This window comes from Nitrospirota bacterium (genome assembly GCA_016180645.1).
Taxonomy (GTDB): Bacteria; JACPQY01; JACPQY01; order JACPQY01; family JACPQY01; genus JACPAV01.
On record JACPAV010000006.1, the window covers coordinates 1 to 115,343 of the forward strand.

Here is a 115,343-nt window from a genome sequence, read left to right on the forward strand (position 1 = left end):
CAGGGCAACCAGTCGGCGTCCGCCACCACCCGGCTCTCCAGCACTTCCTCCAGAGTGACGCGGGATTGGAAGTGGGCGAAGGGGTTGAGCGCCCCGTGGGCGTGGTTCTTCACGGAGATCAACGCCAACTGCTCCTTCGTCGTACCGTACTTCGCCATATGCTGTTGCGCAATCATCGCAAAGACGGACGGCATCACGCGGCCCATCGCCCCCTCCAGGTCATCCTCTCTCGGAGGGATGACTCCCTTTATCCGGTCGGACAACTTCTCCATCCCCACGGCCAGAACGACATCCGCCATCCCGTGAGCGATGGCCAGCATCGCATAGCGGAGGGCCGAGGAGCCACTCGCGCAAGCATTGTCGACATTGAGGATTTCAACGCCGGTCAGGCCGAGCTCCGAGAGCACCCTTTGGCCCGCACAGGTTCCCTGCCGGGTGTGCCCCACATAGGCCATCTGAATGCTGTTTGGCGGCAGGCCACTGTCCTTGATCGCATCCACGATGGAAGAACGCGCGAGATCATCGATCCGTCGCTCCGGAAACTTGCCGAAGGCGGTCATGCCCACTCCGGCCACGTAGGTCTTCCTCATGACGGTTCCCCATGAGGTCTGAACTTGTAGCACCAGACTTCCTGACCATTTTCTTCCATGCGCAATTGTCCAAACGTCAGCGCCATCGGCATGCCGATGCGTAGGGGCGGGGCATGCCCCGCCCCTACATCTACATCCAGTATCGAGAACACCCGCACACCCTCTGGCAGGTCGACGTACCCGATGACGTACGGCGCTTTCAGATGAGGCAGCGACATCCGGCAAACGGTAAACGTGTACAACGTACCCTTCTTTGAAAGCGGGACACGGCCGAGTTTCTGCCCAAAGCAAGCGGGGCACCACTCGCGACCGGGGAAGCACGTCTTCCGGCAGTCCTCGCAACGCATTCCGATCAGGCGTCCGGATTCCGAGTCATTCCCCGGAAGCTCGAAAAGATCCGGAAAAAAGGGCCTCGGAGGAAGTTGATTCATCTCTGATCGTAGCTTCGCTCGAAGTAGTCCTTTTTCGAAGCCGTTCTCGAAAGAGATTGGGCAGGCACCCACTGGATTTCAGGGGTCACTTTTAGCTGCGAGTGGAAGGCGTCCTTCAGACGATCCGCAAGTCCTGCCAGATACTCAGGCTCGATGACGTCCCGTGCGGTGGTGCCGCAAAACCCCTCCCCCGTGTCCGCATATTCCACCTTGAGCCGAAGCGGCGGATTGACGCGGGGCGGAGGTTGATCGAGGACAATCCGGAATTCACCGGTCAGTTCGGGTTGGAACGATCCGATGACATTTTTCACCGCCGCCGGATAGACGATCACACCTTTCACTTTCAACATGTCGTCCGTGCGCCCGATGATCCGAGACCGGATGCCCGTCAGGCCACAGGGGCACGGCTCCGTGAAGATCTGCTGGAGATCGCCGGCGGTGTACCGGATGAATGGCGCCGCACCCTTCCATAGTTGAGTCGTAACCAATTCCCCAATCGCGCCGTTGGTCATTTCGATGGGCTGCTTCGATTCCGGGTCCACCAGTTCATAGTAGTAGAAGTCGTCCATGAGTCGGTGCATTCCCTGATACTCCGGCGCATCGCAGGACATGTTGGGCCCTTGCAGATCGAACACCCGCGCTCCGAATTCGCGTTCGAGCTTCTCCTTGACGCTTGGAATCCCCACGCCAGTTTCCCCTCCCAGGAGCAGAGTCTGAATGCCCAGCGTTCGGGCAGAACTTCCCATGATCTCTGGAGCCTTCTCGATAAGATGCTCAGCCAATGAGGGAGTCGCCAACAGGGCCTGAGGCCGGGTGAGCAAGGTGAACTTCAGGATCTTCGACGCCCCGCTCTCGGCGCCCACCGGGACAACACCCATCCCGAATCGCTGGGCCGCGACGACGTTTGGGACACCGCCGACAAACATGCCCAGGCCGAATCCTATGAGCACGCGCATGCCCGGCCTCAGCCCGGCTCTCCAGAATGCCCTCGCACGGCCCTCGCACCATACGGCCAAGTCTTTCTCCGCGAAAAGGTAGAATGTCGGTTCACCCGTCGTGCCGGAGGTGGCGCAGAAAAGCCGAATCTCTTCCGGCCGCGCGCATAGCGTTGTGCCGAAGCCGTGGCCCGGCCGTGATTGAGACTCCTCTTGGGCGAGCCGTTGATCTTCTTTCGTGAACAAGGGGACCCGGCTACGAAAATCCTCGAATGAATTGATCTTGGCCGGCTTCCTCCGAAGTCCAGCCAGGCGCGAGCGATGAAATTCCGAGGATCGTTCGACGTAGTTGAGAACAGCCTTCAAGCGCTTGAGTCGGGTGGGTTCAAGATGAGGAGTTCCCAGGTGCGATTCGACCTCCATGTTCCAGTACGGTCTCTTGATTCGCGGAACCCGGGCGCGTTGGTGTCCGGGCCTGCCTTTGGTCCTCGAACCCATCGAATCCACCCTAGCGGGTTTGACGATGGAGTTCAATTGGCTTGACGTGAGGTCATCCAATGGAGAGGATATCGATCGCGCCGATGATCGATTTCACACCCCCTCCAGGCGTGGAAGAGGCTCTGGAGAAAATCCGGTGGTTGGGTCGGGAACGACTTCGACCGCTCGGCATGGAATGCGACGTGAAACATGAGCCCCTACCGCCGGACCATCCCTTCTTCAAGGAGTTCCTCGCTTTGAATCTGCCGCTCGGGATCAGACCTGGCGTGAAACTGCCGGGAGAAGAAACGGGCGAAAAAATGCTGGGTCGGTTCCGCGTTCTGGTCGGTGAGGAAATTGGGTATTGGGACCAGGGAGTAGCCCTATCCCTCCCCGGACCCGGCTTGGCCAGTCCTCCCGTCATGTTGATGGGAACCCCGGACCAGAAGGCGGCCTTCTACAGGACCTATGTAGATAAGAGCATGCCCCACTGGGGTGCTTTCGCCCTCACCGAGCCCGGCGCAGGATCGGATGTCGCGCAGATCAGGAGTACCGCGCGGAAGGACGGCCGGCACTACGTTCTGAACGGCGAAAAGATGTTCATCACAAACGGGGCGCGTGCCGACTGGGTGATTTGGTTTGCCACCGTCGATCCCAATCAGGGTAGGGCGGGGCATCGGGCGTTTCTCATCCGGAAAGGTACGCCCGGATTTCGTGTAGCCCGAATCGACAAAAAGATGGGGTTGCGCGGTTCGGAAACAGCGGGACTGATCTGTGAAGATTGTCGCGTCAGCGAAGACGATCTGCTGGGCGGTGAAAAACACTATGAGCGGAAAGAAGGATTCAAGGGCGCCATGGGAACCTTCGACATGACGCGCCCCACCGTCGCCGTTATGGCGGTGGGAATCGCGCGCGCCGCCTTCGACCACGCCCGATCGTTTGTCCGCGAAGTGCTCGTCCTTTCCCGCCCGGTACCTCGTTCTCACCGAGTATTGGAACGTCTCAGCATGATGCGGCAGAAGATTGAGACCGCCCGGCTGCTGTGTTGGAGGGCGGCGTGGCTTCTGGACAAAGGGAAACCCAACAGCATCGAGGCCTCAATGGCCAAGGCATACGCGCCGGTCGCCGCACTCGAAGTCATCCGATCTTCGATGGAAGTCATGGCTGAGGCGGGCGTGCGACAGGATCGGTTTGTGGAGAAACTATTTCGGGATATCAAGGTCTTCGACATTTTCGAGGGCACGGGCCAAGTTCAGAGGTTGGTTATTGCCAAGAAGCTGGCGGGTTATCCGGGTTCGTCGGGGTAGCCGTTTGTCGATCTCGCCCGGAGCCCGGCGACTCGATCCGTCAGCCCTCAACATCCGGACCGTACCGGGCTCCTCTGGCGAGTCTCTACCGGTTCATGACGCAATCTCCATACCAGCCAACGCAAGGCGTCCGGGCCACGATCAATTGCAGCACACCTGTTGAGCCCACTCGAATTCCCAAATCCGTGTGACCTGGCTCACTTCGACAAGGCGCAAAAATGCAACGGTGGAGGCTTGATCTTTTTTCAAGAGGTGGGGACAGCCATCACCACCGGCAACACCATGCGAAGGTTTCGCTGTTCAATCCGCCCCGCTTTGACTAGAATAGCGCATTCAATGGTAGCGCGAACGGCCCTCCCGCTCCTTTGGCTGCTTCTCCCGAAACTCGCCTTTGGCGATCAGTTCGGCTGGAAGCTCACGGTTTCCATCGAGCCCGCGGAAATCAGCTTCCTCGGATCGCTCCCTGTCGAGACCCTTTGGGCCGAGGGGAAGTCTCTCGAACTGACCCCCGCTCGAGACAATCCCCTCGCAGAGCCGAATCAGCTTGTAATTTCCGGCCAGCGGGTGGACCTGAATTCGTTCCAAGGACGGCAATTCTATGTGCGGTACACGATCCCGTCCGGAGCGCGCGAAATACGGTTTGTGCTCGTCGATGCGAACAAGAGGGAACGCGAGGGCATGATCGCCCTCCCCGAGGTTTCCGCAACGGCGCTTGACAGCGCCCCTGCTATCTTGGCGGGAGATGTCCGCGCTGATCCCCCAGCAGCTCTGGGCGTCTCTCTGACGCTGCCACCCGGCTACCAGCTGGTGGATCGCTTCTCCAAAACGATCCCGGGAGATCGGCCCACGATCCAGGTTGTCGCCCGCAAGGCCCACGGGGAGTATCCGATCTTCCTCAAGACACCCGAGGGGCTGACCTTGATCTACCGGCTCATTGCCGATCTCAAGTTGCCGGAAGGATGGGACTGGCCCGAGCGAGGCGCCTTGGATTCAGGGTCTCCCGGTAATTCGCCCGGGACGTTGGAAGCCGGTGCGGCACCGAGAATTCGCCGCCCAAAGAGAGTCGTTTGGACCGGACTCATGGTCGGAGTCGCTACCGCGACGGCGGCCGCCGTTACCTACTACAATGCTCGGGTGCAGCAGAGAGTCGCCGAAAGAACGGATAATCCGGACCGCGAGAGGGAATTGCGCAATCGGATCAAGATCGAAAACGCGGCGGCTCTAGGTCTGGCGGCCCTGTCAGGCGCTTCCTTCGGGATCTCCGCCACCGTGGCCCTCGCCTGGTAGGCTCTACTATCGGTATTATCGGTGACAGTATACTTTATTACCGTCAATAAAGTATACTGTCACCGATAATACCTACTGCGGAGAAGGAGGGATGAAATCGCAGCGTCTGCCGCCGGGCTTGAACTCGGACTCCAAGCAGCGGTCGTCGCGAATTTCACGCCCTTCCGATTGAAAGAACCGCCCGATCTGATTGACCATGAACGTATCCATGTCGAATGCCTTTTGGGGCGAGGAGATGAAGAAGCCGTGCTGGTCGGTACCGAAGCCGCACTTGGACTGGAAGTCATCCTCCTCCAGATGGTCATTGGGACACGTCAGCGGAAGTCTTAGCCCGGACACACCGGGGACACCATAGACGCCTGTCTCCAAGGTCTTGCGGAGAGGCGGGTCCAGGCGGGGAGGGCAGGTTCCCTTCTGGCAAAGCCCGTCCGTCCCATCAGACAAGTTGTCAGGATCAAAAAGCAGTCCAAACGGATTGAACCGGTTCAGGGATTCGAGATTCTCGAACACGCGATTGTCGATCAGAACATCGTTGTCGGATTTCCCATAGCGGGAATCCACTTTCCGATATTCCAGGATCCCCGCCGATCGCGCGATCATCAGGGCGGTATTCAGCGGCACGTTCATGTCGCCAATGGTGCCGATCACGAGCACGTTGCTTCCCTTCCAGTCCGGCGGCGCCGGCTCCTGCCGGATCGGATCGAGAAAATAGTGGGTCGCGTAGTTGGCGGGATCGGCCGGATCGACAATCATCTGGGCGATCTCCATAAATCGCCTTGTGTCCGGATTGTTCCGCCTGTAGCCGTATCCACTCGCCAGGGACACGAGCGGAGAATCCTTGGGATAGTTCACCTTCGAACTTCCATCCGAACTGTAGCTCTGGAAACTTGCGTCCACCCCAAACGTGTTGATTTCGTGCCGAATGGCACAGGCGCCGGCCAGGACCTCATCCTCCAAGGAAGCTGGACACGTGGCCCCATCGTAGATCGTGACGTTCAGCCGATCTCCCTTGTCCGAAGTAATGTGTGCCCTCATGAAATTGGCTTGGTGTACGCGAACCACGTCGCGCCTCCCATTGACCGTGTTCTCGACAGACACCCAATCGCCCGCGTTGAGCGCTCCCGTGCGGGCAAAGGTGATCTTCACGTCCCGATTCACATCATGGATGAGAAATTTCAAATCCACCTGGTTGTCCTTGGATGGCTGAGCGATGACCATTGGACCGAAGAGGGGCAGAAACACCGCTTCGACGACGCCTCCCTGAATCGTTCGGGCGCCGATGTCGATGAGCCCGCCTCCCCCGGACACCGGTGCGGCGGCGCGCACATAAGGCTCTATTCCGGCCAGGACGGAAGACAAAATCCCCCCCAGCGACTGCCCCCAGGCATAGAAGGGGTTGTCCGGACCGCCGATGTCCGGTGTCCCGTCATGGTTGAAATCACCGGCGATGTCATCGGCTTGGCCGTTATCGTTGATGTCAAACGGCCACAGCTTCTTGCCGTCATACGTCCTCAGAATCCGGATGAGCTGCATGTAATCCACAACACTTTGTCGCACGACATCCCGAGTGTGGAACGTATCGGCGGAGAAGAAATCGCCTCCGGAGTCCCCCACCCCGTCCCCATTCAGGTCGCGCGTCCTTCCCGTGCGCGCCTTCAGTAGCGGGCTGAGACCATAGGGCGATAGGGCCAGGGGCGCCACGTCGAGAATCTCCTTGGAGAGCGGGATGCCATGCCCCACCGCTTCCATGCCCACGGTGGCGAATCCGAACTTCGCCATGTGTTCGGCGAAGCCGAGAAACTCCACCCGATTCCCTGTATAGCCGTGACCATAGAAGACCACCGGGAATGGAGGGCCGTAACCGGCTTTTGGATTCGCTTTCGGCACGGCCAGCCAGAATACGCCGACGTCCTTCCCCAACCCCTTGACCTTTCCCGAGGCCAGATCGATATCGAAAACCCCGAGATCATCCCTGTCGCATTTCCTCTCCTCCTCGATCCATCGATTGCAGATGAAATAGGGCGTCTCGAATTCGCCCTGAACGATGTAGTCCACGTAATCCCGATAGGCGCCTGTGATGGCCTTCTGTTGGTTTTCTTCCGTCTGCAGGCCCAGCAGGCTGATCACCTGCTCCAAGAGCTTGACGATATCCACCGCCTTGAGCGTATAGGGATTTCCACCTGCCGCACCCTTGACGATCTCCGCATCGCATGTCCTCGAGAAAATGTCCTGCTTGTTCTCCTCCTTCCATTTCTCCGTGCAGTAGAGGGGCGGAACGTTGAGAAGTTCGGGCGGAGTAAAATCCGAGAGAAGCTTGAGCGGTCCGGAGCCGTAGAGACCTTTGCGGATGGCCACCAGGTCGCGCGTGATGCTCTGGGTCGTGAAGGACCATGCAAAGGCCACCTGGTCGATCGACCGGCCCCATCGCGACAGGATCGACGGAAGTTTCTTCAATTCCCGGGTTTGCTGGGTGTGATTGATGTATTCGAACGGCGATTCCACGTACTGGCCGTTTTCGCCGATGAGGTCCGTGGTGAGCACCACTGCATAGTTGGTTTCTTCTCGAAGGGGCGCCACCGTTTTGAGGATCAGGGTGTTGTCCGAGAGGTCATAGAAAGTGACCAGATCGTCGTAACAGTTGCCCGTCCCATTTTTCTTGAAGTTCGGGACGCCGAGTCGACCGTCGTCGTTTGTATCTTCGCCGGGATCGAGCAGGCCGTTGCCATTCAGATCTTCATTGACCGTCTCGAAGAGGATCGTGCAGGAACCCGCGCGGGGATCGTTATCGAAGTACGAAGTTTCCTCCAGTCCAACGGGGAAGTTTCCCCGCCCCATGTCGATCTCCACCGGCTCCTCTTCGGGGCGATCCAGATTGAACACGTAGACCGCGTCATCCGCCAAATCGTGGTTCTTTTGATGCCGGTCGATCAAGGTCTGGAGATCGAGCGGCGAGTCAAACGAGACGGTGATGGCGCTGATCGTGCTGAAACCGGAAAGACGATCCACTTTGGCCCGAATATCGCGCTCCAGGAGCGTCGGACCCACCAGGCTCGCGTTGACGCGCCGGCCCGTTGGCGAACTGGGATCGATTCGCGTGGCGACGTTATTGGGAAACGGGATTTTGGGAAACGGTTTCGCGGTCAGTTCGAACACAATCCGGGGTCCATCCGTCAATCGGCGCGGGGCCAAGCCTACATTGGGTTCATTGCCTGAACAGGATAAGACTGCCATACCCAGCAGGGTGCCGACCGCGAACGAGCCACGAATCGGATGATTCACGTTTCCTCCTTTTTCAATTTCAGGATTTCATCCACCAAGGCCCTGGGGAAGAGCCCCTTCCGAACGAGGTCGTCGGCTACGGGGCGCGTTTTCGCCTTGAATTCCTCCAGCGCTTCGACGGAAGGCACCACGATCTCCATTCCGCGCTTTTTCATTCCCGCCAGGGCGTGTTCATTGTCCTGTCTCATGGTTTGGATCGTTTGAGGTTCGTATTTTTCGAAGACCGTTTCAAGCAGTTTCCGAAGCTCCGGGCCGAGGGACTGCAATCGTTCTCTCCGGAGGAGGATAACCGCGGGTGCATATCGGTAGTCCAGCTTGAGAACGAACCTGAGGTACTGATGCCACCCGAGGGCGAGGCACGTGAGCGGTGTAGTGGTGATGACGTTGATCCGACCCGAGGCCAAACCCTCTCCGACCGCGGGCACGGGCAGCGGCACCGGTTCAATTTCCAGCGATCGATAGGACTCCGCGTGAACGGCATTGCCCTCCCACACCCACACCTTCTGGCGAGCCAGATCGGACAGGGTGGAAATCCGTTCCCGCGAATACATCTGGATGAACCCGGCTTGGTCGGTGAGGCTCAGAAGTGAAAATCCTTCCCGCTCGAATTGAGCACCGAATTTCTTTTTCAGGGCCGGCCTCATCCGATCGACTTCGCGCAGCGAATCGAACAAAAAGGGAATTTCCAGAACGGCCATCTCGGCAACGATCTCCTGGATCCCAAGAGTGGTCATGAGGGCTCCATCCAATTCACCGGATTTCATTTTGCGCACCATCTCCGGCTCATCGCCCAGGACGCCGCCGAAAAACGATTTTGCTTTGATGCGTCCTTGAGAGAGTGACGTGATCTCGTCGAAAATCTGTTTGAACGTCCGGTCCCACGTGGAGCCCCGTGGCGCCAGGCTTCCGAAACGGAGCACTACCGATGGTGGGGTTTCGGACGCTGCCTGGAGCGGAAACAGAAAGAAGAAACCAAGAATGACAGTTGAGAGAAACCCACCGTATTCGCGCCCGTGCGACACGCCGTGTAGACTACAGACATCGTGCGACTTTGCAATGCGGCAAGAGCGTGGGCGGCCACGGCATTTGTCGTTGGCTCTCTTGGCGCCCGCGCGGCCCAGGCGCACCAGCCCGGGGTCTCGCTCGGCGAGGTACGGGTCGACCTCGGCGCCTTGGAGTGGACCGTGTGGATCTCCTACGAGGACTGGACTCGGGCCTTCTTCCTCCAGGGGAACATGCCGGTGATCCGGTCGGAGAGCGAGCTTCTCGCGGCGCGGCCGGAGATCGAAAGGGCGCTGATCGAATTGCTCTCCGTTGAGCACGCCGGCCACGCATGCGAGGGAGTAGCGGAGGACACACGCGAGGCCATCCGGCAAGACCATCCATTCGCCCAAACCCGCCTCCGTTTCACCTGCGGACAGGAGTGGGAGTCGCTGACCCTTCACGCTCCGCTCGCCCGATACTTCCTCCCTCAGCACCGCATGTTCGTTACCCTTCACGGGGTGAAGGGGACCTCCACGCTCCTTTTCGGACCCGGACAGGAAGACATTACCGTGCGGGACTTTGCCGCAAAGATCGCCATTTGGCCGCAGGTGCCGAAATTCATCCGCCTTGGGATCGAACATATCTTCACGGGCTACGATCACGTCCTCTTTCTCATCGGGCTGATCCTCGGCGCCGGAAGGCTTCGCTCGCTGATCACCATCGTGACATCGTTCACCGTAGCGCATACGGCCACGTTGGCCGCGGCGACGCTCGGTTATGTTTCGCTCCCACCGCGATTCGTGGAACCCCTTATCGCACTTTCGATTGTCTACATCGCGGTCGAAAATCTCTGGAGGGAGCCGCGGAAGCGCTTGCCCCACGATGCGGCCATCCGTGGCCGCGAACAGCGGTCGCAAGCGCCTCCCCCATCCTGGGGGAAGCGGTGGATGGTCACCTTCGGATTCGGATTGATCCATGGTCTTGGCTTTTCGAGCATCCTGCTCAGCATGAATATCCCGCGCTCCCTGATCGGCGCCGGACTCCTCAGTTTCAATTTAGGCGTGGAAATCGGCCAAGTCGCCATTGTTGCCGTCGTTTACCCGCTCCTCCACACGATCGCCCGGTTCTCCTGGCAGCCGAAGCTTCTCCGCGTTGCATCGGCCGGCATTCTCGTTGCGGGCTCCATCTGGCTCATGGAGCGAACCGCTTTCGCTCACCCCGAGGCAACCTCCTATGCCCGCATCGAAATCACGGACAAGACCGTGCGGATCGAATCATGGATCGGGTCGTGGGAGTGGCAACCGTACCTGCCGCGAGAGATGGACCCCACGAATCGTCGTTTGAGCGAGAGGGAACTGGTTGCCGGCCGCAGCGACGTGGATCGCCTGTTCTCAGAAACCATTTTTGTAAAATCAGCCGGTCAGTACTGCCCCCCGAAAGTGGAGGCCCTCAAGCAGCTCGATATGGGCGGGCACAACTACCTGGCCTGCACGCTTGTGTACACTTGCAGGCGGCCGCTCGCTGATGTCAGGTTGGACGTCCGACTGCCTCGCAAGTTCGGAGGGGGCCATCAAATGATCGCCTCAATCGCCAAGGGCAAGGCGAAGGAGCGAGTCGTGTTCACTTCGTCCAAAGAGGTTTGGACTCTTAGCCCCGAGTGACTACAATGTAGCCATGAAAGAGTCGCCCGGATTCACGAAGAAGGGGTACACCTTGGGAGAATTTGTCGGCGCCTTCTCCGCGCTCAGGCCGGCCGCGGGATCCATCATCCGGCTGTATGCCGGACCGAACAAGTTGGAGACCCGTCTCCGAGAGCGCATCATGCTCAGCGTGGCGCTCACCAACGATTGCCGGCACTGAATTTTCGCCCACAAGCGCCTGGGACAGGCGGCAGGAATGGATTCAGAGAGTGTCGTCCGGGGTGAGAAGGCAGAGGATGCGAGAACACGTGCGGCGGTGGATTACGCCCTCGGCCTGATTCTGGGCGTTGAGAAACAGCCCGACCTCTCTTCACACTTTACAGAGGCTCACGCTCAACAGATTCGGGCTGCCGCTTTGCTTCTCAATTTCACCAACCGGGCGGGGAACACGGTGGATCGCTGGCTGTTCCGGCTCTGGTACCCTGGGAAGGTGAAGGAGAGTTCGTTCCTGGCCGACATGCTGATCGCTCTGCTCTGGGCATCCGTCGCGCTTCCCGAAGGGCTGTGGATTCTCCTGCGCGTTCCGCGGTACCGCCGGGCGAAGCCGGCCGCCGCTTGACGGTCCGGCTGTCGATCCCTACCATTCCCGGAAAAATTCCATGGAAAAGAGGTACCCGAGAATTCAGGTCGAAGAGGATCCGGCGAAGTACAATTTCAAAACCAGCCTGCGCGTTCGTTTCGCAGAAACCGACGCTCAAGGCGTCGTTTATAACTCCAATTACCTCGTCTACTTCGAGGTGGCGCGTGTTGAGTATTTTCGGAATCTGTTTGGCGAGAACTGGTTCGACGGGCAGCGTCCGTACAATGTGACCGTCGGCGAGGCCGGCTGCCGATTCAAGTCCCCGGCCCGGTTCGATCAGGTTCTGGATCTCCACGTGCGCATCGGCGAGATGCGAAACGCCAGCTATGTGTTCGAGTATCTGATCCGCAACGCCCGAACGGGAGAAGCGGTTGCCGTCGGCTACACCACTTTAGTGACGCTCTCAAAGGACAGCGGCCGCGCCATCCGCGTTTCGGAGGAAGTGCGTCAGAAGATCATGACATTCGAGAAAGGACACGTCCGGACCGTCGAATAGGGCGTTCAACGGATCAAAGTCGTCGTTCGCTTCACGGGGTGCCGACAGGGTTGCCACCCTCGAATCGGAGGTGCCGGACTGGATTCATGAGAAATTCGAAACGGGGAGGAGCAAAGATCCGGCGATTCACGTTGGAATATTGGATGGATGATGGTTCGTACGTGGGGAGGCTGAAGGAAGTGCCGGGCGTATTCAGTCAGGGTGAAACGCTCGCTGAACTTGAGAAGAATGTCCGCGATGCCTTTGGAATGATGATCGAGGAGGTCCGTTCCATCGTGTCACGCCATGTTCGCACGAGGGAGATCGGGGTCACGGTCTGAATCTGCGCGAACTCATTCGCGGATTGGTCAGCCGTGGCTGCTTCCTGAAACGCCATGGCGCCAATCATGACATCTACATGAATCCCAGGAAAGGACGGACGGCTCCCGTCCCACGCCACAACGAGATCAAGGAGAGCTTGGTCCGGCTCATCAGAAAACAACTCGGCCTTGAGTGAACGGAAGGTTCCACGCCCGTCAACAATAGTACACAAGAACGTGGAGGCGGTTTGTCGAGTACGGCCGCCGCAGAGGGTGAGCGTGCTGTCGCCCTACTCTCCCGGCTCCTCAACTCTCTCGCGTGGGGTGCGTTTTTCTCTCATGCCCATTTTTTCGAGTTTCAAGCTCAAATTCGCGGCGCTCAACCCAAGTTTGCCTGCCGCCTCCGACTGAGTCTTGGACCCTGACAGGACCATCTCAAGCAGGCGCCTCTGGAAAAGGCGGGTCATTCCCATGAAGTCCTTGCCGTCTGAAACAGCTCGGACAAGTAATGGGAAAAGTTTCACCGCCGCATTCGGGAGCCTGTCGGTCACGGCGGGATCCATTTCACCTCTGAAGTACCGTCCGGACGCCGCCGCGATGCGGAGCACTTTGGCCGTCTCGTTCGGGGTCATTCCGAGCTCACACACGCCCAGAACACGCGGCTCCTCCATCCACTGGGTCCTATCGGCGTTCCCGAACTCCCGGCTTGAATGAACAACCACAATGGGAAGCTCGCTCTTCTGATCTTTCAGATCATCCATGAGCGGCCAAACGCGATCTTCCTCGTTTCTCGCCACGACCAGCGCCAGATCATACGACTTGGATGCCAAGGCTTTCTGCAAGAACTCCCATTCACTCTCCGCATATTGAACCACGAAATCTCGTGCGATCCTCTCCCCCAACCCCGCCCGGATCCGCCCCCCAGGGTCGAGACAGAGCAGCGTCATCGGGGAACTTGCCGCGGTCCACGGCAGCAAGGGCTCCTCCCCGATCCGGGTATCCCATTCTTTTTCGGATTTTCCAACCAGAGTTCTGAATTCCAGGGTTACCTTCACGGCGATCTCCAGCTGACGCGCCAGCGCCCCGAGCAGTCGGAAATCCTGGGTGGAAAAAAGGACGTGATCAAGACTTTTTCCCAACAGGAGTACTCCGAAAGGCTTGTCCGAGTCGCCGAGGCGAACAAGGGCGGAGTAGCCCTTCTCCCTCATTTCCAGTCGGTGGGGATCGGGCAGCAAATCGGGCACTACGATCTTGCCCTTCGAAAACGCGAGCAGCTCAGGGCTGGGTGTCGGCATGTCGCGGTTGCCGTACATCCTTGACGCTCGGCCCCGTTCGGAGAGGAGTTTGATGCCGATATCCGGGACCGCGAACGCCGCTTGAAGCGCCTTGGAAAACCCGGCCAGATCGAGGTAGTTCTGTGGGTTTCCAAGGGCTTCCTTCACTTTTTCGTGCATCCAGAAACGTTGCGTCTTGAGCAAGGGCCCAAGGCCGAGTTCGATGTCGTAAAGTCGGTGCTTGGCCATCGCATAGTAGAAAGCGCCAGTCCCGAAGGTGAAGGCAAAGGGGCCCAGGACATAGACTCCGGAAAGGCCCAGCAGGGGAAGCACGACATTCGAGAGGGCCGCCAGCGAGCCGCTGATCACCATTCCGACGAGTACGATTTCCGCCTGGGCCCGCTCCCGTCCTGTCAGCCGCAAACAGACGTACCACGCACGCCCAAGCCCCAGGAGCCCCAGCAGGCCGCAAGCGGCCATCTGCAGGCCGTAGTATCGGCCGTACTCAAAAGCCATGCCCGTGCTCTTGCGGGCCGCGCTTGCCACCACTTCCGGATGGAAGGCAAGGATGGCGAGGCCAACTCCGAATATCGATGCGGTGATCGTGGACCAGTGCAGCAGCTTCCTTGTCCCACTGCCTTCAAAGTCGCGCAGGAGAGCGAGGTAGGTGACAACCGCAGCAATGGGACCGACGAATGCCATGCGTGCCCAAAACACGGCTTCCGGATCCGTTGCGGCAATGAATGCCAGGTAGAGCGCCAGCGACCACCCCGCGACCGACATTCCAAACATGAACGCCAGGATGTGTCTAGGGCGGGCGGGATGCCGAGCCAACACCAGCACCGCTGTGCCGGCAAAGACCACGCTAAGAGGGAGCAGCAATCCCCCGATCAACTCCATCGCAGCCATCTTACCAGAAATTATTGAACATAGAGAAAAAGAATTGGCCCTGGATGACCTCCTGCCGAGACCACCCAGGGCCTATGTTTCCGACCGCGTCGGGGCGGCGCTCGCCTACTTGTGTTCTTCCAGAAAGTACGAATCCTTCACGCGAGCTTCAGTCCCCTCGGTCGGCCACAGTTCGAAAGGCAGAACCTCCACAAGGGGATCCGCCGATTCGGGATTGGACCGGTAGGACTCCTCGAAGTCCGCATTGGATTCGATGAGCTTCCTGACGATCGATTCCTTACAGACGCGCGCGAAACGGGGATCGGGCCTCCTCCCCAACGCCGCCCGCAGCAGGATCGTCAGCTTCGGGCTCCCCGCTTCCGGGTGCCGGATGCCCATCTTGAACGTGGAGATGGCGCCGGCGATCTCCGGGGCGGAGGCCAAAGCGCTTGCCACGGATTCAGGGTAGATATTCGCACCGTCGATGGACACGGTTCCGTCGCTTCGTCCGAACAGATACAAGAACGGGAGCGCGAGTTCTTCGTTCACACACGCCAGCCCCGCCTCCCGAACCATTCGGCGGACGTCCTCAAAGGCGAGGAGGCCTCCTTCGTCCCCGGGGCAGTACTTGATTCGCGGGGAACAGGTGTGGCGGCTGAGCATGGTAACTTCAATTTCCTGCTGGCCCCGGCGATTCGGCGCCGATTGGATGTAGTATCCACCGGGATTGAACTGGCCAAAGAACACCGGCTCCCGGGCCGTCCCGATCAGAGCCCGCCTCAATCGGACGTCGGCGGCCATGGCTTTCAAGATCCCCGTAGAGTACGGGGTTTCTCCTGCCACGCCGATTTCCAGATCCGATGCGCCGTATCCCGAGACGATTCTCGCGCCCTCCATCACACGGCTCTCGAGAAAGGTTCTCCAACCCTCGGGAAATCCCTCGCCGCCCGTCATCATGTCGATGCGGTAGGATTTCAGGTCGAAGTCGTCACGTTCGCTCAAGAACCGAACGAGTTCCTTTAGGAATGGCGGGTAGCCGGCCAACAGGTAGTGCTCCTCCGGGCCGAGAAACTCCAGCGTCTTTTGGATCCGCGGAATATCGGGTCCTATATTCTTCACCAAGCACCAACTCTCGGTCCATGCCCCGAGCCGGAATCCACCCGCCCAGGCGCCGCACGAGAAGGCGTTGATGAGAATGGTCGGACGCCGGCCCTCACGCCCAAAACTGAAATCGAGCGCCAGTTGGGTGATGTGACGGAGTCCGAGCAGTTCTCGATCCGATCGGACCCAATTCACCGGAGTGCCGCTGCTTCCCGCGCTTTCGTCGATGGAACCCGTCACGGGAAATCGACCGCCAACGCACCGCTTCCGTATGGGGTAGACGGAGATGTAATTGTTCCGTCTGGTCTGCGGGACGGATTGATCGAAATCCTCCGCACTCCGGACGATCCTCGGGTCCACCTCATGAGACCGGAGGAACTCGGCGTAGGCCGGCACATGGGTGGCCGCCCGTTGAAAAGCCGAAACCGCCAGCCGGCGCGAAATGAGATTCGGCAGAGAGGTGTTCGAGCTCGTGCGGAGATATCGTTCCACCAAGAATGGGTAGTTCTTGGTGAGTTCGACACCTGCCCTTAGCAAGCCGACTGGAACGATGGAATACATACCCTCCATCGCCCGCCACATCCAGTTTTCCCATCGTTTGCCACCGTTGTCGGAAAGCCGACCGTTCGGAGGCGCACCCAAGGCTTCGGACACGGGCCGGGGCGTTGGGTTCTGGTTGGGGACGCTTCTTTCGGGTTGACGATCTGCGGAAATGCTGCTTCTTACAATTTGCACGAGATTCTCCTTTCTGATTGTGCCTGCGAGAGCCATGAATCGGTTCTTTCGCGGGCGAAAATTGACCATTTTTGTTAAACATAGGTAAACAGCAGGTCTGGGAGGATCTCGCTGTCTGGGGCGCCGGGCGCACCTGTACCATCCAGGTATTGGTAGATGGAAAGCCCTCCATGGCTCACCATGAAGAGCCATGGCCTGGGATTACTCCCGAAGGAGGTACTTATGCAATAGTTTTGTGTTGTTACGAGTTGGTCGGCCAAACATGCGTGGGGGTGGCTCTCTGATGTCCCGTATCACTTCAGGCGAAACGAAGTTGGCTTGTGCGAAGTAACAGAACAAGAGACGTGGACCCATCTGCCCAAGAAAATTGAATGTCGATAAACTTCGGACGAATACCTTGCTCCTCTCAAGCCCTCAATCCAATTGTGATCCATGTCACAGACAGATGCCGAGCCATGTGCCAGCCTCATTCCCACACGATGATGGGATTCGGTTTTGGAACTCCGGCATGAAATATCGCGGCGACGGGACAACCAGACCTGTGCCGGGTCGATCCCGAACGACGCACCGCACGGAGAGGTAGAGCCAACATAGCCTCAGAAACGCAGGAAGTGGATTCAAGATCGAATCTTCCCAAGACCGGAATCAACATTCTGCATCTGGAGGATGACCACCGGTTCTCCGAACTGGTTCAGCAGATCTTCGCAGCAGAGTGCGGCGGAGGCCGGGTGACTCGTGTCGACACGCGGGAGGATTTCGAGGCGGCGCTTGAGGCCGGCGGTTTCGATCTCATCCTCGCCGATTACCGGCTCCCGGGCTTTGATGGAGAGTCTGCGCTCGCCCTCACAAGAGAGAAGCGCCCCGCGTGGCCGTTCATCCTCCTGACCGGCGCCATCGGCGAGGAGGAGGCCGTGGAGTGCCTAAGGAAAGGCGCGACGGACTACATCTTGAAAGCCAGGATGGAACGTCTTGCTCCTGCCATCCAGCGGGCCATGCGGGAAACCCGGCATCGGGGCGAGTTGGCACACACTCAGCGCTTGTTGCTTCAAGCCCAGAAGATGGAGGCGATCGGGAGGCTGGCCGGCGGCCTGGCGCACGATTTCAACAATCTCCTGACGGTTATACTCGGAGAAACCGAAATCGCCCTTGCCGACCCTTCTCTACCCGATTCCTTGCGAGAAGGGCTGGAGGATGCTCGATTGGCCGCCGACCGCGCCGGCAGCCTCACCCGCCGCCTACTTGCGTTCAGCCGCGAGCAAGCACTGGAACCCAGGGTTCTCAACCTCAATCAGGTGGTTTCCAATATTGCGACCATGATCCGGCGGCTGATTGGTGAAGACGTCCTTCTCGCGGTCGACTTGGATCCGGGATTGGGCTCCATCAGGGCCGATCCCGGCCAAATGGAGCAAGCTATTCTCAACCTGGCCGTCAATGCCAGGGACGCGATGCCGAACGGCGGCCAACTCCGGCTGGAAACGAGAAACGTCCGCCTCGACGAAGCCTACGCCGCCCAGCATCCCGAGGTGAAGGCGGGAGACTACGCCATGGTCGCCCTCACCGACAGTGGCGTGGGGATGGATGCCGAGACCCAATCCCACATTTTCGAGCCCTTCTTCACCACGAAAGACGCGTCCAAGGGAACCGGACTGGGACTGGCGATGGTGTACGGATTCGTTCGGCAGAGTGGAGGCCACATCTACGTTTACAGCGAGCCCGGGCTCGGGACCACGGCCAAGATCTATCTTCCTGCGCTTGGCCTGCAAAAACAGAAGGATTCGTCTGCAGTAGCCGTCGAGCCGGCGCCCGGTGGCACGGAGACGGTCCTCCTTGCGGAGGACGACTCCATGGTTCGAGGATTCATCGGCGCTGCGCTGCGCTCCAAGGGCTACACCGTGCTCGAGGCTGCAGACGGAGCCGAAGCCGTTCAGATCGGGTCTCGACACGCCGGGCCGCTCGATCTCCTCGTCCTGGACCTCGTCATGCCCCACATGTCCGGTCAGGATGTGGCGCAACGCTTGAAAAGCAATCGGCCCCAGCTGCGGGTCGTGTTCATGTCCGGCTATTCCAGTTCGGGAGCGAACTCCCAGCGCATCTTGCCGGCGGGGGCCAACTATCTCCAAAAGCCCTTCAGCGTCGAGGATCTCGCCCGTATAGTTCGGCGATCGTTGGACGCCCACAACGTGTGACTTTCATCCCGCACGCGGTAACGGGGCGAGCTACGCGGGGAGCTTGGTCGCGGTGACTGCCGGGACGTTCGGGGCCGGGTCTCTGTGCTTTGCCTTGTAACCCTCCCAATCCCGAGGAGAGAACAACTCGCTCGCCGCCAGACGCCCCGATTCGTACGGGCGGTCCCCATGGACGAGCGGGACATCGACCTCGTGTCCTGCCGAATCCCCCCAAAACAGGTCTTCGGCGTGTGCGCGTCGTCCCCCGCTCAGATCGTCTCGCTCCAGAAGATACAGGGCCGTCTCCAACACGCCGGCGCTTTGGAGACGATTGCACATCATCTCCATCTTCTCGAAGAAGCCTTCCTCACCGGGGGGCCGTGTAGGAACCGGCCGCGGTTTCCCCCTCGCCGTGGCCGATGTCTCCCCATCAATTGGCGGGGAAAACGACGGTGTACCCGCGTTCAACAGCCACGGCCAGAAACGGCTGCTTCTCACTGCTCTCCAAGGTTTGCTTGGACCATTCCTGCGTGGTCTGCTCCACGTCGATGGTCGCCGCGCCCTGCTTAATGCCGAAGGCTTCAGCCACCGAGGGAAATTTCTTCAATGCAATGATGGCCACGGATTCCATGAACTCCAAGCCGCTGCCGTGGAGGTGGAGCAGGAGAGGCTTGGCCGGATCGGACTGCCCGCTTGCAGGGTAAACGACATCGAAGAACGTCGGTTCCCCCGGGTATTTTGCTTTGCCCGGCATGTCCAGCCAGTCGGCCCCGCCACGTCGAACACATAGAAACTCAGGCACGACATAGCGATCAACCGGTGCCCGGAAGCCTGCTTGCAGGTAAGGATTGGCCACGTCTCCCGGAGCGGCTGCATCCTCCGCGGCAAGGTACTGCCTCGAATGGAACTCGGGATCGAAGGAAGGCCCGGACGCCTCGCCCGAGCATGCGGTGAGAATGAGTCCTGCGAAGAGGAAACGATCAGCTCGCAGGGGGGGCGCCGGCTTGGTGGTGAGGAGCCACACCACCTACGATAGGTTGGTGCGGCTTCATGGGCAGAGGCGATCGTTTCAAATTCATCGGCGTGGCTGGCCCCGGCACGAGCATCTGATCCTTCCGGTAAACCAATTTGCGAAGATCATAGTCCGCCAACTCATAGGTCGGAGTCATGGTGATCGCTCCCGTGGGGCATGCATCGACGCACAGACCGCAGAAGATGCACTTACCCATGTTGATCTCGTACCTCTTCGCATATCGCTCGCCCTTGGAATAGGTCGCCTCCGGCCTGTTCTCGTCCGCCTCAATGTTAATGCACTTCGTGGGACACGCCGCGGAGCACAAGAAACAACCGACACACAATTCCAATCCGTTGGCATCGCGGTTGAGTTGGTGGCGCCCCCTATAGTAATCGGGCAAGGGAACCCGTTGCTCGGGGTATTCCACCGTGTAGGCCCCGCTGAACCAAGTCTTGAAGAAGTGAAACAGCGTGACATGCATGCCTATGAGAATGCCCCACCACGAAGGCCGGGCCTTCGAACGAACGTCCAGCACCTTCACCTTGTACGCCGGGGAGAAGATACTCATGGTTATTCTCCGCGAATGCCCCAATGATCGTAGGTATAGCGGCTCTCCCACGGTTGGCGGCCCACCGGCTGAACTCCTTGCGAAGAAAGGTCTGGCGACAGCGTCCGCACGTCGTCCAGTTTCTGAAAGTTCTTCTCGAATCCGAGACCGCGAAGAAGTTGACTCAGGATCCACCATCCGGGCCGGGCTGCGCCGTGAGGATCAACAACCTTCTGAAAAGTCTGCGTGATGCCATCCCCATTGACCCAGGTGCCGCTGGATTCGAAGAACGTGGCCTGTGGGAGGACGACGGATGCCGACTTGTGAGCAGGCCGGTCGAGAATATCCTGCGCGATGACCGCCTCGGCCCTCTCCAGATCTCCCCCAGGAAGACCTGCCAATTCGAATGGATCCTCGGGGCCCGCCTGAATCACGTACAGGACTTGGGCAGATCGAGCCTCCGCCAATCCTTCGCCCACTTTCTTTCCAAACAGACTTTCCAGTCCGTGACGATTGGGTCCCCGATCCCCGGAAATCCAAAAGGCCTTGTATCGAATTTCCTCTCCCTTCGGCGACACCAAGGCCAACCGTGCTCCCGGGAGGAAACGATCGATCAACTCCTTCACAAGAAGTCCCTCTTCCTGGCTAAGAGAAGTGGTGACCACAACTCCGATCGACCGCTTATCCTTCACGGCTTGGGAGAGAAGTCCGGCGGCCTTGCGGACGTAAGCATCCCACGTGCCGGCGGTCCCATTGGATTTCAGCTCGCGCAGCCGTTTGGGATCGGATTGAAAACGGTACTCGAAACGGCCCACGTCGCACATCCAATAGGAATTGATTTTGGCATTGAAACGGGGGGTGATGCGGAAAAGGGTGTCCTCTTTCTGCCACACGGTCGTGTTGCACCCCCGGCTGCACAGGCCGCAGACGGAATCCACGGGGTGCAGATCCCAGACGCGGGATCGAAATCGGAAATCTTTTGTCGTAATCGCTCCCACTGGGCATACATCCGCCATATTGCCCGAAAGAAGGTTTTCGACGACGCGATCGGGATACGGCGAGACGTACGTGTGCGAGCCGCGATGGGAGAGGGTCAACTCGTCCTCTCCCGCAACCTCCTTGCATACCCGGATGCAGCGCGTACAGACCACGCATCGATTCCGGTTGAGGATTTCCCTCCCCAGATCCAAATCGCCTTGAACCCGCTTCGGCTCGTCGTACCGGCTCTTCGCGGGACCATGGCGCATTGTAAATTCCTGAAGCTCGCATTCGCCGCCCTTGTCGCACACCGGGCAATCCAGCGGATGATTGGTCAGGAGCAGTTCCAGCATTTCGTTCCGGGCCTGCTTGGCGGGATCACTGGAATGCGCCATCACGTTCATCCCCTCGCGGATCGGCGTGGAGCACGCCGCCTGGAGTTTGGGCATGCCCTCCACGGCCACAAGGCAGAGCCTGCACTGGGCCACGATCGAGAGGCCCGGATGAAAACAATAGTGGGGAATTTCGACTCCATGCCGGAGCGCCACCGGAAGGATGGTCTCGGTGGGATCGGCCTCGACGTCGCGACCGTCAATCTTGAAGTGAACTTTCTTGTCGCTCATCTCAAGCTTAAAAGCTTATCAGGTATTCGGCGGCACTCCAAGCGGCACTCCCTTCGCGTTTCCGACCTACCATGGCTGGAAACGTAGGAGACATAGGCGGCCAGCATCACGCCGGTTGCTTCCACCGTTGAGGGTTTTTACGCAATACGCTATACGAAGGGCCATGCTCAGAGCGGAAAACGTCGAGCGGCTCCGGCGGCAACACTTCGATCTCATTGTTGTTGGGGGAGGCATCAACGGATGCGCGATTGCACGCGATGCGGTGCTCCGCGGCCTGAAAACGGCGCTCGTGGAGAAGGGAGACTTTGCATCGGGGACCTCCAGCCGGACCTCAAAGATGATCCACGGCGGCTTCCGATATATGGAGCAGGGCCATTTCGGTCTCGTTCATGAGGCGGTGAGCGAGCGGGACCGGTTACGCAGGCGGCTCGCCCCCGGACTCGTGCGCCCGCTGCCATTCCTGTTCCCCATGTACCGCGACAGTCGAGCCAAGCCCTGGATGATGCGCATGGGAATGGCCATCTATGACGCGCTGGCCGCTTTTCGGAATGTGGACCGGCACAAGATGCTCCCGACCGGCGAGGCCCTCGAGTGGGCACCGGGCCTCCGCACCGAGGGATTGCTCGCGAGCGGGCTGTTCTACGATTGTTCGATGGACGATGCCCGGCTGACCCTCACCGTGCTCCGGAGCGCCTCAGAGTTCGGCCTCGTCGCCGCCAACTACCTCCGGGTGGTTCGCTTCACGGAGGATCGTAGCCGGGTCACAGGAGTCGTCGTGCAGGACGGGCCCGAGGGGCAGGAGTTCTCCGTGCGCGGACGAATGGTCGTCAATGCCGCCGGACCGTGGGTTGACGACGTGCAACGACTGGTGCATGAACCGGAACACCTCCTTCGAAAAACAAAAGGGATCCACTTGATCGTGCCGAAAGAGACGTTTCCGCTTCGATGCGCTGTGGGAATGGCCCACCCTGGGGACAGACGCCTGATGTTCGCGGTCCCGTGGGAGTCGGCCATTCTCGTGGGCACGACCGACACCGATTACCAGGCGGCAGCGGAAGACGCGTATGCCACCCCGAAGGAGGTCGACTACCTCCTGGAGGCCATTCACCACTACTTCCCGGGCGTCCTCTTTGGCAAGGACGGCGTCATGACCACCTACTCCGGGGTGCGGCCGCTGGCCGCTTCGGAGGATCCGCGGCTCAAGCCCTCGCAGGTATCGCGTGAGGAGGTGATTCGGGTCGGCTCGAACGGCGTCCTTTCCGTGGCCGGTGGGAAATTTACGACGCATCGACGCATCTCCGAAAAGGTACTCGATATGATTTGCAGGCGGACCGACCTCATGCCCCCTGTGTGGGCGAGGAAACGATCCCGTACGACCGATGTTCCCCTCTTCCCTCCGGATGAACTTCTCCGCGCGTCGACCACAGAGCGGCTCGACCACCTCCTCCACCGGTACGGAACACGGGCAGGCACCATCATCCGAACCATTCTGGAAAACCCCGATTCAGGACGCCCCCTGGTCTCCGGGCTGCCTTACACCTGGGCCGAGATCGACCATGCGATCCGCGAGGAGATGGCCGAGACGCTGATCGACGTTCTCTACCGACGGCTACCGCTCGCTCTCGTCAATCCCGCTGCCAGCGGGGCCTTGGCGCCGGCCGTGGCCGCGCGAATGGCCGAACTGAAGGGCTGGACGAAAGGCGAGATCCAGAAGCAGGTTGGGGACTTCACTCAGGAAATCGACCGAAACCGGGCCTGCCTCCGGGAATCATGACCAAACGGATTCTTCGAATTCCGCAGTCAATCATTTGCGAGATGTGGAAGCACGGCCTCGAAGAGTACCCGAACGAGTGCTGTGGCCTGCTCGCGGGACGGGGAAACGAAGTGGAGCGATTCTATCGCGTAGAGAACAAATTGAAGAGCCCCACGCGTTTCCTGATGGAACCTCGGGACCAACTAAGGGCGTTCAAGGAGATGGACAAGGCCGGGATCGAACTGCAGGTCATCTATCACAGCCACACACGCTCTCCGGCGTACCCATCGGGGACGGATCTGGAGTTGGCCGTCTTCCCGGAAGTGAACTATCTGCTGATGTCTTTCCAGTGGGTTCTTCCGCAGCAGAGGGATCCCTTCCCTGATACTCAAGTCTACTGGATCACAAACGGGAGCATCACCCCGGCCCGGGCCGATATCGTCTGACCGGGGAAGGAGCGCGGGGGACGAACGATCAACGCGCGCGCCGACGGGATCGGCGTGCCGCGGAACGACCGCGTGGTGCGGCCGGTGTGGACTTGGAGTCACCCTTCGAGGAGCTGGAGACTTGTTTCGCCAAACCCGTCACTTTCTTGAAAATCCCCTGCAATTCCGACGAAGTGGGCACCTTGAGTTGGCGGGTGGCCCGGCTGACGCTTTCTTGAATCTTTTTCTCGAGGACCTTCCGGTTCTTCTCTACTCGTGAGCTCACCTGCGATATGATCTTGCGGGCGTCGGTTCTGGAAAGAGAGCCCCGCCGCACGAACTGCTCGACCGTCTTTCGAACCTCCTCGGCCGAGAGAGAGAGAGCCCCCAAGGTCACAAACCAAAGTTCTTTCAAGGCCTGAGGAACCTTCTGCTTCGTTTCCGGCATGACTCCCTCCGTCTCTGCTTTTCCTACCGCCCGAATGCTTCGAGAACCTGCTTCGGCCAGCCGCTCGCTCGCTGCGTCAGGCGAGCATGCTCTTTCTCGCCGCGCTCGATGAGCGTCTTGCGGATCTGGTCCCTACCTTCCCAGAGGGTAACATACGTCCCCAGTGCTGCCAAGTAAAACCGGTAGGCCGGCGTCTCTTCAACCGTGCCGTGAAGTACCGATGACTTGCGGATGGATTGTGTGGCCATGATTCCTCCCTGGTCTATTATTCTGAGATTCGATGCCCGGCCCGGGAAGGCGCCGGAATCATCCCTATCGTACAAGCCCCTGGATCCGCGTTCGAAGCTTCTCGACGCGGTCGCGGACTTCAAGGTTCTTCAGCGTCTCGGGGAGATTGAGATCCTCCCAGGTCTTCCGGGCACGTTGCGAGGTGCTCTCCAAGCGGATCCGGACCCACTCTGGAACTTTCAAGTCCAACCCTTCGACGCGCTCTCGCACTTTCGCGACCTCTCTCCGAATGCGCGGCTCAGCCTTCCTCCCCTTGTCGACCAACCCGGAGAAAATTTCCGTCCCGCGATCCCGAAGGGTGAGATAGGCCCCGACGGGCGCGAACAGGAAATCAGCTCCCGACTGCCGGGTGTGCGAAACCGAATGAGTCTGTTTCTCCGCATGTGCTTTCGCTGGATGCGTCTTGGCTGCCATGTTCTGTCCTCCCCGATTCAATTCAAGCGACTCGAACCTTCCATATCTTTCTCTTTTTGACGCGTTTAACACGGTGCGTCATTTTTGTCAAGGGTTTTGACGCGGCGCGTTAGTGGCGTCACGCTCCGTTCCGGCACCGCCGCGTGTCGCCCTTTCGGCCGCGGGAAGGTAGAATGAAACGACGGAACATGGCATTGACCCTTCGACGCTCTTTCGTTGTTTCTCTCGGATTGCACGGCGCGTTTGCGATGGTCGTGGCTGTGGCCAGCTGGGCGGGGGCATGGTTCCATCCGGAGGTGCGGGTTTATCGAGTCTCGCTGGTATCGGGATCCGTGCCTCGCGCGGCGGCGCCGGCGCCTTCACCGCCCTCGACTCCGGCTAACGCTTCTGCCCCATCCTCGGTGAAGCCGAAGAAGGCTGACGCATCTCTGGCCGCGCCGCCGGGACCCAAGTATGTTGTGAAGAAGAAAAAGAATGTCATCGCGGAGAAGAAGACCGACGGAGCAGCCCCACTTGAAGGGCACCTGCAGGAAGCGCTGGAGCGAATCCGGTCCGGCCTCCATGAAGACCCCCACCCTTCCGGGAAGGGCGGCTCCGTCTACGAATCGACGATTCAACGACTTTCCGACCTTCGGTTTAGCGCCTATTACGGGGTGCTGTGGGACTCGATCAAGCAGAATTGGTCCGTGCCGGGTCAGCTTCCCGATTGCTCGGAACTGACGGCGGACATCGGGGTGGAGATTGCCCCGGACGGCGCCGTGGCTACCCAGTGGCTGGAACGGCCTTCCAAGAACATGACCTTCAATTACGCCGCCCTCAAAGCTGTGATGAAATCGAACCCCTTCCCGGCCCCACCCCGCTCTTTCGGTCAGGGCAAACTCGCCATCGGCTTCCGGTTTATCTGCTCGTAGAACTGCCTTTCCCACAGACCGGCGTCGCTCTTGACCGCACGGTATTCCTTAGGTATAACCATGGTATGAAAACTGCTGTTTCCCTGCCTGATGAACTTTTCGTTTCTGCGGAAGCCCTTGCCAAACGTCTGGGCCTCTCCCGAAGCCGCTTGATCGCCACGGCACTCGCTGATTTCATCGCGAAACACCGCGGAAGCCGCATCACGCACCAACTGGACAAAATTTACTCGCATGTGGACAGCCGTTTGGACGCTTCTTTGCGGGATCTCCAGGCTCGTTCCCTGCGGCGAGACGAGTGGTAGTCGAACGTGGCGAAATCTGGTGGGCTGACCTTCCCAGTCCGGTCGGTTCCGGCCCGGGCTATCCACGCCCCGTGATTATCGTTCAGAGCGACGCCTTCAACCGAAGCCGAATTCAGACCGTCCTCGCAATGGCACTGACCTCGAACCTGGCGCTGGTGGATGCGCCCGGAAATGTGCTCATTCCCGCCGGAGCATCCGGTCTTCCAAGAGATTCCATCGCAAACGTCTCGCAGGTGCTTACCATCGACCGAGAATTGCTTGCCGAACGCGCTGGGCGCCTCCGGGGGAGTCTCCTTGATTCCGTTGACACCGGTCTTCGCCTCGTGCTTGACCTGTAGCCGCCCGTACCGGTCAACGCCGCGGTTTACAACCGAGCCATCATAACCCCGAACCCTTCCGGCGCCACTTCGGGGAGTCAACAAGTGAACTAATCATGCCTACGTCGAAAATACAAGGACGTATTGATATCACCCATCTTATCTTACATGCAGCCGAGCCTTAAGGCTCGGCTACGGGAGAGGCATTTTCATCGTTTGTGGGTGGCCGTTCGGCCATGATGACTGACCCCATCGTCCCAAGCTTTGCTTGTTTGCATTTTGTCATCAAGTATCCCAAGCATCAGAGATGACGACGGGTTCAGGTAGAGCGAGTGCGGCCTTTGCCTCCGGACTGCATCAGTCCACTTCGGTGATTTCGGGGTCGCGCATGTCCCGGCCGACGATGACCTTGGTCTTGCCGTTCCGGTTGCGGATAATGATATCCCACTTCTGCATGGTCCCCGCTCCGACCAGCATGTCCTGTCCAAGATCAGGCGAGACGAGAGCGTCGTCTTGGATCATCTTTTCTCCTATGGTCATGACAAGCGTCACCCCTGCCGTCCGGTCGTCCAGCGTGGCAATCGTAATATTGAGGATCGGCTTGCTCATGACAGAATGACCCCAGTTCCCACAGTGCGATCCGTATCCATAAGTAGACGGTAGCGCCAGGTGAAGAGGGTGTCAATCAGCGGAGGAGATGGGAAGAAGCGCGAGCAATAAACAAGACCGCTTTCCCGCCTTTGCGGGAATGACTCCGCGGCTATCGCGGGAGCCGAGGGACCCTACTTGATTTCCTGGGCGGCGCCGAGGATGGAGGTCTTGAGAAGCGAGTCGAATTCGGACTGCACGAGGCCCCGGATTTTCACGATGGCGCGCTGACGGGCCAGATCGAACGTGTTGGAACCCTCGTCGCCCACTTTGGAGAGCGTGCCGACTGCTTCGCCAGTCGCATTGTCCATAATCTCGATCCGCAGGCCCCACTTGGCAAACTTGGTTGGCGTGCCGCGGTCGAACTCGTTGACTTCCAGTTCGCCCTGCACCAGCAGGTCCTCTTTTTGCCCTGCCGAAACACCGCTGAATCCGATTCCGGTCAGAGCCTGATTGATCGTCTTGATCACATCGGCGAGGCCCTCGCCTTTCACGTCCACTCGGAACTTCACGTCGGCCAACGCCTTGTCGCGTTTGATCCGCGTCTCGCCGGCGCGGTAGACCACGCCCGTCCCCGTCGGACTCACCACAGCGAGCTGGCTGCTGTAGCCGTCGGCCTTCGCGAACTTCTCCCACGCGCTGTAGAGCCCCTTGGCCTTTTGCAACTTGTTCTCGGTGTTTGCCGCCTTGAGAAGTTCATCGCCTTGAAGATCCAGGTCGGTCGCCTTCTTGCGCAGGTCCGCGGCTGTCTTCTCACGATCGAGGGAGGCAAGCGCCCACACGATGTTGTCGTCCTTGTAGGTCTCCACAATTTCGACACCCTCCAGCGTCTCTTCCACTTTCACCTTCGTGGCGCTCGACGCCTCAAAGGTCTGCTGCGTAGAGGTCTTCTTGCCTGTCGTTTGCGAAGCATAGGTTTCCTTGTCCTGCTGCACCTGCTCGACCTTCGATTTGAGAATCTTGGCGATTTCCGCCCGCGCTTTGTCTTTCGCACTGCTCTCATCGGGCGAGCTGCCGACTCCGATGAAGAACTTCTCAGGTGGGTGTTTCTTGGACGTATTTTTCTCCACCCATTCCGGCTTGGCCCAAGCCTGCCCGGCCACCAGGGAAACGGAGACGATACCCGCGATCAGACCACGTATGCTCATCATTCAACTCCCTTCGCTTCCATCGACACCACGCGGACAAAGGTTTTCTTTCCGGCTTTCACTTCCACGCCTTCGAGATTCACTTCCCGCATGGCGGCGCCGTTCTCGTCCAGCAACTTCACGGTGAGGTTGTGCCGGCCTGGGGGCAACGGAACTCGGGAAATAAGAATCTGCCCGGGGAGGGTGCGCCAGCTTCGTTTGTCCGCCTCTTCCGTGGCCGCACCGCCGGCCGCCACGGCGGCCTTGACGATTTTTCCCCACGTGCCGCCGGCAAACTGCTCGACCGCGGCGCCGCTTCCCTGAGCGATGGCAAACTTCACCACCGCCCGCGCGATCGCCTTACCGAGAACCCTCCCGATGCGATCCTGAAGGCTCCGGATGCCGATAGCTTCGATGTCTTCCACCAGATCGCTCTTGATCCCCCCCCCCGGCAATTCGGTTCCGGCCACGACAACTTCCGACCCTCTGATGGGGGCCGGCCGCTTCCTAAAATCGGGGATGGCCAGCGTGATGACGTTCCCTTGCGCGGCAATGGCGCCGATGGCGCGGGACCCGGCTGTTGCGGCTTGTCCCGCATCGCTTCGAATATTCGCCGCGAGGAGCGCCGGGCTGCACCCCTGGCCGCTCGTGGCCGCGGCCGCCGCCACGGCGCCGATGATTTCCAGGGCCATGAGGGCGTTCTTCACCGTGCTCTGGTCCGCCTCCGGCACTTCCTGCGTCTGAAGGATGGCCGTGCCGCACGCCGCGCCGACTTGCGTGACGAAATCAACCTTCTGGGGCGCGAGGCCGGTGTAGTGGATCACGACGACTTCGCCCGAAGTTTTTCCCTTCGGGGTTTTCGGAGCGTTCGGCGCGTATTCCTTGCGGATCTCCTCTTCGAAATCGCTGAAGCCAAGTTGCATGGCGGTGCGGAGGGCATCGTTCACCAGGGCCGCAGGAACAGGCGTCTTGTAGTTGACCTGGTATTCCTTCGCGTAGGCCTCCAACGCCTGCTTGTATGATATGTACGCTTCGTTGAGCTCCTCGGTGGATGCCTTGTTCTCATGGATCATCCCGGCCAGGTAGCGCGCGAAGGCATCCGTCTGGTACGCAACCTTCTTCCCACCCGTCCGTTCAGCCACCACCTTCAGCTTGAGGTCCACTTTCCGTGCCTCAACGAGGGCATCGTCCAGTTGATTCATGAACACGTAGTTGAGCGCCGCGATGACATGCACCACAACCATCTCAAAGTCCTCGCCCGCGTACTCTTTCACGTTGTCGTTCACGAGGAAGGATGCGGCCTGCTTCGAGACGCTCTTTGAGTAAAGATCCTCGATGGCCTTCTCCGCGGCGTAGAGCGCCTCGTTCGACTTGGCGTAATCGCCCGCGAGATGGGCGGTCATCGCCAAATCGAAGTAATATAGGAGCCGGTCCCGCTGGGGATAAGTCTTGTCCGGTTCCTTCTGGACGTGTTCCTGCGCTGCGGCGTACTGGTTCTTTACAATGTAGGACTCGAGGTCCTTGTAGTAGGACTGCTTGACGCCGCAGCCGGCGAGGACGGCGGTTGCCGCGAGGGCCGCCGTACCACGCAGCAGGCGTGAACGGTTGTGGATCACGTAGGTAAGGTCTAGAGCTTGTGACCCTTACGTTCGACGAGCTTCTTTATTTTCTTCTGTCCGATCCAGACCTTCTCGCTGCTCTCGATGTCGATCATCTCAAGCTCCACTTGGTAGAACTTGAGCTGCTTGCCGCCGGCCGCGTCCATGATCGTATTGATCTGGCCTTTGACCATGTAGTCCGCGGCTTTTTCCTGACCGATGGATTTCGCGGTGTCCACGCTGGCGTGCGCCTGCTGATCCGCCTTCTCCTCGCGGACTTCCTCGCGCTGTTCCTTGGAGGCCACGAACTTCACCTTGCCGGAGTTGAGGAGCTCTTTCTCAAGGTCCTTGGTGAAGGTTTGGGTATTGATGTGCTCCGAACTGCGGTTGAGCACGGCGCCAATGATGACTCTGGGGCGTGCCTTTTTCGCGTTCGTGAATTCTTCCAACCACGGGCGCGCCAGACTGTCGCGAATCATCTCTTCGGCCACGAGGCGGGAATCGGTGTCGTTCCAATCGCCTGACAAGTCGATGGCTGCGCTTTCATCGGTTCGCTGGACGGCTTTTCCACCGCATGAGGCCAGGAACAGGCCCAGGATCAGGGCGGAAACAGGAAACATTTTTCGGTTCATGAATACCCTCCTTCTCAAACTCCCTATTCCAAACTCTTTCGTTCTTTCGAGGGCTGATTAACCCTTTTGCACGTGCCTTGTCAAGCGGATTTCAGGCCAACGGTGAAGAATCACGTTGAGGTCCTGATAGCAAGGACCGTGAACTGTTGTGATTGATCCAATCCTGCCCTTCGGGTCGGCTCGTGGAAAACACATGAGATGACAGCGGAATTGACCTTTGACGTAATGTGCCGTAGACTCGAACGAGTATGGACGTCAGCGGGTACATTGGCATCGATGCCAACATCTGCCACGGAAAGCCGTGTTTCAAAGGGACGCGGATCATGGTTTACCTCGTGCTCGAAATGCTCCAAGACGGTGCGAGTCCGACCGACATTCACGAAGCCTACCCCAGCCTCACCCCGGATCATGTCAAAGCCGCTTTGGAGTTCGCGGCCCGAGCGGTGGAAACCGGGCGGTATGACGCCGCCCTCATGACCCCTCAACGCCATGCGATTCCTGGCCGATGAAAACGTCCCGGCGAAACTACTCGCATTCCTTCGTTCGCTTGGCCATGATCTCCGGCCCGTCCTGAAGGGGACGGCCGACCCCGCGCTCGCGGCCCAAGCCCAAGCGGAATCCCGCGTCCTTCTCACATACGACACGGATTTTTCCAATGTGGATCGGTATCCGGCCTCAAGCCACGCGGGGATCATTCTGATCCGCATGAACCCGGTCCACATCGAGAAGGCCAAGGCAGTCCTTGAGGATCTCCTCACGAGCATCCCGGAGTCCGGGTTGACGGGCCGGCGATACCTGGTGTTTGAAGAAACCTTTATGGAGGTGAAAGAGAACGACGCGATCCCTTTCGGCCCATGAGCGTGAACCCTCGCTTGAGAAATCTTGGCTCGCTCAAGCTCAAATCGTTGCCTTCCGTGGCGCTACCGGGGCCTTCAATCGCCCAATCTCGTCTTGCGGCGCAAGAAAAGCCCTTTGCGTGGGAAGCGTTCTAGTCCATCCGCCGCGTGATTGAAACGTTGTCCGGCCGGAAGGTCGGGCAAGCGTCACGCACCGCACCTTGCACTTTTCCTGCTCTCGCCTGTATCGCGTGGAGAGTTGGCCCCTTCCCCGGTTGGCCCCATCCCCCCACTTTCGACGGGAATGACGAACTTCCGCCCTGTCATTCGGTGCTTGACACGGAATCCAGTATCTGGGTTCCCGCTCCCCGATCAAAGTCGGGGACAGGTTTCGCGGGAGTGACGGAAGAAAAAAAGAGCAAAAATGCATAGGGTTAATACCACCTGTCACCAGGTCAAAGACCTGCCTTCCGGCAGTGACAGGTGGTGGGGTCACGGCGTCCTGGCACAGCGAAATCCGAGGCTGCCGCTCGGGGCCGGCGGATCGTTAAAGCTGTAACGGTTCACGGAGCGCGCGCCGTTCGAGCGGTAGATCCACGAGCCACCGCGAATCACCCGATATGTTCCGCTCGTCGGGCTCGGCGGGTCGGTCGAAGGCGCCGAGCTATAGTACGTCGCCTCGTACCAGTCGTTCACCCACTCCCACACGTTCCCGGCCATGTCGAGAACGCCGTACGGCGAGGCACCGCTGGCGTAATTGCCAGCCAAACTCGTATCGCCGACACACGATGATAAGACGCCCCCGCTCTCGTAGTATTTCTCGTAATTGAGCTTCGTGCAGTCCGCGCCCGTTGCGTAGGGCACGCTCGTCGTGATCGTCCCGCCCCAGGGGAAGGGCCGGATGTTGCAGTTCGCATCGTTTCCCGTGCCCGCCGCGTCCGCGGAGGCACATTGGCCGCTCGAAACCCCCACCAAGCTGCCATCCGCCGGTCCCCGCGCGGCCTTCTCCCACTCGGCCTCCGTGGGGAGCCGCCGCCCCTTCCACGTGCAGTAGTCCACGCTCTGCTGCCAGTTGACGTAGATCACGGGGTAGTTGTCGTACGTCGCGTTGCCGTAATACGGGGTGCGGGTGTACGAATTGGCACTTGATGGGGCCGTGCAGTCGCCTGCCGTCACGCACGCCTTATAGTTCGCGTTCGTCACCTCGTACTTGTCGCTGTAGTAATTCGAGAGCGTGACGAGCCGCCGGGGATTTTCTGACGCGTATCCCTCGCCGGTTTTCGATCCCTGCACGAACGTGCCCGCCGGGATGGCGATCATGCAGTCGTAGGCCTCCGTTGCGCAACACTCGAAGGCTTGACCGTTGCACGAGGCAAGCGGGGCCACCTGCGTCGCGGCGCTCGTTTGCACGGTGTTCGTATCCTGGTTGCCCGCCTCGTCCACGGCCCGGGAAACGAAGTAGTAGGTGGCACCCGCGCTGAGTCCGGTCGCACCATAGGACGTGACGCCCGCGTTGGTCGTGTAGGTGGCCGCGAAGCTCGTCTGGCAGGCACCCGCCGTGGTCGACCGGCAGATGCGGTAGATGATCGCGGACGACGTTGAGAGGTTGTCCGTGGCTGGTGACCAGCCGAGATCAATCTGGAAGGTCGAGACGGCCGTTGCCCTCGTGAGCCCGCCAAACGTCGGTGCGGCTGTATCCAGAACCTCCGAAGGCTTGCCCGTGACCACGACGTCAGGCTGCACTGTTCCCTTGTTTCCGCTCGCTCCGCCGCAGCCGACCATGATGCAAACAAGAATGTACGCGATCACTAGGTTTGTCCCATGCCCCGTCATGACGCTCCCCTTTCCCGACTTGATCCAGGGCGAACGATTTTCCCCCGTAGCGTCCAGCCTTATCCCACAACCGGATGCAGGTGGTGGGATGATGCCGGACGATGCATCGCCCCGTGTAAAACGGGGCGCTACAGGAAAAGATGAGAGGAGTTTCGCTAAGGGGCTATGAAACCTGCCTGCCTGCCTGCCTGCCTGCCTGCCTGCCTGCCTGCCTGCCTGCGCAAGGAGTGATCCAATCTCGTATCCACGGGCGGATAGTCCCGGAAATGTCGGAACCTGTCAAGCATTCCGAACCGGGCCTATTCCGTACATTCCGTAAACCGCTACGGGGCCGGTCTTCTGTGTGGTCGTCCCGTCGCCCGGAGGGCGTCAGGCGCGTTTCTCCAGACGGCGACCGTACCGGATGCCGACGTAGAGGCTGAATGCCAGCCAAGCCAAACCAGCTCCCATCAAGAGAAGCAGTCCTAAGCTTGCTCCACTCATGCCTTGACTCTATCTCCATTCACGAACTTGGTCAACCATACTGAAACCGCCAGAAAAACAACGCCGGACGGAATGGCAATAACTCCGATCCAAAGCGGCTCCTCAAGATGGATTACGTGTCTAGCGCCGAAGCCCACGAGGGCAATGCCGAATACCATGAGGATCTGAGCGGTTCGGTCGAATTGCTTGGGCGTCACGCGTCAGTCGTATCATGGAGCAAAACGACCCGTCAACGCGAGGCAGAGCGCACACTCCGGTCCCGCTGGGCCTCTCGGGGTTGCATCGGCCAAGCTGGAGTCGATAGAATCCCCAAGCTGGCCCGTCTCCCGCGCAAACTCTCGATTTCGCCCCTCCAAAGACATCATTGAGAATCGAACGTTGGCATTCCGATTTTCAAGGATCACCCTGTGTCCATGCTTGAATGGCCCGCCCTGGCCGCGGGAACGGGGTATGCTCCAATGGATGGATCGCTTGACATTGGCGGGGGGGGACCTAGAATGGCGCGCCAGGAGGTGATCGATATGAAGAATTGGAAATTTGCAGCAGGCGCTTTGGCGCTACTCCTGATGGCCGTTCCGGCCTGTGGAGGAAAAAATACCCTTTCCGGCGACAGCGGTGCACCGGCTTGGGTGAATAAAGGCAGCGGTGCCTTCAAGGACGCCGGCAAGAAAGTTTTCTATGGTGTCGGCGTGGTGCAGGGGATCAAGAATCCCGGCATGCAGAAGAGCACCGCCGAGAACCGGGCGCGCGCGGAAATCTCCAAGCAGATGGAGACCTATTCCGCGTCCCTCATGAAGGACTACATGGCGGCCACGTCGGCAGCCGGGAAGTCCTCCGAAGAGCAGCACGTTGAGCAGGCGATCAAGACCGTCTCCGCCACCACGCTGAGCGGCGTCATGATCGTCGACTACTGGCGCACGGGCGAGGATGGCGACACCCTGTATGCCCTGGCGAAGCTCGATTTCGAATCGTTCCAGAATGCCCTCGGGAATGCGAACGAGCTGAGCGCGCAGGCCAAGGAAGCCATCAAGGCGAACGCCGACAAGTCGTTCGACAGCCTGTCCAAAGAAGAAAAAAAGTAACCTCGAGTTTTTTCGAGTTTCAAAGTCCGCGCCCCGTGGCGCGGACTTTTTTTTGGCCGGGCTAAGGAAAGGGATAGAGATTGCCACGGGATCGTCGCCATTGGCGCCGATTTCCCCCTTGCCGAGGATGGCATGGGGCCATGATACAGCGGTTATGTGCAGCGCCGTCCTGGCGCTGCCTCCTCTCGCAGTACCAGGCCGTCCTGGGCCAGGCATGTCGCCGCGCCACGGACGGCACGGCATGGACCATGGCCTCGCAATGACACCACACTAAGAGCCTCTAACAGAATGCCGATTCGTAGGGGAGCATCTTCAGATGCTCCCTCTTGCCGGGAGGGTCTGAAGACCCTCCCCTACGCATTCTGTTAGACGCACTCAGTCATTGCGGGCAAGTGGTCCGAGGTGTGTAGGGCAGCAGCTTTAGCTGCTCCCAAGCAGGGAGGACCCCGTGCCACGGAGGGTACGGGGCCATGCAATGTCGCCGCGCCAGCGATGGCGCGGCATGGAACATGGCCTGAAGGTCCTCCCCTACGGCAGGTAGTTTCCAGACGCACTCTTGGTGTATAGTCTCCCCCATGAATCCGAAGCCCGCGACACGAGTGGACCGTCTGCCGCCCTACGTTTTGGGCACGGTCACCGAACTCAAATTGAAGGCACGGCATGCGGGGGAGGACATCATCGACCTCGGGATGGGCAATCCGGATCTCGCGACACCGAAGCACATCGTGGATAAGCTCGTCGAGGCAGCCCGGAAGCCCCAGAATCACCGCTACTCCGCTTCGCGAGGCATTCAGAAATTGCGGCTCGCCATCTGCGATTGGTACAAGCGGCGGTACAACGTCGATTTGGATCCGGACCGCGAGGCGATCGTCACCATCGGCGCGAAGGAGGGCCTGTCCCATTTCGTTCTCGCCCTGCTCCGCAATGGAGAGGCGGCCGTCGTCCCCTCCCCCACCTATCCGATCCATGCCTATTCGGTCATCATCGCCGGCGCGGATCTCGTAAGTGTGCCATTGGTGAAGGGGCGCGATTTCCTCGAGGAATGCGAGAAGGTCGTGAAGAATCACTGGCCGCGTCCCCGGCTACTCATCCTCTCGTTCCCGCACAATCCGACCACGGCCGTGGTCGATCTCCCCTTCTTCCAGCGGGTGGTCGAGTTTGCCAAGGCGTACAATCTGTATGTCATTCATGACCTGGCGTATGCGGACCTGGTGTTCGACGGCTACACCGCGCCGAGCTTCCTCCAAGTCGAGGGCGCGAGAGAGATCGGGGTGGAGTTCTTCTCCCTCTCCAAGAGCTACAACATGCCAGGATGGCGCGTGGGATTCTGCGTGGGCAATCCGGACCTGATCCACGTGCTCGCCCGAATCAAGAGTTACCTTGACTACGGAACCTTTCAACCCATCCAGATCGCGAGCATCATCGCGCTGAACGGCGACCAGAAATGCGTGGAGGAAATCCGGGAGACCTATCGGCACCGGCGCGACGTGCTGGTGGACGGGCTGAACCGGATCGGATGGGAGTTCGAGAAACCCGTGGCCACGATGTTCGTGTGGGCGCCCATTCCCGAGCCGTTCCGGACGATGGGCTCGGTCGAATTTTCGAAGCTGCTTCTGAAGCACGCAAAGGTGGCGGTATCACCCGGCCTCGGTTTCGGCGAATACGGCGAAGGCTATGTGCGTTTCGCGCTGGTTGAGAATGAGCACCGGATGCGGCAGGCCGTGCGCGGCATCAAGAAAGTTCTCCACGGCGATTTCGCGGAACGCGCCGTCGCCTAGCTGGAGGAACCGTGGCTGGGTGGAAGGGCGTCATTCTGGAATACTGGGACTACCTCCCCATCAAGGACCGATCGGCCGTGGTCACGATGCAGGAGGGAAACACCCCGCTCGTCCGATCACAGTTCATCGAAAAGCGATTTCCCAAGAGCGTCGAGATCTATTTCAAGTACGAAGGGGCGAACCCGACGGGATCGTTCAAGGACCGCGGAATGACCGTGGCGATTTCGAAGGCCAGGGAAGAAGGAGCCAAGGCGGTGATCTGCGCATCCACCGGGAACACCTCGGCGGCGGCGGCCGCCTACGCGGGCCGCTGCGGAATGAAAGCCTATGTGCTGGTTCCTGAAGGCAACATTGCGATGGGGAAACTGGCGCAGGCGATGATCTACGGGGCGGAGGTGCTGCAGGTTCAGGGAACGTTTGACGACGCTCTCATCGCGGTGAAGCAGATCGCCGAGAAGTTTCCCGTCACCATTGTAAACTCGATCAATCCCTACCGGTTGCTCGGGCAAAAGACGGCCGCCTTTGAAATCGTCGAGGCCCTCGGCAAAGCGCCCACCTTTCATGCGCTCCCCGTCGGCAATGCAGCCAACATTGTGGCGTACTTCAGGGGATACAAGGAGTACCGCGATCTCGGGAAGTGCGTCGCGGCGCCCCGCATGTTGGGCTTCCAGGCGGAGGGAGCGGCACCGATCGTCAAGGGGCACGTCATTCCGAACCCGAAAAGTGTTGCTTCCGCCATCCGGATCGGAAATCCGGCGAGTTGGAAAGCGGCGGAGCAAACCCGGGATGAAAGCAAGGGAACCATTGATTCCGTGACCGATGAGGAGATTTTGTCGGCCTACAAATTGCTGGCGGAGAAGGAAGGCGTTTTTTGCGAACCGGCCAGCGCCGCGTCCATCGCCGGCATCCTGAAACTCTCAAGCCAGAATTGGTTCCACCCGAACGATTCGATCGTCTGCACGCTCACCGGAAACGGCCTGAAGGATCCGGACAACGCGATCGCCCAGGCGCGAAAGCCGAAATCCGTCCCCGCGAAATTCGACGCCGTCGCCGAGGCGATGGGATTTTAGGTCCGTGGCGGACGCCACTCCTCCCGGTCCCCCGAAACGAAAGAAGCTCGGCGAGATGCTGGTCGAAGACCGGTTGATCGACGATTTCCAGGTTCGCAGCGCGCTCGCGCATCAGAAGAAATGGGGGGGAAGGCTTGGCGCGAATCTGATTGCTCTCGGGTTTCTGACGAGCAAGCAACTCCTGGAGTATCTAAGCCGGAAGCTGGCCTTGCCCAAGGTCGACATCCTAAGAGAACGGACCGATCCGAAAGCCACCGAGAAAGTGCCCAAAGAGCTTTCCATTAAGCATGGCGTATTGCCCCTTCGCGTGGTGCAGGAAGGGCCCACCACGTATCTCCTCCTCGCCATGTCCGACCCAACGAACCTCGCCGCGATGGACGAGGTCCGATTCCGCAGCGGGATGAATATCCGCCCCGTGCTGGCCGACGAATCGGACATCATGAAGGCCATCCAGTTGAGCTACAGCGGCGTTTCGCTCGATCCGCGAACTCTCGCCCAGAGTCCGATTTCCGCGGAGGTGCCGCCGGCCCCGAAGGAGGGTAAGGATTTCGTAATCTACGGGATGAAGACATCGGCAGAGAAGGACATCAAGGGCTTGCTCGGAACCGACCCACAGATGCTCAGAACGTTGATCGACCTTCTGATTGAAAAAAAACTGTTTACGGAGGAGGAATTCAAGCAGAAAATGGCCGCACCGAAGAAGAAGTTTACAACACCATGAATCGTGAACCCGATAACCGTGAACCTGTGAGCCAGAGGGAGAAGAAAGACCGGTCGGACATCCGGGGTTCCATCGGGATCACGGGATTACGGGTTCACGGGATCACGATCCATGATTGAGATCGAAATTCGCCAGGGAAGTATTCTCGAGGCGGGGACGGAAGCCATCGTCAACGCCGCAAACAGCATTGGCGTCATGGGCGGCGGCGTCGCCGGCGTCATCCGAAAGGCAGCCGGCGAGGCAGTCGAGCGTGAAGCCATTAAGAAAGGGCCGACCCCGGTGGGCAAGGCGGTCGTAACAACCGCCGGACAGCTCGCCTTCAAGGGCATCATCCACGCGCCCACGATGGAACGTCCCGCCATGCTGATCCCCGCCTCCAACGTGGGGAGAGCGACGAGCGCCGCACTTCACGCCGCCGAACACGCAAAGTTTGCCTCATTGGCCCTCCCCGGTCTCGGCACCGGCGTTGGCGGCGTTTCCGTGGCCGACGCCGCAGGAGAAATGGTGAAGGCCATTGCCGATTTCAAGAGCAAACACCTGAAGAAAGTCGTCCTTATGGATATCAGTGGAGACATGGTTCAGGCTTGGCGCGAGGCCCAGAAGCCCCCGGCGCAGGGACCGGATAGCGACTCGTCCCACCGTCCTCGAAGCACCGCAGAGAGGGCAGCCTGAGAGAACCGTCCCGATGACGGCTGCCATTCGCGATTTCGATCTCACCCGAATTCTCCGCACCGCTCTCCGCGGGGGGGGGGAATATGCCGATCTTTTCTACGAGCGGACCGTCTCCACCACCCTGTCGAAGGAAAACCGAAGGATGGAAAAGGCGCTGGGATCTGAAGATGTGGGGGTGGGACTCCGGATCATCGCGGACGGCTGCGCCCACTACGGCTACACGAATGACGTAACCGAGAAAGGCCTCCTTGATCTCGCGGAGGCCCTGGCGCGTGAAGCCAGAGGAAGAAGCCGGGAGACCTCCCTTCAGATGGAAAAGAAAGATGCCGGAACGCGGCACCCGGTCAAGCGCTCGCCGGAAACGGCCGACTTGGAGGACAAAGTCAGGATCGTGAAGCGCGCCGATGAGCGGGCGTGGTCCAAGTCGGACTTGCTGGCGCAGGTACGCGTGGCCTATGGCGACACACATCGGGAAATCGTCGTGGTCAATTCGCGGGGTAGGTTTTCCGAGGATCTGCAAACCCGCGTGGTCTTAAGCATTCAGGCGGTGGCGCGCAAAGGCGAATTGGCCCAGACCGGCTACGAAGCCGTGGGCGGGCTGCTCGGGCTCGAGCTGTTCGACGAGAAGAAGCCGGAGGACGTGGCCGACCGGGCCGTTCAACGGGCGCTCATGGCCTTGGGAGCCGCGCCCGCGCCGAAAGGAAAGATGCCGGTGGTTATCGCCTCAGAGGCCGGCGGCACCATGATTCACGAAGCCGTTGGGCACGGGCTGGAGGCCGATCTTGCCCGCGAGGGACTTTCGGTTTACCGGGATCGAATCGGCGAGAAAGTCGCCAACGACCTGGTGACGGTTATCGACGACGCCACACTCCTGAACAAGCGCGGTTCATTCACGTTCGATGACGAAGGATCGCCGGCGCAGAAAAAGGTTCTGATCGAGAAGGGCGTACTTAGGGGATACATGTACGACATGACGTATGCGCTCAAGGACGGGCGGGAATCTACCGGGAACGGGCGGAGACAATCCTATCGGTACAGGCCGATCGTTCGCATGACCAACACATTTGTCGCACCCGGCCCGCATTCTCCCGAGGAGATTCTCAGCTCAACCGATACGGGTCTCTTCGTCAAAAAGATGGGGGGTGGGCAGGTGAACACCGTCAATGGCGACTTCATTTTTGAAGTCATGGAAGGCTATCGGATCGAGGGTGGGAAGATGGGGGAGCCGGTCCGAGGGGCCACTCTTGTTGGGAACGGCCCCGACGTGCTGAAGATGATCGATCGGGTGGGCAATGACCTGGGGTTTGGGATCGGGACCTGCGGCAAGGATGGTCAGGGCGTCCCCGTTTCAGATGCTATGCCTACGACACGAATCCCGGAAATCATCGTGGGCGGCGGCGAGTGAGACCCGACTGCGCTTAGGGCGTACAGTCGGCGGACTCCCCCGATCCCGCTCGGGCCAGCGCGAAGTCATCGTAGTCTGCTTCGGCCGATGAATCCGTGGCGTTCGCGTCGGTGAGAATTCCGATGGCTTGGACGTCCGGAGCCGATTTTCCAAAGAATCGCCGGTAGTCACTGCAAACGTTAACCGATTCTTCAATCCACAGCCCCTTCTTCTCTTCACCGCTTTCAAGTACCACGATCTGGTTGTACCCCCTGCCCGTTCGAACCGAATCTCCCACCGGGAGGCCCGTGCTCCAGACATATTTGAGCGCATTCGGGTAGATCTGGATCCCGCGCCGCTCGAAGACCACGTACACACCGGCGGCACTGTCATTTCTCAGCTTCTCGTTCGCCCTTGGAGGGAGTTGATGCACCCGCCAGCGAAAGCGCAGAAACGGGAATTCGCTCGGGTCCCATTCTGCCTTTTTCACGATCTTGATCGATTCACCCCGGTCCAAGGCGTGTAGGTACCGTTCTCCACTTTCCTCGATCACTTCGTAGGGCGCGGGGGGCTTATCGCGCGACTTCTTCCAACCTGCGGGGAAGCGACCGACCGCGGATGAGGAAAAGTCTTCAAGAATACGGATGCCCGGCTCCGCCATCGCCGGAGTGGACGAGTGGACCAGTGACCCAGTGATCAAGGGGACAAGCGCAACAAGCCGGAAAGCAGGGATGCGACTATAGTTCTTCACTTGACCACATGATCACTTGACTACCTGAACACGTCTCTTCTGGATCACTTGTCCACTCTCCTCCGCGGCGGCGCCGGTATCTTGAGCCGAACCATCTTGTCCAACAGACCTTTCCGGCTGAGGCCCAGCTCGCGGGCAAGCCTGGCCTTGTTCCCACGGGTCCGCTCGAGTCCATCCCGGATGATCCCCTCTTCGACTTCCGCCGTAATGTCCTTCATCGAAGTACCCCTTTTCACTCTTGATCGTTTGACCAGGCCCGTGCGGAGCCGCTCGGAGACCATGTCCGCCGTCAGGCGGGAAGCGCCCGGATGGAGGGTTATCATCCGCTCGATCTCGTGCTCAAGTTCGCGGACATTCCCCGGCCAATCGTACCGGTCGAAGGCCTCCAGAAGATTGGGGTGAATCTCCATGCGCCCGTTCTTGCCCCGCTTCTCCGCGAAATGGCGCACGAGCATCGGCAGGTCCTCTTTTCGATCCCTCAAGGGTGGGAGCGATATCTGAACAACATGCAGGCGGTAGTATAGATCGTCCCTGAATTTCTTTTGCTGTGCCATATGAAAGAGGTCCCGATTGGTTGCTGAGATGATCCGGGCACGCGTCGTGCGGGGTCCGTCGTCCCCCACTCTTGTGTAGGATCCGTCCTGGAGGACTCGGAGGAGTTTCACCTGGAGCGCGGCGCTCATCTCTCCCACTTCATCGAGGAAGAGCGTGCCTTCGGAGGCGACGTCGAACAGACCCCGCTTGTCCCGAATGGCGCCTGTGAACGCGCCTCGCGCATGGCCGAACAGCTCTGAATCGAGAAGCGTCTCCGTCAGCGCGGCGCAATTTTGTGCCACGAACGGCTTGTCCTTGCGCGCTCCGTTGAAATGAATGGCCTTGGCCACCATCTCCTTGCCGGTTCCGCTCTCGCCCTGTATGAGCACGGTAACATCGGATGGGGAAACTGTTTCGATCAAGCGATAGACCTTCTGCATCGCGGAACTGCGGCCCACGAGCGAATCGAACCGGTGCCGCTCCGTGAGATTCTGGCTCAAGACGGAGATCTGCTCCTCTTTCTCCCGGAGCTGCTCGGCAAACGCGCGCCGTTCCGCTTCCATCAATTTCTCCTGAGCCTCTTTCAATTCGGCAAGCGTACGTTCAAGCGCCTCATTCTTTTTCAGAAGGTCTGTCCGGAGCTCTCCTCGTTCTTGGAGGAGGCCACGGTACTCCACAGCCCGGCGAACGATCACGCGCAGATCCCCGGGCTGCCAGGGCTTGGTGATGTAGTGGTAGACCTTCCCGGCGTTGATGGCTTCGACCAGCGACTCGATGTCGGTGTACCCGGTCAGGATGATGCGAACGGCCATGGGCGCCGTATCGAGAGTCTTTTCCAGAAACTCGGTCCCGCTCATCCCCGGCATCCGCTGGTCGGTAATGATCACCGCCGAATCCGGGTTCCTGGCAAGCAGCGCCAGGCCCTCCGTACCGGACGTGGCCCCCAACACGTCATACTGTTCCTCCAAGGCGATCGTAAGGGCCTCGACAATGTTCGGCTCATCATCCACCACAAGGACTTTGTCTCGCTTCATGTAAGTGGTATTTCCCGGACCGGGAGGGAAATGGTGAACTTGGTGCCACGGCCGGGCGAGCTGTCCACCCGAATGCTGCCGCCATGTTTCTGGACGATGTTGTAGGAGATGGACAGACCCAGCCCCGTCCCCCTCCCAACCGGCTTGGTGGTGTAGAAGGGCTCAAAGATCTTCTTCTGTACTTCGGGCGGCATGCCGGCGCCGTTGTCCTCGATCTCGATTTCAACGCTGCCGTCTTTCCGGCGCGTTCGAAGCCAGAGGTCGCCGCGTTCCGAAATGGCGTCCACGGCATTCACCAGCAGGTTCAGGAAAACCTGGTTCAATTCGCTCGCGTAGCAACCGATCTTGGGGAGGGTGTCCAATTCCCGATGAATCTGGATGTTCTTTTTCATCTTGTTGTGGATCAGATTCAGGCTGCTTTCAAGGCCCTCGTGAATATCCACCCGCTTCCATTCGGCTTCGTCCAACCGTGAGAACGTTTTCAGGTCGCCCACGATCTTCCGGGCCCGATCGGCTCCCTCGTCCATTCCCTTGAGGAGCCTTTCCATTCTGTCAATGAGATCCGGGGCGGCTCCGGCGCGTTTCAGGCGGTCCACCAATTCCTGGAGGAGTTTCACGTTTGAATACACAAACGACAGAGGGTTGTTCAGCTCGTGCGCCACGCCGGCCACCAGTTGTCCGAGTGAGGCCATTTTCTCCGAGTGGATCACCTGAGCCTGAGCGTGCTTGAGCTCGCTGAGAGTCTGTTCCAGCTCTCTCGTCCGCTCCTTCACCTTGTTGTCGAGGTCGAGATTGAGACTCCGGATGCTCTCCATTTTTTCCCGGAGGGCCGCTTCCATCCGATTGAAGGCCATCGCCAGTCGCCCGATTTCGTCCTCCTCTCCAACGGACACGCGGCGGGTCAGATCCCCCGTGCCGATGTCGGACGCCGTCTGTGCCAGCTCGACAAGCGGCTGGGAGATGTCGTCCGACCAATAGACCACGACGCCCACGGCCACGAGAAGCAGGACCGCAAAGAAAACGATCAGGAGGCCCGGGTCGAGCGCTTGTATGGATTGGAGCGTGCTGGCAAGGTACGCCAGACTCACGGTAAAGACCGTGAGGGCGAGGAAGCTGGCCATGAGTTTCCATCGGAGGCTGAGGGCCCGCACGGTACCCACGATTTCGGGATGACGCTCCGAGAGGTGGGCGATGAAGGGCTTGAGAATGCGCCGATGCCAATTGGCCTGATACAGTCCGACGCCCAAGGCCGTCGGGATCAGGCCCGCGAAGAGCACGAAAGCCTTTCGCAGCGGCATGTCGAGGAAGAACACCTGCACGGGCACAAAGAACATGCCCGCCCCGGTCCAGAGGAGTAGGATCACCGCCGCAAGCTCGTAGGGAAACCGCAGGGCGACGAGTCGCGCCTGCCGCAGATTCTTTTCCTTGTGCGGCAGCCCCTCCACCTCGTGTTTCATGTATTCCAGAACCGGGTTCAATCGGAGCAGCGTGAATCCGATCACGAAGACCGGGTAGAACACCACGACGGGGATCGAGAAAGTGTACGCCACCCGCATTTGTTCGGGGGTCATCACGATCAGGCGGAGCGCGTAGAAATAGGAAAGCGTGATGGCCACAAATCCCAGGAAGGCCGCGGAGGCGAAGAGCTTTTCCAGGACGGTGAGGCGGAAACACGCGATGAAATCGTTCGGCCCCTGCAGGGTCTCCACGCGCCGACGCAGCAGATACCGCCACAGCAGGAGCCGGTCGATGTGAAATGCGGAAGTGGAGAGGATGTAGGCGCCCGACACGATGATGGCATCCACCCAACCCATCCCTCCCAAGGCGATCTGGAAAAAGAGAAAGACCGCGCCCACTCCGTACCAGAGGGCGAACGAAATCCCCGTTCCGAACCATGGGAGAACGAGGACCTGTCGGAGCGCCTCCCTCCCCTCAGGAGTGCCGGGGGTCGCCTTCGCCCATCCGCGTTTCATCTGGCGGTAGATGAGCGGGAGCACGGCCCCGACCTGAAGGAAAAGAACGGCAATAAAATTGATACCGACCAGACGCGACTGAAGACCGGTGTGGTGGATCGATATCAGAAAGAACCCGCCGAAGCCCGCCATTTCGCAGACGAAGAAAATGGCATGCGTCAGTGCGATCGCCAGGAAGGCGGTGCGGAAGTTCGACACGTCAGCATTCTACTCGCGGGTCATTGACATCGCCACATCGTGCACCGAGAATGAGCGGAGAGGTGACCCCTTGATTCAAACTGATTTTCTCGTGCTGGGCAGCGGCATCGCGGGCCTGAGCTTCGCCCTGAAGGCGGCGGATCATGGCGAGGTTATCGTCCTCACCAAGGCCGGCGAGAACGAATCCAACACCAAGTACGCTCAGGGCGGCATTGCATCCGTGATCTCGGAGGAAGATTCCTTTGACCTGCACATCGAAGACACACGCCGGGCCGGCGCAGGGCTGTGCAACCGCCGCACGGTTGAGTTGGTGGTCCGGGAGGGGCCGAGGATGATCCGCGAGCTGGTCGATCTGGGCGTACCCTTCTCGCGGCAGGAGGGAAACGGTGAGTTTGAGTTGGGCATGGAGGGGGGTCACACGAAGCGCCGTATTCTCCATGTGCGGGACTTCACGGGGCGGGAGATCGAGACCGCGCTCGTGGCGCGCATCCGGAACCGGCCGGAGATCCGTCTCCTCCAGTATCACACGGCTATTGACTTGGTCACGCGACGCAAAGCGCGTATCCCACCTCATGACGATCGAGTCATCGGCGTGTACACGCTCGACCGCGCGAACCAAAAGATCGAATCCTATTGCGCGCGTGTGGTGGTCCTGGCTACCGGAGGCTCCGGAAAGATTTATCTGTACACTTCCAATCCCGACATCGCCACGGCGGATGGCCAGGCCATGGCCTACCGCGCCGGAGCTGTGCTGGCCAACATGGAGTTCTTCCAGTTCCATCCCACGTGTCTCTACCACCCCAAGGCCAAATCGTTTCTGATTTCCGAGGCCGTTCGCGGCGAGGGCGCCGTCCTTCGGCTTCAGAATGGCGAACCGTTCATGAAAAAATACGATGAGCGCGGCGAGCTGGCTCCAAGAGACATCGTCGCCCGGGCTATCGACAGCGAGATGAAAAAACGAGGGGACGATTACGTTCTTCTCGATCTCACCCACAGGGACGGAGCGTTCATCCGGGAACGGTTCCCGATGATCTACGAGAATTGCCGTCAATACGGGTACGACATGGCGCGCGAACCGATTCCGGTTGTGCCCGCCGCGCACTATGGCTGCGGAGGCATCAAGGCGGATGAATGGGGACGATCCAGTCTCCCCGGACTCTACGCCATCGGAGAGGTCGCCTGCACCGGCCTGCACGGCGCCAACCGCCTCGCCAGTAATTCTCTTCTGGAGGCGCTGGTTTATGCGGATCGGGCGGCGGCCCAAGCGATCAAAACATTCCGTGATGAAAAGCTCGATTTCTCGTCGGTCCCGCCATGGGACGAAGGCACGGCCATCGACTCGGACGAAGCCGTCGTCATCTCCCAGAATTGGGACGAGATCCGCCGGCTGATGTGGAACTATGTAGGCATCGTACGCTCCGACAAACGGCTGGCGCGCGCGCGGCAACGGATCGATCTGCTCATGCGCGAGATCAACGACTACTATTGGAACTTCACGCTGACGTCAGATTTGATCGAACTTCGGAACGTGGCGGCGGCGGCTGAAGCCACCATCCGAAGCGCCCTCAGCCGCAAGGAAAGCCGCGGACTGCACTACAACTTGAGCTATCCCCTCTCGGACGAGCGATGCGCCAAGGACACGGATGTCAGGCGACTGCCCAGTTCCTCGTGCTGATCTCCTAGGCCGGTAGCCGCAGGCTTTAGCCTGCGCCTGCTTCGCGGGCTGAAGCCCGCGCCTACCACTTGATGACGGCTTCGCCGAGCGGACCCGTCACGACAAGTCGATAGTCCCGCACCAGGACATCATCCGTTAAGGGGCGCTTGTCCTTGTCGCTTGGCCGGTTGAAACGGATCAGGTAGGTCCGGTTCCACTCCTCGGCGGGGTGAAGATCAGCCGCATCGTCTTTGGACGACTTCTGGATTTTCGCCGGCTCCACCCTGGCGCCGTCCGGGCCTACGAGGTAGATGCGCCAGTGCGAATCGCGGCGATCGAAATCGTTCCAAGTCCGCTTCGGTGTGAAGGCCGACAGGTAGAAATCGGCATTCTGCTCCCATTCTTTCCGGGCCTTTTCACGCCGGGAGGCAACCTCTTGAGTGCCGAGATGAAAATCCAAGGTCTGACGGGCAACTGCCCGTTCGCGAAGATCGAGTGAATGGTAGGTGATGTAGCCCTCCAGATTCACGTCCAGAGCATCGTAGACGCGCACGTCTTTTGTCCACCGGTCGCTCGCCGGAGGCAGCACGAGCTTGTCGGGTGGGGTTCGGCCGAGACACCCTGAGAAGAAGGCCAGGAAACAAATCAGAACCCGGCTCCCGATCTTTTGTGCGTGCATCCCCATTAGCGCGTAGTATCGGGGATCGGGGGCGTCGGATCAAGTCGATCCTGAAAGTGAAAGACGCAGGCATGAAGCCTGCGCCTACCGTGGAAAAAGATTCTCGGGGGTAGCCGCGGGCCATGTTCCATGCCGCACCATCCGTGGTGCGGCGACATTTCATGGTCCCATACCCTCCGTGGCATGGGGCTTCAGCCCGCGCCTTTTCGTTAGACGCTCCAAGTGCGTCTAACAGAATGCGTAGCGGAGGGTCTTCAGACCCTCCCGACAAGAGGGAGCATCTGAAAATGCTCCCCTACGAATCGGCATTCCGTTCGAGGCTCTTAGCGTTTCCTCCGAGGCTTCGGAAGGTACTTTCCGATCAAAGGGGCGAGGCTTCGTCGGGTGGATGCCGGTATGCGCTTTGGATCGGTGATGATCGCGTTCTTGAGCGCCGAGCCGCACGAGCATGCGGCGGCCTCCGGTAGGATGGCCGCCACGGCCTTCACGATGGACTTCGCCGTTTCGGCATTCTGCTTCAAAATGCGGAGCACACTTTCAATGTTCACATCTTCTTCGGTCTCATGCCAGCAGTCGTAGTCGGTGACCAATGCGAGTGTCGCGTAGCAGATCTCCGCCTCCCGGGCGAGCCGCGCTTCCGAGAGATTGGTCATGCCGATTACGTCCACTCCCCACGAACGGAACACCTTCGATTCAGCGCGTGTCGAGAACTGAGGCCCTTCGATGCAGATGTAGGTCCCACCACGATGAACGGTTGCCCCTACTTTCGCGGCAGCATCGCCGAGAGCCCTCCCCAGGGAGGAACACAGCGGATCGGCGAAATTGATATGGACCACCACTCCATCCCCAAAAAAGGTCCGCGGCCGATTCAGAGTTCGATCGAAGAATTGATCGGGAACGACCATGTGCCCCGGCTGGATCGACTCTTTCATGCTGCCCACCGCTCCAAGCGAAACGATCTGTCGCACACCGAGCAGTTTCATCGCAAAGATGTTCGCCCGGAAATTCAATTCAGAAGGAAGGATTCGGTGCCCCACTCCATGACGCGGCAGGAAGGCCAGGCGACGTCCTTCGAGTTCGCCCAGGATGATGGAGTCGGAGGGATCGCCGAAAGGGGTGTGGACCTTCACTTTGCGCACGGCGTGCAGACCCTGCATATCGTACATGCCGCTCCCGCCGATGACGCCGAGGTCCGCGCGGGCATTCATGGAAGGCGAGGCCGGGTTATCTCAAGGATTCGAGTCCGCCGAAGAAGAAACACATCTCCCAAGCGGCCGTCTGGGGCCCATCGGACCCGTGAACAATATTCTTCTCTATCTCCGTTGCGAAATCCTTTCGGATCGTGCCGGGTGCGGCATCCTTGGGGTTCGTGGCTCCCATGATCTCGCGGTTCTTGAGGATCGCGTTTTCCCCTTCCAGCACAAGTGCCACGATCGGTCCGGACGACATGAATTTCGTCAGGCTCTCGAAAAAACCCTTGCCCTTGTGAACCTGGTAGAAGAATTCCGCTTCCGCCTTCGACAATCGCACCATTTTCAGCGTGACGATCCTGAGCCCGGCCTTCTCCCATCGGCGAATGACCTCGCCGATGAGTCCGCGTTCGACCCCATCCGGCTTCACCAGAGCCAGCGTCCGTTCATTCATCGGGCGCGTACCATAGCACAACCAGCGCGAAAGGGCCCTTCGATTCACTCAGTGCCTGAGGGGGTCCTGAGCGAATCGGAGGGCTTGTGAGCCGTTCGAGATTGACCCGGCCGCGGAGCCTCACCCGCGCCGGCTGCGGCTGTTTTTCCAATTCGCGCGTCTTCTCGCCCACGGCAAGTTGGAAGACCACCCCACCGGGCTCGGAACGAAACGTGTTCTTGTATCCCTCCCGGAAGTAGACGCCGCGGCACTCCAGAATCATCTCTTTGAGTTCATGTCCGGACGCTCCAACGGCACGTCCGACCTCCGCGACAGGGACGGCCGCCTCCGGCTGAAGCTCCACGCGGATCTTTTTTTCCCGCCATGATCCCTCCGTCTTCTTTACGCCCGGGATCTTCCGAACCGCGCGATCCACCGCATAGAGATCGAGCTCATCGCGCATCTCGCTCTTAAACCGCAGATCCATGTACGCTGTCGCCTTTTCCGCCTCGGCTGCCATAATCGTGTGGGGCAAGAACCCAAGCAGGACCGCCCAGGTCCAGGCACTCGCTCGCAGCATCAATTCGCCTTGCCGAGGATCTGCTTGATGAAAGGGGACTGGATCCCATCCGGATATTTCCTCTCGTGGGGCGGCTTGGCGGCCTCCTCCACAATCCCCTCGTGCAGCTTTTCCTTCCGGAACAAATCCAGGAGCGTGAGATCGATCTTGTTCTGCTTCCCTTCTTCCTCAATGATCGAGTAACTGCGCTCCACCGGGACGGGTTTCTTGTAGGGGCGGTCGTAGGCCGTAAGGGCGTCGAAGAAATCACACAGGGCGATCATCCGCGCCTGAAGGGGGAGGGCGTCACCCTTGATGCCGTTCGGGTATCCCGAACCGTCCAGTTTCTCGTGATGACCGCCGGCGTAGACGCAAACATTCTTGAGGTGCTTCGGGAAGGGGATGCGCGTCAAAATCTCGATGGACTTTACGACGTGATCTTCAATCTCCTTCCTTTCCTTGGAGGTCAGGCTGCCGCGTCGGATGGAGAGATTCTCGTATTCAAACTCCGTGATGAGCGGCTGCTCCTGGCCCGAGGGATCGGTGTACCGCTTTTTCGCGATCTCCTGGAGGCGCGCGGCCTTGTCATCCGCCACCACGGTCGGAATGTACACTTGCTCCACAAATTTCAAGTCATCTTCCAGTTGCCGCACCTTCTCCTGTGCCTCCGACTCCGTCTTTCGGGCGCCCTCCACTCCCAACCCTTCCCGGGCGATTCGCTCAAAGCACTCCCGCAGGGTCCGCTCCTTCACATAGTGGAATCGCTGCCGAATCGCCTCCAATTGGTCCTTGGTCAGCTTGTTCTCCTTGTCCAACACCGTTTCCCGAACGCCGATCTTCCCAATGTCATGGAGGTAGGCGGCAATATAGATTTCCTCCAACTGGTCCTCGCTCAGCTTCACTTCCTTGAACGGCCCATCCTGCTGGCGAGTGACGGCATCGGCCAGACGCATGGTGTACTCGGCCACGCGCACGGTGTGCCCGGCCGTGTGGCGGCTTCGAGCGTCGACCAGCACGCCGCAGTACGTGACGAGGGCGTTGAACGTGGTCTTCAATTCCTTGACGAGGCGGACGTTGTTGATGCTGATCGCAGCCTGGCTGGCCAGCGAGTAACTGATATCGCGGTCGCTCGCGGAGAAGGGCTGCACGGCCCCGTTCCCATCCAGCTTGTTGAGGAGTTGGAGCACGCCGATAATCTGCTCTTCATGATCGCGCATGGGAATGGCCAGAATCGACTTGGAGCGATACCCCGTTCGCTCGTCGAACGCGCGATTGAATTGATAAGGGACAGTAGGAGGAAGGGTATATACGTCGCCAATCATGAGAAGCTCTCCGCGCAGGGCGACATACCCTGCGATGCTTTTCTCGTTCAGGGGCATCTTGAACGCGTTGAAAGGTTCCATCTTCCCAGCCCTTTCCAACGAATCGTTCTGGGCCACCTCAAAGCTGAGTTGTTCGTGCTCAACGATGTAGAGGCTTCCGGCATCCGCCCCGACGAAACCGCGCGCTTCGTGGACGATTTTTTCAAGGAGGACTTTGAGGTTCCGCTCGGAGGTCAGCGCGATGCCGATGAGGCACATCCGCTTGATCTGATCTTCCAGATCGACGACGCGGTCGACGAGTGATTCTTTGAGAGTCACCCCACCACTCCCTTTGTGGATCTCACATTTGAGATTTGAGATTTGAGATCTTGGGACGCAGGGCAGATCACAGCAGCCCCACCGCTTTCAGGCTTTCCACGGCGGAGGTCCGATGCGTAGCCGCCCAGAAGATCCGCCCGCAGCCATGGCAGCGAGAAAACTCGGGTTGGGTGGAATACACATAAGGCGGTACGATCCGCTCCACGTCCGATCGCGACACTTCATCCAGTTCAACGTTGCACCTCAGGCAGCGCGTGAACAGTCGGTCGCCGGACACCCGCAGATCGAGCTCACGACAAAGATCCCGGAGCTGCTCAAGAACCCGATCACTGCCGATCCAGCAGCGGGCTTCCGGCGGCAATCGTCCCATCAAGTCCCGGTCGCGCGTCAAAACAATCCTCCCCGTTTCACGCCGTCGTTTGAGAATTTCCCGATCGGACCATCGCCGGTCGTATTCACAATCATACCCCAGGATCCGAAGCCAGGTGGCCAGCCGACCCAGCATGACATCCGCAATGAAAAGTCGGGAAGAAAGAGCAGACGAGCACCGTTCGCCCGTCGTCCATCCCGCCCCGAGAGGCCCTTTCAGGCCGAACGGCCCCGACCGCTGACTCCCGAGGTCCGAGAGTCCCCCGCGGAACAGCCTACTCCCCCATGATGCGGACGATGAACTTCCGTTTTCGAGGTCCGTCGAATTCACCGAAGAAAATCGCTTGCCATTGGCCCAGCACCACCTTGGATTCCATGACGGGCAGCGTGATATCCGCGCCCACCAGGATGGATTTCATGTGCGCGCTGGCGTTCTTCCCGTACAGATTGTGGCGGTAGGTCGGTTTGTTCGGAATGAGCTCCTCGAGAAAATCCTGAATGTCCTTCGGGAGGACGCTGTCGGTATTGGAGAGATACACACCGGCGGTGGTATGGCCCGAGAAGACAAAGGCAATCCCCTCATGAATACCGCTTTCCGATACGGCCTGCTGAATCCGGTTGGTCACGTTCAAATCCTCGACCTTTTTCCGGGTTTCCAGTTCGATGGTCGTCGTATGGATGCGCACTCCGCGGATATTAGGACAAACGAGAACCCTAATCAACTGCCAGCCACGGACGGTGCGGTGCCCCGCCCTCCGGGCCGACCACGATGGGAGGCCACTGCAGGCGGGGTGCCAGCCACGGACGGTGCGGTACCCCGCCCTCCGGGCCGACCACGATGGGAGGCCACTGCAGGCGGGGTGCCGGCCATGGATGGCGCGGTCCCGATCCTGCCATGCGAGCCAGGGAGGGCGAGCACAGGAGATCGGTGTCCTTTTCAGCCGTTCCGCCGGGCACGGCACGCCCCGGAGCGGGGGCGTGTTCTCAGAGCGTCTAACAGAAAGCGTAGGGGAGGGTCTTCAGACCCTCCCGACAGGAGGGAGCATCTAAAGATGCTCCCCTACGAATCGGCATTCCGTTAGACTGAGGGCTGATGGCCGAACGCTTACCCTCAGATGAACGTCAGCCAGTGATGATAGTCCGCATCCTCACCCCGAACGACCTGGAAAAAGCGTTCTTGGAGCGATTTCGTAGTCTTCCCCGGCCGTCCGGTCCCGATCTTGCGATTGTCGATCTCCCGGATGGGCGTGATCTCCGCCGCCGTGCCGGTGATGAAGACCTCTTCCGCCGTGTACAGTTCATCCCGCGTGAAGACCTGTTCGGAAACCTTCATGCTGAGATCCGAGGCGAACTCCATGATCGTGTCGCGCGTGATCCCGCCAAGGATGGCCGTGAGGGGCGGCGTTTTGATCGCACCCTTCCTCACCATGAAGAGGTTTTCTCCGCTACACTCGGAAACGTACCCTTCCGCGTCCAACATGATGGCTTCGTCGTACCCCGCGTCCACCACTTCCTTCTTGGCCAGAATGGAATTCACGTAATAGCCGGGCGCTTTCGCCTTCGTCATGCTCGCGTTGATGTGATGGCGCGTGAACGACGAAACCTTCGCCCGGATGCCGTTCTTCAGTCCATCCTCGCCCAAATAAGTCCCCCACGGCCAGCACGCAACCGCAAGCCGGATCGGCGGGTTCTTGATGAGAAGTCCCATTTCGCCGTCCCCCACAAACACGATCGGACGGATGTAGCCTTCCTTCAATTTATTCTCCAGGAGGACCTGAGCGCACGCCGCCGACACTTCTTCCTTGTTGAAAGGAATCTTGATCCCCAGGATGAGGCACGACTCAAACAAGCGGTCAACGTGGTCCCGCAACCGAAAGACGGCGCTCCGGCCGTCACTACACTTGTAGGCGCGGATACCCTCAAACGCGCCCCATCCGTAATGCAGCGTATGCGTCAGCACGTGGACCTTGGCCTGATCCCACGCCGTCATTTTCCCGTCGAGCCAGATCTTGTCGGTCTTCTGCATTTCAGATAACTCCCATTTCCAATATTAGTGCGTCCAACAGAATGCGTAGGGGAGGGTCTTCAGACCCTCCCGACAAGAGGGAGCATCTGAAGATGCTCCCCTACGAATCGGCATTCCGTTAGACACTCTCATTTCTTGAACATCTTCTTCCAAATGGTCTGCTCTTTTCCCTTTCGCACGGTGCTCATTCGAATTTCACGCATGGCGTCCAAGTTGTCCGGATTGCACCGGACGGCCGCCTCGAACTGCTGCTCGGCTTTCTCCATCTGCCCTTCGGCCTTGTAAATGCTCCCGAGAAAGACATACGGTCGATCCATCTTCGGGTTCAAGTCGATGGCCTTGCGCAGAAAATCCTTTGCCTTTTCCTTTCCACCGGGCGATGAGCCATCTTTGAACAAGGCCCAGCCGAGATGGGCGAGATAGTCCGCCTCCTTGGGATTAAGCTCCACCGCCTGCTGGAATGCTTTCACGGCGGGGCCGTATTCCTTGCGTTTGAGAAGGTTCATTCCCTTGCTGTAGTGAATTTCGGCATTGACGATACTCTGCATGTCCGTGCCTTCCTGCCCGCCTTTGGGCGCGTTCATCACGGTGGCATCATAGGCTTGCCGTGTGGCATCGTCCGAGAGCGTCGAGTACGCCGTGTTGATGTGCGAGAAGACCTGTTCGGCCATTTTTCGCGTGTCATCGCCCTGGCCGGTGAAACGGTCGGGATGGTACTGGCCCGCCATCGCAAAATAGGCTTCCTTCACGGCCTCCCGACCCGCCTGGGGGGAGACACCCAGAACTTCATAAAACGTCTTGTCGTTGTATTCACCCAGCAGCCGCTTGAGCTGGTCTCGCGCCCCGAAGGCGCCGATCCTTCTTGAGGTGGCGCCCGTGCGCAACGCCGTCTTATCCGCCGCCGTCTCGATGAGCCCCGTTTGGACGCAGAAATACAGGAATCGATATTTCGGGAGCTCTTCCAGCCGGGGATCGACCAGCAAACTCTCCACCGTCCCCTCGGCGGGCACTTTGAAGTAGAAATCCCGCTCCGGCGGTGAGATCTGAACTTCGGAGGAGACCATGTCCATCGATTCCTGGCGCATGTAGAAGTTTCCACGAACCAGATTGAATTCTTTCCGCAGAAAATCCATGCCCAGGCGCTGCGAGATCCCCGAGTAGATCACCGAAAGCACCGGCTGCGGGTGTCCGGACAGGTGGCCGCCGCCGTCGGCGTCAAACTCAAATTCTCCGGAAGTCCACTCAAAGGCATTCCAGATTCGTTCCATTTGTTGGCGCCCCAGCCATTCTTCGAGCTCGGCAGCCTTGAGGAAGCCCATCTTCACAAACAACTCACCCTGGCGGATGGAGGTGCCCTCCATGATGCGGAGGGAATCGCCGAGCGCTTCCTGGGACAGTTTCCCCGCCTGCACCAACATCTGGCCGAGGCAGTCCCGGAGGGCGTTCGACCTCGTCTCGAGGATACTGCCCTTGCGGAAAAATACGGCCTTGCGGAGATCTTTCCGCTTTAGGAGCAGGACGCCGGTCTTCTGGTGCCGATGGAGTTGATAAAGGAGCCGCGGCACTCGGACATCCTTGACCTGGCCGGATTCTCGCGAAGTTGACATCGGATCATTTTACCGCCGGAAGGCCCTCCTCCACAACACGTATGGAAGGTTCCGGTGGACTACCGAACGGCCCGCTTGAAATGAAGACCCGGTCGGAACTTGGGCTGGCGCGACGCGGGAACCTTGATCTCCTTGCCCGTCTGGGGGTTTCGCACCGTCCGGGCTTTTCGATCCACCACGGTGAACACGCCGAATCCCACGAGCGAGACACGCCCTCCCCGCTTCATCGCGCGGGTCACGTGAAACGTGAACGAACGGAGGGCTTTGTCGGCCTCCGCTTTGGAGATGCCGGCGTCCCGCGCAATCGCTGCAAGAAGCTCCGCTCGTTTCACGCGAGTCTTTATACCTGCATGGAAGCGAAAATCAAGGGAACACGAAACCCCGCGGATGGAGCTTTCTGATATGATTCGCGGCCACCATGAAGAAACGGCGCATGGACCCCATACCCCCTCCTCTCGCCGTCCCCGCAGTGAAACGGAGGGTGAGGCCGGAAAAAGACTGGGAGGCGAAGCTTGCGGGACTGAGACGAGCGGGACTCTGGCGTTCCATGCGGGAGATTCAGTCGTCCCAAGGACCCGAGGTGAATCTGAACGGTCGAAAGGTCGTCATGCTCTGCAGCAACAACTATCTCGGCCTAGCCGGGCACCCCGCTTTGAGGTCCGCGGCCATCCGGGCGGTGGAACGGTATGGAGTGGGATCGAGCGGCGCGCGGCTGATCTCCGGCGCCATGTCGCCCCACAAGCAACTGGAGGAACGCCTGGCCGCGTTCAAACGGGCGCCCGCTGCACTCGTGTACAACTCGGGGTACCACGCCAATCTCGGATTGCTTCAAGCGCTGACGGGGCCGGACGACGTCGTATTTTCAGACGAGCTCAATCACGCCTCGATCATCGATGGCTGCCGCCTTTCACGCGCAAGGATTATGGTCTATCGACATGGGGACATGGACCATCTGGAATCTCTGCTGAGACGCGTTCGGACAAAGAAGAAGCTCGTGGTGACCGACACGGTCTTTGGCATGGATGGAGATCTGGCACACCTGCCTGAGTTGGTCCACCTCTCGGAGCACCATGGCGCCCGGCTGATGGTTGATGAAGCGCACGCCACGGGAGTGTTCGGTCCCCGGGGGGGGGGGCTCGCGGAGGAGTTCGGACTCCAGCATCGCATCCCGATTCAGATGGGAACGCTGGGCAAAGCCCTGGGATGTTTCGGCGCCTACGTGGCCGGTTCGCGTGCGCTGATCGACCTGCTGATTAATACGTCACGCAGCTTCATCTTTACCACCGCGCTGCCCCCGGCCGTATGCGCCGCCGCCATCGCGGCTATCGATCTCGTGGAAAAAGGAACCGCGCTCAGGGAACGACTGTGGAGTCGAGTTCGTCAGTATACCCGGGGTCTCACCGCCCTCGGAGTCGACGCGCAACCGCAGAGCCCCATTTTGCCGATCGTTCTCGGAGAAAACGCCCGGGTCATGCGTACGTGCGAGTCGCTCCTCGGGCGCGGGGTATTTGCCCAAGGCATACGCTACCCGACCGTTCCCAAGGGCACCGCCCGACTCCGCACCTCCTTGATGGCGACGCATACTCGGGACCACATCCGAACCGTCCTGACCGCCCTGAAAGCCGTTCTGAATCAGGCTTAACTCAAGGCTACACGTTGCACGGCTCGATTCGCCAGGCGCGCCACTTGCACTGGTGGAGGAGGTCGTCGTGAAAGTACCGGAGAGCCGGCGTGGAACCGCCACGGATGAGTTCCATCGCTCGGGTGGGATCCAAGTACAACCGTTCCGACAATCCGTGCTCACTTTCCCCTCGCGCCAGTACTTGATCGGAAGGGCGCGCATGATCGAGGATCCGGCCGGCCGGGCACAGCTTGTTGCTCAGCCCCTGCGATCGAATCTCGAGCGCGAGGTCGTTGTCCCACACATGGAGGAAACGCTCGTCCACCATGGAAGTTCTCATGAATACACTGCGTCGCACGAACGGATAGGCCCCGCCCTCCACTTCGATGGCTTCCGGGGGCAACCCCGCCTCGGTGGGGCGGACCCCTCTGCGATTCGGGACGCGGCCATGCAGGTTCATCCAATCATGTCTCCGGCTCATGTAGGGAATGCAGGATGCGGTGTACCGGATCGTCCCGTCCGTCGCCAGGGCCAGCGGCGTGACTTCCCCTACCCCTCCGGTCCGACCGCTCGCTTCCAACAGCGCGGTATCCCATCCGGGAAGCACCTCCACATCATCGGCGAGCGCGCCCATCAGGTCCGCTTGCGCAAGTTGGAAGAGAAGCTTGTAGGCCCGAATCGTGGAGCGGTGGCCCTGTGAGAAGACCACACCCAATTCAGGAAGATCATTCCGAGTCGCACGGAGGTATTCCTGAGTTCCGTCCGAACTCCGGTTGTCATACACGATCAGCTCATACGGCGAGATCGTATTCCTGCGGACACTTTCGACGAGGATCGCAAGCGAGTCACGCCGATTCCAAGTCGAGACGGCGATCGACAGCGCGGGCGAACACTCCCCTCTCGGCGGCAGGAACTCGAAGCCAGGCACATCGAGGGATGTTTGCGCAACGGCCAGAAGATTCTCCACCCGGCTCAGGGAGGGCGAATCCAGGCCGAGGAGATTGCTCAGTTTTAGATCCAGATAGAGAAAGAAAAAGTCATCGGGATCCCGCCGCAAAACCCCGCCGAGAATTCGACGAACCGACGGGATGTCATTTTTCTGAATCCCGGCCACGGCCAAGGCGTCCAGATACACGCGTTCGGCAGGCGTGAACGGACCGTTTTCGGCCTCGCGCGCGAGGCGGTCGAACGCCCAGTCCAGGTGCTTGCGCCATTCGGCATCATTTGAGATCGCACCCCGCAACTGGGCGAAGCACGCCTGCCGGATTTCGTCGAGATGGAAGGGCGCCGGTTCGCGCGAGGTCACACCTTCCCCGTTTCGGCCGCCCGCGCCGCGGCCTGGGCCAGCACGCGAACCCCTTCAATGAAAATCGAGAATCGCTCGTCCTTCGTCAGTCCCTTCCTGTAGCGATAGTAGATTTGCTGGAGAACCACCGCCGTCTTGAAGAGGGCGAATGCGTAGTAGAAAGACAGGTGGGTGACCGCTCGCCCCGTCTTTTCCGCGTATCGCGCCGCCAACTCCTTGCGGGTTGGGTTTCCCGGCAGATGGGTAGGCCCGAACCCGAGGGCTTGAAGCTCAAATCCATCGTCCTCCTGCACCCAGTATCCCAGCGTGGTGCCCAGGTCCATCCACGGGTCCCCCACGGTGGACATCTCCCAGTCGAGGACTCCGATGATCCGGGTCAAATCCGCCGGGTCAAGGACCACGTTGTCGTACTTGTAGTCATTGTGAATGATGCCCGCGCCGCTCTCCGGCGGCCGATTCGCCTCGAGCCACTTTGCCGATGCGTCGATTTCGGGAATCGAGTCGGTCTGGGAGTCCGCGTAGCGTCGCGTCCACCCCGTCACTTGACGCTCCACATAACCCTCCGGCTTGCCAAGATCTCCCAATCCCGCGGCCTTGAAATCGATCTGGTGCAGCACGGCGAGATTGTCGATAAGCGACTCGCCCATTTTGCGAAGGGTTTCCGGTGTGAGGGACACGCCCTCAGGAATCTGGCGGCGCAGGATGACCCCTTTGATCCGCTCCATCAGATAGAACGGCGCCCCCAACACCGAGACGTCTTCGCAGTAGAGGATCGGCCGAGGAGCGGGAGGATAGACGGCGTGGAGCTTCGAGAGAATCCGATACTCCCGTCCCATGTCGTGCGCCGTCTTGACCTTGCTCCCGAAGGGAGGGCGCCGAAGGATCCATTCGTGCCCACCCGCTCGCACCAGGTAGGTCAAGTTGGAATGCCCGCTGGGAAACTGCTCAATGGCCAAAGCGCCCTCGGGTTCTCCCAATTCGCGCGCAAGAAGTTGACCCAGAGCAGCCGGGTCGAGTTCCTCGCCCGGTCGCGGGGGCCGGGCACCGTCTACCACCTCCCTCAGATGTTCACCCCGTGCTGTTTGAGCAGGCGCCGCGCCACAACCACCTTGTGCACCTCGTCGGCCCCGTCGTAGATGCGCGAGGCCCGTTCATTCCGATAAAAGAAAGCCAGCGGCGTATCATCCGTTACACCGAGTGCGCCATGGACCTGGATGGCGCGGTCGATGACTTTTCCCATCACGGCCGCCACATAGAACTTGATCAGGGAGACTTCTTCCCTCGCCTCGTACAGCCCTTCGTTCTCGATTCTCCACGCCGCATGCAGGACCATCAGCCGGGCCGCCTGAATTTCCGCGCGGCATTCCGCTATCCACTCCTGAACGATCTGCTTGGAGCCGAGCATCTTTCCAGGTGACATCGGACGCGTGGCCGCGCGATGGCACATCAATTCGAATGACCTCTCACAAATTCCGATCCACCGCATGCAATGGTGAATCCGACCCGGTCCAAGCCTCTCCTGCGCAATGAGGAATCCGGTACCCTCCTCCCCCAGCCGGTTGGCTTGGGGAACGCGGCAGTTCTGGTAGATGATTTCGGCGTGGCTCGCGTAGTCGTCGCCCTTATGACCCATGACGGAGATATTCCGGACAAGGTTGAAGCCCGGTGTGCCCGTGGGAACGATGATCTGACTTGCCTGCATGTGGGGTTCGGCCTCGGGATTCGTGACGGCCATGACCACCGCAAACGCGGCGCCGTCGGCCGCCGTGGTGAACCACTTCTGTCCGTTGATCACATAGTCGGTGCCGTCCTTCACGGCCTTCGTCTCCATCCAGGTGGGATTCGAGCCGGGCAGCTCGGGCTCGGTCATCGAGAAACAGCTCCGGATTTCTCCTTTGAGGAGCGGAGTTAGGTACTTCTGTTTCTGCTCCGGGGTGCCATACTGCATCAGGATCTCCATGTTGCCGGAGTCGGGCGCCTGGCAATTGAAGAGGTAATGGCCCAATGGGCTCCGGCCCAGTTCCTCGCTGATCTGCGCGTGCTCCAGAAGCGAAAATCCCGCTCCGCCGAACTCCTGGGGCACCTGAGGACACCATAAACCCGTCTGCTTGACTCGCTCCCGTTTCCCGGCAAGAACGGGGACCATCACCTTGAAGCTTTTTGTGGCGAAATCCCTTTCCAGCGGATACACCTCCTTCTTCATGAACTCGCGAATCATCGCGATGACGGTGCGCATTTTTTCTGAGACTGCGAAATCCATGGATTCCCTATCGATAGGTCCAGAGGGACGAGTCCAAGTGCGGCAGGGCATTGAAGGTGCTGAGCGTAAAGTGCTCGCCTGAGAACAGGAACTCCGTCAGTGCGGAATTCCGGATCACCCACGCCAGGCTCAAGGTTGTCTTCTCGTCCGTACCCAGCGCGCAATGCAGGGCGATGGAAATCGGCCCACCCGAGGTAAACGCGACCAGTTTCTGGCCCTTCGACGCCGCTTTCCGCATGGTGTCCAGAGACGATCGAACCCGCTCGATAAACGCATCCCATCGCTCCACGCCCGGCCAGTTGAAGGACCCCCCCACCCAAAGCTTCATGATTTCCTGGAAGACAAGCTGGAACTTTTTCGATGCCTCCTCCCGCCCGTTCGATTTCTGGAAGTCGTCGACGAGACTCCTGACATTGTCGTACCGGCCAACCAGTTCGGGAAGGGCCTGTCGAGTGAGTGTTTCCCAATCGTATTCATCCAAACCCGGAAGGACTTCGGCCTTCGGCCACGGAGAGCCATTTTGGAGCGAGGGAGCCGAGGCCAACTCGGCCGTTTTCAGATGTCTCTTCCTCGGTCCCACGAACACGCGATCGAAGCGCATGCTACGCTCATGCCAGAAAAGGCCGAGACGGCGCGACTGTTCTTCGCCCACATCGGAGAGGCGGTCATAGTTCTCGTCCAACCACGAGGCCTGACCATGTCGTACCAAAGTGAGTGTGCTCATATCTTGCCGTCGCGAGTGTTTCGAGCCTACGCGCGGCTTTTTGTTCTGTCAAAGCCGCCCCTCAATCGGGGCGAAGGCTCGACAGAAGGAGGCGCCGCATGAGCGGGATTGGCGCAGGTTGCCCCGTCCAGATCTGAAACGACTCCGCCGCCTGGTAGAGAAACATCGCCCACCCTCCCAGCGTTCTCCGACCGGCCTTCTTCGCCGCCTTCAAGAAAGGCGTCTCGAGCGGGCGGTAGACGATGTCAGCAACCCGCGCCTGGCGGGGAGAATCCTGGAATGGAAATCGAATGGCGCTCCGTCCGTCCAATCCGACGGATGTGGTTTGAACGATCAGATCGGCCCCCTCGGCGGCGTGTTCCATGGAAGTTCGATCCAGCGCAGCGCTTTCCACGATGGTCTTGCGCGTCACCGTCCTCACATTAACGGCCAGGCTCCGGGCCCTCGAGACCGTGCGATTCAGGATGATGATCGAGCGTAACCCGCACGGCGCCAGTGCGTGCGCCACTCCCTTCGCGGCGCCTCCCGCACCGAGAATCACCACTCTTTTCCCACGCGCGTCGAAGCCGAATTCCTTCTTGATCGCCGCCAGGAATCCCGAACCATCCGTGTTGAATCCCTCCAGTCGGCGGCCGCGAACGCGGATGCAATTTACAGCCCCGCACACTTTTGCTTCAGGTGAAAGGTGATCGATGAATCGCAGAACCGCCTCTTTGTGAGGCACGGTTACGTTCATCCCCAAGGTACGAGCGTGCGGAGCAAGCCCGAAAAACGGCCGGAGCAAACGATGAGGAAGCCGCAGGGGAACATACACATGGGGCAGCCCCACTTTCTTGAAGGCTGCATTGTGGAGGAGGGGCGAGAGCGAATGGGAGACCGGGTCCCCAATCAGCCAAGCGACGCAGGGATTCGATCGTCTTTCCACTCGTCGTCCGTGCAGCGGAGCGGAAGGGAGCGTCTGAGGCTCAATCTTTTCTATCACGCCCCAAGCGATGGAATGTTTGCGCCGCCCTTTTCGCTCGTGGGTCTTGCTTGGCTTCGCGCAAGGCCCACGTCCAAGGACGGCGATATGAAACCAGATGATGATGCGGCGCGGAGTGGATGTCTTTGGCGATCTGCCGCTTCAACGCATCCACGGAATCAAATTTCTTCTCTGACCGAATTCGCTCCAGGAGCTCGACGCGCAAGGTCCGCCCGTAGAGCGGTTTCTTCCATCCTGGGATGTGTACCTCCAGGCTGAGCGTCTTCCCTCCCACCGTGGGATTGGTGCCAATGCTCATGACGGCCGGTAGCCGCTCGGGGGGATATTTACCCCTGTCCATCTCCACCCAAACCGAGTAGATGCCCTTGGCCGGGATCACCGCGTCACCCACATCCAGGTTCGCCGTGGGGAAACCGATCCTGGAACCGAGCCCTCGCCCCTTGCGGACAACTCCGATCAACACGTAGGGACGCCCCAGGAGTTTCCGGGCTTCCGCCACTTCGCCCGCATTGATCTTCTCCCGAATCAGTGTGCTCTTGATGAGGACCCCGTGCCGGCGGATCGGCGCCACGACCTGAAACTGAAATCCCCATTCCCGGGCCAGTTTCTCCAACAGGGCAGAATCACCCTCCCTATCTCTCCCGAAGAAGAAGTCATAGCCCACGATCAACACCCGCGCGCCCAGCCCCTTCACCACATAGCGCCGCACAAAATCCCTCGGAGCGAGACGCGCCGTACTGTGGCTGAATCGAAGAACAAACAGGTGGTCCACTCCCGAAGACCGGATCTGGCGAATTTTTTCCGGGAGAGGGGTCAACAGCCTGAAATCCGCCGCCTTGCCGAGGACCTTTCCGGGATGCGGGTGGAGCGTCACGATCACCGATTGGAGACCGGCCCGTCGGGCCGTCTCGCGGACGCGCCGGAAAATCTCCTGATGTCCCAAGTGCACACCGTCAAAATTCCCGATCGTGGCAACGGTCCCGACCTTCCTGCTCCGTGCAGCCAGGATTGAAGCTCGAATCGATTTCAAACCGGTGTGGGCACGCATAGAATGCGGACACCCAAGCTATCCTCTCGATCCTTCGATGTCAACGGAACGGGCATGATGTAGACTACGCGCCATGATCATGCACGCCTACATCGTCAAGGAGTTCCTCATTCCTTGTCTCATCGGCTTCTGCTTGTTCACATCCGTATTTCTCTCGGACAAAATTCTCCGCTTGCTGGACCTCCTCCTCACCCAGGGCGTGCCCTTCGCCGTGATTGCGCGACTCTATCTCCTCTCGCTTCCCTCGTTTCTCCCCATCACCATCCCGCTTTCATTCCTTGTGGGCCTCACGGTCGGGTTCGCCCGACTGTCCGCCGACGGCGAGTACATGGCGATGAGAGTGTCCGGCCGGCCGTTCCGGTCGCTCCTGGTTGCGCCGGCCGTCTTCGGGGTGATCTTCTACTCGCTTTCCATGTATGTTTCCGTCTACGCCCAGCCCAAAGCCGCCATGTCCTTCAAAGACCTCCTGAGAGAAACGGCCGAGAGCCAGATCGAGTCCGCCGTGAAAGAGCGCGTGTTCTTCGACGAGTTCGAAAACCTCCTGCTCTACGTTCAAAAGGTTTCCAAAGATACCCGCGCGTTTGGAGGGGTATTCATCTCCGACCAACGTGAAGGACGGAACATGACCGTGATAGCACGGAGCGGAGTCCTGACCAAACCCGCGGAGGATGTGCCCGAAGGCGAGCAGGAATCGCGAAAATTCGTCCTCGAGGGGGGCGTGTCCGTCAGCCGGGCGAAGGATCGCGACGAGCTGACGCTTGTGCGTTTCGATCGCTACGAACTGCCGATGCGAAATGTGAAGAAGTCTTTCGTGAAGCCCCTGCCCGACCCGCGGGATCTGACTCACATTCAACTCAAGGCCGAAATCCAGCGCATGAAGGCCGAACAGGTGGAATTCAAACAGGTCTTTCCCTACGAAATCGAATTCTATCGTAAATGGGCAATGCCCTTTTCGTGCTTCGTTTTTCTCCTGCTGGGGCCCGCCCTCGTGGCGGTGGCCCGGGGTTCCGGCGCGTTGCGCGGGTATTGGGTTTGCCTGAGTCTCGCGTTCACCTACTACCTACTCCTCACCGCGTCCACGCGCCTTGGCGAGCGCGGCCTCATCCAGCCGATCATCGTCGCATGGGCGCCGAACGTTGTGCTCACAATCGTCGGCCTGCTCCTGTACGCCCGAAGGGAGCGGCAAGGTGTCTGACCCTGAGAAGAAGGGCCGGTTCGGTTTCCGTTCAACGCTCCGGATCACAACGACCAAGTACCTGATCTCGGAGTACGCGAAACTCATCCTTCTGACCCTGTCGGGGCTGCTCGTTGTCTATGCCATCGTCGATCTTTTCGAGATCGGGCGGCTGCTTTACCGGTACCGCGCCGCACTGAGCTTCCTTCCCAAACTGCTGTTCCTGAACCTTCCCCTGATCATCTATCACCTCATTCCCGTCGCCGTCCTGATCGGGACGCTCATCTCGACCGGCCTGCTCATCCGGAACAACGAGCTGGTCGTCCTCCGAATTTGCGGGTTTACCTACCTGCGCCTCTTCGCCGTCATCGCCATCCCCTGCGCGGGCTTCGCCGCCACCAGTTTCCTCATCGGCGAGAAACTGGTGCCGCGCACCATCGAAGTTCGGAACAAGATCATCGTTCAGGAGATTCGCAAGATTCAGAGGGCGGCGGTCCAGACGACTCACGGGATCTGGATTCCCGGCATCAGTTCCATCTTCCAGGCGGAATCGATCCGTCAGGAAGAGCGGCTCCTCCAGAAGGTGAGGGTGTACCGGCTCGATGAGGCCTTTCGGCTCCACACGTACATCGAGGCGGAAGAAGGACAATACGATAAAAAGGAATGGGTCTTCCGGCGGGGGAAGTCCCACCAGTTCAAGGAAGGGGATCTCTTCTCCGTACAACCCTTCGAGGAATTGCGCGTGCGCCTGCCGGAGTCCTTCGACGATTTCGAAATCTTCAAAGAGGATCCGGACACGATGAGCTTCGGCCACCTGTGGACGCTGACGCGGAAGCTGATGAATGAGGGGTACGACGCCCGGGAGTATCTTGTGGCTCTTCATACGCGGCTTTCGTTTCCCTCGTTGGCGCTGCCATTGTCACTCCTCGGATTTGCGCTCGCCCACATGGGGGGCGGGCGGAAGAAGACGCTCGGGGGGACGCTGTTTCTCGCCGTGCTCGCCTCGTTCTTCGCCTGGACGCTCTTCGCCCTCACCATCATCCTGGGCCGTCACGGCCTCCTCCCCGCCGAGATCGCCGCCTGGCTCATCCACCTCCCCCTCCTCTCCGCCGGCCTCATCATCCTGGCCCGGCAGATGTAGCGCACACAGGCCCAGCCTGTGGAAAAATGGTACAAGTGCTAGTGTGTTCTTCATGGATTGATTCTGTGTACCAAATCGCATAGAATAGTTCTATGAATCGCACAACAGTGACACTTCCCGAGAGTGCCGTCGAAGAGCTCCGCCGCCTCCGGGGTGCGCGAAGCAAGGCGGATGCCGTTCGCTCGGCGGTGGAAGAGGCCATCGCGTACCAGAAGCAGATCCTGTGGTTGGAACAGACCAGGGGAAAGCGGCACCTCCATCCCAACACGGCGGGCTGGCGTGACCGGATCGGCGACCGATAGGCCCGTCCTCGTCGATACCTCCGCCTGGATCGACCACGACCACGGAAGAGGCCTTGCACCGTTGGTAGAAGAGCTGGTTCGCTCCCGGCGCGCTCTCGTGACGGCCCCGGTGGTCGCCGAACTCTTGAGAGGCGCGAAAACCGTAACCGGTCGAGCGCGGTATCGTTCGCTGGTGGGCATCTTCCCCGTCGTCGAGCCTCGCCTGGAGGATTGGATTCGAGCCGGCGAGGTCGCCGCTGATTTCGACCGCCGGGGAACGAGAATTCCGATGATAGATTTCCTCCTGGCAGCCCTGGCCGCCCGGTTGGGCAGCTCCATCCTCACCTCAGATCCCCACTTTCAAACGATTGCCGCTGCCACCGGGGCAACTCTTTATCGCACAGTCTAGAGCACGACCCCAACCTCAAGCCGATTTCCAAACAAGTCAATATTCAAGATTGACCCCGTGTACCCAATAGCCCTTTAAGGCTCGGCGACCTGACCTGCCAGGCAGCCGCCGACCCATCAATCGTTCAGCGAGACTTCGAGGTAGTCGGTGCGCTGGAAGGCTTTGCCCTTCTGGAGGTCGCTCATGTCGGCCATGCCGTCCGTCACCATCGCGCCCGGCGCGCCGGAGGCAATGCCGGAGAAACGGAGACGGAGGTCCTCCGGATTGTTGGAGTTGGCAAGCGCCTCGTCCTGCGTCACCTTCCCCTCCTTCACGAGCTGGAAAAGGTGCTGATTGAAGCTCTGCATCCGGTAGTACGTGTTGGAACTCTCGATCGCCTGATTGATCTTGAACGTTTCCCCCTCGGCGATCATCTTGGAGATGGTCGGTGAGTTGATCATGATTTCCATCGCCGCAGCGCGGCCCTGACCGCTCGCCAGCCGGCACAAGCGCTGGGCGATAACCGCCACGAGGCAGGATGAAAGCTGCTGCCGCACTTGTCCCTGCTGCTCGTGCGGAAACGAATCGACGATACGGTCGATCGATTGCCGGGCATCGTTCGTGTGCAGCGTAGATAGAACCAAATGCCCCGTTTCAGCGGCTGTGACCGCCGTGTTAATCGTCTCCGGATCGCGCATTTCGCCCACAAGAATGAGGTCCGGGTCCTGCCGCATGGCCCGTCGAAGACCTTCCGCCATGCTCCGCGTATCGAGGCCGATCTCCCGCTGATTGATCGTGGCGAACTTGTCCGCGTAAACGAATTCGATCGGGTCCTCCAGCGTCACCACGTGACACGCGCGGGTTCCATTCACGTAATCGATGATGGCGGCGAGCGACGTCGACTTCCCGCTTCCCGTCGGACCGGTCACCAGGATCAGTCCGCGATGTTTGGAAGCAAGGTCCTTCAACACGGGCGGAAGCCCCATTTCATCGATGGTCGGAATCTTGTAGGGGATGGCGCGGACGACCATGCCCACGTTGCCTTTCTGGATGAACCCGTTGACGCGGAACCGGGAAAGGTTGGTGATTTCGTAGGAGAAGTCGATCTCCTGGTCGTTCTCATACTTCTGAATCTGGCGTTGCGTCATCATACTGTAGAGCAGGGCCTTGATTTCCTCCTGTGCCAGGGGATTGGCCTTCGAGGGTAGAAGTTTCCCTTGAACACGGAACAGGGCGGGCCGCCCTACTTTCAAATGCAGGTCAGATGCCTTGTTCTTGATGAGGGCCTGGAGCAGTTCGTTGATCTGCATCGTCAGGAGGGTTGAGGCGGCGTCTCCCTCTTGAGAAACCGGCCGATCGATCCTGATGCGCCGATTCCGAGGGCCATCAACACTTTCTGCTCTTCACTGCCGACCGGCTGAATCCCGTTCGATCCGATCCCCAGTGAGCCCAGGAGGACTTGGCCGTACCAGATCGGAACGCAAAAAAGTGATTGCATCTGGGCGGACGCCTTCACTTCCGGCGGGAGTTTCCAGTCGTCCACTCCGTCCGCCTTCTGCTTGAGGATCGGCTTCTGCCCCTTGATGCTTTCGAAAAAGGCCGAACCCTCCTCCTTCACGATCACCGGATCGCCGAATCCCTGGGTCGTATGGGAATAGAGCATGTGCTTGGCGCCGTCGGTCAGGAGGAGAAAAGATGAGTCCGTCTGCGTAAGTTGAAGGGCGGATTTCAGGATGCTTCTCGAACATTCGTAAAGGGATTTCGCATTATAGACCGACGGCACCGACTCGATGATCGAGACAAGCGATTTCAGGCGCCGCTCGTATTTCTGCATCAGTCGGAAATTCTCGATGAGCGAAGCCGCGCCGTGGGAGATCTCTTTGAGGATCTCCAGGTCGTCCGCCGTAAAAACGTCGTTTCCCTTCTTGTTGATCCACTCCACCACGCCGTACACCTTCCCCCGGATATTGATCGGCATGCAGAGGATGGAGCGCGTTTCGAATTTCAGCGCCTCGCTGATTTCCTTGAAGAAGCGGGGATCCTTGAAGACGTCCGACACCGCCAAGGTCTCCGACGTTTCGGCGCTGTATCCCGCAATGCCCTTCCCCATCGGCACCCTGAACTTCATGACCTGATCGGCCGCGGGGCCGCGGGCGGCGACGAAGAAGAGATCCCCCTTCTTCTCGTCCACTTCCAGAATGCTGCCGGCCTCGCAATCCACGGCCTCCATGCACAGATCCATGATCTTGTTGATAAGCACACTGAACTCACCCCGCAGGGAAAGCAGGGACACCAGTTTCCCAACGATTTCGAGGCGCTTACCGAGTTGGGTTACACCCTGATCGAAGACGAGACCTTCGGAGATCTGGACCTCCTCCGGCGTGGGTACTTCCTCGGGGGTTTCCAATTCGATGGTCACGAAGATCGACTCTCTTCTACTGTCCCCAACTGTCCCAAAGGATTTTCAATTCCGGTTTGCGGCCGCTCATGCCCGAAACCTTCAGCACCATGTGTTCCTTTCGGTTCCCATCCTCGTACGCAACCTTCACCACGTCCCGATCCAACCACTCCGGCTTAAGGAAATACCAGGCTGCCCCGTAGTGCGTGGCCGGATGGGGGATCAGTTTGGCCGCCTCTTCCGTTTCGAAGAACTTCTCAACCTCTCCCCGATCGATTTCCGCACCGGAGGAGACCACCTCGGCGGGACCGCCCTTGGCCCGCTCCCGGATGCTCTCAATCTTGTCCTTTAGTGCACCGATAATCGCCTCGGGTTTCTGGAGATTCACGCCCTGGGCGGGCGCGGGCTTCTTGGATTTGAGCCACTCCGGCTCCCGAAAACCGCGGATGTCCATGATCATGTACATGACAGCCACGGTCAGAGCGGACGCGAAAAGGGCCTTGATGTTCCCGGCTCCTCGATGGTTTGCAGCCACGGGAAGCATCTTACCTCGGAACGCCTTCACTTTGAACCCTTTCGTTTACCCCACCATCTGAAACAGCCGCTGTTGGCGGCTCGCGGCACGAGGCCACCCCGTGGCCGGTTTCAGGTGGTGGGGTCACACCGGCCTCGTGCCTGGCCCTCTCCGCATGATAGGAACTCCTGACGAACGGGCCGGAAGCCGCCTGCCTAAACCCCAATTCCAGAGCTTTCGTCCGGAGGCGCGCGAAAACCTCCGGATGCACATATTCAGAAACCGGCAGGCAATCCGCGGAGGGCCGGAGGTACTGACCAATGGTCACCATTTCGCAGCCGGCCCCGCGTAGATCCTTGAGAACGTCGATGACTTCGTCTTCCCGTTCCCCCAAGCCCACCATCAGCCCCGATTTCGCCACCACTTTCGGTTCAGCCTTTTTCGCAGACGTCAGGACTCCAAGAGACCGATCATAAGACGCGGCGGGTCGGACCCGCTTCTGGAGGCGGGGGACCGTCTCGATATTGTGGTTGTAGATGTGGACGCCGCTCCGGGCAACTCGTGCGATTTTTCCCTCATCTCCGCTGAAGTCTGGTGTAAGAACCTCGACGGTGACGGTTGGGACGGAGTTTCTCAGCGCACGCACGCAAGCCTCGAACCCCGCGGCTCCTTCGTCCGGGAGATCATCGCGGGCGGGGGAGGTCAGGACCACATGCTTGAGACGAAGTTTCTCCACAGCCTCGGCGACGTGGCGCGGCTCAAGGGGGTCTACCGTCGGTGGTTTTCCGGTGGTAACCGAGCAGAAGCCGCAGCGCCGGGTGCAGACATCCCCCAATATCATGAAGGTCGCCGTCCCCAGAGTAAAACACTCCTCCATGTTCGGGCAGCGCGCCTCCTCGCAGACCGTGTGGAGTTTCGTTCCACGGAGCAGGATCTTCATGCCGTGGAGACCTTCGCTCCAGCGAATAGGCTTGCGAACCCACTCGGGAAGCCGTGTTTGGGGTAGCCGGACGCCCATGGACGTTATCCCACGGCCCCCAGTTCCAACCGCCCCTGCCATTTCCTAAGGAGAATTCGCCGGGTCTCACGGTGCTCGGGGCGCGAGAGGTCCGAATCCGTTTCCAATGTCTTGTCCGCCCAGTCCCGCGCTTTCCGCAGAAGGCTGACATCCGTAACCAAATTGCCGAGGTGGAATTCCGGAATGCCGGATTGTCTCACGCCAAGGAATTCGCCCGGCCCCCGGATGCGGAGGTCTTCATCGGCGATCTCAAAGCCATTCTGGGTACGCGTCATGATTTCCAGCCGGCGGGCCGAGTCCCCTCCGACTCCCCCCCCCCCGGCCACCAGCAGGCACGTGGAGGGAGCCGAGCCTCGCCCGACCCGCCCCCGCAACTGGTGGAGTTGCGAAAGCCCGAACCGCTCGGCGTGCTCCACCACCATGACCGTGGCGTTGGGCACATCGATACCCACCTCGACCACCGTCGTCGAAACCAGGATATCGATCCGGCCTTCACCGAAACTCCGCATGATCTTGTCCTTGTCCTCCTCCTTCATCCTCCCGTGGACCAGCCCCACACGCAAGTCCGGAAATATCCGCTTCTGGAACTCTTCGGCCATCCGGACCGCGTTTTTCAGATAGAGCTTTTCGGATTCTTCGATGAGAGGATACACGATGAAGGCCTGATGGCCTTTTTTCACTTCATCGTGGACGAACTTGTAGTACCGGGCGCGCTGGGATTCCCGGACCACGCGCGTGGCCACCGGCTGCCTACCGGGTGGGAGTTCGTCCAACGTGCTGACATCGAGATCGCCATACAGAGTCATGGCCAAGGTCCGCGGGATCGGCGTCGCCGTCATGCTCAGAACATGGGGAGAAGTTCCTTTACCCATCAGGATGGCACGTTGGGCCACACCGAATCGATGCTGTTCATCCACCACCACAAGTCCCAACCGCCCGAATTCGACGCGATCCTGGATCAGGGCGTGCGTTCCCACAACGATCTTGCACAAGCCTGACTTGAGATCGGACGCGATGCGTCGACGCTCCTGCGGGCCCATGCGACCGGTCAGAATTTCCACTCGAAGTTTCAAAGGCCCAGCCCACGCTTGCAGCGTACGGTGGTGTTGCTCCGCCAGGATTTCCGTCGGCGCCATGAAGACGGTTTGGAACTCATTCTCCGCAGCGTTCAACGCCGCCAGAAAGGCCACCACGGTTTTTCCGCTTCCGACATCGCCCTCAAGGAGCCGGTGCATGGGGACCGGACGCCGCAGATCCGCGGTCACCTCGCCCAGGCAGCGCTCCTGCGCCGCGGTAAGGGCGAATCCCAAGCCGGCCTTCGCCCGTCCGGCCAACTCCCCCTGGATTTCGAAGGCATGTCCTCTTTGCTTTTGCAGCGAGCGCTTCCTGAGCAGCAACCCCAGACCGAGCAGATAAAACTCCTCAAGAATGATTCGGCGTTGGCAGGGTGAGCGTCTCGACAAAAGTTTCACCAGATCGTCGTCGCCCGCCGGGAAATGGACTTTTTCCAGCGATGGAGCCAGCGCCGGGAGGCGTTCGGTTCGTTCAAGGGCCGGCGGCAGGGCCGAGCGAACCGATGAGGCCGCCGAGTTCAGCGCCTCGCGCATGATCGTTCGGATGCGTCTCGAACTCAGTCCGCCAATCTCGGTATAGACGGGGACCAGGCGGCCGAAATGAAGCGACGGGACAGACCCGGTACCCAGCGGCGACGTCGGAACTGCTCCCGCCGTTTCGGAAATGAGTTCGATTCCCGGATGGATGATTTCCCGCCGACCCCGAAACGTCCGTACCTGGCCAATGAGCACCATCTCCAGTCCCGGCTTGAAAACCGCTTCGTATCCCGCCCGAAATTGAAACCAGCGACCGGTCAGATAGCCGGTTCCATCGGAGAAGACGACGTCCAGCACCCTTCTTCCTCCTCGAAGGAATCCCAATTTGGAATGAACGACACGGCCGACGGTGGTCGCATCCTCACCGGCCCGCAGTTGGGAGAAAGGGGTGATACGGCGCCGGTCCTCATAGGATCGGGGAAAGAAGTAGAGGAGGTCCGCCATCGTCTCAATCCCCGACTTCTGGAAAATCGAACCGATCTTCGGCCCGACACCCCGCACATACCGCACCTGCTTCTCCAACATGGATTCCGATCGAGGTCCCGGTGGAGGACCGGACGTAGAGGATGAGCGAGGGGGATTACTCTGGAGATCCAGGGAGCCGGGGTCTTGGATGGAGGAAGCGTCAGGCGGCGATTCCAAGGGTGGATTCAAGCCGCGTCGCCGATGGTGACGATCTTGTATTCCTTGAGCCCCCCGGGCGCTTCCACCTCCACCAGATCACCCGGTTTCTTGCCCAGCATGGCCTTCCCGAGGGGGGACTGAATCGAAATCTTTCCATCCTTTATGTTGCTTTCCTCGGGGCCCACGAGGAGATAGCGCGTGACCCGCTTGCTCGACGTCTCTTCCAGCGTGACCCGCGAACCGAAAACGGCCACGTCCGTCCGCGCCATGGAGGGGTCGATCACCACGGCCCGGGCCAACTTGTCCTCCACTTCGAGGATTCGCCCCTCAACCCATCCCTGCCTGTCTTTGGCGGCCTCGTACTCCGCATTCTCGGAGATGTCTCCGTGCGCCCGCGCATCGATCAACTGCTGAATAACCTTCGGCCGATCCACGCTCTTCAGCTTTCGTAGTTCTTCTTCAATCTTCTTCTTGCCTTCCGGCGTCATCGGAATGGGCACGTTGTTGCTCATCGTGTGTGGTTCCTCCTTGGTATCAAGCGGCCGCGCTCAGGTCTCGTTCCTGATAGTAACTTTGCAGGCATTTCACCCCCATCTCCCCCTGGCGGAGGGCCTCCGCCGCGCGCGAGACCGCCTGGGCGCCTTCAACGGTCGTGTAGTAGGGGATGTTTTTTCGAATCGCCGTCGCTCGGATCGGATACGAGTCCTGAACATCGGCGGCACCGGACGTTGTGTTGATCACAAGCGCCACGCCTTCCTTCTCCACCAAGTCGAGAATGTTGGGGCTTCCTTCTTTGACTTTCTTGATGATATTTACATGGATCTCGCCACCGGAAGCGGACTCCATGTATTGGCCTGTGCCGCGCGTGGCGTAGAGCCTGAACCCAAGACGGAAGTACCGCCTGGCCACATCCAGGATCGCCGGTTTGTCCGCGTTTTTCACGCTTAGGAAGATATTTCCGCTCGAAGGCAGGGGCATTCCGGCGGCAACCTGCGATTTCGCAAATGCGATTTCGAAACGGTCGTCGATCCCCATCACTTCGCCCGTCGATTTCATCTCCGGGCCAAGGAGCGGATCCACGCCTGGGAATTTCGTGAAAGGGAGCACGGCCTCCTTCACGCTCACGTAGGAAGGGGTCATCTCTTTGGTGAACTTGAGCTCCTCCAGCGTGCGACCCACCAGCACCTTGGTCGCCAGTTTGGCCAGGGGGACCCCGATGGCTTTGCTCACAAACGGGATGGTTCGGGATGCGCGAGGATTCACTTCGAGGATATAGACCTCCTCGTCCTTCACCGCGAACTGCACGTTCATGAGACCGACAACTCGGAGCGCCGCGGCGAGCCGCTTCGTCTGCTCCCGGATCTGCTCCGTCACGCGCAGGGAAAGCGAGTACGGCGGCAGCGCGCAGGCGCTGTCTCCCGAGTGGATTCCCGCCTCCTCGATATGTTGCATCACTCCGCCGATGACGGTGGTGCGGCCGTCGCTGATGGCGTCCACGTCCACCTCCGTCGCGTCCTTCAAGAACTGATCGATGAGAACCGGATGATCGGGCGAAACCCAGATCGCCTCCTTCACGTACCGCCCCAGCATGGCCTCATCATAAATGATTTCCATCGCGCGCCCGCCCAGAACGTAGGAGGGACGAGTCAGAATAGGATACCCGATCCTGCCGGCCACGGTGAGGGCCTCTTTGAGAGAATAGGCAAGACCGCTCCGCGGCTGCCGGAGCTTCAGCCGGCGGACAAGTTTTGAAAACAACCCGCGGTCCTCGGCGATATCGATGGAACGCGGTGAGGTTCCGAGAATCGGCACCCGCGCCCTGGCCAGCGGCACCGCGAGCTTGAGCGGCGTCTGGCCTCCGAACTGGATGATGACGCCCTCCGGCTTCTCGCGACGAATAATGCTCATCACATCTTCGTAGGTCAGCGGCTCGAAGTACAGGCGATCCGAGGTGTCGTAGTCCGTGCTCACCGTTTCCGGATTGCAGTTGACCATGATGGCTTCGAAATCCTCCTCCCGGAGGGCGAACGAGCCGTGGACACAGCAGTAGTCGAACTCGATCCCCTGACCGATGCGGTTCGGCCCCCCGCCGAGGATGATGACCTTCTTCCGGCCCGTCGGCGGCATTTCGTCCTCCGATTCGTAGGTCGAGTACAAGTACGGGGTCTGGGCCTCGAATTCCGCGGCGCACGTATCCACGGCTTTGTATACCGGTTGCACCTTCCATTTCTCCCGCAATACTCGGACCTGCGATTCAGGCAGACCGGTGAGCTGCCCGATCCGGATGTCGGACAGTCCGATTTCCTTCGCGTGCCGGAGAATGGAACGTCCCCTCGAAACCCGCCCCTTCCGGAAATCTTCCCGTGCCCGGGCGACGGCGGCCTCCGCATCGATGACCTGGGCCAGATTATCCAGGAACCAGGGATCGACTCCCGTGCGTCGATAGAGATCCGCAACCGTCACCTTCATCCGAAGGGCTTCCGCCAGCAGCCATAGGCGATCCGACGAAGGCCGTTTGAGCCTGCGAAGAAGCGCCTTCTTTCGCGCTGCCGGCTTGAGCGAAGCCCAGCTCGCATCCTTCAGGTAGAGCCCATGCACGTCGATCTCGAGGGAACGGACCGCCTTGAGGAGCGATTCCTTGAACGTCCGGCCGATGGCCATGACCTCCCCCACCGATTTCATCTGCGTGGTCAGCACGTTGTCCGCGGCCTTGAATTTCTCGAAGGTGAAGCGCGGAATTTTCGTCACGACGTAGTCGATGGTCGGCTCGAAGCAGGCGGGGGTCTTCTTCGTTATGTCATTCGGGATTTCGTCGAGCGTATATCCCACAGCCAGGAGCGCCGCGATTTTGGCGATGGGAAAACCCGTCGCCTTGGAAGCCAATGCCGAACTCCGCGAAACACGGGGATTCATCTCGATCGCGAGCACCCGGCCGGTTTTCGGATGCGTGGCAAATTGGATGTTGGACCCACCGGTATCCACGCCGATTTCGCGGATGATCTTGATCGAGGCATCGCGGAGGATCTGGTACTCCTTGTCGGTCAGCGTCTGGGCGGGCGCCACGGTGATGCTGTCGCCGGTGTGAACCCCCATCGGATCGAAGTTCTCAATCGGGCAAACGATGACGACGTTGTCTTTTCGATCGCGCATGACTTCGAGCTCGTATTCTTTCCATCCCATTACCGATTCTTCCACAAGTACTTTGTGCACGGGACTGAGCTCCAGTGCCCACTCGATGGCTCCCTTGAGCTGTTTCGGAGTATGCGCGATGCTCCCGCCGGTTCCTCCCAGCGTAAACGATGGACGCAAAATCAGCGGATACCCGACCTCATCCGCAAAATCAGAGGCTTCCTGCACCGAGCCGACATAGGCGCTCCGCGGACATTCCAGGCCCACCCGGCGCATCGATTCCTTGAACAGCGCGCGGTCCTCTGCCTTCCGGATCGCCTCAACACCCGCGCCGATCATCTCCACATTGAATTTCTTCAAGACACCGCGCTCGGCAAGATCCAATGCGAGATTGAGTCCGGTCTGACCGCCGAGAGTGGGAAGAAGGGCTTCAGGCCTCTCCCGCTCGATGATTTTGGCCACCGCGTCCACCGTGAGCGGCTCCACGTAGGTTCGGTCCGCAAATTCGGGGTCCGTCATGATGGTGGCCGGATTCGAATTCACGAGGATCATCTTGTAGCCCTCTTTGCGGAGGATCTTACAAGCCTGGGTTCCGGAGTAGTCGAATTCACACGCCTGGCCGATGACGATCGGGCCGGAGCCGATGAGCAGGATCTTCTCGATGTCCGTCCTCTTAGGCATGCCCAGCCGCCCCCTCATCCATCATCTTGAGGAACCGGTCGAAAAGGTAGCTCGCGTCATGCGGCCCAGGGGACGCCTCGGGGTGGTACTGCACGGAGAAGACCTGCAGCTCCGTGTGCCGCATCCCCTCCACAGTCCGATCATTCAGATTGAGGTGCGTGATTTTCAGTCCCTTTGCGAGTGAATTATCGGCCGTCATGCCCACCGTCCGTGGATCGACGGCGAAACCATGGTTCTGGCTCGTGATCTCAATCTTTCCCGTTTCCAAGTCCGCCACGGGGTGGTTCGCTCCATGGTGTCCATATTTCAGCTTGAACGTTTTCCCGCCGAACGCCAGTCCCAGGATCTGGTGCCCGAGGCAGATGCCGAAGATCGGTTTCTTCCCCAGCAGTTTTCTCACGTTCTCGATGGCGTATGTGACGGCTTCGGGATCACCCGGCCCGTTGGACAGAAAGATGCCGTCCGGCTTCCATTCGAGAACTTGCTCGGCGGACGTGGAGGCCGGGACCACTCGAACCCTGCACCCGGCTGAGGCCAACATGCGAAGGATATTCCACTTGATCCCGTAGTCGAAGGCGACGACGTTGAACGATCGTTGGCGCTCATCCCCACCCTCACCCTCCCCCTTCGAGGGGGAGGGGAATTCTTGAGGCCCTTCCCCCCTTGAGGGGGAAGGTGCGGATGGGGGGGTCCGAAGGACGCCCTTCCAGTCGAAGGCTGTTGGCGTCGTGACATCGCGCACCAGATCGACACCTACGATGCTCGGAAGGGCGCGCGCTTTTTCCGCCAAAGTTTTCGGATCAAGCATTTCAGTGGAGATGATTCCCTGCATGGCGCCTCGCTCACGCAGCCGGCGCACGAGCGCGCGGGTATCCAGGCCCTGAATGCCCACGATTCCGTGTTTCTCCAGATAGCGCCCGAGCGAGCCGCCCGAGCGGAAATTGCTGGGCCGGTCCCAATACTCTTTCACGATGAATCCCTGGACATGGGGCTTGGATGACTCTACGTCATCCTCGTTCACGCCATAGTTTCCGATTTCGGGATAGGTCATGACCACGAACTGGCCGCGATAGGAGGGGTCCGTCAGGATCTCCTGGTAGCCGGTCATCGCCGTGTTGAAAACCACCTCGCCCGTGGTTTCGCCTTCCGAACCGAAGTTCGTGCCCTCATAGATTGTTCCATCCGCAAGGGCGAGCAGCGCGGGGCGAGGTCTTCCAGCGCGGAGGAACTTGGCTTTTCTCATGCCGTCAGCGGGGTGTCCTGCTCCGGTTCGGAAGCATGACCTTCGGACGACGGATCAGCCAGACTCGCGGCCGTGCCAAAAGGTCTCGCCCAATCCGCCCGGTAACTCATGGTCCCCATACCGATGGTGTACGCCGTGTCTCCCGTGAAAGTCCAGTTCTCAAAGGCGGAGTTCCGGCTCTTCGATCTCAGCTCCGCCGCTTTCACCGTCCAACTCCGATGGGGGTCGAAAATCGCCAGAGAGGCCGGCCTGCCCTCCAGGATGCGCCCGTGGGAAAGATTGAAAACCTTGGAAGGATTCAAGGACATCTTCTCCGCAAGCTGGAGATACGTCAGGACGCCTTTGTGCACGAGGAAAAGCCCGACCGCCAGGGCCGTCTCCAGTCCAATGACGCCAAATGGAGCCGACGCAAACTCCACGCTCTTGTCATCCGCGGAATGCGGCGCGTGATCGGTAGCGATACAATCGATCGTTCCATCCTGGAGACCGTGGGCGAGCGCTTCGCCGTCCTTGATCGTTCGGAGGGGCGGATTCATCTTGAAATGGGTGTTGTACCCACCGTCGGCCATGAGCGATTCGTGCGTCAGCAGGAGATGGTGGGGCGTCACCTCCGCCGTCACCGGAAGCCCGTCATGCTTGGCCCGTCGGACCAGCTCCACGCTTCCCGCCGTGCTGATATGGGCAAGATGGAGCCGGGCCCCCGTCAATCCCGCCAGATGAATGTCACGCGACACCATGATCTCTTCCGCCTCGGCGGGCATGCCCTCCAGACCGAGTCGGGTTGAAACGACTCCCTCGTGCATAACGCCATGCGGGCACAAGGTCGAGTCTTCGCAGTGGGAGACGACCGGCAGGCCGAACGTCCGCGCATATTCGAGCGCCCGGCGCATGAGTCCTGAATCCAGAACCGGCTTGCCGTCGTCGCTCACGGCCACGATGCCGCCGCTTTTCATGTCGCCGATCTCGGCGAGTTCTTTTCCCTGAAGCCCCTTGCTCGCCGCGCCGATCGGATGAACCTGCACGCCTTTGACCTCCGCGGCCTTCTTGAGAATGAATTCGGTAACCGCTCGGCAGTCGTTCACGGGCTGCGTATTCGCCATCGCGCACACGGCGGTGAATCCGCCCCGCGCCGCCGCCGCGCACCCTGTTTTGACCGTCTCCTTGTACTCAAATCCCGGTTCGCGAAGATGGACGTGCACATCCACGAGTCCCGGGAAGATCACAAGATCCCGCCCGTTGAGCACATCCAGCGACGAGCCCCTCATCCGGGCCCGCGCCCGTAGCACCTGTTGTTCCGCTTCCGCTCGGGCAATTTTCTTGACCAGTCCGTCTTCGATCAGTACGGATGCCGTTCCATCACTGTGCCGGTCGGGATCCACGAGCCGGATGGAATCGATGAGGAGGTTCAGGGGCCGATTCGCGTTGTCCATCACCGTCAGTTCACCGAGGTTCCGCGACCGATGAGGAGGTAGAGGACGGCCATCCTCACGGCCACGCCGTTTTCAACTTGTTCGAGGATGACCGACGCCTCTCCATCGGCCACCTCGCTGGCGATTTCGATGCCCCGGTTCATGGGGCCGGGGTGCAAAATGATCGCACCCTTCCGGGCCTTTCCGAGCCTCTGGGCATTCAGACCGAACATTTGTGCATATTCGCGGACGCTCGGGAAAAGCGTTCCGCTCCCACGCTCCATTTGTATCCGAAGCATCATGATCACGTCCGCGCCATCGATGGCCTCGTCCATGTCCGTGGTGACGCGCGCGCCAAGGCGGTCGATCTCGCGCGGAATCATGGTCCCGGGTCCGCAGAGCCACACCACGGCCCCCATCCGCGTGAAAGCAAAGAGATTGGAGCGGGCCACGCGGCTGTGCGCGATGTCTCCAATGATGGCGATCTTCATTCCTTCGACCGGCCCCTTGTTCTCCTCCACCGTCATCAGATCCAGGAGGGCCTGCGTGGGATGTTCGTGCGAGCCGTCACCGGCATTGATCACCGCGGCCTTCACCGCCTTGGAAAGAAGGACGGGCGCGCCCGAGGCGGAGTGGCGGATCACGATGGCGTCCGGGGCCATCGCTTCGAGGTTCCGGGCGGTGTCCGCGAGGGTCTCACCTTTGGAGAGGCTCGATCCGGTCGCGCTGAAGGAGAGCGTATCGGCCGAAAGCCGTTTGGCGGCGATTTCGAAGGAGGACCGCGTGCGGGTGCTGGATTCCAGGAAAAGATTCACGATGGTCTTGCCGCGGAGCGCGGGGACTTTCTTTATGGCCCGCTGCGAAACCGACTTCATCGACTTGGCGGTATCGACAATCGTCCGGATATCAGATTTTGTCAGGGGCTCGATCCCCCAGAGATGCTTCACGCTCAATTGGGCCATGGTCAACCCTCCACCACCACCTGATCCTTGCCGTCCTCCTCGGCAAGCATGACTTTAACTTTCTCGTCCCTGGAGGTCGGAATGTTTTTGCCCACGTAGTCGGCCTTGATGGGAAGCTCGCGGTGCCCGCGGTCGATGAGCACGGCGAGCTGGATGCTCTTCGGCCGACCGAAATCCACCAGCGCGTCCATGGCCGACCGCACCGTGCGGCCGGTGAAGAGCACGTCGTCCACGAGGACCACGATCTTGTCAGCCAGATCAAAGCTAATTTCCGTGCTCTTGAGTTCCGGCTGATTCTCACGATGGTCTAGGTCGTCGCGGTAAAGCGTGATGTCCACGGTTCCAAGAGGCGGTGATACATTTTCGATCTTGAGGATTTCATCGCGAAGACGCTGGGCCATCGTCACGCCGCGCGTCCGGACGCCGATCAAGCTCAGACCGTCGAGGCCGTGATTGCGTTCAAGGATTTCATGGGCGATTCGCGCAAGGGCACGGCGAATTTCGTCGGCGGAGAGGACGGTACGGGAAGGCACTGGAGCACCGTGGGAACTCTTCGGGGGGGCCGCCTGAGCGGCGTAGGGACTCCTTGCTGATCGTGGCGTCGTCATATCGCCCTTTCCGGTCTCTCCGGACCGGATTAAAAGGTCAGGGCCACTATAGCGCCGTCTGGGAACTTGTCAAATCATTCCATACAGCCACTCGGACCATCGCGGCGGCGCGGGTTACAGTTGAAGCAGCGTCCGGAGCACGTCCTCCACAGAGATCAGGGTCCTCGCGGAAACCATGCCGCGCCGCTTGACCAATCTTTCCTTGGCGATCGATCGGATGCCTTCGCACATGGCGACGCTCGTTTTTCCGAGCCCTCCCTCCGGCGCGCCGAGGAGGATTTGCGAGGGAATTCCCCGGAGCGTCGAGGTGACGGGAAGCGCAATGACCAGGCCCGATGGCCCTCGGTTGAAGATGTCGTGAGACACGACCAAGACCGGTCGAAACCCGGCCTGCTCCCGGCCTCGAGTCGGATTGAGGTCCGCCATCCAGATTTCACCACGCAGGGGGGGAGTCACTTCTCCGGCCTCCTCCTCCTACCCCTACCCGGCCTCCTACCGATAGGGTGTTCCGCCTCCAATCCATCGGCCAACGTCTGGTCCCACACTTCCCGTTCCTCTCCGATCTGCTGCCGCTCCAGGGGATCGCCGAGAGTCCGGGCATAGGCGCGGTTCACATCCTCAAGAAGCCGCTCGCGCCGGTAGTGCTCCACGGCACGACCCACCAGCACTTGCATGGATTCCTGCGAATCAGCCGCCATTTTCCGCAGAAGCGCATGGGTTTCGGGGCTCAACCGCACAAGGGGCGTAGCCATCAGGGTCCTCCTTCTGTATACAATTCAGTATACAATATAGAATACCCATGTGTCCACTCCACATGGGTTCGCCGAAGACGTGGAACCTTCGACCGGGCCACCTCCGCAGGTTGTCTCGCGGGCGACAGCGGCTATAATCCCGACGTGACGCTCCACGAAGATTTCATGCGCTCGGCCATCGAGGAGGCCCGCGCCGCCGCCGCGAAGGCGGAGGTCCCCATCGGGGCGGTCATCGTGAAGAATGATCAGGTGGTCGTCCGCGCCCACAATTTGAGGGAGAGCGCGCAGGATCCCACCGCGCATGCCGAGCTCCTGGCGATCAAGGAGGCCGCCGCGAAGGAAGGAAGTTGGCGGCTGACCGACGCGACGATGTATGTGACGCTCGAACCCTGCATCATGTGCGTGGGAGCGATCCTTCTCGCCCGGATCCCGCGTCTTGTTTTCGGAGCGCGCGACGAAAAGGCCGGTGCGGCCGGCTCGCTTTATGACATTCCGAAGGACAAGCGCCTCTCCCATCGCATGACGGTCGTCGGCGGCATCCTGGAACGGGAGTGCGCGGATCTTCTCACCACGTTCTTCAAAGAACTCCGAAAGGCCTCGACTCCCACATGACCTCATCGTCGGCTGCGTTCTCACCCCCACCCCTACCCTCCCCCGTCAAGGAGGAGGGAAATTGGATCCCTTCCCCCCTAGCGGGGGAAGGTCAGGATGGGGGGCGCTAGATGGCTTCAGGCTGGATTTCTCACGCCATGGCCGCAGGCCGATTCGTCCTGGTTTTTGGCGTCGTCCTTGCCACGGGACTTCTCGTCCGGCGATTTGCATTCCGCGGCCTCACCCGATGGGCCGAGCGAACGGCCTGGAAATGGGACGACATCCTCGTCTCGGCGCTCCGAAAGCCCACTGGGGCATGGATCGTACTAATCGCGGCCTACGGCGCACTCGGCACAGCCGAGTTTTCCGCGCGGCTCTTCCGAGTTTTCAACAGTGCCCTCCTCACGCTGCTAATCCTCTCCATCCTCGTGGCGGCCACGAAGACAACAACCGGCATCATCCGCGAGTATGCCTCGCGCGTCCCGAACTTTCCGCGGACGACGCTGATCACCCACATTCTCAACGGCGTCATCATCGCCATCGGTGTCCTCATGCTGCTCAGCCACTTCGGCATTTCGATCACCCCCATCCTCACGGCCCTCGGCGTAGGCGGCCTCGCCGTGGCGCTCGGACTTCAAGAGACACTCTCGAATGTCTTTTCAGGACTCTACATCACCGTCGCCCGGAAGGTGCGGATCGGGGATTTTGTGCGCCTCGAATCCGGACAGGAGGGCACCGTCAAAGACATCGGCTGGCGGCAGGTGAGCATCGAAGAACTTCCCGGAAACCTCGTCATTGTTCCCAACAACAGGTTTGCCCAAGCGATCATGACCAACTTCAGCCTCCCCGGCTCGGATACCGCCGTTCTCATCCAAGGCGGGGTGGCGTACGGATCAAATCTCGAGAAAGTCGAACAGGTCACACTCGAAGTGGCTCGGGAAGTCCTGTGCTCTACGGCGGGTGGTGTAGCGGATTTCCAGCCCCTCGTCCGATTCCACACTTTCGCGGATTCCAGCATCAATTTCACCACGGTACTTCGGGCCAGGACGTTTCCCGATCAACATATCCTCAAGCACGAGTTCATCAAGCGCATCCACGATCGGTACGCCCGCGAAGGCATCAAAATCCCCTTCCCCGTCCGCACCGTCCACCTTAACCGCGCGGACGAAAAGATCTGATATAATTCGGTACCTTCTGGAGAGACGAACAGAGGGCGTTGGACGAGTGGCATGAGCGAAACCGAGCGAGAACCTAGCTTTCTGAGTCTGGCCTTCGTGGAAGGCCTGTACGCAGACTATCTGCGGGACCCCTCCTCCGTTCCTCTCGATTGGCGGCGCTATTTCGAAGAGGTCGGGGGGGGGAACGGCACCGCCATCGAACCCCGTCTCGGCCCGACGTTCCGCCCATCGAGCCTCTTCAATCCCCCGGGTGTCGGCGCCTCTAACGGCCAGGCCAAACGGCATGATGTTGAGGTTGCCGCCCTCCAGGACCGTGTGGACCAGATGATCCGGGCCTACCGAGTCAGAGGGCACATGATCGCGCGGCTCGATCCCCTGCGTCGACCCCGCCCCCACTTCAGGGAATTGGACCCCGAATTCTACGGCCTGACCGAGGCCGACATGGAGCGGTCGTTCTCCACCCGAACGATCCAGGGTCCCCAGTCGCTGACTCTCAGGCAGATCTTCGATCGAATGCGCAATACCTACTGCCGCTTCCTCGGCGTCCAGTTCATGCACATCGACGATCCCACGGTAAAATCCTGGCTCCAAGAGCGAATGGAAGGAACCGAGAACCGCCTGGAGCTGAGCCGCAACGAGCAGATGATGATTCTGACCCGGCTCACAGACGCCGTGATCTTCGAGGAATTCATCCAAAAGAAATTCATCGGCGCCAAGAGTTTTTCCCTTGAAGGGGCGGAAACCCTCATCCCGCTCCTGGAACTCGCCATCGAGAAGGCCGGACAGCAGGGAATCGGCGACGTGGTTCTTTCCATGGCACACCGCGGTCGGCTGAACGTGCTCGCCAACATCATGGGCAAGCACCCTCGCGAGATTTTCCGCGAATTTGAGGACGCCGCGCCGGAACTGCACATTGGTCGCGGCGACGCGGGGACCTCATCGCTCCGTTCGTCGTCCCTGGAGCGAAGCGCAGGGGGAGACGTAAAGTACCATCTCGGCCACAGTAACGATTGGGTGACCTCGACTGGACAAACCGTCCACCTCACGCTTTGCTTCAACCCCAGCCACCTCGAATTCGTCAATCCGGTCGCCCTCGGCAGACTGCGGGCCAAACAGGACCGCGAAGGAGACCGCGCCCGCTCGCACGCCATGGGAATCCTGATCCACGGCGATGCCGCCTTCGCGGGCGAAGGCATCACCCAGGAAACCTTGAACCTGAGCCAACTTCAGGCCTACTCGACCGGCGGCACACTCCACATCGTCGTCAACAATCAGATCGGTTTTACCACGCCTCCGGAGGAGGGCCGCTCCAGCACCTACTGCACGGACGTCGCGAAGATGCTGCAAGTTCCGATCTTCCACGTGAACGGGGAGGACCCGGAGTCGGTCGCACAAGCCGTTCGGCTGGCCATGGATTTTCGGCAGAAATTCCGTCGGGATGTGGTGATCGACATGTATTGTTACCGTCGGCGAGGCCATAATGAGGGCGACGAGCCTTCGTTCACTCAACCTCTTCTTTACCGGGAAATCGAGAAGCGCCTCTCCATTCGTGATGACTATCTCAAGCGCCTCTTGAAAATGGGTGGCGTACCCCGTGAGGAAGCCGACCGGATCGGCGTCGAACGCCGGGAGCAATTGGAACGCGAACTGGCCGTGGCCCGCAGCGAGCAGAACGTGCGCGCCGCGGACACGCTCGGAGGAAGCTGGACGGGCTACTTCGGCGGCTACGAACGCGGATTGTCGGAAGTGGAGACGGCGGTGCCACGGGACCGACTCGCCACCCTGCTCACCAAGCAGACCGAACTACCGCCCGGGTTCCGCCCGCATCCAAAAACGGCGAAATGGCTGGAGATGCGGAAGGAGGTTTCCCGTGGCAAGCAGCCGGTCGATTGGTCAGCCGCTGAAGCGCTGGCTTTCGGCTCGTTGGCCACCGAAGGATTCCGGATTCGTCTCACCGGACAGGACACCGCGCGCGGAACCTTCAGCCAACGGCACGCGATGTTGCACGATGTCGAAGACGGCCACGCCTACATGCCGCTCCAGCACTTGGACCCGAACCAGGCGCCCGTCGAAATCTGCAACAGTCCGCTCTCCGAGACTGCCGTGCTCGGATTCGAGTACGGCTACAGCCTGGATACCCCGAAGGGTCTCGTTGCCTGGGAGGCGCAATTCGGTGATTTCTGCAACGTGGCACAGGTCATCATCGACCAGTTTATCGTAAGCGGCGAGGAAAAATGGCAACGGCTCTCCGGACTGGTCCTCCTTCTCCCCCACGGGTTCGAGGGAATGGGACCGGAGCACTCCAGCGCAAGGCTCGAACGATTTCTCGCGCTCTCCGCCGAGGACAATATACAGGTCGTCAATCTCACCACGCCGGCCCAGTACTTCCACTGCCTCCGGCGACAAGCCCTTTCGATGTGGAAGAAACCGCTCGTCATCATGACGCCCAAGAGCATGCTGCGTCACCCTAAGGCGGTTTCGTCGCTCAAAGAACTCAGCCACGGGCGGTTCGAGCGCGTCATGCCGGACTCGCATGAAGGTGGGCCTCATGCAAAACTGATTCTTCTGTGCAGCGGGAAGGTGTACTACGATCTCCTCCAGAAACGCGATGAGGCTGGGCGCTCCGACGTGGCCATCATCCGACTTGAACAACTCTATCCCTTGGCGGAAGACCGGATGCGCGAGGTCTTCAAGCCGTATGCCGATGGCACCCCGGTTCGCTGGGTGCAGGAAGAACCCGAGAACATGGGGGCGTGGCGGTACATGGACAACCGGTACTGCGCAACCTTTCTCGATCGCTTCCCCTTTTCGGGCGTCTGCCGACCGGCCTCGGCGAGTCCTGCAACCGGCTCGGCCAGCAGCCATCGGTTGGAGCAGAGCCAACTCGTCGAACGGGCGTTTGCCCCGCCGACGGAGACACGGACGTGCTGAGATCCTCGTGTTAAGAGGCTCTGACTCTCTGACGCGGGCTAAAGCCCCATGCCACGGAAGGTATGGGACCATGATATGTCGCCGCACCACGGATGGTGCGGCATGGAACATGGCCCGCGGCTACCATGAATCTGAATCTCCGGTAGGCGCAGGCTTTATGCCTGCGGAGATCCCATGGCTGTTGAACTGAAAGTCCCTCCCATCGGTGAATCCATCACCGAAGTCCAGATCGGCCAATGGATGAAAGCCGAGGGCGACGTGGTGGGCCGCGATGAGACCATCGTCATCCTGGAAAGCGAAAAGGCCACGGTGGAATTGCCCTCGCCCGTGTCCGGCATTCTCACCCGCATTCTGAAGAAGACCGGGGAGGCGGCGGTCATCGGCGAAGTCATAGGCATGATGGAGGAAGCGAAAGGTGGGAAGAACACGGACACGAAAACGATCCGAAAGGAGGAGAGTCCGCCGGCTCCCACTCTGCCGTCGCGAGGAGCAGAGCAGCGGGTAATGCCTTCGGCGAGACGGGCGTTGGCACAGGAAGGTGTTGACGCCGGGGGCATGAAGGGGACCGGTCCCGGGGGGCGGGTCCTCAAGACGGATGTTGCCCGGCAAGTCGAAACCCGGAGGAAGGAGCCGCCGCTTCCATCCCCTCCAATACCGCCCACTCCAACTGTGTCAGCAGACATTCCGGCACTCACAGGCGGGGATGGCGCGGCCGCAAGGTCCGAATGGTCAACTCCCATGCCTGACCCCATTGTCCGCATTGCCCTCAGTCCCCAGCCCTCTCCCGGCCTGTTCCGCGAGGAGGAAGCTGTGCCGATGACGCTCCTGCGAAAGAAGGTGGCGCAACGCCTGGTGGCCGCGCAGCAGACCACCGCTCACTTGACCACATTCAACGAGATCGACATGTCCACGGTGAACGCTCTCCGGCAGGAGCACCGCGAAGCGTTTCAGAAAAAACACGGCATCAAGTTGGGCCTCATGTCTTTCTTCGTCAAGGCGGCCATCGAGGCACTCAAGCAGATCCCGGCGATCAACGCGGAAATCCGGGCGGACAGCATCGTGTACAAGAACTATTACGACATCGGTATCGCGGTGGGAGGCGGGCGCGGATTGGTGGTGCCCATCCTGCGCAACGCCGAACGCATGAGTCTGGCCGGGATTGAAACGGCGATCGCCGATTTCGCGAAGCGTGCGCAGGAAAACAGGCTCAAGCTGGAGGAACTTCAGGGCGGGACGTTCACGATCAGCAACGGGGGCGTCTATGGTTCACTCCTGTCGACACCTATCCTGAATCCCCCACAGAGTGGCATCCTGGGGCTTCACGCAACCCAGGACCGCCCCGTTGTGCGCGGAGGTCAGATTGTCATTAGGCCGATGATGTATGTGGCGCTCACCTACGACCACCGGATCGTGGACGGACGCGAAGCGGTGACCTTCCTGAAGCACATCAAGGAGCTGATGGAAGAACCCGCGCGGATCCTGTTGGAACTCTGAGAATGGAAAAGAAGAGACACGATCTGCTTGTCATCGGCTCCGGTCCCGGCGGCTATGTCGCGGCCATCCGCGCCGCCCAACTGGGGTGGAACGTGGGGTGCGTCGATTCCGAGAAGGTGTCCGGAGGCACGTGCCTCCGCGTCGGCTGCATTCCAAGCAAGGCGATGCTGGAATCGAGCGATATCTACTGGGAGGCGAAAGCAGGCCTGAAGGACCACGGCGTTGTGATCTCCGACTTGAAACTCGATCTCGCAGCCATGCTCAAGCGGAAGAATGACATCGTGAACATTCTCACCAAGGGCGTGGATGGGCTTTTCGCGAAGAACAAAGTCAAACGCTATGTCGGGCGCGCCCGGATCGAGGCTCCGAGTCGAGTGGTCGTGGCAGCGACGGCGAACGCCAAGTCCGGAGCTGCCAACGAAATCTCAGTCGAGGCCGAGCACATCCTCATCGCCACCGGAAGCGTGCCGGCCACACTTCCCGGAGTCGAAATGGACGGCGGCCGAATCGGCACCAGCACGGACGCGCTGGAGTTTCCGGAAGTGCCCAAACATCTGATCGTAATCGGGGCCGGCTTCATCGGCTTGGAGCTTGGATCGGTCTGGAGGAGATTGGGCTCGAAGGTCACCGTGCTGGAGTACTTCAAGAGAATTCTGCCCGGCATGGATTCTGAAATGGCTGATGAAGCGCTTCGCATTTTCCGGAGGCAAGGTTTGGAATTCCGGCTTGGGACGAAGGTGACTTCCGGCAGAATCGTTGGAAAGGACTGCGTCGTGGAAATCGAGGGAGAGGAGCCGATGCGGGGTGATCGCGTCCTCGTTTCGGTAGGCCGTTCATCCAACATTGAAGGCTTGGGACTTGAAGGGATCGGGATCAACCTCGACGAGAAAGGCCGGATATCCGTGAACGATCAGTTCGAAACATCGGTGAAAGGCATCTTCGCCGTGGGCGACGTCATCCGCGGACCGATGCTGGCCCACAAGGCTTCCGAAGAGGGCATCGCGTGTGTCGAGCGTCTCATCACGGGTTACGGGCACGTGAACTATGAGGCCATCCCGGGAATCGTTTATACCCAGCCGGAAATTGCCTCCGTCGGGAAAACGGAAGACGATTTGAAGGAAGCCGGTATCAAATATCGCAAGGGCACTTTTCCTTTTGTGGCGAACGGTCGGGCTCGCTGCCTCGGCCACCGCGAGGGAAGCGTGAAAGTGCTGGCGAATGCGGAAACCGATCGCGTTCTCGGCGTTCATATCATCGGTCCTCGGGCAGGCGACTTGATCGCAGAGGCCGCCGTCGCCATCGACTACGCTGCAACCAGCGAAGATCTGGCTCGCTCCTGCCACGCCCACCCCACTCTTTCCGAAGCCCTTCGCGAGGCCGCCCTCGCGGTGGACAAGCGCGCGATCCACGCGTGACACGAATTCAGGTCCTCAACCGGACCTGTCCCTCACCCAAGGAAGACCTCGAACTCGACGACCGCTTGCTTGACGAATGCGACCGCGGCAAGCATGGGCCGGCACTTCGATTCTGGGAGTCTCCAGTGCATTGCGTCGTCCTCGGCACCTCGTCCCAACCGGAGCGAGACGTCAACGACTCTGAGTGTGAGCGGCTGAACATTTCGATTCTGAGGCGCTCCAGCGGTGGCGGAACCGTACTCATCGGTCCCGGCTGCCTGAACTTCTCTCTTGTGCTCCCCATTCCAGAATCCGGCCCCCTCCGGAACATCCAGGACACAACCTGTTTCATCCTCACTCGCCACCGTGCCGCGTTGGAGCCAATTCTCGGAGCGCCGATCGAATCCCAGGGAACAAGCGATCTCACTCTGGGAGGCCGCAAGTTCTCCGGTAATGCCCAGCGCCGCAAGCGCCGCGCCCTCCTCTTCCACGGAACGTTCCTGTACGATTTCGATCTCTCCCTCGTTGAGCGGGTCCTCCACGCACCGCTTCGGCAGCCTGCCTATCGATCCGAGCGATCCCACAAGGATTTCCTGATAAACCTGCCCCTGCTGCCCGGACGGATCAGAAAGGTCTTGGAAGGCGCTTGGTCCTCTGGTTATTCCGAAAGTCTCCAAGTTTGCTCTGCTCCCACACGCTCCGATTCCACCCACCCCTCAAATTCGAAAGCCAATTGACGCAGGCCCGAAGCAAGCGACTGGCGTCATCTTGAGCTGGCCGATTCATTTGTAGTCGCGCCGAACTGTGAACACCATTGACGGCTTTCCACAAACGGCTCGCAGCCCCGGTTGGTCCCATTGGGGGCGAAGTCGGAAGAAAGTCGGAATTCGCGGATCTCCCGGCCTGTGGATCGCATTCTCGACCTTTCCGCACTCCTCCGCTCCTCGATTCATCACGCTGCGTGTGGTTCCCGCCGACATTCCCTCCACCTCCAAGAGCAGGGACAAGAATGCCATGGAACAACCTTGAGAAGAGCCTCCGCGGCAACCCTGTCGAAGGGTGAGGCCTTATTCTGGGAGCACCCGATAGCCCGTCCAGTCGTGGATCATGAGGCCGGATATTCCGCCCTCCGCTGGAGTGGCTCCGATCGCGGAAATGAAATCCCCCACCTTCTTTTTGGAGGTCCCGGAGAGAGTTCTATTTCCTTTTCCTGCGGACGGGATCTCCCGATAGCCCGAGCTTTTTTCGGAGGAAACCCCGCACTCGCTTCATTCGCTGCGCGGCTGTGCGCGCCTCGGCGGGGGAGGCTTCCTCCCCAGGGTATCGGATCTCGACGGAATAGGGTTTCAGAGCCGCAGTGTCGCGGCGGAGTACTTCCATAAGGGGATCCTTCTCGACAGCTTCACTCAGGAGATGCTCCAGATCGTGCGTCTTCGGAAACGTGATCCGGTGAAGAACCAGAAAGCCTTTCAGGTATTTCTCGACACATTGCTGCGCGTGGAAACAAGCCACATCGGGTGCGTGAACCAACCGACCTCTGACCAAGAGATTGGCTACAAGGAAGTCCTGTTCCGCTTACCTCACCCACTCGTCGACATCCCGATCCCTAGCTCTTGCCATTTCTATCGTAAAGGATCTTGCCCTTGGCCAGCACTTCTTGCCAGAAAGGCCGAAATCCTGTTCTGAGCCGTTCAATTTCGGAAGGTGTTCGAACCAAGATGTCCATGGAGATGGTCCCAGGGTGGCAAGCCAGAGAAATGTCTGTTGCCCGTGCCGCAGGACGTTTGCGACTCCTCATGATGACCAGAAGGTCCACGTCGCTATCCGGGCCAGGCTTGCCGTAGGCATGGGAGCCGAACAGAATGATCTTGTCGGGACGAAAGTTCTCGACAATCTTCCTTGCTATCTCTTGCAATAGACCGGGAGATACATGCATCGTTGAAAGGTTACACCCGTGGGCGGGCAAACGGAAAACCGAGAAGGCTGGGGTCGACGCCTATGAACGAGTCCGCTTCATTCGGGGAGCACCCGATAGCCAGTCCAATCGTGGATCATGACGCCGGAGAGGCCGGATGCGGCGGGGCTTGAACCGATTTCGGAGATGAATTCCGACACGCGTTTCTTCGATCGGCCGGCGAAAGACAGGCGCTCGGGGCGCACGAGGTATCTCTCACGGATCCGAAAGCTTGGAATACCATCGGCGGCAGGCGGCGCGAAAATCAGCCGAGAGGTCTGTGCCTCCACGCGCGCTTGGGCCAGGAGGGGATCCGCTTCCCGAACCAGCACGATATGCTCTTCGAGCGCCAGAGGGCGGGTCTCTATCGCGAGCCAAACCGGGACGCCGGTAAGTCTCGAATAGCGAATCCAATCGCCGGAGATATCGAAAAGTTCTCCCCGATCGGTCCGATAGCTCATCACCGCCACGTCATCGACGATGTTCATCACCGAAAATCCGACGGGACGACCCTCCACGCGCCGCTGATTGAACCAGAACGGCATGACCACGGACAAGCTCGATCGCTCGCCGACCAGCGCCGCCAGACGCGAAATCAGCTCCACGTATTTTCGATCCCCTATTTCGGGGTCGGCAGCAAACTGCGGAAGTAGGTACGGCTCAATGTCCAGTTGAATACCCGCGGCGGCGTTTCCAGGCAGTGAGAGAGCCTTTTCCACCCTCCCGACCAGCGGATCGGGGTTGAGCACCGCTTCGGGATATCCGTCCAAGGCGAGGGACTCGATTCCCTGCTTCTGCGCGGCGCTCAAGAGCTCACCGTAGGCCTTCCAGACTTCCTCCCCTTCCGCAAGGTCCGGGATCTGGATCGAAAGCCTCGTACATTGAAGCGAGAGGCAAGTCTCGATGGTACGCCTTGGATCCTGCAGGGCATCCTTGTACTCCCAGAGCCAGAGGCCCGTCCTCAATGGCAAGCTGGAATCCGACGATATCGCCGCCAATCGAGCTTTGTCGATGGTCACGCTTTTTCCACCCTTCCCCAGCGTCACGACGAAACCGGCGAGACGGCGCAAATCCACCGAAGGCGCAATCGAGGCCAGCGGAAGGGTAAGGTCCAATTTTCCGTTCGACTTTGCCACCTCGGTCCCCGCTCCGATCGATGGACCGATCCGGTCGGCCAGCGAGAACGTGAACGCTGCGATACCTGACACTTTCAGAGCCAGCGAACCGAACGAAAGAACATCCAGCAGGTCGTCCTTTCCCCCGAAGGGTATCAGCCACCGACAGCCCGCATGCGCGTTGCCTTTCGGCGTCAGTCGGTAGGACTTCGCAGACCTGACGACGTCGCTTTCGCATCCGTTCTGCGCGACGGGATCACCCAGACGCGGCAGGAGGTCAACGGCGGGTCCGGAAAGCACTTCGATCCTGGGTTCCACGGACACAGTCAAAGCGAATCGAAAGGTCACGGACGGTTTTTTGCCTTCGATCAGAACGACTTCGATTTCCTGGACATCCGGACCGGGAATCGTCTCAAGTGGGATTTCGGTTCCATTGGAGGCTCCCGACATGGCGGCAGGGCAGACCATCAGAAGGAGTGTGCAGCGCGCGACGCGGCACAGCGCGCGAATTCGCATCCCCTTCAATTGGCCTACCATCGGCCGAGTACGCCCACGCTCGCACCGACTCCCCAAGGAGTCCGCTCGGCATCATTGAAGGACACGAGCAGCGACACCCCTAGATGCCTGGAAAAGTACCGTTGCGCCCTCGCAAGAATGTCAGTGGCGTATCGGAGATCCAGCCGGGGCCCGGGTCCCAGGACGATCACCTGCCGCCCAAGGGCGCCGCCGATCTCCACGAAATCATCCCCCGATTCGAAGAAGTATCTCGCCGAGCCGGCGCCCCGATATCCGATTTCACCGTGGCTGGGGTTGGCGAAGGCCCGCCCCCGCAGGTACCAGTTCCCGAGATAGCGGCCGAGGGAAATTCCCGGCATGTTCACTACGCTCTCCTTGAACATCATGTTTCTATAACTGGCGGAAACCTCCCAGCCCCCTCCAAAGCCTTGGAACAACTCCGCGTACACATCCGCCGTCGGCATGACGTCGGGATCGAACACCCCCTGGACTCTGAGATTGCCATAGGCCCGGCTCCAAAGGCCGAAGTAGGAGTCGAGCGCCACTCCCTCATCCCATTTGCCGAATCGGGAGACTCGAAAACCCTCCAAAATCAGCGAGGCCGGAGCGAACTTCCGCTCGAGGCTACCGGTGAACACGTGCCAGTCGGCTTGATCCTTTTCGAACCGCTGAAACTCGTACCGAGCGGAGGACTTCCAGGGAAACTCACTCTCACGGGCCAACGTCGAATCGGCTCCGAAGAGGATCGAAACAGCAAATCCCGCCGCGGCCACCCCACCCTTCATCAGGCGCAAGCGTTCGCACCCACCCCCACCCGAACCCTCCCCCGTCGAGGGGGAGGGGGTAGGCGCAGGCTTTATGCCTGCGTCCGAAGACGCACCCGTAAAGGGTGCGGCTACCGTCCCTTCCCCCCTTGCGGGGGAAGGTGAGGATGGGGGGTGCTCATCGCGTGCCATCACGCCATCGCCCCCTCCGTTACTCTTCGGGGACGACGAAAGGTACACCATCCAATCACGCCGTCGCCCTCTCCGTCTCAAAGCCCTTGCGAGCCAGCGTTCCCCAGGTCTTCACCCCCCGGACGGACGAGAGAAATCCGCGAACCCGCCAGTAGGTCGAGAATTGGCGGTAGCCGAAGTTCTCGGCGAAGGCGAGAAGGAACAACCGAAACAGGTCGCCGGTCTTCGGATACCTCCTCATTGAGAGTTCCTCCAATCCAACCGCCATGATCGAGAGCGAAACACCGAAGACCACGGCCACCATCAGGAAGGCGAAGACATAGGACGGAGGCGTGTTCCCCAGGGCCACGGTGCCGATGAACGCCAGATAACCTCCCAGTTCGATCACCGGACCCAACATTTCCAGAAAGAAGAAATACGGGAAAGCGATCAGCCCAATTCGCCCGTAACGCGGGTTGAGCAACATTCGTGAATGCCGAAGCAACGAGTCCATTAAGCCCCGCTGCCAGCGATCCCTCTGGCGGGCGAGCTGTTTGATCGATTCGGGACATTCCGTCCACGCCACCGGATCGGGAACGAAGGATATCTTGTATTTCATGCCTTTCTCGCGGCAGTACCGGTGCAGGCGTACCACCAGCTCCATGTCTTCCCCCACCGTATCCGTGGCATAACCGCCCACCTCCACCACGGGCCCGCGCTTGAACAGCCCGAAGGCTCCCGAAATGATCAGGGTGGAATCCATCGCATCCCAACCCATGCGTCCCGACAAGAAAGCACGGAGATACTCCAGGACCTGTATCCGGGCCAGGAATTTTCGCGGAAGCCCAACGGAGGTGACGCGGCCCTGCACGACCCTGCACCCGTTCACGACACGAATGATCCCCCCGGCGGCGACGGTCGTCGCATCCTCCATGAAGGGGCGGACGATGCGAAGGAGCCCATCGCGTTCCAGAACGCTGTCGGCGTCCATCGCGCAGTAGAGGGGCGTCCGGCAGAAATTGATGCCGGCGTTCAAGGCATCGGCCTTCCCGCCATTGTCCTTGTCGATCACCCAAAGATTGGGATGCCGCCGGCTGCGATAGGTACCCCTCACCCGTTTGGTGGGAATTTCGGACGTCGGATACCTCGCGGCGGGAGCGAGATCGAACGCCTCTTTCATGCGATCCAAGGTGCGATCCCGGGAACCGTCGTTCACCAGCAGGACATCGTAGTCGGAATAGCGGAGCCCGAGAAAGGACCGCACCGCATCCACGCAGGTTTTTTCCTCGTTGAACGCGGGCGCGATCAGGGTGATGGGAGGGGGACCCGCCGACGCGATGAGATTTTCGAAATCGAGGGCCCGCATCCGCTTCGCGTATCGCCGGAGGGCGCCAAAGGCGAATAGGCTGGTGATCAGGTAGGCCGTGTTGAGCAGCACGAAGTACAGGAGGACGATCGCATTGATCGCGCCGATCGCCTGCCATATCCGGTGGATGATCACGCGGCCGACTCCAGAATCTGCTGGGCCAGGATGTGTCTCGGATGGCTTGGGGCCTCTGCGATGGCCTCGAGGATTCCGTCTGCTCCGATCCCCTTCAGCGCGGTGGCCGCCTGGATGGCCACCCAAGGAGACTTGTCCATGAAGGCCCGCCGGAGGACGGCCACATCCTCCATGTCACCCAGCCTTCCCAAGGCTCCGATGGCTTGGGCCCGAATGGAAAAGTGACTCGATTTCGCCTGGCGCCGGATGAGGTCAAGGTGTTCGGGGCGTCCGACCGCGCCCAACAACCGCAGGCACGCGGCCACAAGATCCACACTCTGTTCCGTTTCGATGATCGCCGCGGCCCTTTCCGCCGCCGAAAATTGATTCAGGCGGAGCAGGGCCTCGGCGGCCACCGAACGAGCGGAGGTTTGCTTTTCGGGGTCTGAGAGAAAGCCTTCGAGTTGCGGGGCCAATTCCGGCCCCACAGCCGCGAGCATGGCCGCCAGGAAGCCCGGGCTCCAGTCCTCAAAGCGGTGGAGGTGATCCATGATCGCCGTGGCATGACCCACAAACTCTTTCTGCGCCAAGGCTCGTGCGGCGATCATGGCCACGAGCGGCGAAGGATCGTCAAGGAACTTCAGGACTTCGTCAGCGTACTCGGGAAGTCCGAGGCTGCTGAGCATCTGAACGGCGCGCGCCCGGTCCTCGGGATCTTTAGACCGGCGCCTACGGGCTATTCGGGCAAGAAACGGATGGGCCAACGAAGATAGGGTGCGTCGCTCCTCGCCCCGGAATCGGTTCGCGTAGCGCAAGAGGAATTCAAGAAAGTAGTCCCGATCCCAGGGGCGGATCCATTCGGCAAGGAACGCGGTGTGCCGCCCTCGCCCGACGGCCTCCATCACCCAGGGTTCCCACTCCCGTTCCAGACGAGCCCAGCGTCTGGCCTTGATGTTGTTTCGCAATCGCATCATGACTGTGAAACCGGCGAACAGGAGGGTCAGTCCAAGGAGGACCAGGACCGATATGCCCAGGTAGAGCAGCACCTTGTCCTGAAGGAAACGGTCCGCCAATACGTCAAGTCCCATGGGGGCGATCTTCCCAGCAACGCTGGCCGGGAGCAACCGGTGGATCCAGTGGGGCAGGCGGGTCAGCCGCGCGTCATCTGCCGGCGGATTCGCGCCACCAGTTCCACGGGAGAGAAGGGTTTGGTGATGGCGTCGTTCGCTCCCAATTCCAGGGCGCGCGACACCGTCCCCTCGCTCCCCAACCCCGCCAAAAGGACGATCGGAACCTTCCGGAGGAACGGATGGCCGCGAAACCGACTCAACAGTTCCAAACCGTCCATTCCGCGAATCTCAACATCGAGGATGATGAGATCGGGCGCAGCCTTCTTGCAAGAATCCAGAGCGACGATTCCCTCCGTGTATGTGGACACTTCAAATCCTTCCCGCTCCAGACGATGCTGGAGCACGGATGCCACGATGGGATCGTCCTCGACCAGCAGCACCTTCTTGACCTGCAGAGCCGTTCCCTCATCGGAAAAAATCACCCGGTCCCGGCCGGCCCCTTTCGCCGCGTTCATGAGGCGGATCGCCTCACGGACGACATCCTCCACGCGGTCCCCGGCCCGAACGGGCGTGACCCCCGCGGAGAATGTCGCTTTGAATTTCCCGCCATCCCTTGATTGAAATGTGCCCTTGCGAAGATGCTCCAAGGCCTTTTCGAGGGCCCGTGCCGCCCCCTTGCCATCGGTGTCCGGAAAGAGGACGACGAATCCTTCCCACCCCCAGCGCGCCAGGAGGTCGGACTTCCGAAGCCCCTGGGAGACGACTGCGCTGAAGCGACGAATCACCCCGTTGCCCACGGAGCGCCCGTAGGATTCGTTGATCAATTGAAGATGATCGAGATCGAGCATCGCCACCGAAACCGGCTCGCGGGTCCGAGCGGCATGCGACTGCGCGCGCTGAAAAGCCTCGATAAAGGCCCCCCGGCTCGGCACGCGCGTCAGGGGATCGTAGAGCGATCCGCGAGAAATCTCATCGGCACGTTGGAGGCGCGCGGATACGACGGTGGCCAAATGCTCCAGATCGAGCGGCTTGGTCAGAACGTCCTCCGCGCCGAGGGCCAGGCATTCCAATCGCGTCCGCCGGTGGGCCGAATCCGAAAGGATCAGCACGGGAATCCCAGACGTGGCCGACTCCTCCTTGAGGCGCACAAGGAGGTCTCTGGCGTCGATGTCGGGCAGGAACATTCCGAGAAGAATCAGTTGGATGTTGGACGAGGCCAGGATCTCACCCGCCCTCGCCGCGGAGTCCGCCGTAACGATTCGACGGCCGGAGGAAGTCAGCCGCTCACGCAGGGCCGCGAGAACGTTCGGATCCGAATCGACCGCCAGGATGGATTTGCGGCGATCTTCCGGAATACCGTCGACGGTATGGAGCATCGCCAGAATCCGACCGAGGCGATCGGGCATCGCAGCATCATCGGCTAAAGCCAGGGCTTGAGCCGCATCGGTAATTTCACAGAAGCCGCATTGTGCGCACAGGGAACGGATGGAATTGGCGATACGCCGGATGGAACCGACGGACTCCACCTCTCCCTTGCCAAGGGCGTCCCGCGCCGCCTCCAGCGCCGCGGCGCGGGCCAGAAGGGCTTCGTGACACCAGTTCTTGAGGTCGTCCGCTTCCGTCATGGTCTTGCCGCCGACAGGGTCGGCCTTTGGAGGTTTGGGACGGGACTCCGCGCGCCTACGCAGCGGAGATCTTGGAAGGCGAGGCGTTCGGATCAGTCATCTCCGCCGCAATCCTTGGCGTTGTTGGTATCCGAGCATGACCCCCCGTGAACCGTGAGGATCCTGAGCCCACCGAGGCCGGAGGCAACGAACAGCACATTTCCCCGATAGGAGACATGGTTCACCGATTCTTGTTTGGCAAATTGAAGCCGGCCCAGCAGGGGAAGGTCGAATGGGGCATCTGCATTGTCCTTCTCAAGGTTGCCGGTCGCCCGTGCCACGTAGACGCCTGCCTCGCCGTTGGAGATGAAGACCAGATCCCCGTGAACGGAAACCGCATTGGTAACCACCACGGAGGCATCCAGCCCGGAAACGGTTGGGACCGCCACGCGGGAAAGAATGCTCCCGCTCTTCAGAGCGATCACCTGCGCGCCCTTCGATCCCGCCGCAACGAAGGCTTTTCCGCCCTTCACAACGACCGTGGATTTGGATTGGGGAATGTCGGCTCCCTCGAAGGGGAAACTCGAAATCAAACCGGCGGACGAACGATCCAGCACGGCGAGCCGCCCGTTGGTGCCCTGAACCACCGCAACCTGATCCCCGGCCACGTCCAGCCACCGGGCATCGCTTAGGACGGCGCTGGACAGGAGCGAAATGGACTTCGAATCGAAGATGAAAAGCCCGCCCCCATCGCCCGAGGTCGCATAGACACGGCCTCCCTGGACGGCCACGGCCGTTCCGGCGAAGCTGCTCAGGGCCACCCTCAGATTGTTTTCCAGCCCCAGTTTCCCCTGCGAAGCCGACATGCGCTCCAGCACCGCGGAACTTGTGAACCCGGCATCGCCGGTGGCCTCCGCGAGGAACACCTCGCCTGACTCGTATGCCACCGCGTTGATGTCGGCGTTCTGGAACACGGCTTGGGAGATCAGCTTGGGTTCTTCGGGCTTGGTCACGTCAAATACGTTGAGCGCGCCCGCGTACACGTCCCCCTTCACATTGTAGCTCACGAACGCCAGGTGGCCCGAGATGGCCACGGAGGTCGCCTGGACAGCCTGTCCACCGACCGTGGGGGGGTGCACTTCCGCCACGAGTTTGAGGTCGATGGGTTGGGGGGACGATGGAGCCCGACGAATCGCGCTGGGGTCCGCCACGCCCTCCACCGGCACGGTCGTATCGGTCAACTGAACCTGATCGCCCAGGCTGGATTCGTCGTTGGTGATTGAAACCCGGCCCTCGGATTTTTCATCCGACCCGGAATCCTGGCACCCGGGAGCCAACCCGAACGAAACAATCAGAAGGGCTGCCGAAATTGGGGTGGGCATGAACATCCGCATTAATGACCTCTCTTGTCGTGGAAGGCTACCAAAATGCTTGATGAAATGCAATGTCGGGCCTCACTTTCGGTCACTGATCTGGGAAAGAAGATGCTCCATCAAGGGGAGGTAGACATTCCAGAAGAAAACCTCTGGCTTGACCCGTGGGTTCATGGGCAGCAGCCGATAAAAGAACTCAAGGCCCCAGATTTTCCAGGTGAACGGGGCGCCTTGGATATCGGCAAAATCTCCGGCGAAATAGAAGACCGGAACCTGTCCCTCCATCTTGCGCATCACGGCAGGGAACGAATCGGGAATGCCGGCCTTCAGGATCTTCTCCTTCCCCACCTCCGAGACGTTCAACTGATACCGCGCCAGTACAGAGGCGCCAGGCGGGACACGGACGACATCAAACCAATAGAGGTAAGGGAGCCCGGACTTCGCATCGATTGCGCCGCTGTTCGATTTCTCGATTTCGAACGTCACACCATCACGGGATATGTCGTTCCGCGTCGATAGGACCACCAACCTTCCATCGTCGTGCACGAAGAGAAGGCCCGGCCCGCTGAAGTTCCACGGTTCTCCGTATTGCCGCTCGTACCCCTGCACGGCCCAGAGGGGAACCTCCCCACTTCGATGCAAGTTGTCGAAAATCCGACCAACCCAGCCGGACCATTCCACCCCGAGAGTTTCGGAGAGGATCCTCCGTGCTTCAGCGCCCGTGGGCGTGGCGAAGGAATTGAACTCCGCGATCAGCGCCGTGCCTTTGCGTACCGCATCCTGAATCTGTCCGGCCTCCTTGACTTCGAGTCCACCATAGAGGAGCGATGAGAATTTGCCTCGGGTATCTCCCAAGTAGTATTCACTCGCATACACACCGTAGGTGTCCGCGATGTAGAGCAGATCGACCCCCTCAAGCGAGTCCGGCAGCGATTGGACACGGAATTTCTTTTCCGGCAAAGGATGGAATCCGGCGTAGTCCCGGTCGTAGGCGAAATCCGAGCCGTCCGGCTTCACGACCTTGAGATGATTCAGCACCCACATCAGCCCCTTATGCTCGCGATAGCTCGGATCCGGAACCGTTTTGTCGAGGATTACGACGGACAGGGGGCGCGCGTCGGATTGTCTCCAAATCAGGTGCGGACCCAAGACCAGCAGCGTGACTGTGGCGAGAAGGAAGAGAGACCACGTTCCGCCCTTTTTCAGGGCGGTCTTATTTTTTCCTGCCAGCTTGAACCTTCCCGAGGAGTTCCAGGGCTTCCTGATTCTGGGGATCGAGCTTGAGGACCGTTTCCATCCTGAGCGCCGCTTCTTGCGAATTTCCCTGCCGGAACCGCACGTGGCCGAGTCCGATCAGGCCCGATACATTCGCCGGATCGCCTTTGAGCACGGAAGAGAACTGAACGTCCGCCGTCGAAAGATCGTTCTGCCGCAGAGCCGTGTATCCGAGGCCGAGCTGCCCATCCGTACTTTCCGGTAGATCCTTCAGAGCGGACTCGAAGGCGATGCGAGCGCCCCCCATGTCACCCGTGTGATAGGCGGCCCAGCCGCGAAGCAGGAACGCAGGCGGCTCCGGGGCGGCTATTCCCGAGAGGGTTTCGATTACCTGCGCATACTTCCGCTCGTCGAATTCCTGCTGGGCGCGATCCAGGAGTCGGGTGTCTTGCGAACGGTCCCCTTGGCGGATGAGGTAGCTCCCCGACTCCGTACCCCTGGCGTCCAGAAGCGCTTTCACCCTGGCCACTCGATGGATTCCCAGATAGCAGTGAACATAAACTTTTCCGTCGATCCCGGCGATGCCGGCTGCCGCTTCAGCGGCACGTTGCTCCGCATCCGCGCCAAGCGCTTTTCCAAGAATGCTCGCCATGGGGAGATTGATTACCGTTACGCCGTATTTTTCACCCAGCGTTTTCTCGCGTTTCAGCAGCACCGCCTCATAGGGAACCCTGGGATCGAGAAGGCTGGCGATGGTTTTCACCCCATGGCCTCGAAGGATTTCGAAGTCGCTCTCGACCGGGTACGGCCCGATGATGACCTTGCCACCGGTATCGGAAATCTTGCCGCGGAACAGGCTCGTCAATGGATTGTCCGGCGTCAGGAGAATCCAGACCGCCGCGACCCCGAGGAGAACCCCGGCGCCAATAATTGACCACACCCAACGCTTCATAATTTTTCTCGTTTACCCGGTAGCGCGATGCTTTACAAGAGGAGAAGGTTACGACCGGGTGCTTGAGCCAAGATGGCGATGGCACCGGCTTCCTTGATTGCGGGCAGGATTGCCCGCATGACGAAACCCAGTGCCTGAGCCAGGAAGGCGATGGTATTCGCTTCCTCTGACGTCGGCAGGATTGCCGACATCAGGAAGCGAATGCCGGCGGGCCGGATTGAACGGCCAACCTAGGGCTTATGAGACCCTCGCTCTGCCATTGAGCTACACCGGCGACTTAGTTGTTTCGCAAGGTTAGCCGACCTCACCGCCTTTTGCCATCCCCCTCGGTGGCTGTCTTGATGGCTGTTGGGTCCCCTACCTTCACGTCCGAAAGCTTCTCAACAGCCGACTTCATGTGGTCGGGTGAAAAATGTGCATAACGAAGGACCAAACTGAGCGACTTGGGGGAATGACCCAGGAGCTTCCCGATTTCAGCAAGTGGCACGCCAGCCATGGCCAGGCGACTCGCGAAATCGTGGCGCAGATCGTGAAAATGTACGTCGTCTACTCCCGCCCGCTTCGCAAGACGTCTGAAAAAATTCGACAAGTAGTGGACGGCCCTGCCGAACCACGCGGGGAAAATGGGGAGCTCCTTGATTTGCCCCGATGGGAGCGTAGTCACATTGCCCGCATCCCTTACCTGGACTCTCCGGATCACTCGGAGCCGAAGCCCCCATAGAATTTCGTACACTTCGCTGTTCATCGGTACCTCGTACGTCTTACCGCCCTTATTCTCCCGGACCGTGATAGTGCGCTTGTGAAAATCAGCATCGCCCCACCGGAGCGATGTGAGTCCCGTCAGGCGAATCCCCGTGTTCCACGCGATCCTGATCAGCGGGATGTTCTCCGTGTCACATGCCGATAGCAACTTCGCGCGCTCATCTTCGCTCAGATACCTGACCCGGTCATTGTCCTCCGTGAGGAAAAGCCCCCGCTTCTTGGGGAATGCGGCGGGGTTCGTCTTGACCCTCGTCTTAGGGTCGATCATCGAACGATAGTAGATAGCCCGGAGAGTCCCGATGTATCGATTCACAGTTCCCGGTTCATGTCCCTCTATGAGACGTTGTTTCACGCTCTCAATGTCGTCGGGCGTAATCGTATCGGCGGGCCGATCCCCAAGAACCTTCGTCCAAAACTTTACGTGACGTTCAATCGACGGCATGTACTTCCCATTTTTCACCGCGTACTCAACATAAGCCGACGCAATTTTTCGGAATTGAATTGTTCCTGCTCGCCCGACCGACTCCGGGAAGAATTTTGCTTCCCGCACTTCCGTTTTGCGCTTCCGATAGACCTCAACGGCCAGCCCCCTCGGGCCAACTTTTTCTCGGTGACGTTTCCCGATCTGGTCATAGAACACTACCCACCACACTCCCGATGCCTTGGGGTACTCGTACACACCCCGCTGTTTCTTCGCCTGCCTTCCCATCTTCAAACCTCCAATTATTCCTTTCCGCCGATCCGCAAGGCTCCGTCCATGATCTTTTGAATCACCTCCTCCCTGAAGCGAAGAGCACGCCCTAATTTCACCACCGCTCCCACCGGGAACTTTTTCAGATAGACCCATTTGTAGACCGTACTAACCTTCAGCCCGAGCTTTTCAGCCAGGTCAGGGGGTCTGATGAGTTTCTGCATCGCGCCTACCTCCTCCCCTTGTCCTGGGGTGAAACAATCGTGCCATAGAGTCGTGCCGCCAAAACGCCCGCCGCGAGGATCAATCCTCCGACGGCCGCAGCTTTGGCGATCTCCTTCCCGAAATGCCGCTGGTCCGCCGCCCTTCGGAGCTTGAGGCACTCGCTCTGAAGAATTCCCAGGACCTGCCTCGCCAGCGGGTCTAGCCGAACTTCCTTGCCTCCCGCAGCTTCCCACCTGAAAATGCTACTCGGGTGAACACCAGCAGCCTTCGCCAGCTGTATCGGCGACAGCCCGAGACACTCTCGAAGGTCTTCGATCTCCTGTCCGGTCATATTTATATAGAGTCTTATATACAATCCTATACAAGTCAAGCGATTTTTCTCCCTCAGGAGGTGTGCCAATGAGGGTGCTCCGAGAGGTGGACTGCTCAACAGCGGAGTCGTACAATTACCGGAATTGACATGGTGCAGGGGCTGGGCGACGAACTAGAGTGGAAGACCCGGAAAAAGCGAATCGATCCGAGGCTGGATGCCTGCGACTGGAGATTACCCACGAAAGGGCAAGTGCCCCTTCGGACGCCGTACCGGACCGAGGAATACCCTACAGATAACGGGCCGGCAGATTACGCCCTGCATCTTGACGGGAAAGTTCTTGGGATCGTCGAGGCGAAGAAGGTAACACTCGGTCCGCAGAACGTTCTGACTCAAGCAGAGCGGTATGCACGCGGGGCCACCAATAACGGGTTCGATTTCAATGGACTGCGTGTACCGTTCCTCTATTCGACCAACGGTGAAGTGATCTGGTTCCATGATATCCGACATCCCCTAAACCGGTCCCGTCGCATCGCCGGATTCCACACGCCCGAAGCCCTAAAAGAGCAACTTGGCCGCGATTTCGACGCCTCCTGCCGATGGTTTACGGAGAATGCGAATGCCCACCCAAGATTGCGCCCCTACCAAGTAGAGGCAAACACCGCCACGGAGCAGGCCATCGCGAACCGGAAACGCGAAATGCTCGTGGCGATGGCCACGGGCTCCGGCAAGACGTTCACCATGGCGAATCAGATGTATCGATTCATGAAGTCCGGTGTATCCAAGCGCATTCTTTTCCTGGTGGATCGGCGGGCGCTCGCCGCCCAAGCCGTTCGCACGCTCGCCTCATTCGAACCGGAACCCGGACAGAAGTTCGACAAGCTCTACGAGGTTTACAGCCAACGTTTCCACCGCGACGATCTCGACGAAGAGGAGAAATTCGATCCGGAAGTCCTTCCGTCAGACTACCTGCTGAAGCCCAGCCCCGATCACTCGTTCGTTTACGTCTGCACCATCCAGCGAATGGCGATAAATCTTTTTGGACGGAACGCGATTTTCGGCTCGGGCGACGAGGAAATCGACGAGGATGCCGATCACCTCGATATCCCTATCCACGCCTTCGATGTCGTCATCGCCGACGAGTGCCACCGAGGCTACACATCTCAAGAACTTTCGGTCTGGCGGAACACGCTCGACCACTTCGATGCGATCAAAATCGGCCTCACCGCCACACCCGCCGCGCACACGACGAGCTATTTCAAGGAAGTCGTCTTCCGATATGAGTACGAACGAGCCGTCCGGGAGGGCTATCTCGTGGATTACGATCCCGTTGCCGTTCACTCCGATGTGCGGCTGCGCGGCGTGTTCGTCAAAGAAGGGGAGAAAGTTGAGAGGGTGGATACGGAGACCGGAAACGAGCAACTCGATCTCATGGAGGACGAGAGGCATTTCGACGTGCCGGAGGTGGAACAGCACGTCACGTCTCCGGATTCCAATCGCAAGATCATTGAAGAACTCAAGAAACACGCCTTGGAGCATGAACAGAAATACGGGCGCTTTCCCAAGACGTTGATCTTCGCCGCAAACGACCTGCCGCACACCTCCCATGCCAATCAGCTCGTCGACATCTGCCGCCGGGCATTCGAACGGGGCGATGCCTTCGTTCAAAAGATCACGGGATCGAAGGACGTCGACCGACCTCTCCAGCGCATCCGGGAATTCCGCAACCGTCCCCTTCCGGGTATCGTCGTCTCGGTCGACATGATGTCCACCGGGGTCGACATCCCCGATCTGGAATTCATCGTTCTCCTTCGGCCCATCAAGTCCCGCATCCTTTTTGAGCAGATGCTGGGCCGGGGCACCCGGAAGGGCGAAAAACATCCGGACAAATCCCATTTCACGGTATTCGACTGCTTCGGCGGTTCTCTTTTGGAATACTTCCGGAAGGCCACGGCAATTTCGGCCATCGCGCCGGAACGGGTGGCCCGGACCATCGAAGAGGTCATCAATGATGTCTGGAGCAACCGGGACCGCGAGTACAACATCTGTTGCCTGGTGAAGCGGCTTCAACGTATCAACAAGGAGATCGCGCCCGAGGGACGTGACAATCTGAAAGTTTTCTTGCCTGATGGCGATCTGGGCCGATACGCTCAAGGACTCCCCCACGCGCTCAATCAGGATTTCGTTGCCACGATGAAGCTCTTACGCGATCCCGACTTTCAGAAACTCCTGACCGATTTCCCCCGACCGAAACGCGTCTTTTACGTGGCCATCGAGAGCCAGGACACCGTCAGCTCGGAAGTCCTCATCCGGGATGCGGTTGGAAACGAATGGACGCCGGGGGACTACATCAAGGCCTTCCACGCTTTTGTTCGGGAGAATCCGGATCAGATCCAGGCGATTGGAATCCTCCTCAACCGACCCCAGGATTGGGGGATGGAGGCGCTCGTCGATCTTCAGAGCAAGCTGGCGGTCACCAAACTGCGGTTCACTGTGAAGAACTTGCAGACGGCCTACGGCGCACGCTACAAGAAAGCCCTGGTGGACATCATCTCGATGATCAAGCATGCGGCACGCGAGGGGGAACCTCTCCTGACCGCCGAGGAGAGGGTTGAGAAGGTGTTCAACATCATCAGGTCGCGCTACGAATTCAGCTACGAACAACAGAATTGGCTCGCCAGAATCCGCGAGCATCTCGTGGCCAATTTGTCCATCGACCCGAAGGACTTCGACGAGATTCCTGTTCTCTCGCGCGAGGGAGGATGGCAGAAAGCCAGAGGTGTTTTCGAGAAGGGCCGGCTTCGCCAAATCCTCCAGGATTTCAACCAATCCATCGCCGCATGAGTGACGTCGTCCAAAAACTTTGGGGCTTTTGCCACACCCTCCGTCACGACGGCATCAGCTACGGCGACTACATCGAACAAATCACCTATCTGCTCTTTCTGAAAATGGCCGACGAGAAGGACGTGAGAATTCCCAAAGCGTGCGCGTGGCCCGAACTTCGTGCCCAATCGGGCAGCGACCTTCTCGACGGCTACGTGGATATTCTCCGAAAGCTTGGGAAGGAGAAAGGCATCCTCGGTGATATCTACTCCTCCGCGCAGTCGCGGTTCCGGAATCCCGTCAATCTCAAGAAATTGATCAGTTTGATCGATGAGACGGAATGGACGGCGCTCGGCGTGGACGTGAAGGCCGAAGCCTACGAGGGCCTCCTGGAAAAAGCGGCCAGCGAGGGCAAGAAAGGAGCGGGGCAATACTTCACCCCGCGCATTCTGATCCAGTCGATTGTCCGTTGCATGAAACCCGATCCGAGGAAACACGCCGAGTTCACTATTTGCGATCCCGGCTGCGGAACGGGTGGATTTCTCGTGGCGGCGTATGAATGGCTTGTCGGTCGAACAAAGGGCGGCGCGCTGGATCGCGAGATCGCAAAGCGAATTAGGGCGAAAACCTATTTCGGCCAGGACCTCGATCCCCAGCCGCGCCGTCTTGCCCTGATGAATCTCTATCTCCACGGTTTGGAGGCGGTCATCGCGCTGGGCGACTCAATCTACGAGCCACCGGGAAGTGAGAAGTTCGATGTTGTCCTGACGAATCCACCTTTCGGGACGCGAGGCGCGAACCAAGCGCCGGACCGGGAAGATTTCACCGTGGCCACGTCGAATAAACAGCTCAATTTCGTCCAGCACGTCCTCACCATTCTGAAGCCCGGCGGTCGGGCGGCGATTGTGTTGCCGGACAATTGCTTGTTCGAGGATCAGGCCGGAGAGGTGATGAAAATACTCACCGAGGATTGCGATCTCCATACGGTATTACGCTTGCCGCGTGGGACCTTCACCCCCTACAGCCAGGGCGTGAAGGCAAATGTTGTGTTTTTCACCAAGGGATACGCGACGGAGACGGTATGGATTTACGACGCCCGAACGAACGTGCCGGGGATCACCAAGAAAGATCGCCCGCTCGCGCCGAAGCACTTCGAGGGATTCGAGAAGTGCTATGGCTCCGATCCGAATGGCCGTGGAAAACGGAATCCGACGGACTCGAAGGAGGATCGTTGGCGGAGCTTCCATATTTCAGATGTCAAAACCCACGATTTCAAGCTGGACAGCTTCAAATGGCTCAAGGAAGACTCCCTTGAGGACGCCGATGACCTCCCGGACCCAGAGGAACTCGTAGCCGACGCCGTTTCCGAACTCAATGCCGCCATGAAGGATTTGAACAAGATCATGGCGTATCTTGAGAATGGAGAAGCGGTACCAAACAAACCGAAGGGGACATGATAGTTACAGCACCCAACTCGGCGACCGGCACTCCTTCGGCTCCGAGTCACTCTGAACTCCCCGAACGGTGGACAATTGCCAAGCTTCTGGAGGTTTGCGAGCTGAATCCGAAGAAGCCGGCGAGGAACGCCCTGCCGAAAACCGCTCCAGTATCATTCGTGCCAATGGCGGCGGTAGACGAGAAGGAGGGCGCGATTCGTATAGTCCATGAGCGGGCATTCGCAAGCGTAAGGAATGGGTACACTGCCTTTCGTGAAGGCGACGTATTGATGGCAAAAATCACCCCGTGTATGGAGAATGGCAAAGCGGCTGTTGCCCGAGGCTTGAAGAATGGGATCGGTTTCGGATCAAGCGAATTCCATGTTCTCCGTCCGTCCCCGCAGGTGTTGCCTGAGTTCATCTTTCACTTCATTCGGCAAGAATCGTTCAGAAGGCGCGCCGAAAATGAAATGACGGGTTCAGTGGGGCAAGAAAGGGTACCAACGGAATTCTTCGACGATGTCGAGATTCCGTTTGCGCGCATATCAGACCAGAAGCGGCTTGTGGCGGTCGTTGAAACCCTGCTCGCCCAAGCCCATTCCGCCCGCGAACGTTTGGCGCGGGTGCGTGGAATAATGAAGCGCTTCCGTCAGTCCGTCCTCGCCGCCGCCTGCTCCGGCCGCCTCACCGCCGACTGGCGGGAGGAGGAGGCCGTGGCTTCAGAGATCGCTGACGAGCCTTGGCAATTCGAAAGCATCGCTTCTGTGTGCTCAGAGGTTGTCGACTGCCCACACTCAACTCCAAAGTGGGCCGACAGGGGCGAGATCTGTCTAAGAACCACAAATTTCACCATTGATGGGTTGGATCTTTCGACCGTACGGTACGTTTCGCGTGAGACCTACAGTCAGCGGGTGATCCGGCTAGAGCCGAGGCAGGACGACATTGTGTATAGCCGAGAAGGAGGAATCCTCGGAATAGCATGTATCATTCCAGCGGGCCTTCGCGCGTGCCTGGGTCAGCGGATGATGCTTATGCGTTGCAACCAGAAGACAATTCGGGCCAATTTTCTTTGCCATGTACTGAACTCCCCTCAGATGATGCATCGCGTAGTAGAACTCACCGGCGGGAGCGCTTCTCCGCATCTCAATGTAGGGGTCATTAAGAGGTTTCCAGTTCCATCTCCTCGACTAGAAGAGCAGGATGAAATTCTCCGTCGCGTCGAGTCCCTTTTCAGGCTCGCGGACAAAATCGAGGAGCGCGTTTCCACCGCCGCCGCCCGCGCCGACAAACTCACCCAATCCATCCTCGCCAAAGCCTTCCGCGGCGAACTTTTCCTCACGCATGCTGATTCAACCCATTGCGAACCGACCTCCGGACATGCAATTAAACGATGAGGCAGATCACGCAGCCGAATTGGTGCTTTGGGAAAGGACCTGGCGACAAAGATCGGAAAATGTCTTATAGATTGTCACTCCGTTCGCGGATCGGCCGCGGAAGAACTTCTTCATCTTTTTCTGGACGCAATCGGAAGGATCCACCACCACGATTCTACGGTACTTTGTATTCTTATCATTCATCGCCTTTGAGAGAATTGCCCGAAGATGGAAATCGGTTGAGATGAGGGAACATCCGATGATTACAATCTGATCTGCGTCCTTTGCGGCTCCGTATGTAGCTATCCATAGCTTCCGCCAGAATTGGTTCCTAAAGAATTTCGAATAGAGCGGCGGAACAAAGAGGCGTACCAATCGTTGCGCCTTCCTTTCATTTACCATTGGGAGTGCAGTCATTCGGATCTCAGAAACAGGGCGACGTTCAAGCACTTCTTCGAGATTCTTGGAGTTCCCTTTAGCGAACCAGTTAAGTGACCCGTGGGGCTTGAGAAGCCGCACACTTATGAGATGCACTTGCTGGCCATACTGGGGGACTGAGATTTCACTGCTTAGTCTTGCGGAAAAGCCGTACCCTTTTCGAGGATTCCAGCCCGCCGTAAATAACGCGTTGTCTACAAGCGTGTCATAGTTGAGGGAGACGATCACATCATGCGGTTGTAGCGAACGTGCGAGAAGATCGTGATGTTGAATGCCATCCCGAGGACGACAAGTCTTTTGAACAAAACGGAACAAGTGGATCAACAGATTGAGAAAATCTCTAATTTCGGGCCTGTACCCTACCGATGTTTTTCTGCCTCTCCCCTTATGAAAGATTTCCGGCAGATCTTTGGAGATAAAGAGGATGCTAAAGACTTCCTCCATGGTCGGTTGGCGGAAGCCTTTCGGTCCGACCTCGTGGTTCACGAAATCAGCAAGCCGGTCGTAGGCGGCTCTATGCGTTTGGCCGTCATTCGTCCGAATGTATTTTCTGAGCACTTCAAAGAAATCGCCATTAAGGGGGGCAGTTACCCGAGGGGAATGCGTCCCTCTAAGTGCACCTTTCGTCGCGCCGGCGCCAAGGACGATCAACGTCTTTGAGTTGCGACCATTGATGATCACTGCAACTCCCTCACCCGTCCGAAACCACAAGACGGCGTAAGCGCAACCGCATCATGAACAGCCAGCGGCTTACCTTCTGCGCCCAACCTTAGTGCGCCGCCCAGCGTATTTCCTAGGATTGAGAATCTGCGAGAGACGTCCTTGCGAAATCCCCATAGCGCTGGAAATCTCCGGATTGGGAATCTCGGCCTTCCTCAGAAGTAAGACCAGAAGCCGGGACATCGTCCGAAGTTCCTTCAGGATGAGTTGAGCTATTTCGTCATTCATTCTTCCCCCCGTTGTTAGGAATTCCTTCGGGGAAGCTTGGCGATCCCCCTCTTGCGTAGATTCGCCAAGGCCACATTGACGGTATTAGAAGTCGTGTTGAGGGCTTTGGCGATCTCTGTGGGCCGCATGCCAGCAAGGCTTAGAAGCCGGATTTGTTCAGACTGAGTTTTCCCCTCCGTCATCCGTAGAACCATCAACGTAAGAATCCCATTCAGCTTTGATACGATCGATTGGGCTAATTGCTGTTCCATTAGCTAGATCCTCCTCTTCGATTTCGCTTGTGCTATGGTTGCCGTAACGAAGTTAATTGGCTTCCCTACAATTCGAGCAATCTCTGAAGGGCTTGCTCCCATTGCAAGCAGTCTTCGGATCTTCTGCGCTGCGCTGGCGATTTCATCAAAATCGACCTGGTCAAGCAGAAGAGCCGTGATGAGGTCGAGCCGTCTTGCAATTCCCTCAAGAATGTCATCTTTTCGTTTCATAGCTACCTCCTTGTGTTACTAAGCATAATATCTAGCTAAGAGGCTGTCAATAGGCAATACTCCAGTCATTAGTTAGGCTATGAATGTTCGGAGGCGTTACACTTTATTACGGTCAATCAAGGGTTACCGGCGAAGGTCATCCATCCGGTCCCGCAGGCAGGTGAGGAGCCGGATCAGGGCCTCCGGGCTCATGTCTCCCCCATCCCCGAACGGAAGTCTCCGATTGGCGCTCCGCCGCCGGCTCACGGGAACCCTGCGGCAGAAGACCTTCGGAGAGGGCCGATCCCGGCGCTTTGAGGCGGTTTCCGGTCGACGACACCCATTTCCGTTTCAGCGCTCAGGACGATAGGATCCTTTCTCCATTCCTCTTCATCCTTGAGCTTCTCAAGCCCCCACCGCCGTCCCCGGTCGATAGGCTTCCTCCCGTCGTCGCTCAGGCCGCTGAACAGCCGCCAAGCCGTCTCCTGAACCAAGTCCTGCGCACGGACCACGTAATCCCGCGCCCAGTACCAAGGAACATCGCGGTGCTTGAGGAGATCGATCCATTTCCCAAGGGAAGTAGGCTGCCGGCGCAGGGTTTGAAGGCTCTCCATCTCGGACCAAGGATCGAAGGATGGGGCCGATGGCTTCGACCGCCTCCCTCCGATCCGGCCTTTCGTTGCACGTCTACCCACGGCGGGTGAGCACCTCGAAATCATGCGCGGTGATCCGGTGCGTCGGCTGGACGAACCAGGCCCATGGACGCTCCGGATCGTGGTCGCGGAAAACATCGAGCCTCGCGCGGAGGCGCACATCGAGGGCGACCGGACTGTCGATGTAAAGGGCGACGTCCGCGAGCCTGACGAGCCAGGGGTACTTCTCAGGCACCTCCACGGGAGCCTTGAGTCCTTTTTCCACCGCCGACGCAAGCCGCGCATGGCCGACAGTGCCCTTGGAGGCGGCGTAGAAGCAGATAGAGTCCCCAGCCTTGGCCGACTTCCGGGCCGCACTCTAGTCCCACGAACCTCAAAGAGTTGTACCCACCGCCCAATACGTGACCGTGAGGCCGCACTTGAAGAAAGTCGCCTTCATCTCCGCCGCTGCGTCGCTCGGCCAGTAGCCGCCGACTTCTACCGTGAACTCGGCTTCAGCGCCACCTACCCCGTCCTTTGCCTCCGAGACGGCGAGAGGACCTTGGAACGCGTACCGCAATGTTGTGTGGGAGGATTCCGCCAGGCGGCGCTGAATGTCCGCAACTTTCTCCGGCGTTGGATACGGTTTGAACTGGACGAGGAGTTTCATCGGCTTGGTATCGATAGCTCGATCACCATCCCGTCCGGCCCCGGATTCACGATCCGGGTGGAGCCGATGGAATCCTCCCGCCCGAAACACTCATGGAAGTGACCGCAGATGACGATGCGGGGCTTCAAGGATTCGACGATCCTACGCACCGCCTTGCTGCCGATGCGCTTGCCGTCTTTGGGCACCGTCCAAAGCGAGCCGGTCCAGATCGGCTCCAGACCACAACAGGCCGTGTCGGACGGCGGGAAGTGCGTGAGAAAAATCACCGGAAGGGCCGGGTCGACCTGCGCTTTCAGGGTGGGCAGGTAGCTCCCGTAGCACTCCTGGTCTTCTCCGAAGAGCGGGGATAGGTCGGTCGTGCCGTCTAGACCGGCAATCAGGACTCTCGTGCCCTCCGCCGCGCCGAACACGTCAACCTTGAGATCGACATACCGCAGGACCGGGAACGCCTTGGAGACCGCAGAGCAAATGGTTCCGTACTCGTGGTTCCCGGCGATGAAGTAGATCGGGATTCCAGCCTCGCTGAGCATCTTGAAGGATGGATGGAGACCTTCCGATTCGATGGTGAAGTCCCCCGCGCACACGATGAACGACGCCCGGCTCTCTCGTGTGAGGCGGAGGACCTTCTGGATCGACTCGACTGAGGCGTGGTGGTCCGTGAACGCTACGAAGCGAACCGGCGGGGAGGACGTCCGCTCCTGTTGTTCCTTCACGGGCATGACCTACCCGCAGCTTCCCGCAACTCAATGCTTGGAGGAACCCGCATCGACCCGACGCTGGAGGGACATCGCCATCTCCAGCGCGTACTGGACACGATCCCGGAGTTGGACCCACTGGCGATGCACTCTCTCCATCCCGTTCACTCGGTCGCGAACAATGGTCAAGATCTGGATCAGATCCTCCGCGTCGAACTCCTCATCCAAGGGAGGAGGGGCCGACCGTTTCGGCCGCCTCCCACTACCCCGCCCTTGGTTCGTTCTCTTACCCACGGCTGGTGAGGATCTCGAAGTCCTTGGGGGAGATCCGCCGTGTCATCTTGAGGAACCACCCCCAGGACCCTTCCGGGTTCCGACCCTCGAACGCATCGAGCTCGGCACGCACCTTCGCGTTGAGCACCTTGGGTTGCTCGACGTACAGGTGGACATCACCCAGCCGGATGCCCCAAGGATACTTCTCCGGGATAGGCACCTCGGCGTGGAGCCCCTTTTCCGGCCTGGAGGCGATTCGGGCATGGGCAACCGCCCCCACGCCGCAGGCGTAGAAACAGATCTGATCGTTCTCCTTCATCTGCCTCCGGGCGGGGGACCGGTCCCCAAGGGCGAACACGCGCCCGACACCCACGAGGGAGCGGATGATCTCGGTGGCCTTCGATCCATTCGATCCGACCGGGGCCAGCCAGCAGGTAGGCTCATCGGCGGTGACCACCTTTTCAGTGGAGGGAGCCAATGCCGGCTTGGGGAGGGTGTCCGGCTCCCGGCGGGCCATCAGGCGGGCGAGGAGGTCCACCACGGGGTCGACGTCCGGCGTGGAAGGCCGGAGGATGGCCAGTACATCCTCATGGGTGGCCTCCTGCTCGTCCACCATCTCCGCGAGGGAGAGGAGGGATTCGACGGAGGCCACTCGGAGTTGATGGGTCCTCTTTTCTGCGATGATGGCGTTCTCAAGCTGTCGCACCTGGGGATCGGGCCGTCCGACGACATACAGCCCCAGGGCGTGGTCCCAGCCGGGTATGACCCCTTGGGAGATGAGTTCATCCACGTACCCCACCAAGGCGGAGGTCTTGATGGCATAGGTTTCGGAGGTCTTCACCTCGATGACGAGGGAGAACCCTCCGGGAGATTTCCAGAGGCCGTCGAAGCCGACCTCTCCCCGGCCCCCGTTGTACCGGCCATAGGCGACATCGAACCCGAGGAGTTCCCCCAAACGGACCACCATATCCTGGAGCGCCCGGCTGGGCTGTTCGCCGGTCTCGCCGAGGCATTCCTCGATGTAGTCCCGGAGCTGGCCTACCTCCATGACGTTGCTCCGCAGATAGGACCGGAACCGCTCGCGCGGGGTGTTTTCGCCGGGGCTGTCGTCCAGCCTCCCGGCGAGGTCGAGTATCCGTTTCAAGCTGATCATCATTTTCTACCTCCTTTACGTCTCTTTCCGTTCTCTCGGCCTCACTCAGCCAAGATGACTATTTGTCAACACCAACGCTCTTGGGCCGCGACAAGTCAAGTACTTTCAAACAGATCGGGGCTTCATGGCCTGCTCGATTTCGGCCTTCCGAAGATGGGCAATGTAGGCAGGATTTGAGACGAGGTTGAAGGCGTAGGCGAGGGCCGGATTCAATTCGGAAGGGATCGGCGTGCCTGCTGGACCCAGGTGCCACAAGCGATCCGCGAAATCGTGATCGCAGGAAACGACGCCGATGGGGTCAGGGAGGTCCGCGGTGACCTTGTCCAGTGTCCTTCCCGATAGGAAATGGGCGTAGAGGCCGTAAGCGGGGGGATCAGTGGAGCAACGGTGGATGACAACGCCCCGGTCGGAAGCCGTGTGCGATTTGAAGACGACGAGCCAATCGGGGGCGGGGAAAGAGTGTTGGCCCACCGCTGTCCGGGCCGTCGGCTGGATCGCCGCGCCGGCCGCCATATCGGCGGCCATCCGGAGGAACTCCCGCCGTTCGAGGTGTTTTGCACTGCTCGGTCTCTTGGCGTCCATTGGTCGCCATGGACGCTTCGTTCCCGCGAACAGTCAAGTCGATTCGGACGATTTCAGACTATGGGTTGCTATTCAGAACTCTTGGCCGAAGTTCGGGGAAGAGCAGCGAAGTAAGGGGATGGGGGGATTACAGACAGCCGGTGGTGGTCTTGGAGCAGGTGCAGTCGCAGGAGTTCGCGCCAAGCGTACAAGGGTCCTTGGTGCCCATGCAGGTGGACTCGGCGGTGAATGCGACGGAACTCGATGAGGCCGATGAACTTTCGCATGAGGTGACGTTCACGCTGGCGTTCGCGGTCGTACAAACCGCCGTACAGCGGCAGTTCCAGTTGACCTTGGTCGTGGTGACGGTGGTTGTCGTCGCTGTGTCCGTTTGGCCGGTCTTGGAATCCTTCGTGGTGGTCGTTGTGCTTTTCGTAGAGCCTGAGCTGCTCGTGGTAGTGGCGGTCTCCTCGTCATCCCCGTCCAGGAGATCTTCCAACTCACCGCAGGCGACGAGCGGTGCCATTAGGCAGAGGAGAATTGCAAATGTCTTCAACCCTGAAGAACGAACTTTTGCTTGCATCATTTACAAAGATTTCGGGCGCAGGTCTTGGCAGTCGCAGAACACCCACAAGTCCCGCACGAGAGTTTTGCCGTCCCGGTTGGACATTGGTAGGAAACGACATCTTGGGAGCAATTTCCTGCGGCCGTTGTCGCGACCGTGGCCTTATCAGTATTGTCCAAGGCGCATTCGACGCCTGATGCATTGCCTATGATGATGGCCCCGCCTCTTGGTATTGTAATCGTCCTACTCGGAATCTGATTGGTACCCTGGCAAGTTACGTCGCAATTGCAGCTCCATTCTGCGCATGCGACAGGCTTCGTGTCGTCGTTGTCTGTTCCTCCGGAGACCTTGTCAACGTAGGAATCACAGTCCACATCGGGGCCACAAACATGATTCTTGGGATCGATGACTTTGGGAGAGTACTGGAAATTGATAGGGGCGGGTGGGGAGGGAGGGTCGATCACAATGACTGAACCAACTTGCGCTGCCTTCTGTTCGGGCTTTTCAAAACAATCCACGGTGAACAACTTGTAAGACCCAGCTGAAACTTGGGAAAAAGTGAATGTGCCATCCGAGTCCGTTAAGGTAGCTG

112 protein-coding genes and 1 tRNA gene (1 of these 113 running past the window's edge) are annotated in these 115,343 nt (G+C 59.7%); 37 read left to right on the forward strand and 76 right to left on the reverse strand.

Features of this window, described 5'->3' with window-relative positions; genetic code table 11:
- From HYT87_04975 to HYT87_04985, 3 genes are all read right to left on the reverse strand, one after another.
- A partial coding sequence (locus tag HYT87_04975) for a thiolase family protein (protein MBI2059105.1) occupies positions 1–590 on the reverse strand: 590 nt, incomplete at its 3' end.
- Positions 587–1,021, reverse strand: coding sequence for an OB-fold domain-containing protein (locus tag HYT87_04980; protein ID MBI2059106.1), 435 nt, complete (start codon positions 1,019–1,021; stop codon positions 587–589). The genes HYT87_04975 and HYT87_04980, both read right to left, overlap by 4 nt.
- On the reverse strand, positions 1,018–2,454 hold the full coding sequence (locus tag HYT87_04985) for a phenylacetate--CoA ligase family protein (GenBank protein MBI2059107.1): 1,437 nt from the start codon (positions 2,452–2,454) through the stop codon (positions 1,018–1,020). The genes HYT87_04980 and HYT87_04985 overlap by 4 nt, the downstream gene beginning before the upstream one ends.
- Positions 2,455–2,537: 83 nt before the next feature.
- Here HYT87_04985 and HYT87_04990 point away from each other — a divergent pair, with 83 nt between their 5' ends.
- A complete protein-coding gene (locus HYT87_04990; GenBank protein ID MBI2059108.1) occupies positions 2,538–3,740 on the forward strand; it encodes an acyl-CoA dehydrogenase family protein in 1,203 nt (400 codons plus the stop codon).
- Between the two features lie 336 nt (positions 3,741–4,076).
- Positions 4,077–5,027 (forward strand): hypothetical protein, encoded by a 951-nt coding sequence (locus HYT87_04995; GenBank protein ID MBI2059109.1) that lies wholly within the window; start codon positions 4,077–4,079, stop codon positions 5,025–5,027.
- Between the two features lie 72 nt (positions 5,028–5,099).
- On the opposite strand, the gene HYT87_05000 is transcribed toward HYT87_04995, so the two are convergent.
- Both HYT87_05000 and dctP read right to left on the reverse strand, forming a co-directional pair.
- Positions 5,100–8,306 (reverse strand): hypothetical protein, encoded by a 3,207-nt coding sequence (locus tag HYT87_05000; protein MBI2059110.1) that lies wholly within the window; start codon positions 8,304–8,306, stop codon positions 5,100–5,102.
- Positions 8,303–9,328: a TRAP transporter substrate-binding protein DctP gene (gene dctP / locus HYT87_05005; GenBank protein MBI2059111.1), complete on the reverse strand. Its 1,026-nt coding sequence runs from the start codon at positions 9,326–9,328 to the stop codon at positions 8,303–8,305. Before dctP ends, HYT87_05000 begins: the two co-directional genes overlap by 4 nt.
- A gap of 21 nt (positions 9,329–9,349) precedes the next feature.
- Here dctP and HYT87_05010 point away from each other — a divergent pair, with 21 nt between their 5' ends.
- The 6 genes from HYT87_05010 to HYT87_05035 all read left to right on the forward strand — a co-directional run bounded on the left by HYT87_05010 (position 9,350) and on the right by HYT87_05035 (position 12,562).
- Positions 9,350–10,951: a HupE/UreJ family protein gene (locus HYT87_05010; GenBank protein ID MBI2059112.1), complete on the forward strand. Its 1,602-nt coding sequence runs from the start codon at positions 9,350–9,352 to the stop codon at positions 10,949–10,951.
- Between the two features lie 13 nt (positions 10,952–10,964).
- Positions 10,965–11,150, forward strand: a complete 186-nt coding sequence (locus HYT87_05015) for a hypothetical protein (GenBank protein MBI2059113.1) — start codon at positions 10,965–10,967, stop codon at positions 11,148–11,150.
- Positions 11,151–11,186: 36 nt separating this feature from the next.
- Positions 11,187–11,549, forward strand: a complete 363-nt coding sequence (locus HYT87_05020; protein ID MBI2059114.1) for a hypothetical protein — start codon at positions 11,187–11,189, stop codon at positions 11,547–11,549.
- A 40-nt stretch (positions 11,550–11,589) separates the two neighbouring features.
- Positions 11,590–12,066: an acyl-CoA thioesterase gene (locus HYT87_05025; protein ID MBI2059115.1), complete on the forward strand. Its 477-nt coding sequence runs from the start codon at positions 11,590–11,592 to the stop codon at positions 12,064–12,066.
- 86 nt (positions 12,067–12,152) lie between these two features.
- Positions 12,153–12,386: a type II toxin-antitoxin system HicB family antitoxin gene (locus tag HYT87_05030; GenBank protein ID MBI2059116.1), complete on the forward strand. Its 234-nt coding sequence runs from the start codon at positions 12,153–12,155 to the stop codon at positions 12,384–12,386.
- Positions 12,383–12,562, forward strand: coding sequence for a type II toxin-antitoxin system HicA family toxin (locus HYT87_05035; GenBank protein MBI2059117.1), 180 nt, complete (start codon positions 12,383–12,385; stop codon positions 12,560–12,562). Before HYT87_05030 ends, HYT87_05035 begins: the two co-directional genes overlap by 4 nt.
- Positions 12,563–12,655: 93 nt before the next feature.
- Here the strand turns inward: HYT87_05035 and HYT87_05040 are convergent, their stop codons facing one another.
- Both HYT87_05040 and HYT87_05045 read right to left on the reverse strand, forming a co-directional pair.
- Positions 12,656–14,548, reverse strand: coding sequence for a hypothetical protein (locus tag HYT87_05040; protein MBI2059118.1), 1,893 nt, complete (start codon positions 14,546–14,548; stop codon positions 12,656–12,658).
- A 105-nt stretch (positions 14,549–14,653) separates the two neighbouring features.
- Positions 14,654–16,282 carry a hypothetical protein gene (locus HYT87_05045; protein MBI2059119.1) on the reverse strand — a complete coding sequence of 543 codons (1,629 nt, stop codon included), beginning with the start codon at positions 16,280–16,282 and terminating at the stop codon, positions 14,654–14,656.
- 692 nt (positions 16,283–16,974) lie between these two features.
- Here HYT87_05045 and HYT87_05050 point away from each other — a divergent pair.
- Positions 16,975–18,549 (forward strand): response regulator, encoded by a 1,575-nt coding sequence (locus HYT87_05050; protein ID MBI2059120.1) that lies wholly within the window; start codon positions 16,975–16,977, stop codon positions 18,547–18,549.
- A 30-nt stretch (positions 18,550–18,579) separates the two neighbouring features.
- Here the strand turns inward: HYT87_05050 and HYT87_05055 are convergent, their stop codons facing one another.
- From HYT87_05055 to HYT87_05070, 4 genes are all read right to left on the reverse strand, one after another.
- Positions 18,580–18,870 (reverse strand): hypothetical protein, encoded by a 291-nt coding sequence (locus tag HYT87_05055; protein MBI2059121.1) that lies wholly within the window; start codon positions 18,868–18,870, stop codon positions 18,580–18,582.
- A gap of 88 nt (positions 18,871–18,958) precedes the next feature.
- Positions 18,959–19,552, reverse strand: a complete 594-nt coding sequence (locus HYT87_05060; GenBank protein MBI2059122.1) for a hypothetical protein — start codon at positions 19,550–19,552, stop codon at positions 18,959–18,961.
- A complete protein-coding gene (gene nuoI, locus HYT87_05065) occupies positions 19,509–20,111 on the reverse strand; it encodes an NADH-quinone oxidoreductase subunit NuoI (protein MBI2059123.1) in 603 nt (200 codons plus the stop codon). The genes HYT87_05060 and nuoI overlap by 44 nt, the downstream gene beginning before the upstream one ends.
- Before the next feature lie 2 nt (positions 20,112–20,113).
- Positions 20,114–21,691, reverse strand: coding sequence for a (2Fe-2S)-binding protein (locus HYT87_05070; GenBank protein MBI2059124.1), 1,578 nt, complete (start codon positions 21,689–21,691; stop codon positions 20,114–20,116).
- Positions 21,692–21,854: 163 nt separating this feature from the next.
- Here HYT87_05070 and HYT87_05075 point away from each other — a divergent pair, with 163 nt between their 5' ends.
- Both HYT87_05075 and HYT87_05080 read left to right on the forward strand, forming a co-directional pair.
- Entirely contained in the window at positions 21,855–23,465 is a 1,611-nt protein-coding gene (locus HYT87_05075; GenBank protein MBI2059125.1) for a glycerol-3-phosphate dehydrogenase/oxidase, read from the forward strand.
- Entirely contained in the window at positions 23,462–23,890 is a 429-nt protein-coding gene (locus HYT87_05080) for a M67 family metallopeptidase (protein MBI2059126.1), read from the forward strand. Before HYT87_05075 ends, HYT87_05080 begins: the two co-directional genes overlap by 4 nt.
- Positions 23,891–23,918: 28 nt before the next feature.
- On the opposite strand, the gene HYT87_05085 is transcribed toward HYT87_05080, so the two are convergent.
- The 3 genes from HYT87_05085 to HYT87_05095 form a co-directional block, all read right to left on the reverse strand.
- A complete protein-coding gene (locus tag HYT87_05085; protein MBI2059127.1) occupies positions 23,919–24,317 on the reverse strand; it encodes a phasin family protein in 399 nt (132 codons plus the stop codon).
- A 23-nt stretch (positions 24,318–24,340) separates the two neighbouring features.
- A complete protein-coding gene (locus tag HYT87_05090; protein MBI2059128.1) occupies positions 24,341–24,565 on the reverse strand; it encodes a hypothetical protein in 225 nt (74 codons plus the stop codon).
- A 64-nt stretch (positions 24,566–24,629) separates the two neighbouring features.
- The gene (locus HYT87_05095) at positions 24,630–25,019 is read right to left on the reverse strand and encodes a phasin family protein (protein ID MBI2059129.1); all 390 of its coding nucleotides are present in this window, start codon (positions 25,017–25,019) and stop codon (positions 24,630–24,632) included.
- 173 nt (positions 25,020–25,192) lie between these two features.
- Between HYT87_05095 and HYT87_05100 the strand changes: the two genes are divergently transcribed.
- From HYT87_05100 to HYT87_05110, 3 genes are all read left to right on the forward strand, one after another.
- The gene (locus HYT87_05100) at positions 25,193–25,930 is read left to right on the forward strand and encodes a TonB C-terminal domain-containing protein (GenBank protein MBI2059130.1); all 738 of its coding nucleotides are present in this window, start codon (positions 25,193–25,195) and stop codon (positions 25,928–25,930) included.
- A 65-nt stretch (positions 25,931–25,995) separates the two neighbouring features.
- Positions 25,996–26,232 carry a hypothetical protein gene (locus HYT87_05105; GenBank protein ID MBI2059131.1) on the forward strand — a complete coding sequence of 79 codons (237 nt, stop codon included), beginning with the start codon at positions 25,996–25,998 and terminating at the stop codon, positions 26,230–26,232.
- A complete protein-coding gene (locus HYT87_05110) occupies positions 26,226–26,570 on the forward strand; it encodes a type II toxin-antitoxin system PemK/MazF family toxin (protein ID MBI2059132.1) in 345 nt (114 codons plus the stop codon). Before HYT87_05105 ends, HYT87_05110 begins: the two co-directional genes overlap by 7 nt.
- A gap of 336 nt (positions 26,571–26,906) precedes the next feature.
- On the opposite strand, the gene HYT87_05115 is transcribed toward HYT87_05110, so the two are convergent.
- The 4 genes from HYT87_05115 to lpoB form a co-directional block, all read right to left on the reverse strand.
- A complete protein-coding gene (locus HYT87_05115) occupies positions 26,907–27,158 on the reverse strand; it encodes a hypothetical protein (protein MBI2059133.1) in 252 nt (83 codons plus the stop codon).
- Positions 27,159–27,331: 173 nt separating this feature from the next.
- Entirely contained in the window at positions 27,332–28,345 is a 1,014-nt protein-coding gene (locus tag HYT87_05120; GenBank protein ID MBI2059134.1) for an LPP20 family lipoprotein, read from the reverse strand.
- On the reverse strand, positions 28,345–29,940 hold the full coding sequence (locus HYT87_05125; protein ID MBI2059135.1) for a hypothetical protein: 1,596 nt from the start codon (positions 29,938–29,940) through the stop codon (positions 28,345–28,347). Before HYT87_05125 ends, HYT87_05120 begins: the two co-directional genes overlap by 1 nt.
- Positions 29,941–29,951: 11 nt before the next feature.
- A complete protein-coding gene (lpoB, locus tag HYT87_05130; protein ID MBI2059136.1) occupies positions 29,952–30,554 on the reverse strand; it encodes a penicillin-binding protein activator LpoB in 603 nt (200 codons plus the stop codon).
- Between the two features lie 248 nt (positions 30,555–30,802).
- Between lpoB and HYT87_05135 the strand changes: the two genes are divergently transcribed.
- Both HYT87_05135 and HYT87_05140 read left to right on the forward strand, forming a co-directional pair.
- Positions 30,803–31,063: a DUF433 domain-containing protein gene (locus HYT87_05135; GenBank protein MBI2059137.1), complete on the forward strand. Its 261-nt coding sequence runs from the start codon at positions 30,803–30,805 to the stop codon at positions 31,061–31,063.
- Positions 31,044–31,412, forward strand: coding sequence for a DUF5615 family PIN-like protein (locus tag HYT87_05140; GenBank protein ID MBI2059138.1), 369 nt, complete (start codon positions 31,044–31,046; stop codon positions 31,410–31,412). Before HYT87_05135 ends, HYT87_05140 begins: the two co-directional genes overlap by 20 nt.
- 470 nt (positions 31,413–31,882) lie before the next feature.
- Here HYT87_05140 and HYT87_05145 read toward each other — a convergent pair whose 3' ends face one another.
- The gene (locus HYT87_05145; GenBank protein MBI2059139.1) at positions 31,883–33,223 is read right to left on the reverse strand and encodes an SUMF1/EgtB/PvdO family nonheme iron enzyme; all 1,341 of its coding nucleotides are present in this window, start codon (positions 33,221–33,223) and stop codon (positions 31,883–31,885) included.
- A 1,004-nt stretch (positions 33,224–34,227) separates the two neighbouring features.
- On the opposite strand from HYT87_05145, the gene HYT87_05150 reads away from it, so the two are divergent.
- The 6 genes from HYT87_05150 to HYT87_05175 all read left to right on the forward strand — a co-directional run bounded on the left by HYT87_05150 (position 34,228) and on the right by HYT87_05175 (position 40,434).
- Positions 34,228–34,788 carry an LPP20 family lipoprotein gene (locus HYT87_05150; protein MBI2059140.1) on the forward strand — a complete coding sequence of 187 codons (561 nt, stop codon included), beginning with the start codon at positions 34,228–34,230 and terminating at the stop codon, positions 34,786–34,788.
- Positions 34,789–35,363: 575 nt separating this feature from the next.
- On the forward strand, positions 35,364–36,566 hold the full coding sequence (gene alaC, locus HYT87_05155) for an alanine transaminase (GenBank protein ID MBI2059141.1): 1,203 nt from the start codon (positions 35,364–35,366) through the stop codon (positions 36,564–36,566).
- An 11-nt stretch (positions 36,567–36,577) separates the two neighbouring features.
- Positions 36,578–37,636: a threonine synthase gene (locus HYT87_05160; GenBank protein ID MBI2059142.1), complete on the forward strand. Its 1,059-nt coding sequence runs from the start codon at positions 36,578–36,580 to the stop codon at positions 37,634–37,636.
- A 4-nt stretch (positions 37,637–37,640) separates the two neighbouring features.
- Complete coding sequence (locus HYT87_05165; protein MBI2059143.1) at positions 37,641–38,357, forward strand: hypothetical protein; 717 nt, start codon at positions 37,641–37,643, stop codon at positions 38,355–38,357.
- Between the two features lie 114 nt (positions 38,358–38,471).
- A complete protein-coding gene (locus tag HYT87_05170; GenBank protein ID MBI2059144.1) occupies positions 38,472–39,029 on the forward strand; it encodes a macro domain-containing protein in 558 nt (185 codons plus the stop codon).
- A 13-nt stretch (positions 39,030–39,042) separates the two neighbouring features.
- On the forward strand, positions 39,043–40,434 hold the full coding sequence (locus tag HYT87_05175; GenBank protein ID MBI2059145.1) for a TldD/PmbA family protein: 1,392 nt from the start codon (positions 39,043–39,045) through the stop codon (positions 40,432–40,434).
- Between the two features lie 13 nt (positions 40,435–40,447).
- On the opposite strand, the gene HYT87_05180 is transcribed toward HYT87_05175, so the two are convergent.
- The 3 genes from HYT87_05180 to HYT87_05190 form a co-directional block, all read right to left on the reverse strand.
- Entirely contained in the window at positions 40,448–41,074 is a 627-nt protein-coding gene (locus tag HYT87_05180; protein MBI2059146.1) for a DUF3047 domain-containing protein, read from the reverse strand.
- 134 nt (positions 41,075–41,208) lie between these two features.
- Positions 41,209–42,732, reverse strand: coding sequence for a sigma 54-interacting transcriptional regulator (locus HYT87_05185; GenBank protein MBI2059147.1), 1,524 nt, complete (start codon positions 42,730–42,732; stop codon positions 41,209–41,211).
- Positions 42,729–44,903 (reverse strand): HAMP domain-containing protein, encoded by a 2,175-nt coding sequence (locus HYT87_05190; GenBank protein MBI2059148.1) that lies wholly within the window; start codon positions 44,901–44,903, stop codon positions 42,729–42,731. Before HYT87_05190 ends, HYT87_05185 begins: the two co-directional genes overlap by 4 nt.
- Between HYT87_05190 and nadB the strand changes: the two genes are divergently transcribed.
- Positions 44,854–46,578 carry an L-aspartate oxidase gene (gene nadB, locus HYT87_05195; protein MBI2059149.1) on the forward strand — a complete coding sequence of 575 codons (1,725 nt, stop codon included), beginning with the start codon at positions 44,854–44,856 and terminating at the stop codon, positions 46,576–46,578. The two genes, HYT87_05190 and nadB, sit on opposite strands and share 50 nt — an antisense overlap.
- Before the next feature lie 61 nt (positions 46,579–46,639).
- Here nadB and HYT87_05200 read toward each other — a convergent pair whose 3' ends face one another.
- The 10 genes from HYT87_05200 to HYT87_05245 all read right to left on the reverse strand — a co-directional run bounded on the left by HYT87_05200 (position 46,640) and on the right by HYT87_05245 (position 55,392).
- Positions 46,640–47,236 (reverse strand): hypothetical protein, encoded by a 597-nt coding sequence (locus HYT87_05200; protein ID MBI2059150.1) that lies wholly within the window; start codon positions 47,234–47,236, stop codon positions 46,640–46,642.
- Positions 47,237–47,559: 323 nt separating this feature from the next.
- Entirely contained in the window at positions 47,560–48,444 is an 885-nt protein-coding gene (gene mtnP / locus HYT87_05205; protein MBI2059151.1) for an S-methyl-5'-thioadenosine phosphorylase, read from the reverse strand.
- Positions 48,445–48,460: 16 nt separating this feature from the next.
- Entirely contained in the window at positions 48,461–48,880 is a 420-nt protein-coding gene (gene ndk / locus HYT87_05210) for a nucleoside-diphosphate kinase (GenBank protein MBI2059152.1), read from the reverse strand.
- Positions 48,873–49,439 carry a hypothetical protein gene (locus HYT87_05215; GenBank protein ID MBI2059153.1) on the reverse strand — a complete coding sequence of 189 codons (567 nt, stop codon included), beginning with the start codon at positions 49,437–49,439 and terminating at the stop codon, positions 48,873–48,875. The genes ndk and HYT87_05215 overlap by 8 nt, the downstream gene beginning before the upstream one ends.
- Positions 49,439–51,058, reverse strand: coding sequence for an HD domain-containing protein (locus HYT87_05220; protein ID MBI2059154.1), 1,620 nt, complete (start codon positions 51,056–51,058; stop codon positions 49,439–49,441). Before HYT87_05220 ends, HYT87_05215 begins: the two co-directional genes overlap by 1 nt.
- A gap of 67 nt (positions 51,059–51,125) precedes the next feature.
- The gene (locus tag HYT87_05225; protein MBI2059155.1) at positions 51,126–51,758 is read right to left on the reverse strand and encodes a Mut7-C RNAse domain-containing protein; all 633 of its coding nucleotides are present in this window, start codon (positions 51,756–51,758) and stop codon (positions 51,126–51,128) included.
- Positions 51,703–52,113, reverse strand: coding sequence for a YjbQ family protein (locus HYT87_05230; GenBank protein ID MBI2059156.1), 411 nt, complete (start codon positions 52,111–52,113; stop codon positions 51,703–51,705). The genes HYT87_05225 and HYT87_05230 overlap by 56 nt, the downstream gene beginning before the upstream one ends.
- Positions 52,114–52,538: 425 nt before the next feature.
- The gene (locus tag HYT87_05235) at positions 52,539–53,453 is read right to left on the reverse strand and encodes a branched-chain amino acid transaminase (protein ID MBI2059157.1); all 915 of its coding nucleotides are present in this window, start codon (positions 53,451–53,453) and stop codon (positions 52,539–52,541) included.
- A gap of 128 nt (positions 53,454–53,581) precedes the next feature.
- Entirely contained in the window at positions 53,582–55,060 is a 1,479-nt protein-coding gene (locus tag HYT87_05240) for a DnaJ domain-containing protein (GenBank protein ID MBI2059158.1), read from the reverse strand.
- A gap of 59 nt (positions 55,061–55,119) precedes the next feature.
- A complete protein-coding gene (locus HYT87_05245; GenBank protein ID MBI2059159.1) occupies positions 55,120–55,392 on the reverse strand; it encodes an HU family DNA-binding protein in 273 nt (90 codons plus the stop codon).
- A 101-nt stretch (positions 55,393–55,493) separates the two neighbouring features.
- Here HYT87_05245 and bioF point away from each other — a divergent pair, with 101 nt between their 5' ends.
- A complete protein-coding gene (gene bioF / locus HYT87_05250; protein ID MBI2059160.1) occupies positions 55,494–56,702 on the forward strand; it encodes an 8-amino-7-oxononanoate synthase in 1,209 nt (402 codons plus the stop codon).
- A 7-nt stretch (positions 56,703–56,709) separates the two neighbouring features.
- Here bioF and HYT87_05255 read toward each other — a convergent pair whose 3' ends face one another.
- The 6 genes from HYT87_05255 to HYT87_05280 form a co-directional block, all read right to left on the reverse strand.
- Positions 56,710–57,987 (reverse strand): glycosyltransferase family 2 protein, encoded by a 1,278-nt coding sequence (locus HYT87_05255; GenBank protein MBI2059161.1) that lies wholly within the window; start codon positions 57,985–57,987, stop codon positions 56,710–56,712.
- On the reverse strand, positions 57,984–59,042 hold the full coding sequence (locus tag HYT87_05260; protein MBI2059162.1) for a phosphotransferase: 1,059 nt from the start codon (positions 59,040–59,042) through the stop codon (positions 57,984–57,986). Before HYT87_05260 ends, HYT87_05255 begins: the two co-directional genes overlap by 4 nt.
- Positions 59,043–59,047: 5 nt before the next feature.
- Positions 59,048–60,247 carry an acyl-CoA dehydrogenase family protein gene (locus tag HYT87_05265; GenBank protein MBI2059163.1) on the reverse strand — a complete coding sequence of 400 codons (1,200 nt, stop codon included), beginning with the start codon at positions 60,245–60,247 and terminating at the stop codon, positions 59,048–59,050.
- Positions 60,248–60,254: 7 nt separating this feature from the next.
- Positions 60,255–60,971, reverse strand: a complete 717-nt coding sequence (locus tag HYT87_05270) for a histidine phosphatase family protein (protein MBI2059164.1) — start codon at positions 60,969–60,971, stop codon at positions 60,255–60,257.
- 61 nt (positions 60,972–61,032) lie between these two features.
- Positions 61,033–61,896, reverse strand: coding sequence for a shikimate dehydrogenase (gene aroE / locus HYT87_05275; GenBank protein ID MBI2059165.1), 864 nt, complete (start codon positions 61,894–61,896; stop codon positions 61,033–61,035).
- Positions 61,897–61,936: 40 nt separating this feature from the next.
- Entirely contained in the window at positions 61,937–62,983 is a 1,047-nt protein-coding gene (locus HYT87_05280; GenBank protein ID MBI2059166.1) for a bifunctional riboflavin kinase/FAD synthetase, read from the reverse strand.
- A 91-nt stretch (positions 62,984–63,074) separates the two neighbouring features.
- On the opposite strand from HYT87_05280, the gene HYT87_05285 reads away from it, so the two are divergent.
- From HYT87_05285 to HYT87_05300, 4 genes are all read left to right on the forward strand, one after another.
- Complete coding sequence (locus HYT87_05285) at positions 63,075–64,196, forward strand: LptF/LptG family permease (GenBank protein ID MBI2059167.1); 1,122 nt, start codon at positions 63,075–63,077, stop codon at positions 64,194–64,196.
- Positions 64,189–65,316, forward strand: a complete 1,128-nt coding sequence (locus tag HYT87_05290; GenBank protein ID MBI2059168.1) for an LptF/LptG family permease — start codon at positions 64,189–64,191, stop codon at positions 65,314–65,316. Before HYT87_05285 ends, HYT87_05290 begins: the two co-directional genes overlap by 8 nt.
- Before the next feature lie 92 nt (positions 65,317–65,408).
- Positions 65,409–65,618 carry a hypothetical protein gene (locus HYT87_05295; protein ID MBI2059169.1) on the forward strand — a complete coding sequence of 70 codons (210 nt, stop codon included), beginning with the start codon at positions 65,409–65,411 and terminating at the stop codon, positions 65,616–65,618.
- A complete protein-coding gene (locus HYT87_05300) occupies positions 65,596–66,006 on the forward strand; it encodes a PIN domain-containing protein (GenBank protein ID MBI2059170.1) in 411 nt (136 codons plus the stop codon). The genes HYT87_05295 and HYT87_05300 overlap by 23 nt, the downstream gene beginning before the upstream one ends.
- Positions 66,007–66,122: 116 nt before the next feature.
- Here the strand turns inward: HYT87_05300 and HYT87_05305 are convergent, their stop codons facing one another.
- From HYT87_05305 to HYT87_05365, 13 genes are all read right to left on the reverse strand, one after another.
- Positions 66,123–67,295: a type IV pilus twitching motility protein PilT gene (locus HYT87_05305; GenBank protein ID MBI2059171.1), complete on the reverse strand. Its 1,173-nt coding sequence runs from the start codon at positions 67,293–67,295 to the stop codon at positions 66,123–66,125.
- A gap of 2 nt (positions 67,296–67,297) precedes the next feature.
- Positions 67,298–68,404 carry a GAF domain-containing protein gene (locus tag HYT87_05310; GenBank protein MBI2059172.1) on the reverse strand — a complete coding sequence of 369 codons (1,107 nt, stop codon included), beginning with the start codon at positions 68,402–68,404 and terminating at the stop codon, positions 67,298–67,300.
- A gap of 16 nt (positions 68,405–68,420) precedes the next feature.
- On the reverse strand, positions 68,421–68,918 hold the full coding sequence (locus HYT87_05315) for a hypothetical protein (protein MBI2059173.1): 498 nt from the start codon (positions 68,916–68,918) through the stop codon (positions 68,421–68,423).
- Positions 68,919–68,928: 10 nt separating this feature from the next.
- Positions 68,929–69,915 (reverse strand): lipoyl synthase, encoded by a 987-nt coding sequence (gene lipA / locus HYT87_05320; GenBank protein MBI2059174.1) that lies wholly within the window; start codon positions 69,913–69,915, stop codon positions 68,929–68,931.
- 5 nt (positions 69,916–69,920) lie between these two features.
- Positions 69,921–72,050, reverse strand: a complete 2,130-nt coding sequence (gene recG, locus HYT87_05325; GenBank protein MBI2059175.1) for an ATP-dependent DNA helicase RecG — start codon at positions 72,048–72,050, stop codon at positions 69,921–69,923.
- A gap of 125 nt (positions 72,051–72,175) precedes the next feature.
- Positions 72,176–72,661, reverse strand: a complete 486-nt coding sequence (gene greA, locus HYT87_05330; protein ID MBI2059176.1) for a transcription elongation factor GreA — start codon at positions 72,659–72,661, stop codon at positions 72,176–72,178.
- Between the two features lie 22 nt (positions 72,662–72,683).
- Positions 72,684–75,959: a carbamoyl-phosphate synthase large subunit gene (gene carB, locus HYT87_05335; protein ID MBI2059177.1), complete on the reverse strand. Its 3,276-nt coding sequence runs from the start codon at positions 75,957–75,959 to the stop codon at positions 72,684–72,686.
- On the reverse strand, positions 75,952–77,202 hold the full coding sequence (gene carA / locus HYT87_05340; GenBank protein MBI2059178.1) for a glutamine-hydrolyzing carbamoyl-phosphate synthase small subunit: 1,251 nt from the start codon (positions 77,200–77,202) through the stop codon (positions 75,952–75,954). The genes carB and carA overlap by 8 nt, the downstream gene beginning before the upstream one ends.
- Positions 77,199–78,632, reverse strand: coding sequence for a dihydroorotase (locus HYT87_05345; GenBank protein ID MBI2059179.1), 1,434 nt, complete (start codon positions 78,630–78,632; stop codon positions 77,199–77,201). Before HYT87_05345 ends, carA begins: the two co-directional genes overlap by 4 nt.
- 5 nt (positions 78,633–78,637) lie before the next feature.
- Positions 78,638–79,573 carry an aspartate carbamoyltransferase catalytic subunit gene (locus HYT87_05350; GenBank protein MBI2059180.1) on the reverse strand — a complete coding sequence of 312 codons (936 nt, stop codon included), beginning with the start codon at positions 79,571–79,573 and terminating at the stop codon, positions 78,638–78,640.
- A 2-nt stretch (positions 79,574–79,575) separates the two neighbouring features.
- Positions 79,576–80,106 carry a bifunctional pyr operon transcriptional regulator/uracil phosphoribosyltransferase PyrR gene (gene pyrR / locus HYT87_05355; GenBank protein MBI2059181.1) on the reverse strand — a complete coding sequence of 177 codons (531 nt, stop codon included), beginning with the start codon at positions 80,104–80,106 and terminating at the stop codon, positions 79,576–79,578.
- 189 nt (positions 80,107–80,295) lie between these two features.
- A complete protein-coding gene (locus tag HYT87_05360) occupies positions 80,296–80,607 on the reverse strand; it encodes a type II toxin-antitoxin system PemK/MazF family toxin (protein MBI2059182.1) in 312 nt (103 codons plus the stop codon).
- A 26-nt stretch (positions 80,608–80,633) separates the two neighbouring features.
- A complete protein-coding gene (locus HYT87_05365; protein MBI2059183.1) occupies positions 80,634–80,933 on the reverse strand; it encodes a toxin-antitoxin system protein in 300 nt (99 codons plus the stop codon).
- Positions 80,934–81,077: 144 nt separating this feature from the next.
- On the opposite strand from HYT87_05365, the gene HYT87_05370 reads away from it, so the two are divergent.
- The 6 genes from HYT87_05370 to HYT87_05395 all read left to right on the forward strand — a co-directional run bounded on the left by HYT87_05370 (position 81,078) and on the right by HYT87_05395 (position 89,258).
- The gene (locus HYT87_05370; protein MBI2059184.1) at positions 81,078–81,545 is read left to right on the forward strand and encodes a nucleoside deaminase; all 468 of its coding nucleotides are present in this window, start codon (positions 81,078–81,080) and stop codon (positions 81,543–81,545) included.
- 110 nt (positions 81,546–81,655) lie between these two features.
- Positions 81,656–82,702, forward strand: a complete 1,047-nt coding sequence (locus HYT87_05375) for a mechanosensitive ion channel (GenBank protein ID MBI2059185.1) — start codon at positions 81,656–81,658, stop codon at positions 82,700–82,702.
- Between the two features lie 51 nt (positions 82,703–82,753).
- Positions 82,754–85,633 (forward strand): 2-oxoglutarate dehydrogenase E1 component, encoded by a 2,880-nt coding sequence (locus HYT87_05380; protein ID MBI2059186.1) that lies wholly within the window; start codon positions 82,754–82,756, stop codon positions 85,631–85,633.
- Between the two features lie 174 nt (positions 85,634–85,807).
- Positions 85,808–87,127, forward strand: a complete 1,320-nt coding sequence (gene odhB / locus HYT87_05385) for a 2-oxoglutarate dehydrogenase complex dihydrolipoyllysine-residue succinyltransferase (protein ID MBI2059187.1) — start codon at positions 85,808–85,810, stop codon at positions 87,125–87,127.
- 2 nt (positions 87,128–87,129) lie between these two features.
- Positions 87,130–88,542, forward strand: coding sequence for a dihydrolipoyl dehydrogenase (lpdA, locus tag HYT87_05390; GenBank protein ID MBI2059188.1), 1,413 nt, complete (start codon positions 87,130–87,132; stop codon positions 88,540–88,542).
- Entirely contained in the window at positions 88,539–89,258 is a 720-nt protein-coding gene (locus tag HYT87_05395; protein ID MBI2059189.1) for a lipoate--protein ligase family protein, read from the forward strand. Before lpdA ends, HYT87_05395 begins: the two co-directional genes overlap by 4 nt.
- Before the next feature lie 460 nt (positions 89,259–89,718).
- On the opposite strand, the gene HYT87_05400 is transcribed toward HYT87_05395, so the two are convergent.
- The 14 genes from HYT87_05400 to HYT87_05465 form a co-directional block, all read right to left on the reverse strand.
- Positions 89,719–90,033, reverse strand: a complete 315-nt coding sequence (locus HYT87_05400) for a HEPN domain-containing protein (GenBank protein ID MBI2059190.1) — start codon at positions 90,031–90,033, stop codon at positions 89,719–89,721.
- A gap of 94 nt (positions 90,034–90,127) precedes the next feature.
- Positions 90,128–90,436 (reverse strand): nucleotidyltransferase domain-containing protein, encoded by a 309-nt coding sequence (locus HYT87_05405; protein ID MBI2059191.1) that lies wholly within the window; start codon positions 90,434–90,436, stop codon positions 90,128–90,130.
- 98 nt (positions 90,437–90,534) lie between these two features.
- The gene (locus HYT87_05410) at positions 90,535–92,127 is read right to left on the reverse strand and encodes a hypothetical protein (GenBank protein MBI2059192.1); all 1,593 of its coding nucleotides are present in this window, start codon (positions 92,125–92,127) and stop codon (positions 90,535–90,537) included.
- Entirely contained in the window at positions 92,121–92,891 is a 771-nt protein-coding gene (gene yaiO, locus HYT87_05415; protein MBI2059193.1) for a YaiO family outer membrane beta-barrel protein, read from the reverse strand. Before yaiO ends, HYT87_05410 begins: the two co-directional genes overlap by 7 nt.
- 226 nt (positions 92,892–93,117) lie before the next feature.
- On the reverse strand, positions 93,118–94,527 hold the full coding sequence (locus HYT87_05420) for a glycosyltransferase family 2 protein (protein MBI2059194.1): 1,410 nt from the start codon (positions 94,525–94,527) through the stop codon (positions 93,118–93,120).
- An 11-nt stretch (positions 94,528–94,538) separates the two neighbouring features.
- Entirely contained in the window at positions 94,539–95,609 is a 1,071-nt protein-coding gene (locus HYT87_05425) for a HEAT repeat domain-containing protein (protein MBI2059195.1), read from the reverse strand.
- A 62-nt stretch (positions 95,610–95,671) separates the two neighbouring features.
- Positions 95,672–97,216: a response regulator gene (locus HYT87_05430; GenBank protein MBI2059196.1), complete on the reverse strand. Its 1,545-nt coding sequence runs from the start codon at positions 97,214–97,216 to the stop codon at positions 95,672–95,674.
- Positions 97,217–97,308: 92 nt separating this feature from the next.
- Positions 97,309–98,577: a hypothetical protein gene (locus tag HYT87_05435; protein MBI2059197.1), complete on the reverse strand. Its 1,269-nt coding sequence runs from the start codon at positions 98,575–98,577 to the stop codon at positions 97,309–97,311.
- Positions 98,578–98,649: 72 nt separating this feature from the next.
- Positions 98,650–99,612, reverse strand: a complete 963-nt coding sequence (locus tag HYT87_05440; GenBank protein MBI2059198.1) for a hypothetical protein — start codon at positions 99,610–99,612, stop codon at positions 98,650–98,652.
- A 169-nt stretch (positions 99,613–99,781) separates the two neighbouring features.
- Positions 99,782–100,723, reverse strand: coding sequence for a tetratricopeptide repeat protein (locus HYT87_05445; GenBank protein ID MBI2059199.1), 942 nt, complete (start codon positions 100,721–100,723; stop codon positions 99,782–99,784).
- Between the two features lie 214 nt (positions 100,724–100,937).
- A tRNA-Met gene (locus tag HYT87_05450) sits at positions 100,938–101,009 on the reverse strand.
- A gap of 30 nt (positions 101,010–101,039) precedes the next feature.
- Complete coding sequence (locus HYT87_05455) at positions 101,040–102,206, reverse strand: site-specific integrase (protein MBI2059200.1); 1,167 nt, start codon at positions 102,204–102,206, stop codon at positions 101,040–101,042.
- Between the two features lie 14 nt (positions 102,207–102,220).
- A complete protein-coding gene (locus tag HYT87_05460) occupies positions 102,221–102,412 on the reverse strand; it encodes a helix-turn-helix domain-containing protein (protein ID MBI2059201.1) in 192 nt (63 codons plus the stop codon).
- Positions 102,413–102,417: 5 nt separating this feature from the next.
- Positions 102,418–102,813, reverse strand: a complete 396-nt coding sequence (locus tag HYT87_05465; protein MBI2059202.1) for a hypothetical protein — start codon at positions 102,811–102,813, stop codon at positions 102,418–102,420.
- A gap of 60 nt (positions 102,814–102,873) precedes the next feature.
- Here HYT87_05465 and HYT87_05470 point away from each other — a divergent pair, with 60 nt between their 5' ends.
- The 3 genes from HYT87_05470 to HYT87_05480 are packed head-to-tail and all read left to right on the forward strand — an operon-like array spanning position 102,874 to position 108,376.
- Entirely contained in the window at positions 102,874–105,567 is a 2,694-nt protein-coding gene (locus HYT87_05470; protein ID MBI2059203.1) for a DEAD/DEAH box helicase family protein, read from the forward strand.
- Positions 105,564–107,003 (forward strand): SAM-dependent DNA methyltransferase, encoded by a 1,440-nt coding sequence (locus HYT87_05475; GenBank protein ID MBI2059204.1) that lies wholly within the window; start codon positions 105,564–105,566, stop codon positions 107,001–107,003. Before HYT87_05470 ends, HYT87_05475 begins: the two co-directional genes overlap by 4 nt.
- Positions 107,000–108,376 carry a restriction endonuclease subunit S gene (locus HYT87_05480; GenBank protein ID MBI2059205.1) on the forward strand — a complete coding sequence of 459 codons (1,377 nt, stop codon included), beginning with the start codon at positions 107,000–107,002 and terminating at the stop codon, positions 108,374–108,376. Before HYT87_05475 ends, HYT87_05480 begins: the two co-directional genes overlap by 4 nt.
- A 6-nt stretch (positions 108,377–108,382) precedes the next feature.
- Here the strand turns inward: HYT87_05480 and HYT87_05485 are convergent, their stop codons facing one another.
- The 11 genes from HYT87_05485 to HYT87_05535 form a co-directional block, all read right to left on the reverse strand.
- The gene (locus HYT87_05485) at positions 108,383–109,474 is read right to left on the reverse strand and encodes an SIR2 family protein (protein MBI2059206.1); all 1,092 of its coding nucleotides are present in this window, start codon (positions 109,472–109,474) and stop codon (positions 108,383–108,385) included.
- Between the two features lie 521 nt (positions 109,475–109,995).
- Positions 109,996–110,223, reverse strand: coding sequence for a hypothetical protein (locus tag HYT87_05490; GenBank protein MBI2059207.1), 228 nt, complete (start codon positions 110,221–110,223; stop codon positions 109,996–109,998).
- A gap of 242 nt (positions 110,224–110,465) precedes the next feature.
- Positions 110,466–110,897 carry a hypothetical protein gene (locus tag HYT87_05495; GenBank protein MBI2059208.1) on the reverse strand — a complete coding sequence of 144 codons (432 nt, stop codon included), beginning with the start codon at positions 110,895–110,897 and terminating at the stop codon, positions 110,466–110,468.
- On the reverse strand, positions 110,890–111,120 hold the full coding sequence (locus tag HYT87_05500; protein ID MBI2059209.1) for a hypothetical protein: 231 nt from the start codon (positions 111,118–111,120) through the stop codon (positions 110,890–110,892). The genes HYT87_05495 and HYT87_05500 overlap by 8 nt, the downstream gene beginning before the upstream one ends.
- Before the next feature lie 108 nt (positions 111,121–111,228).
- Positions 111,229–111,504: a hypothetical protein gene (locus HYT87_05505; GenBank protein MBI2059210.1), complete on the reverse strand. Its 276-nt coding sequence runs from the start codon at positions 111,502–111,504 to the stop codon at positions 111,229–111,231.
- Positions 111,501–112,217 carry a metallophosphoesterase gene (locus HYT87_05510; protein MBI2059211.1) on the reverse strand — a complete coding sequence of 239 codons (717 nt, stop codon included), beginning with the start codon at positions 112,215–112,217 and terminating at the stop codon, positions 111,501–111,503. The genes HYT87_05505 and HYT87_05510 overlap by 4 nt, the downstream gene beginning before the upstream one ends.
- 30 nt (positions 112,218–112,247) lie before the next feature.
- The gene (locus HYT87_05515) at positions 112,248–112,493 is read right to left on the reverse strand and encodes a hypothetical protein (GenBank protein MBI2059212.1); all 246 of its coding nucleotides are present in this window, start codon (positions 112,491–112,493) and stop codon (positions 112,248–112,250) included.
- Positions 112,486–113,625 (reverse strand): EVE domain-containing protein, encoded by a 1,140-nt coding sequence (locus tag HYT87_05520; protein ID MBI2059213.1) that lies wholly within the window; start codon positions 113,623–113,625, stop codon positions 112,486–112,488. Before HYT87_05520 ends, HYT87_05515 begins: the two co-directional genes overlap by 8 nt.
- Positions 113,626–113,730: 105 nt before the next feature.
- Positions 113,731–114,207: a hypothetical protein gene (locus tag HYT87_05525; GenBank protein MBI2059214.1), complete on the reverse strand. Its 477-nt coding sequence runs from the start codon at positions 114,205–114,207 to the stop codon at positions 113,731–113,733.
- A 127-nt stretch (positions 114,208–114,334) separates the two neighbouring features.
- Positions 114,335–114,712 carry a hypothetical protein gene (locus HYT87_05530; GenBank protein ID MBI2059215.1) on the reverse strand — a complete coding sequence of 126 codons (378 nt, stop codon included), beginning with the start codon at positions 114,710–114,712 and terminating at the stop codon, positions 114,335–114,337.
- A 56-nt stretch (positions 114,713–114,768) separates the two neighbouring features.
- A protein-coding gene (locus HYT87_05535; GenBank protein ID MBI2059216.1) for a carboxypeptidase regulatory-like domain-containing protein crosses the window boundary here: on the reverse strand, positions 114,769–115,343 show its 3' portion. The gene runs 175 nt beyond the window's last position; only the last 575 of its 750 coding nucleotides appear in the window; its start codon lies off the right edge, out of view — the gene reads right to left on this strand; it ends in the stop codon at positions 114,769–114,771.

What these genes read in the sequence shown, in the direction of transcription:
- HYT87_05015 (MBI2059113.1), top strand. Translation starts at nt 10,965, where the DNA reads ATGAAAGAGTCGCCCGGATTCACGAAGAAGGGGTACACCTTGGGAGAA.
- odhB (MBI2059187.1), top strand. Translation starts at nt 85,808, where the DNA reads ATGGCTGTTGAACTGAAAGTCCCTCCCATCGGTGAATCCATCACCGAA.
- HYT87_05380 (MBI2059186.1), top strand. Translation starts at nt 82,754, where the DNA reads ATGAGCGAAACCGAGCGAGAACCTAGCTTTCTGAGTCTGGCCTTCGTG.
- HYT87_05180 (MBI2059146.1), bottom strand. Translation starts at nt 41,074, where the DNA reads ATGGCGGAGCCGGGCATCCGTATTCTTGAAGACTTTTCCTCATCCGCG.
- greA (MBI2059176.1), bottom strand. Translation starts at nt 72,661, where the DNA reads ATGAGCAACAACGTGCCCATTCCGATGACGCCGGAAGGCAAGAAGAAG.
- HYT87_05025 (MBI2059115.1), top strand. Translation starts at nt 11,590, where the DNA reads ATGGAAAAGAGGTACCCGAGAATTCAGGTCGAAGAGGATCCGGCGAAG.
- HYT87_05480 (MBI2059205.1), top strand. Translation starts at nt 107,000, where the DNA reads ATGATAGTTACAGCACCCAACTCGGCGACCGGCACTCCTTCGGCTCCG.
- HYT87_05360 (MBI2059182.1), bottom strand. Translation starts at nt 80,607, where the DNA reads ATGGCGGACCTCAATCCGACTCGAGGCCGGGAGCAGGCCGGGTTTCGA.
- HYT87_05430 (MBI2059196.1), bottom strand. Translation starts at nt 97,216, where the DNA reads ATGACGGAAGCGGACGACCTCAAGAACTGGTGTCACGAAGCCCTTCTG.
- HYT87_05490 (MBI2059207.1), bottom strand. Translation starts at nt 110,223, where the DNA reads ATGAAACGAAAAGATGACATTCTTGAGGGAATTGCAAGACGGCTCGAC.
- HYT87_05215 (MBI2059153.1), bottom strand. Translation starts at nt 49,439, where the DNA reads ATGCTGCGAGCGAGTGCCTGGACCTGGGCGGTCCTGCTTGGGTTCTTG.
- HYT87_05115 (MBI2059133.1), bottom strand. Translation starts at nt 27,158, where the DNA reads ATGAGCAAGCCGATCCTCAATATTACGATTGCCACGCTGGACGACCGG.
- HYT87_04980 (MBI2059106.1), bottom strand. Translation starts at nt 1,021, where the DNA reads ATGAATCAACTTCCTCCGAGGCCCTTTTTTCCGGATCTTTTCGAGCTT.
- HYT87_05095 (MBI2059129.1), bottom strand. Translation starts at nt 25,019, where the DNA reads ATGGCAGCCAAGACGCATCCAGCGAAAGCACATGCGGAGAAACAGACT.
- mtnP (MBI2059151.1), bottom strand. Translation starts at nt 48,444, where the DNA reads ATGAATGCCCGCGCGGACCTCGGCGTCATCGGCGGGAGCGGCATGTAC.
- HYT87_05235 (MBI2059157.1), bottom strand. Translation starts at nt 53,453, where the DNA reads ATGCAGAAGACCGACAAGATCTGGCTCGACGGGAAAATGACGGCGTGG.
- HYT87_04985 (MBI2059107.1), bottom strand. Translation starts at nt 2,454, where the DNA reads ATGGGTTCGAGGACCAAAGGCAGGCCCGGACACCAACGCGCCCGGGTT.
- HYT87_05185 (MBI2059147.1), bottom strand. Translation starts at nt 42,732, where the DNA reads ATGAAGCGAGACAAAGTCCTTGTGGTGGATGATGAGCCGAACATTGTC.
- lipA (MBI2059174.1), bottom strand. Translation starts at nt 69,915, where the DNA reads ATGGGCGTCCGGCTACCCCAAACACGGCTTCCCGAGTGGGTTCGCAAG.
- HYT87_05100 (MBI2059130.1), top strand. Translation starts at nt 25,193, where the DNA reads ATGAAACGACGGAACATGGCATTGACCCTTCGACGCTCTTTCGTTGTT.
- HYT87_05140 (MBI2059138.1), top strand. Translation starts at nt 31,044, where the DNA reads ATGCGATTCCTGGCCGATGAAAACGTCCCGGCGAAACTACTCGCATTC.
- HYT87_05120 (MBI2059134.1), bottom strand. Translation starts at nt 28,345, where the DNA reads ATGAGCATACGTGGTCTGATCGCGGGTATCGTCTCCGTTTCCCTGGTG.
- HYT87_05350 (MBI2059180.1), bottom strand. Translation starts at nt 79,573, where the DNA reads ATGGCCCAATTGAGCGTGAAGCATCTCTGGGGGATCGAGCCCCTGACA.
- HYT87_05475 (MBI2059204.1), top strand. Translation starts at nt 105,564, where the DNA reads ATGAGTGACGTCGTCCAAAAACTTTGGGGCTTTTGCCACACCCTCCGT.
- HYT87_05270 (MBI2059164.1), bottom strand. Translation starts at nt 60,971, where the DNA reads ATGAGCACACTCACTTTGGTACGACATGGTCAGGCCTCGTGGTTGGAC.
- HYT87_04990 (MBI2059108.1), top strand. Translation starts at nt 2,538, where the DNA reads ATGATCGATTTCACACCCCCTCCAGGCGTGGAAGAGGCTCTGGAGAAA.
- HYT87_05425 (MBI2059195.1), bottom strand. Translation starts at nt 95,609, where the DNA reads ATGGGACTTGACGTATTGGCGGACCGTTTCCTTCAGGACAAGGTGCTG.
- HYT87_05285 (MBI2059167.1), top strand. Translation starts at nt 63,075, where the DNA reads ATGATCATGCACGCCTACATCGTCAAGGAGTTCCTCATTCCTTGTCTC.
- HYT87_05460 (MBI2059201.1), bottom strand. Translation starts at nt 102,412, where the DNA reads ATGCAGAAACTCATCAGACCCCCTGACCTGGCTGAAAAGCTCGGGCTG.
- carA (MBI2059178.1), bottom strand. Translation starts at nt 77,202, where the DNA reads ATGAGAAAAGCCAAGTTCCTCCGCGCTGGAAGACCTCGCCCCGCGCTG.
- HYT87_05295 (MBI2059169.1), top strand. Translation starts at nt 65,409, where the DNA reads ATGAATCGCACAACAGTGACACTTCCCGAGAGTGCCGTCGAAGAGCTC.
- lpdA (MBI2059188.1), top strand. Translation starts at nt 87,130, where the DNA reads ATGGAAAAGAAGAGACACGATCTGCTTGTCATCGGCTCCGGTCCCGGC.
- HYT87_05365 (MBI2059183.1), bottom strand. Translation starts at nt 80,933, where the DNA reads ATGGCTACGCCCCTTGTGCGGTTGAGCCCCGAAACCCATGCGCTTCTG.
- HYT87_05150 (MBI2059140.1), top strand. Translation starts at nt 34,228, where the DNA reads ATGAAGAATTGGAAATTTGCAGCAGGCGCTTTGGCGCTACTCCTGATG.
- HYT87_05410 (MBI2059192.1), bottom strand. Translation starts at nt 92,127, where the DNA reads ATGGTAGGCCAATTGAAGGGGATGCGAATTCGCGCGCTGTGCCGCGTC.
- HYT87_05520 (MBI2059213.1), bottom strand. Translation starts at nt 113,625, where the DNA reads ATGATCAGCTTGAAACGGATACTCGACCTCGCCGGGAGGCTGGACGAC.
- HYT87_05455 (MBI2059200.1), bottom strand. Translation starts at nt 102,206, where the DNA reads ATGGGAAGGCAGGCGAAGAAACAGCGGGGTGTGTACGAGTACCCCAAG.
- HYT87_05305 (MBI2059171.1), bottom strand. Translation starts at nt 67,295, where the DNA reads ATGCAGATCAACGAACTGCTCCAGGCCCTCATCAAGAACAAGGCATCT.
- nuoI (MBI2059123.1), bottom strand. Translation starts at nt 20,111, where the DNA reads ATGAGTATCTTCTCCCCGGCGTACAAGGTGAAGGTGCTGGACGTTCGT.
- HYT87_05090 (MBI2059128.1), bottom strand. Translation starts at nt 24,565, where the DNA reads ATGGCCACACAATCCATCCGCAAGTCATCGGTACTTCACGGCACGGTT.
- HYT87_05145 (MBI2059139.1), bottom strand. Translation starts at nt 33,223, where the DNA reads ATGACGGGGCATGGGACAAACCTAGTGATCGCGTACATTCTTGTTTGC.
- HYT87_05105 (MBI2059131.1), top strand. Translation starts at nt 25,996, where the DNA reads ATGAAAACTGCTGTTTCCCTGCCTGATGAACTTTTCGTTTCTGCGGAA.
- HYT87_05265 (MBI2059163.1), bottom strand. Translation starts at nt 60,247, where the DNA reads ATGGATTTCGCAGTCTCAGAAAAAATGCGCACCGTCATCGCGATGATT.
- HYT87_05435 (MBI2059197.1), bottom strand. Translation starts at nt 98,577, where the DNA reads ATGCCCACCCCAATTTCGGCAGCCCTTCTGATTGTTTCGTTCGGGTTG.
- HYT87_04995 (MBI2059109.1), top strand. Translation starts at nt 4,077, where the DNA reads ATGGTAGCGCGAACGGCCCTCCCGCTCCTTTGGCTGCTTCTCCCGAAA.
- HYT87_05530 (MBI2059215.1), bottom strand. Translation starts at nt 114,712, where the DNA reads ATGGCACCGCTCGTCGCCTGCGGTGAGTTGGAAGATCTCCTGGACGGG.
- HYT87_05080 (MBI2059126.1), top strand. Translation starts at nt 23,462, where the DNA reads ATGACCAAACGGATTCTTCGAATTCCGCAGTCAATCATTTGCGAGATG.
- bioF (MBI2059160.1), top strand. Translation starts at nt 55,494, where the DNA reads ATGGACCCCATACCCCCTCCTCTCGCCGTCCCCGCAGTGAAACGGAGG.
- HYT87_05085 (MBI2059127.1), bottom strand. Translation starts at nt 24,317, where the DNA reads ATGCCGGAAACGAAGCAGAAGGTTCCTCAGGCCTTGAAAGAACTTTGG.
- recG (MBI2059175.1), bottom strand. Translation starts at nt 72,050, where the DNA reads ATGTTGGAGAAGCAGGTGCGGTATGTGCGGGGTGTCGGGCCGAAGATC.
- HYT87_05505 (MBI2059210.1), bottom strand. Translation starts at nt 111,504, where the DNA reads ATGAAACTCCTCGTCCAGTTCAAACCGTATCCAACGCCGGAGAAAGTT.
- HYT87_05135 (MBI2059137.1), top strand. Translation starts at nt 30,803, where the DNA reads ATGGACGTCAGCGGGTACATTGGCATCGATGCCAACATCTGCCACGGA.
- HYT87_05030 (MBI2059116.1), top strand. Translation starts at nt 12,153, where the DNA reads ATGAGAAATTCGAAACGGGGAGGAGCAAAGATCCGGCGATTCACGTTG.
- HYT87_05040 (MBI2059118.1), bottom strand. Translation starts at nt 14,548, where the DNA reads ATGGCTGCGATGGAGTTGATCGGGGGATTGCTGCTCCCTCTTAGCGTG.
- HYT87_05075 (MBI2059125.1), top strand. Translation starts at nt 21,855, where the DNA reads ATGCTCAGAGCGGAAAACGTCGAGCGGCTCCGGCGGCAACACTTCGAT.
- HYT87_05240 (MBI2059158.1), bottom strand. Translation starts at nt 55,060, where the DNA reads ATGTCAACTTCGCGAGAATCCGGCCAGGTCAAGGATGTCCGAGTGCCG.
- lpoB (MBI2059136.1), bottom strand. Translation starts at nt 30,554, where the DNA reads ATGAACCGAAAAATGTTTCCTGTTTCCGCCCTGATCCTGGGCCTGTTC.
- HYT87_05175 (MBI2059145.1), top strand. Translation starts at nt 39,043, where the DNA reads ATGACGGCTGCCATTCGCGATTTCGATCTCACCCGAATTCTCCGCACC.
- alaC (MBI2059141.1), top strand. Translation starts at nt 35,364, where the DNA reads ATGAATCCGAAGCCCGCGACACGAGTGGACCGTCTGCCGCCCTACGTT.
- HYT87_05525 (MBI2059214.1), bottom strand. Translation starts at nt 114,207, where the DNA reads ATGGACGCCAAGAGACCGAGCAGTGCAAAACACCTCGAACGGCGGGAG.
- HYT87_05020 (MBI2059114.1), top strand. Translation starts at nt 11,187, where the DNA reads ATGGATTCAGAGAGTGTCGTCCGGGGTGAGAAGGCAGAGGATGCGAGA.
- carB (MBI2059177.1), bottom strand. Translation starts at nt 75,959, where the DNA reads ATGCCTAAGAGGACGGACATCGAGAAGATCCTGCTCATCGGCTCCGGC.
- ndk (MBI2059152.1), bottom strand. Translation starts at nt 48,880, where the DNA reads ATGAATGAACGGACGCTGGCTCTGGTGAAGCCGGATGGGGTCGAACGC.
- HYT87_05070 (MBI2059124.1), bottom strand. Translation starts at nt 21,691, where the DNA reads ATGAGCGACAAGAAAGTTCACTTCAAGATTGACGGTCGCGACGTCGAG.
- HYT87_05055 (MBI2059121.1), bottom strand. Translation starts at nt 18,870, where the DNA reads ATGATGTGCAATCGTCTCCAAAGCGCCGGCGTGTTGGAGACGGCCCTG.
- HYT87_05345 (MBI2059179.1), bottom strand. Translation starts at nt 78,632, where the DNA reads ATGGACAACGCGAATCGGCCCCTGAACCTCCTCATCGATTCCATCCGG.
- HYT87_05200 (MBI2059150.1), bottom strand. Translation starts at nt 47,236, where the DNA reads ATGCACGCACAAAAGATCGGGAGCCGGGTTCTGATTTGTTTCCTGGCC.
- HYT87_05470 (MBI2059203.1), top strand. Translation starts at nt 102,874, where the DNA reads ATGGTGCAGGGGCTGGGCGACGAACTAGAGTGGAAGACCCGGAAAAAG.
- nadB (MBI2059149.1), top strand. Translation starts at nt 44,854, where the DNA reads ATGGCATGCGTCAGTGCGATCGCCAGGAAGGCGGTGCGGAAGTTCGAC.
- yaiO (MBI2059193.1), bottom strand. Translation starts at nt 92,891, where the DNA reads ATGAAGGGTGGGGTGGCCGCGGCGGGATTTGCTGTTTCGATCCTCTTC.
- HYT87_05440 (MBI2059198.1), bottom strand. Translation starts at nt 99,612, where the DNA reads ATGTGGGTGCTGAATCATCTCAAGGTCGTGAAGCCGGACGGCTCGGAT.
- HYT87_05375 (MBI2059185.1), top strand. Translation starts at nt 81,656, where the DNA reads ATGGCTTCAGGCTGGATTTCTCACGCCATGGCCGCAGGCCGATTCGTC.